Genomic DNA, 114,665 nt, shown 5'->3' on the forward strand with positions numbered 1-114,665 from the left:
AGCAAAAAGCGGCATAAGCACCGTAAACGGTGTCCGGGATTACTTGACCAGTTCAGCCTTTGTGGCGAGGGGATTTATCCCCGTTGGGTCGCGAAGCGGCCCTGAATCTGTGTCTAAGGTGTATCAGATAAACCGCATTCACCGGATTTGCGACTGCTTCGCAGCCGAACGGGGATAAATCCCCTCGCCACAAAGGCTCGCTCCCACAAAAGCCGGTGATGGGCCAATAAAAAAGGCGACAGGGATAGCCCTGTCGCCTTTTTCAGGTCAGTCGAGGTGCTTACTGCACTTCCACCGCCAGGCTTTCACTGATCTTTTGCTGCCAGATGGCAGGACCGGTGATGTGTACCGACTCGCCCTTGCTGTCGACTGCAACAGTCACAGGCATGTCCTTGACGTCGAACTCGTAGATCGCTTCCATCCCCAGTTCGGCGAACGCCACCACGCGGGATTTCTTGATCGCTTGCGCCACCAGGTAAGCCGCGCCGCCCACTGCCATCAGGTAAACGGCTTTGTGGTCCTTGATCGCGTCGATGGCGGTCGGGCCGCGCTCGGATTTGCCGATCATGCCCAGCAGGCCGGTTTGCTCGAGGATCTGACGGGTGAACTTGTCCATCCGCGTTGCAGTGGTCGGACCGGCAGGGCCCACCACTTCTTCGCGCACCGGATCAACCGGGCCGACGTAATAGATGAAGCGGCCTTTCAGGTCCACCGGCAAGGTTTCACCCTTGTTCAGCATCTCGACCATGCGCTTGTGCGCGGCGTCGCGACCGGTCAGCATCTTGCCGTTGAGCAGGACGGTTTCGCCCGGCTTCCAGCTCTGCACTTCTTCCGGAGTCAGGGTGTCGAGGTTGACGCGACGGGCCGACGGGCCGGCTTCCCAGACGATTTCCGGATAGGCGTCCAGCGGTGGCGCTTCCAGCGAGGCCGGGCCGGAACCGTCGAGCACGAAGTGCGCGTGACGGGTGGCGGCGCAGTTCGGGATCATGCACACCGGCAACGAAGCGGCGTGGGTCGGGTAGTCCATGATCTTCACGTCGAGCACGGTGGTCAGGCCACCGAGGCCCTGGGCGCCGATGCCCAGCTGGTTGACCTTCTCGAACAGCTCCAGACGCATTTCTTCGATGCGGTTCTGTGGGCCGCGGGCTTTCAGCTCGTGGATGTCGATGGATTCCATCAACACTTCCTTGGCCATCACCGCGGCTTTCTCGGCGGTACCGCCGATGCCGATGCCGAGCATGCCCGGTGGGCACCAGCCGGCGCCCATGGTCGGAACGGTCTTGAGCACCCAGTCGACGATCGAGTCGGACGGGTTGAGCATCGCCATTTTCGACTTGTTCTCGGAACCGCCGCCCTTGGCCGCCACGTCCACTTCCACGGTGTTGCCCGGAACGATGGAGTAGTGGATAACGGCCGGGGTGTTGTCCTTGGTGTTCTTGCGAGCGCCCGCCGGGTCGGCGAGGATCGAAGCGCGCAGGACGTTTTCCGGCAGGTTGTAGGCGCGACGCACGCCTTCGTTGATCATGTCGTCCAGGCTCATGGTCGCGCCATCCCAGCGCACGTCCATGCCCACACGGACAAACACGGTCACGATGCCGGTGTCCTGGCAGATCGGGCGGTGGCCGGTGGCGCACATGCGCGAGTTGATCAGGATCTGTGCCATGGAGTCACGGGCCGCTGGCGATTCTTCGCGCAGGTAGGCCTCGTGCATCGCCTGGATGAAATCCACGGGGTGGTAATAGGAAATGAACTGCAGGGCGTCGGCAACGCTCTGAATCAGGTCGTCTTGCTTGATCACGGTCATGAGTCGCGCTCCTCTAAAAGACGGGAACATTCAATAAGGTGCTTGCAGCTTGGGTGCATCGGTCGGTTGCAAGCACCTTTCAAGGCACGCCGGGCATGCTGGCGCGACGCTAAAAAGGCGCGGCAGTATACCGCGCCTCGCTCAAGGGCACACGCGCCGGTAGTCAATCGTTGGTCGCATATCGGACAGTGGACTTGACGGCGGATGTTCGTCCCTGAAAATTGATTAGTCATTTATCGGCCGCGCCACTAAAGTGACATCCAGTCTGTAGAGTAGGACGCTCTATCAGTCTCCTTTCATTCGGTGAGTCAACGATTGACCCATAACGCCATCCAGCGATTGCTAATCAAGCGTTTTTCCCTAGCGGCCGGCACCTACGCCCTGGCATTGCTATTGGTGTGGCTGGCGTTTTTTACCGGCCACTATCAGGACTCATTGGCGGGCATGGCCATGGGCAGCGCGCTGGTGGTGATCAGCCAGGCGGCCTTGTTCGCGGTGTTCTATTCCGGCTGCAATCTGCGTTTCGCCGACCCTAGCCTGACTGAAGCCCAAGTGTTGCTGGGGCTGGGTTGGCAAACCTGGCTGATTGCCCATCTGGATGATGCGCGCGGGGCGTTTCTGGTTTTTTATGTACTGATTTTGCTGTTCGGTCTGTTTCACCTGTCCCGACGCTCATTCCTGCGTTGTGCCTTACTGGTGTTCTTCAGTTTCAGCGCGATCACGCTGTGGGAGGGCTATCACTTCCAATTGCCCGATCCGGCACGGGCGGCGTTACAGGTTTGCGTGCTGTTGATCGTGCTGGTCTGGCTCGTGCTCTATGCCGGGTACGTCCAGGCCTCGCGTCACCGCATGCGTCAGCGGCGTTTTGCGCTGCAGGCGCACCAGGACACGCTGCGCGGGATGATGCGTCAGCTCGAAGACCTTGTCGCCACCGACGAATTGACCGGTCTCTTCAACCGCCGGCACTTTCTGCGCCTGGCTTCTCGCGAGCTCAAAGCCATGGATGCTGGCGTCATGCATGGCCTGGCGCTGATCGACCTCGACCATTTCAAACGCATCAATGACCTCCACGGCCATGCCGCTGGCGATCAGGTGCTGCAAGCCTTTGCCGGCGTGGCTACAGCTTGCTTGCGCGACGGTGACGTTCTGGCCCGTTACGGCGGCGAAGAGTTCGTGGTGCTGCTTCCTGATTGCGATGCCGACAGTCTGACCTTGTGCTGCGAACGGCTGCGTATCGCGTTCACCGATGTCGAGTTGATTGGTTTGAATGTGCGTAACCTCAGCCTGTCCGCCGGCATGACGCTGCTGGAGCAAGGTGACGATCTCGACGAGGCCTTGCAGCGGGCCGACCAGGCGCTGTATCGCGCCAAGCGCGACGGGCGCAACCGTTGCGCGGCGGCATGGGAAAACGTCGATGCCTGAGTTGCGCGTGGGCGACCGCCAGTGGTCGGTGGCGGCGGGCAGCAATCTGCTCGATGCCCTGAATCAGAACGGCGTGGCGGTGCCCTATAGTTGTCGCGCCGGCAGTTGCCATGCCTGCCTGGTGCAATGCGTGCAAGGACTGCCGAGCGACAGTCGCCCCGATGCCTTGAGCGCGGAGCAGCGTCAGCAAGGCTGGCGCCTGGCTTGCCAGTGCCAGGTGGTCGAGGACTTGCAGGTGCACACCTTCGACCCGCAACACGACGGCCGCCCGGCCGAGGTGGTTGCCGTCGATTGGTTGAGCGACAGCGTCCTGCGCCTGCGCCTGACTCCCCAGCGTCCGATGCGCTATAGCGCCGGGCAGCACCTGGTGTTGTGGGCAGGCAACATCGCGCGGCCGTATTCCCTCGCCAGCCTGCCGGAAGACGACCGTTTCCTTGAGTTCCACCTCGATTGTCGCCTGCCGGGGGAGTTCAGTGATGCGGCGCGCCAGCTGAAAATCGGCGATCCGATCCGCCTGGGCGAGTTGCGCGGGGGGGCCTTGCACTACGATCCGGACTGGCACGCCCGACCGCTGTGGCTGATGGCCTCCGGCACCGGGCTGGGGCCCTTGTTCGGCGTGCTGCGCGAAGCGATGCGCCAGGATCACCAGGGCGCTATCCGCGTCATTCACCTGGCCCATGATGCCAACGAGCATTATCTGGCCAAGCCGTTGCAGGCCATGGCGGCCAGCCGTCCGAACCTGAGTATCGAACTGTGGACTGCGGCCGAGTTGCCTGCGGCTTTGGCGCAACTGCGGCTTGTTTCACGGCAAACCCTGGCCCTACTCTGCGGAGCCCCCGACAGTGTCGATGCCTTTGCTCGGCGCTTGTACCTGGCGGGATTGCCGCGCAACCAACTGCTGGCCGATGTCTTCCTGCCCCGTGGTTGAGCGCTGACTTTCAGACGCGAGACCGACCATGACCGATGCCATCCAGATCGAACGCGAACGCGGCCTGCTCACGCTGCGCCTGAATCGCCCCGAGAAGAAAAACGCCCTTACCCGCGCCATGTACAGCCACCTGGCCGAAGCGCTGAAGCAGGCCGACAGCGACCCTGAAATCAATGCGGTGCTGATCACCGGTTCCAGCGAATGTTTCACCGCCGGCAACGACATCGCCGACTTCATCCAGCAACCTCCGGGCAACCTCGACAGCCCGGTATTCCAATTCATGCTCAACCTGTTCGAATGCCGCAAACCAGTGATCGCTGCCGTGGCCGGGGCTGCCGTGGGCATTGGCACGACGCTGTTGCTGCACTGCGACCTGGTGTACGTCAGTCGTGACGCGCGTTTGCGCATGCCGTTCGTCAACCTTGGCCTGTGTCCGGAATTCGGTTCCAGCCTGATCCTGCCGCGCCTGCTCGGGCAGGCCAAGGCCGCTGAGTTGTTGTTGCTCGGTGAAGGGTTCAATGGTGAGCAGGCGGCTGCGTGGGGCATTGCGTCCGAGGCCTTGGGCAGTGGCGAAGAGGCCTTGGCCAGGGCGCGGGAGATGGCCCTGCGTTTCGAGTCGTTGCCGCCTGAGGCGGTACGCATCAGCAAGCAATTGATGAAAGCGTCGGATCGGGAGTTGCTGAGAAAGGTAATAGAGGAAGAGGGCGCGTTGTTTACCCAGCGGTTGCGTTCGCCGGAGGCGATGGCGGCGTTGGTGGGGTTTATCAACAGGCATTGAGAGTTGTGGTGAGTGTGCTGTCCTCTTCGCGAGCAGGCTCGCTCCCACAGTAGAGCGGTGTATGCCGTGCCATTGTGGGAGCGAGCCTGCTCGCGAAGAGGGCAGCACTAACAACACAGCATCAGGACCAGAAACCAAAAAGCCCCGCCATTCACATGGCGGGGCTTTTGCCTTTCAGCAACCGGTCACTCAGACCTGAGGGTCGCCAACGTGCAGGATCTTCATGCCGTTGGTGCCGCCGGTGGTGTGGTAGCTGTCGCCCTTGGTCAGGATCACCCAGTCGCCTTTCTCCACCACGCCGCGCTTGACCAGTTCGTCGATGGCTTTCTGGCTGACTTCGTTCGGTGCCAGCGACGCCGGATCGAACGGAATGGTGTACACGCCACGGAACATCGCCGCGCGGGCCTGGGCTTCGCGGTGCGGGGTGAACGCGTAGATCGGCACCGAGGAGCGGATGCGCGACATGATCAGCGGGGTGTAGCCGCTTTCGGTCAATGCGATGATCGCTTTCACACCCGGGAAGTGGTTGGCCGTGTACATGGTGGCCAGGGCGATGCTCTCGTCGCAACGCTCGAACGTCTTGCCGATGCGGTGGCTGGAGGTCTTGCTGGTCGGGTGCTTTTCAGCGCCGATGCAGATGCGGGCCATGGCCTGCACCGCTTCCAGCGGATAGGCGCCGGCGGCGGACTCGGCCGAGAGCATTACCGCGTCGGTGTAGTCGAGCACGGCGTTGGCCACGTCGGACACTTCGGCGCGAGTCGGCATCGGGTTCTGGATCATCGACTCCATCATCTGGGTCGCGACAATCACCGCCTTGTTGTGGCGACGTGCATGCAGAATGATCTTCTTCTGAATGCCCACCAGCTCGGCGTCGCCGATTTCCACGCCCAGGTCACCACGGGCAACCATCACCGCGTCGGACGCCTGGATCAGGTCATCAAGGGTTTCGTCGTCGGCAACGGCTTCGGCACGTTCGATCTTCGCCACCAGCCAGGCAGTACCGCCGGCTTCGTCGCGCAATTGACGGGCGTATTGCATGTCGGCGGCATCACGCGGGAAGGAAACGGCCAGGTAATCCAGGTCCATTTCCGCAGCGAGCTTGATGTCGGCCTTGTCTTTCTCGGTCAGGGCCGGGGCGGTCAGGCCACCACCGCGACGGTTGATGCCTTTGTGGTCCGACAGCGGGCCGCCGATGGTCACGGTGCAGTGCAGTTCGGTGGCGGTGGCGGTATCGACGCGCATCACAACGCGACCGTCGTCGAGCAGCAGTTCGTCGCCCACGCCGCAGTCCTTGACCAGGTCCGGGTAGTCGATGCCGACCACTTGCTGGTTGCCTTCGGTCAGCGGATGGCTGGTGGAGAAGGTGAATTGATCACCGATCTTCAGCTCGATACGCTTGTTGGCGAATTTGGCGATACGGATTTTCGGGCCTTGCAGGTCACCCAGCAGGGCGACGAAGCGGCCGTGCTTGGCGGCCAGGTCACGCACCAGCTTCGCGCGAGCCTTGTGCTCGTCGGGGGTGCCGTGGGAGAAGTTCAGGCGGGCGACGTCCAGGCCAGCCAGAATCAGCTGTTCGAGAACTTCCGGCGAGTTACTGGCCGGGCCAAGGGTAGCGACGATTTTGGTACGACGGACGGACATGCAAAGACTCCTGAGTTCAAGCGCTGAGTGAGGCTACTATGCTCCGTGGGTGTAGTCATTGTTCGTTTGCACTACTTTTCAGTTTCTTTATTGAACGCGCCAACTTTGTGCCGGGCCGCCTGAAGAATTCCGTCCACAGGTCGATACAGCGTTCAAGACAGGAGATCCCCCATGCGATTCGTGCTCATTGCCGCCCTTGCCCTTAGTGTCGTAAGCGTCGCGGGCTGCACCCGTTTTTCCATGAACCATCATTTGAACCTTGCCTACAGCGCCTATGAGCGGGGCAACTGCGAGCAGGTCATGCTCGAATTGTCCAAGGTCGAACGCGCCAGCCGGGCGCGACCTTACGTCTGGCCGGAAGTGTCGATGATGCGCGGTCAGTGCCTGGAACGGCAGAAAATGTTCATCGATGCCGCCCAGACGTATCAATTCATCATCGCCTCGTACCCGCAAAGCGAGTACGCCTACCGCGCTCGTGCTCGCCTGGAAACTTTGCAGAGCCTGGGCCACTATCCGACCCGCAGTACCGTGGCGGTGCGTCCGACGCAGTTCTGATGGCAACTGTCATCTCATGGCTGGCCGACCGGCGGTGGTGAGCTATAGTCGAATAATCCGGTCTGGAGCCTTGCCTCCGGACCGAGGCAACACCTGTGATCGGCAGGCGTAAGCGACAGCGGTTGATGGACTGTCGCACCGGGATCGGGGAGAGCGGGCCGCTCATGTCTGGAAATCAGCAGGCAGGCCTGTTCCGAAGCATTAGTGCGGCCCTGCTTAAGGGCCTTGCGTAGCGAATTCAGCATGTTCACTGACCGCCGGATCGAGCGGCATCAACTGCCGTATTTTCTGAAAGTGTTCAACAGCATCACCGACAAACCCATCGGCTATCTGGGCAACGTCTCCGCAGACGGGCTGATGCTGATCAGTCAATTGCCGATGATGATCGGCGCAGACTTCGATTTGCGCCTCAAAATCCCCGCCAGCGATGGGTGCCAGCAGATCATCGACCTGCGGGCGTGTTGCCTGTGGTGCCACGAAGACGCCACCCCCCACCATTATGACGCCGGGTTCAGCCTGCAACGGGCACCGCCGGAATATGGGCAACTGGTGGAGGCGTTGAGGCAGTACTTCAGTTTTCAGACGTTGCCGGCGTCGGCCTGAGTGCAAGCATCAAAAGCTTCGCGAGCAGGCTCGCTCCCACAGTTTATCGGCGTGATTAACAACATCCCTGTGGGAGCGAGCCTGCTCGCGAAAGCGCCAGTGCAAACGATGCAAATCTGACAGGCAGATCAAGCACTCCCACTGCGCTTCCAGCTCAAGTATTGCGTCACCAATTGCGTGCCCAATTCCCCGGGCCGCGCATCCAGCACCGGTACACCATGGGCGCTTAACCGTTCATGCAGTTCGGCCCGTGCATTCAAGTAATCCACCGTCCCGCAATAAACCAGGGCCTCGGGCAATGTCTGTACCGGTGTTTCCCGCAGATGGTCGAGCACGTCTTCGCGCAGGCTGGCGACCAGCACCCGATGCTGTTTGCTCAAGCGTTTGACCGCCGTGAGCAGTTCTTCGTCGTCCTCATCCCGCAGGTTGGTCACCAGCACCACCAGCGCCCGGCGTTTCTGTCGAGCGAGCAGTTGAGTGATGGCGGCTTGATAGTCGGCGCTGCGTTGGCTGCTGCTCAGGTCGTAGACCGTGTTGAGCAGGACATTGAGTTGCCCGCTGCCTTTGACCGGGGCGAGGTAGCGCGGTTGGTCACTGGCGAATGTGCTCAGCCCCACTGCATCACCCTGGCGCAGCGCAACGTAGCTCAGCAGCAGGCAGGCATTGAGCGCGTGATCGAAATGCGCCAGCTCACCGTCCTGGCTGCGCAGGCGGCGACCACAGTCGAGCATGAAAATAATCTGCTGGTCGCGTTCGTCCTGATATTCCCGGGCAATCGGTGTGCGCTGGCGGGCGGTGGCTTTCCAGTCGATTTGCCGCAGGCTGTCGCCCTCGCGAAATTCTCGCAGCTGATGAAACTCCAGCCCTTGGCCCCGGCGTTGACGCTGACGCACGCCGAGCTGGCTGAGCCAGTTATCCACAGCCAGCAATTGGCCGCCATAGAGATGGGCGAAGTCGGGATAGACACGGGTGTGATCGGTCACGTTCAGCAAGCGCTTGTCGGACCACAGGCCCAACGGACCCGGCAGGTTGACTTCGCAGTGTTCGAAGCTGAAGTGACCGCGCTTGAGCGGACGCAGGCGATAACCCGTCCGACAACGCTGGTCGGGCAGCAATGGCATCGATAGCGGCAGGTTGTCGAAACTCAGGCCGTCGGGCACATGGTCGAAGAGTTGCAGGTCCAGAGGTTGGGTAAAGTCATGTTCAACCTCCAGCGCTATTTCACTCCAGCGACCCAGGGCCAGACTGCCGGGCAGGTGCCGTTGCACGCGGGGAGAGGGCAGGCGTTTGAGGCGGATGGCATCGAGAAGCGCCAGGACCAGCAGCGCTAACAGCAGACCCCAGTTGATTCGCGACAGATACGCGGGCACTGCAAATTCCAGAGCCTGCATGGCACCCAGCACGATGCCGATGGCCAGCAGTACGGCGAGCCAGAGCAGGAGCAGGCGGGTGGGTTTCACAGGCGAGGCGCCGGTACTTGATCGAGCAGCTGTCGCAACACCTGATCCACTTCCAAACCTTCGATATCCAGCTCCGGCGCGATACGCACGCGATGCCGCAGCACCGCCAGCGCGCAGCCTTTTATGTCATCCGGAATCACGAACTCGCCACCGCGCAACAGCGCCCGCGCCCTCGCGCAACGTACCAGCGCAATCGAGGCCCGGGGCCCGGCACCCAGGGTCAGGCCCGGCCAGCTGCGGGTAGTGCGGGCCAGGCGTACGGCGTAATCCAGCACCTGATCATCCAGCGGCAGGTCACTGGCGATGCGTTGCAAGGCCAGCACATCCTTGGCCTGCAGTACTGTGCGCAGTGGCTGCACGTCGAGCATGTCGGCCCGGGTCGAGCGACTGACCTGGCGCACCATGTTCAACTCCTGCTCGGCATCGGGGTAATCCATGCGCACTTTGAGCATGAAGCGATCCAGCTCCGCTTCCGGTAGTGGATAAGTGCCTTCCTGTTCGATGGGGTTTTGCGTGGCCAGCACCATGAACGGTTGCGCGATGGGCAGGGCGCGGCCTTCAAGGGTGACTTGCCGCTCCTGCATGGCTTCGAGCAGCGCGGCCTGGGTTTTCGCCGGAGCGCGGTTGATCTCGTCGGCCAGCAGCAGGTTAGTGAACAGGGGACCTTTGCGCAGTTTGAACTGCTCGGTCTGCAAGTCGTACACCGCATGCCCGGTGACGTCGCTGGGCATCAGGTCCGGGGTGAACTGGATGCGTGCGAATTCGCCACCGAAACAGCGTGCCAGTGCCCGCACCAACAAGGTCTTGCCCAGCCCTGGCACGCCCTCAAGCAACACGTGCCCACCGGCAATCAATGCCGTCAGCACATCGTCGATCACGCTGTTCTGGCCGATCACGGCCTTTTGCAGTTCGCCGCGTATCGCTTGAGCCAACTGGCTGGCGCGTTGTCGTTGCACGGCGGCATGGCTGGAGGCGTCGGGCTCGATCGGACTCATAAGGCATTCCTCAATGTTTGCAGATGGGCGACCTGACGGCTGAATTCCGCGCTGGACAGTCGCTGCTTCGGTCGCGGGCTCATGGCCTGGCTGATCGCGCGTGTGGGTTGACCGGTCAGGCGTGCAAGCACCAACCATTGTTCGGCGACGCCGAGCTGGTCATACCCGGGATGACGATGGCGGACACGGCGCAAAATGTCTTGCTGCAGCGTTTGCAGCAGGCTGTGCTGACCGTTGCGACGCAACATGAAGTCGGCACTGGCGCGCAGGTGCTCCTGCAATTGCCGGCGCGCTTTCGGTACCGGTTCCTGTAGGGGCCCCTGACGCACGCCGAAATGCCAGAAACCCAGGCCGATCAAGGCAATCAGGGCAACCAGGGCCTGGGGGAAATAGCGCAGCAGCAGAGTCCACAGGTTGTCGTGTTCGGTGTCATAAAGCAGGGTCACGCTCGTGTCCGCCGTCAAATACCAAAGCAGCCACGCGTTGTCATACTGGTCGATGGCCGGGGTTTTCCACAGGTCCGCGTCGGTCACCACGATGATCGAACCGTGCCCATGGTTGAGCTGCATCATGTGGGTGGCCCTGGCACTGTTGGCCCAGGTCTGGGCAAGGTTCTTCGGGTCTTCGAGATGGAACGCGGTGTCGAAGCTGGCGTAGGCCGGCGCTTCTTCGTTTTCCAGATACAGCTTGGTCAGTTTCGGGTAGGGGTCATCGGTGTCGGGCGGCGGGTCCTTGAGGTCTTTGCTCAAGAACTGGTGCAGCTGTACCCGATCAAGCAACGTGTCATTGCTCTGCCCGGTCTTTTCATCCCACAACGACTGAGCGACAAACAACAGTCGCCCGCCGGCCCGTACCCAGTTCATCACTTGATCGATTTGCCGTGGCGTCATGTTGTAGCGATCCCCCAGCAGCAACAGGCTGCGCTGATGCGGCTCCAGGCTGGGCAGGATGTCGAGGCCGTTGGCATGGCTGACGGAGAGGCCCTGTTTACGCAGGAAATGTTCGGCGGCCAGGTAGGGATTGGCGTGGGCTTCGGGCGAAGGGCCGTGATCGATTTCAACCGGGTAGGGCGTGGCCTTCAGGTACAACCAGGCACTCAGCGCAGCCAGCAGTACGGCGATCAACGCGCCGAGCATCAGCGGCCAGGCACGCCGGCTCAACGGCGTGCTCCCGGGCCGAACAGGGCGCGCCAGCCTTCACACAGTTCTTGTTGCAGATGCGCGGCGGGCAGGCGATGCCCATAGGCCATGTTCTGCCAGTGTCTGGTCAGGTTTTGGCTGAAGTTCAGCAGGGCCGGTTGTTGCAATTGCGCCACGCGCTCCAGCACCTGGCCTTCGGTGTCGGCCTCTTTCAACGCAATGTTGAAGTCGTGCAGCAAGTGGCTGAGCAGGGCACGATAGAGTAATCCCAGCGCTTCCCGGGGTTGGGTTTGCCAGAGACTTTCGGCCGTGGCGGCGATGTCGGCCGGTAAAGTCTCGCGGTTGATATTCAGGCCGAACGCCTGTTGTGTCATCGGCGGTACGGCTTTTTTAACGGGAGATTGGCGACGGCTGACAAAGGCCTGCAGCCAGTCGCGGTACCGCCAGATCAACAGGCCGACTGCTGCAATCACGGTGCCCCATAGCATGACCTCGATCAGGGTGGCGATGGCGCCGAGGCGCTGGCTGTCAAACAGCTCGAACAGCGCTTTCAGCCAGTCCGGTGTGTTGCTGTCTTCCGATGTTTCGGGGGTGGCGTTGTCTTCGCCAAATCGATAACGGGTGAGCGTCTCCTTATTTTTGAATGGAGGTTGATCGAGGATCGCCTTGATGCTGTCCCGGGCCGCCTGGCTGGTCAGGGGCTGGGTCAGCAAACGTGGACTGTCGGGTGAAGGGGCCGGCTCGGCGGCCCAGGCGCTTTGCCCCGTCGGCGCCAGCAGGATCACCGCCAGTAACAACGCGACGGCGGTACTGCTCAAGCGCTGGCGCAGGCGTCGGAACACCAGCTCAATGTCCCAGGCCTCCAGCACCGTGCGCCGGTTCAGATAAAGGCTGAAGCCGCAGGCGACATAGATGGGCTCCCAAACCACCAGCACCAGGGCGTAGAAGGCGTTGGTCAGGTGTTCCAGCCAGCGCCAATCCTGGGTGGCGGCGGTTATCAGCGACTGCCAGCTCCAGTCGAGGGCCACTTGTTGCGGCAGGAGCAGATAGAACATCGCCATCAGACCGATCCACAGTGCCGTCTCCAGGTGAACGCCAATCAACGTCAGCCATCGCGCCGCGCTGGCATCGCGCTGCAACAACACCTGCAAACGCTGTTGCCGTGCCTCACCCGCCAGGCCTTCGAGCTGCACCACCGGCAGCAGAAAGCTGCGGCTCAGGCTCAGCCGCCGCCAGGTCAGGCTGGCCAGCAGCTGTGGCTTGAGCAGTCGCGGCCATTGGTAAAGGGCCTGCTTCAATGTGGGGGTTTCACCAAACAGGGCCTTGGACAAGATGTACAGCGGCAGGCGCTCGAATGCTGGCTTCAACCACCAGAAGATAAACACCGCGAGGGAGGGCGACTCCCAGAATGCCCAGGTCAACAGTGCAAAAACCGGCAGGGTCACCATGGCCCAACTGGTCATCAGCAGGCGTCGATGGCGCTGGCTCAACAGCACCCCGAGGTCCATGGCCTCCCAGGTGGGGCGCGGGCGGATCACCACACTGGCATCACTCAGGCGCATGGCGGGTCCGTCCGGCAAACAGTAGATAAACCGCGACCAACAGCCAGAGCGCCGCTCCGACCAGGTATTTAATGAGGGGCGTCGGTGCCGTCATCGACGACCAGTAGGCTTCGATAAATGCCGCAATCAGCAGAAACAGCATGACCCCGCAAATCAGCAGCACGCTCTTGCGCGCTGCCAGACGCAAGGCCTCGGCACGGGGCAGTCGTCCCGGTGCAATCAACGCCCAGCCGAGTTGCAGGCCGGCGGCGCCGGCGAGGGCGATGGCGGTCAGTTCGAAAGCGCCATGGCCGATCACGAAAGACCAGAAGGTCTGCCCGTAGCCGATCTGCGTCAGATGCCCGGCCACAGCGCCGATGATCAAGCCGTTGTAAAACAGGAAAAACGCGCTGCCCAGGCCAAACAGCAAACCGCTGGCGAAGGTCTGAAAAGCAATGCCGATGTTGTGCATGATGTAGTAGCCGAACATCACCCAGTCTTCGCTGGCCGCCCGTTCCGCCGAGCGCCCGAGGTGACCGGCGGCCGGGTCGTACATGCTTTGCATTTCGCTGATCTGCGGGGCCGGGAGCAGGTTGTAGACCAGGTCCGGAAACCGGTAGACCAGCAACGCGATGCCGATCAGGCTGCCGAAAAACATCAGGCTGGCGGCAAGCACGAAGCGCCACTGTTCGCGCACCAGTCGGGGGAAGTCCGCGAGAATGAAAGACAGGGCATTGGCACCCAATCGGCTGCGATGGCGATACAGCTGTTGATGCCCGCGCAGGACTTGTTGCTGCAACGAGTCAATGAGGAAACTGCTGTAACCGCGCTCCCGGGCCAGTGCCAGGTGTTGGCAGATGCGCCGATAATCACCGGGAAAACTCGTGATACCGGTGGCGTTGGTGTCCTGCTCCAGCCTTTGCAGCAAGCCGTCGAATTGCTCCCATTCGGCCATGTGCCGATGTTCGAAAAGGCTTTGTTTCATGCCGGCCCCAACAAGCCGCGGGCGATGCCATTGAGTTCGGCCACGGCGTGTGGCGCTGGAACCTGCAACGGCTGCGCGAGGATCGAGGCCAGTTCATTGACCCTGGCGTTGGAGAGTTCAGCCTGGCGTTCGGCGAACCCGAGGATGGCGCGTTGCTCGGTCAGTGTCAGGGTAAATGCCGGGCGGCGCGGCTGGGCGGGAGGGAGTTGCGGCCGGGTGAGGGGTTGTTCGCGGTATATCACCAGGGTGCCGGCGGCAAGATCGCCGAGGCGTTTGAAGCTGGAATGGTTAAGGCAACTGATGGCCCCAAGGAAGTAACCGAACGGCAGCAGATCGACAAAGCGCAACAGGTTGCGCAGCAGCGACGCGGACCAGCCAATGGGAGTGCCATCGTCCTGCACCACACACAAACCCATCCACTGCTTGCCGGGGGAGCGGCCCTGATTGAACACTTCAAACAGCACCATGTACCACCAGCTCACGCCGAAGATCAGCAGCGAGCCGAGCCCTGCACCGAGTTTGCCCAGCATCGCCAAGACAAGGAACAGCGCGCCGAGAATCAGGCCGCGCAATGCCAGATCAATGGAAAACGCCAGCGCACGAACCATCAGCCCGGCCGGGCGCAGTGGTAAATCGATGCCTTCGGGTGTTTCGACCTGATACCGCGTATCCAGTGGCGGGGACAGCGATGCTTTCCTTGGCGGTGCTGCGGTCTCGAGCATGGGCAACCTGATGTTGTGGCCTGATCGGGATTGTCTTGTCCCCTCGATGCTAGCAGCCTCTGCGGGGAAAACGACATCACTACGTAGTTCACGGTAACCAGATGCGGGTGATTGAATGACAAGATTGCTGGCCGGAGCAGGACATGAGCGCCTAGACTTCGCCGATCTCCAGTTCAGGAATAGCCCGTGACCTCCATCTTCTGGTACGACTATGAAACGACGGGCATCAATCCCCGTTGCGATCGCCCACTGCAAATGGCGGGGCTGCGTACTGACTTCGATCTCAATGAAATAGACGAGCCGGTCAACCTCTATTGCCAGCCCAGTGATGACATCCTGCCGCATCCGGCGGCCTGTGCGATCACCGGTATTACGCCCGGCCGCTTGTCCGAGCAAGGCCTGAGCGAAGCCGATTTCATGACCCGTGTGCATGCGCAACTGGCTGCTCCTGGCACCTGCGGCGCGGGTTACAACACCTTGCGTTTCGACGACGAAATGACGCGCTACAGCCTGTACCGCAACTTTTTCGACCCCTACGCGCGGGAATGGCAGGGTGGTAACAGTCGCTGGGATCTGATCGATGTGGTGCGTGCTGCGTATGCCTTGCGCCCTGACGGGATCGTCTGGCCAACGGACGAGGAGGGGCGGGTGACGCTCAAGCTCGAACGTTTGACGGCCGCCAACGGCATCGATCATGGCAACGCCCACGAAGCACTGTCGGACGTTCGCGCGACCATCGCCCTGGCACGTTTGATCCGGGAAAAGCAGCCGAAGTTGTATGACTGGCTGTTTCAGTTACGCAGCAAGCAAAAGGTGCTGGATCAGATTCGCCTGCTACAACCGATGGTGCATGTGTCCGGACGTTTTTCCGCTGCGCGCAACTACATCGGCGTGGTACTGCCCTTGGCATGGCATCCGCGCAACAAGAACGCATTGATAGTCTGCGACCTTCACCTCGATCCGCAGGGGTTGCTTGACCTGGATGCCGAAACCTTGCGCCAGCGCCTGTACACCCGTCGCGATGATCTGGCCGAAGGCGAGTTGCCGGTGCCGCTCAAGCTCATTCACATCAACAAGTGTCCGGTGGTGGCACCGCTGGCGGTCCTTCGCCCGCAAGATCAGGAGCGCCTTGGGCTGGACATGGCGCTGTACCGAGAGCGCGTGCTGCGGCTAAGTGACACGTCCAAAGTTTGGCAAGATAAAGTTGTGGGGATTTATGCCAGGGAGGAGTTTTCCCCCAGCCAGGACCCGGAACAACAGTTATACGATGGTTTTATTGGTGACCGCGATCGACGGCTATGCGAACAAGTCCGGACGGTCGACCCGGCGCAATTAGCGCAAGGGCAGTGGCCTTTCGATGATGAACGCTTGCCTGAATTGTTATTTCGTTATCGCGCACGTAACTTTCCCGCTACGTTGAATTTCGAAGAGCAAGAGCGCTGGCGAATGTTCTGTCAGAAGCGTCTGACACTCCCCGAGTGGGGAGCCCCCAATACCCTGGAAAGTTTTATAGAGGCCGCAGCCCAATTGGCCCTTACTGCAACATCGTTTCAGCAAGAGGTGCTCGATGAATGGCATGAATATGTTCAGGGTTTGCGCCAGCGTTTGAATCTTTGAAATCGAAAACGAGCAGGACTGAACTCCGGACATAAAAAAACGCCAGCGTTATGCTGGCGTTATTTTTTGTCGCAGATGTCTCTGCGGCAAGCGCTGCGGCTTAGCCCAGCAGGGTAGCCCAGCCTTCAACCACGTCACCGCCCCACTTGGCTTTCCACTCTTTCAGAGTCTTGTGGTTGCCACCTTTGGTTTCGATGACTTCGCCATTGTGCGGGTTTTTGTATTGTTTAACTTTGCGAGCACGCTTGGTGCCGGTAGTTTTTACTGCGCCGCCGCGTGGTGCCTTGGTTTTGGATTCTGGATCCAGCAACGCGATGATGTCACGCAGGGACTTGGAGTATTCGCCCATCAGGGTGCGCAGTTTGCCTTCGAATTCCAGCTCGGTTTGCAGTTTGTCGTCTTGGGACAGGTTCTTCAAACGGGCTTGCAGCTCTTTGATAGCTTCTTCGGTGGCGCGATATTCGTTGATCAAGGACATGATTACTACCTTATGTAGAAAGCAGGATGGCAGGGGACAGTGCGGCAATAATAGTCAGGGTATTTCATCAAGTAAACATTAAACCGGCGTTTATTTAATTTAATTGCGGCGAATTTGGCCTACTTTGCGCGAGCCGTTAAATAGTTCGAAGCCGTCGCTACAGATGTTCACAATTCAATGCACGAAGATGGCAAACAACACGGCCATGACGCGGTTCTCTGACGCTGGCAGACCGCGTAGCCGCTGACCATCGGGCAAGGCATCAGGTGATCAATACTGCAGATTTGCTGCGCAGTCGCTAGAATGGCGGCCTTTGCGAAGTTCTGGAGTTTCCCCCTCATGCGCACTTTTCGGCTGGTGATTTCTTGCCCGGACCGCGTCGGCATCGTTGCTAAAGTCAGTAACTTTCTGGCGTCACATAACGGCTGGATCACTGAAGCGAGCCATCACTCTGACAATCTCAGTGGCTGGTTCTTCATGCGTCACGAAATTCGTGCCGACTCGTTGCCTTTCGGTATCGAAGCTTTTCGCGAAGCATTTGCGCCGATTGCCGAGGAGTTTTCGATGGATTGGCGCATCACCGATACCGCGCAGAAAAAGCGCGTGGTGCTGATGGCCAGTCGCGAGTCCCACTGCCTCGCCGACTTGTTGCATCGCTGGCACAGCGATGAACTGGACTGTGAAATTACTTGTGTGATTTCCAACCACGATGACCTGCGCAGCATGGTCGAATGGCACGGCATTCCGTATTACCACGTGCCCGTCAATCCGCAGGACAAGGAGCCTGCATTCGCCGAAGTGTCGCGCCTGGTCAAACAGCACGATGCCGAAGTGGTCGTACTTGCCCGTTACATGCAGATCCTGCCGCCAGAGTTGTGCAGCGAATATGCACATAAGGTCATCAACATTCACCATAGCTTCCTGCCGTCGTTCGTCGGCGCCAAGCCGTACCACCAGGCGTCCATGCGTGGTGTGAAGCTGATCGGTGCGACCTGCCACTATGTGACCGAAGAGCTGGACGCCGGTCCGATCATCGAGCAGGACGTGGTGCGCGTCAGCCACAGTGACAGCATCGAAGACATGGTGCGTTTCGGTCGAGACGTCGAGAAGATGGTGCTGGCCCGTGGTCTGCGTTATCACCTGGAAGACCGGGTGCTGGTGCACGGCAACAAAACCGTGGTGTTCTGATCCCGACACGACACGGTTGAAATTCGAAGGGCCTGGGCGTTCAATCGCTCCAGGCCCTTCGCCGTTTCTGCACTGAGGAAATCACATGGCCGATCCACTGGACAAAGCCACTTCAAAAGCACCCGCCACATTGGGCGAGGGTTGTTTGAGTCGGTACGACCCCGATGACATGAGTCCGGAAGATGGCACCGAGTTTCCGGGCGCCGCCGAGTTGTGGGAGCAGTTGCAGCAAGAACCTGACAGTCCCCCTAAGCCTGCTTGACCTTCATCAGCTTCTTGAGCAGCGGCCGTCCGAGCATCAGCAAAAACACCGGCCCGCCGACCAGCAGATAGAAGTAATAGGTCACCGCCCGCCAGATCAGGATCGCGGCTGCGGCCGTTGATTTTCCTACCATGGGTGCCAGTAACGCCGCCGACGTCAGTTCCGCCGCCCCAGCCCCACCCGGCAAGAGGCTGAATTGTCCTGCACTCAGCGAAAGCATCTGGATCAGAAAGCTCCAGGCCCACTGCAAGTCTGCCCCAAGTCCTCGCAACGCCAGATACAGCACGCTGTAACGCAAGATCCAATGCAGGCAGGTCAAAGCAAACACAGTAATCAATGTCTGAAAAGGCAACTTCAGCGTGTCGGTAAAAGCCGCCAGAAAATGCAGGAGTTTTCGTGCCCAACGCATGCGGGTGGTGGGCTGGACGTTGAGGCGCACGAGCAATCGGCCGCTCAGTCGAATCAGCAAGCGGTGGTAGCGGGCCACGACCACGCAACAGACCAGACCACCGAACATCGAAATGGCACTGACGATCAGCAGCCATTCCATACGCTGGCTGAGGTGCTGGAACAGCGCATAAATCAGGATCCCGCTCAACGCGCAAAGGAAAAACAACAGATCGCTCAACTGATCCATGGCGAACACGGCACTGCCTCTGGCCGGGCGCACGCCATTGCGCGCCAGTAACGCCATGATGGTCAGTGGTCCACCGCTGCCGCCAGGGGTGGCGCAATAGGCAAATTCGGCGGCCATCACCACCCCCAGGCTTTTGACCGGGCTCACCTTGTCGCGCTGATCCCCCAGCAACAAACGCAGGCGCAGGGTGTTGACGACCCAGCACAGCAGGATCATGCCGAACATGACCAGCAACCAACTCCGTGGAAAGGTATTCAATCGCGACCAGGTTTCGCTGCCGCCCAACAACCAGGGAATCAGCACTGCGGCGAGCAGGCCGATCAACAGCAGAATCCCGCGACTCATGCCGCGCGCCCCATGCGCTTGTCTTGCAGTGCCAGCCAGTGCGACTTGGTCATAGGCACCCGGCCCTCCCCGAGCAAGCGTTTGAGGGTTTGCAGCCAGTAGGTGCGTGAGAATTCATGCCGCATATCCACCGGGTGCACACCCAGTCGTATGACTGGCGCCTGCCGCCAGCGTAGTTCGAGCTGATCGCTGACGAGCTTCGACACGCCCCGGCGCCAGGCGCTGCGCGCACTCCAGACCAGACCTGGTGCATTGACCGGCGTGAAGTCCGGCAAGCGATAGAAGTGTTGCGCATCGCTGGTGTAAGTCAGGGGAAGTTGGCGCAAAGCCTGCCGCGTGCCTTCGCTCATCAGCCAGGCCGGAGCGACAAAGCCCTGCAGCGGCCATTGGTAGCGTTCGAACACTTCAATGCCGGCGCGCAGCCGAGCGAGGGCGGCCTCTCGGGGCAGGCTGTAAAACTCGCCTTCGTGGGTATAGATCCGGCGCATGAACCAGTCTCGGGGATTAGTCGCCATCGGTCCGTCATCGCAATGGTAATAGCCGTGAAGTGCCAGTTCATCGCCCCTATCGAGACGCGCGGCAAGTTGGCGACGAAACGCCGGATGAGCTTGCAGATCGTTGTGTTTATGGAAGTCCGGTACCACCAGCAAGGTCATCGGCACATGGCCGAGAGCGTCGATCGCCTCGACAAAGGGTTGGTAATCGACCCAGGTTTGTGGGGCGATATCGTGCAGCACCAGTAACAGGCTGGGCACACTCATGGAGTCAGCCATTGGCCGCCTGCGGCCATTGATTGCCGAGGACGGCGTGATAGTGGCCGAGCAAGCTATTGACCACGGTATCCCAGGCGTAATACCGCTCGACGTGGTGTCGGGCTTTTTGGCCGAGGGCCGCGCTGCCCTGACTGAAGAGCTCGCGAACGGCGTTGGCCATCGCCAACGAGTCATTCGGGGGACACAGCAGGCCACATTGATCGGTGATGATTTCCTCGAAGGCACCGGCTGCCACGGCTATAACGGGGATACCGCAGGCCATGGCTTCGAGGGTCACCAGGCCAAAGGTTTCCTGGTCACCGGCATGCACCAGTGCGTCGGCACTGGCCATCAGGCGGGCGACTTCTGCAGCCGGGCAGAACTCATCGATGACGGTGACGTTGCCCGGAACGGCGGCTGGCATCGACGAGCCCACCAGCAGCAAGTGATAGCGTCGGCCCAGGCGTCTCATGCAATCGAGCAGGACCGGCAGGTTTTTTTCCTTGGAACCGCGTCCGGCAAAAATCAGCAGGTGCGTGTTTTCGTCCAGGCCCAGTTCGGCCCGCAGGCCGATATCGCGCGCATCGGGATGAAACATTTGCAAGTCGACGCCCAGTGGCTGCACGAAAACGTTCCTGACGCCCAGGCCGGTCAGTTTGTCAGCCATGACCCGACTCGGTGCCAGCACCCGGTCGAAGTTGCCGTAGAGTTTGCTGACATATGCCTCGACATTGGGGGTGACCCAGTGGCCCATGCGGTTGCTGACAAGCAGCGGTAGATCCGAGTGATAAAAGCCAATCACTGGCACATCCAGTTGCCGGCGCGCATCCAGGGCGGCCCAGGCCGTGAGGTAAGGGTCGCCGACCTCGATCAGGTCGGGTTGCAGGTCGTGAAGGACATTGCGCCAGGGCGCGAGACGGAGAGGGAAGCGATAGCCCTTGCCGAAGGGCAGGGCGGGGGCAGGAACGGTGTAAATGCCATCCTGTTCACTGAAGATCGCTCCGGGGATCAGCAAACTGTGGCGAATGTTCGGCCTTGTGCACAGGCGATGATGCTTGGCATCCAGATAAGTGCGAACGCCACCGCTGGCAGGGGCGTAGAACATGGTGATGTCAGCGATATGCACGATAAACATCCCTCCGGTCCGTTAATCTCCTTGGTTGACCTTAATGAAGAATAGATGTTCGGTTGGAGTTTTGCGGGTGGGGTGTCAGGAAGGTTTTGCGGCGTTTTACAAGCCGCATTCGCGAGCCGGCTCGCTCCCACAGGGGATTTGTGAACGGCACAAATCATTGTGGGAGCGAACCGGCTCGCGAAGAGGGCAGTTCAGACGCTAGATACGGAAACTGCCTACCAATTGCTTAAGGCGCGCCGCCTGCTGCTCAAGGTCGGCACAGGCACGTAGTGTCGCCTGCAGGTTCTCTACCCCTTCCTGGTTCAACGTATTGATTTCGGTAATGTCGACGTTGATCGATTCCACCACGGCGGTCTGTTCCTCGGTCGCCGTAGCCACCGACTGGTTCATGCCGTCGATTTCACCAATGCGCTGGGTCACGCTGCTCAAACGCTCGCCCGCGAGATTGGCGATTTCCACGCTGTCCTGGCTGTGGCGTTGGCTGTCGGTCATGGTGGTGACGGATTCGCGGGCGCCGACCTGCAGTTCCTCGATCATGGTCTGCACCTGTTGCGCCGACTCCTGGGTACGGTGTGCCAGGTTACGCACTTCATCGGCCACCACCGCAAACCCACGTCCGGCTTCGCCCGCCCGCGCAGCTTCAATGGCGGCGTTGAGTGCCAGCAGGTTGGTTTGCTGGGAAATGCTGGTGATGACTTCGAGGATTTGCCCGATGTTCACGGTTTTGCTGTTGAGCGATTCGATGTTGCTGCTGGACGCGCTGAGCATGCTCGACAACTGATTCATCGCAACAATGCTGCGATCCACCACGTGCTGGCCATCTTCTGCCAGGCTGCGGGCATCGCTGGCCTGATTCGATGCTTGCGCGGCATTGCGTGCGATTTCCTGCGCGGCAGCGCCGAGCTGATTGATCGCCGCCGCCACGCTGTTGGTGCGCGAGGCCTGCTGGTCAGAGTTGAACATCGATGAGTTCGAAGCCGCCACCACCCGCAATGCCACTTCGTTGACCTGCCCGGTGGCCGAGCACACCTCGCGGATCGAGCCGTGAATACGTTCGACGAAACGGTTGAACGCAGTGCCAAGGAGCCCGAATTCATCGTTGTTCACGATGGTCAGGCGTTTGGTCAGGTCGCCTTCGCCGTCGGCGATGTCGGCCATGGCGCGGGTCATGACGTGCAGCGGCTGGATCAGGATGCGGATCAGCATCCCCAGCAGGGCGATGATGATGGCAACGGAAATGACCGTCGCAACCACCGCCGAAGTACGGAATTCGCTGAGCATCGAGAAGGCTTTTTCCTTGTCGATGGACAGGCCGATGTACCAGTTGACCGATGGCAGCCCCTTGATGGGCGTGAAGGTCATGAGGCGGGTTTTGCCGTCGACCTCGACTTCACTGAAGTCGCGGCTGATACGCGGGGTGTTTTGCGGGTAGGCCTCGGTCAGGGATTTCATCACCAGGGTTTTGTCCGGGTGAACCAGGATCTTGCCGTCGGCGCTGATCAGAAAGGCGTAGCCCATGCCGTCGAAGTCGCGCGCACTGAGGGTGTCGATCAGGGTTTGCAGGCTCAGGTCGCCGCCGACCACGCCGACACTTTGGCCGGCTTTCTTCGAGGCGGTGGCCATGGAAATGATCGTTTGACCGGTCGCTGCGTCAATGTAGGGTTCGGTCAGGGTCGGAGTGCTGCTGTTTTCCGCGCCCTTGTACCAGGGACGGACCCGTGGGTCGAAACCGTCCGGCATCTTCGCATCCGGGCGGATGGTGAAGTGCCCGGTGGCGTCACCCAGGTAGGACGCCATGAAGGTCGATGTCAGCGCTTTCTGTTCGAGCAGCGCGGCAACGTTGGATTGTTCAGGGTTGATGGCAATGTTTTGCGCGAGGTTTTCGATCAGCAGAATACGCCCGGCCAGCCAGGTCTGAATGTTGTTGGCGGTGACGTCGCCCATCTCGTTGAGGTAGTTGTCCAGGTCTTCGCGAATGGCGTTACGCTGCAGATAATCGTTGTACAGGGTAAACGAGGCAAAGGTGGCGATTACGATGAGAGCGGCGGCAAGCAGTATCTTATGACTGAAGCGCAGATTTTTGTTCATGGCTTGGGGTTCCGCTAAGGTCTTATATGCCAAAGGCGTCTTTTTATAGGGGCGCGCGGCAGGCATGGGTAAAAATTGAAATTTCCGACTGTCCTTAGGGAAATATCCGACCAGGTTGTCAGACTGGTCTGTCGTAATGTCTATCGGCCGATCCTGAAAAAGATTAACCATGGGTGACCAAATGCCTGACTCACTGCAACTCGTTATTGGCGCCGACCTTTCGGGGCAGCCGATCGCCCAGGCCATGCGTCTGGCCAACCGTCACGGTTTGATCGCGGGCGCTACCGGGACCGGCAAGACCGTCACCTTGCAGCGTATGGCAGAAGCTTTCAGCGATGCCGGCGTGGCGGTGTTCGCCGCCGATATAAAAGGTGACCTGTGTGGACTGGGGGCTGCGGGTAACCCTCAGGGCAAGATCGCCGAGCGGATCGCCGGGATGCCCTGGCTGAACCACAAGCCGGCGGCCTATCCGGTAACCTTGTGGGACATACAGGGTCAGTCCGGTCATCCATTGCGCACGACCTTGAGCGAAATGGGCCCCTTACTGTTGGGCAGCCTCCTCGAACTGAGCGACAGCCAACAGTCGGCACTGTATGCAGCGTTCAAGGTTGCGGACCGTGAAGGTCTGTTGCTGTTGGACCTCAAGGACCTCAAGGCGCTGCTCAATCACCTCAAGGACAACCCGGAGCTGTTGGGTGACGATGCGGCGTTGATGACCACCGGCTCCAGCCAGGCCCTGCTGCGGCGCCTGGCGACCCTTGAGCAGCAAGGCGCCGAGGCGCTGTTCGGTGAGCCGGCGCTGCAACTCGAAGACATTTTGCAACCGACCGTCGACGGCCGCGGGCGCATTCATTTGCTCGATGCCAGTCGCCTGGTACATGAAGCGCCGAAGGTCTACGCGACTTTCCTGCTGTGGCTGCTGGCTGAACTGTTCGAGCAATTGCCGGAGCGCGGCGACGCGGACAAACCGCTGCTGGCGCTGTTTTTCGATGAAGCGCATTTGTTGTTCGCCGGCACGCCCAAGGCCTTGCAGGACCGCCTGGAACAAGTGGTGCGACTGATCCGCTCGAAAGGCGTGGGTGTGTATTTTGTCACGCAATCTCCGGGTGACTTGCCGGACGACGTGCTGGCGCAGCTTGGGTTGCGTATCCAGCATGGCCTGCGCGCATTCACCGCCAAAGAACAGAAATCCTTGCGGGCAGTGGCCGACGGTTTTCGGCCGAACCCGGCATTCGACGCCTTGGCGGTGTTGACTGAGCTGGGTATCGGTGAAGCGTTGGTCGGCACCTTGCAGGACAAGGGCACGCCAGAGATGGTCCGGCGGGTGCTGGTGGCGCCGCCGCAATCGCGGATCGGGCCATTGACCGAGAATGAGCGAACGGTGCTGATCGCCGGTTCACCGTTCAAGGGGCGATATGACAAGCCGGTCGATCGAGAATCGGCCTACGAAGTCCTGATGGGACGCAAGGGCCTGGCGCCGGAACCCGAAGCGGCGCCCGGCAAGCCGGCGGCGGAAGAACCGAGTTTTACTGAACAGGCCGGGGAGTTCCTCGGCACGGCGGCGGGGCAGGCGTTGAAATCCGCAATGCGACAGGCGGCCAATCAGTTAGGACGGCAGTTGGTGCGCGGGTTGATGGGGTCTCTACTCGGTGGCAGCAAGCGCCGCTAACCTGAGCGGGCACAGTAAAAACAGTGGGAGCGAGCCTGCTCGCGAAAGCGGTCTGGCATTCACCGCATGGGTTGACTGATACACCGCTTTCGCGAGCAGGCTCGCTCCCACAGGTACTTCTTCACGCTTTGGGCCTGGCATGCGCCGCCAGCCGCTCCAGCGCCGCCCGCAGGTTCGGATCGGTAATGCCGTCGGCCGTTGCCTGAATGGTCGCCGCCGCATCGTTGGACAAATCCATGGTGTGTCCGGCCGCACCCTGTTGAATGGTGGGTGGCTGAACTTTGAACAGGATTCGCGTGAGATTGGCGAACTCGTCAAACATCTGCAGTTGCCGTTGCAGGCGCTTTTGCTGGTAGCGCAGGCGGGTGGCCCAATGACCGTCGGTGACAATCAGTAATAAACTGCCTTCGCGCCACGATGCCACATGGCAGTGTTCGCGAGCGGCGGGTTGCAGTTGGCTTTCCAGCAGGCGTTGCAGATGGCCCAGGCGTTGGGCGTGGCCAAGAATGGCTTTGAGCGGCTTGGCTTCGCGAAGCAGGACGGCGGGTGCTCTGGCCGTAAGAGGGCGAAATGCCATGATCAGACACCTGAAGTAACAGAGCCGCCATGTTAGCAGAAAGCGCCGCATGCACCCGACCCATTGCTTTGCGCGCGATTTACCCATTAAATCAACCCATGACTTCTGCCTCGTACGGCTTGAAGTTCAACCATTTGCCCCTATTTAAAGTGAGCCCCGTCACAGCGCTGTGCCAGCATCGTGGAATAACGCCACTTTCCTCACCATCGTTTCCGGGTAGAATGCTCGTTCGCATGCGGCCATGAGGGCTGCACGGGCGACTCACGGGGCCGCCCTCCATCCCTTTAGTGTGGAAGATCCTGCCGATATGTTTGCGCCTTTGTTAAAGAAACTTTTTGGAAGCAAGAACGAGCGTGAAGTCAAACGCATGCTCAAGACGGTGCAACTCGTCAATGCCTTCGAAGAGCAAATGGTGGCCCTTTCGGACGATCAATTGCGTGCCAAGACGGATGAGTTCAAGGCCCGCATCGCCAAAGGGGAAAGCCTGGACAAGCTGTTGCCGGAAGCCTTTGCGGTCGCCCGCGAAGCCGGCAAGCGTGTCATGGGCATGCGCCACTTCGATGTTCAGCTGATCGGTGGCATGACCTTGCATGAAGGCCGGATTGCCGAAATGCGCACCGGTGAAGGCAAGACCCTGGTGGGAACACTCGGCGTATACCTCAACGCGTTGTCCGGCAAGGGCGTGCACGTGGTCACGGTGAACGACTACCTGGCTCGTCGTGACGCCAACTGGATGCGCCCGCTCTACGAATTCCTCGGCCTGACGGTCGGCGTGGTCACGCCGTTCCAGCCGCCGGAAGAGAAGCGTGCTGCCTACGCCGCCGACATCACCTACGGCACCAACAACGAATTCGGTTTCGACTACCTGCGCGACAACATGGCGTTCAGCATGGAAGAGAAATTCCAGCGCGAACTCAATTTTGCCGTGATCGACGAAGTCGACTCCATCCTCATCGACGAAGCCCGTACACCGCTGATCATCTCCGGTCAGGCCGAGGACAGTTCCAAGCTGTACATGGAGATCAACAAACTGATCCCGCAGCTGGAGCTGCACGTCGAAGAAGTCGAAGGCGAAGTCACCAAGGCTGGCCATTACACCGTCGACGAGAAGAGCCGCCAGGTCGAACTCAACGAAGCCGGTCACCAGTTCGTCGAAGACGCGCTGACCCGTCTCGGTCTCCTGGCTGAAGGCGAGAGCCTGTACTCGGCGCACAACCTGAGCCTGCTGACTCACGTGTATGCCGGCCTGCGTGCGCACAAGCTGTTCCATCGCAACGTCGAATACATCGTGCAGGACGGTCAGGTCGTGCTGGTCGACGAACACACCGGTCGTACCATGCCGGGCCGTCGTTTGTCCGAAGGCCTGCACCAGGCCATCGAGGCCAAGGAACACCTGAACATCCAGGCCGAAAGCCAGACCCTGGCATCGACCACGTTCCAGAACTACTTCCGTCTGTACGAAAAACTGTCCGGCATGACCGGTACGGCTGACACCGAGGCGTTCGAATTCCATCAGATCTATGGCCTGCCGGTTATCGTCATCCCGACCAACAAACCGTTGGCGCGTAAAGACTATAACGACCTGGTGTTCCTGACTGCCGAAGAGAAATACGCGGCGATCGTCAATGACATCAAGGAAAGCATGGCCGCTGGCCGTCCAGTACTGGTCGGTACGGCAACCATCGAAACTTCCGAGCACATGTCCAATCTGCTCGTGAAAGAAGGCATCGAACACAAGGTTCTGAACGCCAAGTTCCACGAAAAGGAAGCCGAGATCATCGCTCAGGCCGGTCGTCCGGGTGCGCTGACCATCGCCACCAACATGGCCGGTCGTGGTACCGACATCCTGTTGGGCGGCAACTGGGAAGTGGAAGTGGCTTCGCTGGAGAACCCGACGCCTGAGCAGATCGCCCAGATCAAGGCCGACTGGCAGAAACGTCACCAGCAAGTGCTCGAGTCGGGCGGCTTGCAGGTGATCGCTTCCGAGCGTCACGAATCCCGTCGTATCGACAACCAGTTGCGTGGCCGTGCCGGTCGCCAGGGTGACGCCGGTTCCAGCCGTTTCTACCTGTCGCTGGAAGACAGCCTGATGCGCATCTTCGCCTCTGACCGGGTGAAGAACTTCATGAAGGCCCTGGGCATGCAGCCTGGCGAAGCAATCGAGCACCGTATGGTGACCAACGCCATCGAAAAGGCCCAGCGCAAGGTTGAAGGTCGCAACTTCGACATCCGTAAGCAACTGCTCGAGTTCGACGACGTCAACAACGAACAGCGTAAAGTGATCTATCACATGCGTAATACGTTGCTGGCCGCTGACAACATCGGTGAAACCATCGCCGACTTCCGTCAGGACGTGCTCAACGCGACCGTCAGCGCGCACATTCCGCCGCAATCGCTGCCTGAGCAGTGGGACGTGGCCGGTCTGGAAGCCGCGTTGCAGAGCGACTTCGGTGTGGCGCTGCCGATCCAGCAATGGCTCGACGAAGACGATCACCTGTACGAGGAAACCCTGCGCGAGAAACTGATGCAGGAACTCATGGCGGCCTACAACGAGAAGGAAGACCAGGCGGGCGCCGAAGCGCTGCGCACCTTCGAGAAACAGATCGTTCTGCGTGTTCTGGACGACCTGTGGAAAGACCATCTGTCGACCATGGACCACCTGCGTCACGGTATCCACCTGCGTGGCTACGCCCAGAAGAACCCGAAGCAGGAGTACAAGCGCGAGTCGTTCACGCTGTTCTCCGAACTGCTCGATTCGATCAAGCGCGACTCGATCCGTGTGCTGTCGCACGTTCAGGTTCGTCGCGAAGATCCGGCCGAAGAAGAAGCCCGTCTGCGTCAGGAAGCCGAAGCACTGGCAGCGCGCATGCAGTTCCTGCATGAAGAAGCGCCAGGCCTGGAGCAGCCGGAAGTGTTGGGTGAAGAGGTCGATGTTGCCCTTGCCACCGCACCGGTTCGCAACGAGCAGAAGCTGGGCCGTAACGAGCTGTGCTACTGCGGTTCGGGCAAGAAATTCAAGCATTGCCACGGGCAGATCCAGTAAAACCCGTTTCATACGCTGAAATACCCGCGCCGCGACCGGCTTATGCCGTCGCGGCGTTTTGCCATTTACACCACCGCACTTCCAGAAGCGGTGCAGACATCATTAAGTGAGGAGCTCATTCATGGCTGTTGGTCTTGGTCCTTTGCCAACGTTGCACCCGGTTGCCGGTTTTGAACTCGGTATTGCCTCGGCTGGTATCAAGCGCCCGGGGCGCAAGGATGTCGTGGTCATGCGTTGTGCCGAAGGCTCCACGGTCGCTGGCGTGTTCACCCTGAACGCCTTTTGCGCAGCGCCGGTGATCCTGGCCAAGCAACGTGTGCAGGGGACGGTGCGCTACCTGCTGACCAACACCGGCAATGCCAACGCCGGTACCGGTGAACCCGGTCTGGCCGCCGCCGAGCGCACCTGCGCCAAGCTTGCAGAGCTGACGGGTGTCGATGCGAACCAGGTGCTGCCGTACTCCACCGGTGTGATTGGCGAGCCGCTGCCAGTGGAAAAAATCGAAGGTGCGTTGCAAGCGGCCCTCGACGATCTGTCGGTCAACAACTGGGAAGCCGCCGCCACCGGCATCATGACCACCGATACCCTGCCCAAGGGTGCCAGTCGCCAGTTCCAGCATGATGGCGTGACCATCACCGTCACCGGCATCAGCAAAGGTGCAGGCATGATTCGCCCGAACATGGCCACCATGCTCGGCTACATCGCCACTGACGCCAAAGTCTCCCGCGAGGTGCTGCAAAATCTGATGCTGGACGGCGCGAACAAGTCGTTCAACCGCATCACTATCGATGGCGATACCTCGACCAACGACTGCTGCATGCTGATCGCTACCGGTCAGGCCGCGCTGCCGGAAATCACCCGCGCCGAAGGCGAGCTGTTCGCCAAACTCAAGCAAGCGGTGTTCGAAGTGTGCATGGACGTGGCCCAGGCCATCGTTCGCGACGGTGAAGGCGCAACCAAGTTCGTGACCGTGGAAGTCAACGGCGGCGGCAATCACCAGGAATGCCTGGACGTCGGCTACACCGTGGCTCACTCGCCGCTGATCAAGACCGCACTGTTCGCCTCCGATCCGAACTGGGGCCGCATCCTGGCCGCCGTCGGCCGTGCCGGCGTACCGAACCTGGACGTGAGCAAGATTGACGTGTTCCTCGGCGAAGTGTGCATCGCCAGCCGTGGCGCCCGCGCCTCGACCTACACCGAAGCCCAGGGCGCGGCGGTGATGCAGCAGGAAGAAATCACCATCCGTATTGAGTTGGGTCGTGGCGATTGCAGCGAAACCATCTGGACCACCGACCTGTCCCATGAATACGTGAAGATCAACGCCGAGTACCGTACCTAAGATCGCGTCGACCCCATCGCGGGCAAGCCCGCTCCCACAGGATTTTCAGTGGACACAAGTTTTGTGTACGGCAGGACCAATGTGGGAGCGGGCTTGCCCGCGATGGCGGACGACCAGACGCTAGCTATTCTGGCTTGTTCCTCTGACGAGAAGGCACCAAAAACATGAGCCTCCACCTGATCATCGGCGACAAACTGCTTTCCTCCTGGTCCCTGCGCGGTGCCCTGGCCCTCGATCTGGCCGGCGCTGCCTATACCGAAGAGCTTATCAAGCTGAACCAGCCGGACACCCGTGAGCGCCTGCTCAAGCATTCGCCGACCGGCAAAGTCCCACTGCTGAAGACCGAACACGGCACCATCGCCGACTCCCTGGCGATTGCCGAATACCTGGCGGAACAATTCCCCGATGCGGCCCTGTGGCCCAAAGACACCGCCGCCCGTGCCCAGGCGCGTTCGGCGTGCGCACAGATGCACAGTGGTTTTTTTGCCATGCGCGGCAATATGCCGTTCGACCTGAGCCATGACGCGCCGCTGGCGCCAGTGCCGGCTGATGTTCAGGCCGATATCGAGCGTATGTCAGCGTTGTGGGCCGAGTGCCGTGCCGCAGCCACCGAAACCGGTCCGTATCTGTTCGGGCGTTTAACGCTGGCCGACGTATTTTTCGCACCCATCGCCGTGCGCCTGCGCACCTATCAGGTGAAGTTGTCGGCAGTCGACGAAGCCTATGTTGAAGCCGTCTACCAATGGCCAGCGTTCAAGGCTTGGCAGAAGGCCGGACTGGAGGAAATCGAGCGGTGAAACGAGTACACGTAGCCGCTGCCGTTATCCGTGACGGTAGCGGCAAAATCCTGATTGCCCGCCGTGCCGATACTCAGCACCAGGGTGGCCTGTGGGAGTTTCCGGGTGGCAAGGTCGAGGCCGACGAATCGGTCGAAACCGCGCTGGCCCGTGAACTGAAGGAAGAGTTGGGCATTGTGGTCAGCGCAGCGCGCCCATTGATCAAGGTCCGTCATGATTATCCGGACAAGCAGGTGTTGCTGGATGTCTGGGAAGTCTCGGCGTTCACCGGCGAGCCGCACGGCGCCGAAGGTCAGCCACTGGCCTGGGTATCGGCGCGTGAGCTGTCGGGTTACGAGTTCCCCGAGGCTAACCGGCCAATCGTCGCCGCCGCCCGGTTGCCCGAGCAGTACCTGATCACCCCGGAAGACCTGGAAACCCCTGAGCTTCTGCGGGGCATCCAGAAAGCCATCGCTGGAGGTATCAAGCTGATCCAGCTGCGTGCGCCGAACGGTTACGACCCGAAGTATCGCGATCTGGCGGTGGATGCTGTGGGTCTGTGTGCCGGCAAGGCGCAGTTGATGATCAAGGGGCCTTTCGAGTGGCTCGGGGACTTCCCCTCCGCAGGTTGGCACATCACTTCGGCACAATTGCGCAAGTATGCGGCCGCGGGTCGACCGTTGCCCGCGTCGCGCTGGTTGGCGGCGTCCTGCCATAACGCTGAAGAGTTGGCGTTGGCCGAAGAGATGGGGGTGGACTTCGTGACCTTGTCGCCCGTGCAGCCGACCCTGACGCATCCGGATGTTCAGCCATTGGGTTGGGAGCAGGCCTCAAGCTTGATCGAAGGCTTCAGCAAGCCGGTGTTTCTGCTCGGAGGCGTAGGCCCGGCGGAGGTACAGAAGGCTTGGGCGGCGGGTGCCCAGGGGGTAGCGGGGATTCGGGCGTTCTGGCCTGAGGACTGACGTTTCAGTAAGGCTACCGGCCTCTTCGCGAGCAGGCTCGCTCCCACATTCGACCGCGTACTCGGTCAACTGTGGGAGCGAGCCTGCTCGCGAAGAGGGTCTGACAGGTGCCGACTAAACCTCCGGTTTCGCAGCAGGTTGCCACAAAATCTCGGCAATCCCCTGGCGCCTGGCAATCAACCTTGCCGCCACAAACAACAAATCCGACAACCGATTGATGTAGGCCAAACCCACCCCGGCCAACGGTTCCAGCGCATTCAGATGCTGACAGCGGCGTTCAGCGCTGCGGGCCAGGCTTCTGCACATGTGGGCTTGGGCAATCAAGGCCGAACCGCCCGGCAAAATGAAATTCTCCAGCGGTCCCAACTCCTCATTCCACAGATCGATCGCCGCTTCCAGCCGTTCGATTTCCGCGGCGTTCAACGCCTGATATTCCGGCATCGCCAGTTCACCGCCGAGGTCGAACAGCCGATGCTGACAAGGTGCCAATACCTCGAACACTTCCTTCAGCCCCGGATGTTCGGCGCTTTCCACGGTCAGCCCGGCCAGCAGTACACCCACCTGACTGTTCAGCGTATCCACTTCGCCGATGGCCTCGATCCGCGGGTGGTCCTTGGGCACGCGGCGGCCGTCGCCCAGGCCGGTTTCGCCTTTGTCGCCGGTGCGGGTGTAAATCTTCGACAAGCGAAAGCCCATGGATTACCTCGATAGCTGATTGAGTTCTTGAGAAACGAGCGGGGTGCCCGCCAAGGGCAGACGCAAGGTGAAACAGGTGCCTTGGCCCAGCGTCGATTGCACTTCCATCTGACCCTTATGGTTGTTGGTGATGATGAAGTACGACACCGACAGACCCAGGCCTGTGCCCTGGCCAATTTCCTTGGTGGTGAAAAACGGTTCGAAAGTGCGCTTGCGCACGTTTTCGCTCATGCCGATGCCATTGTCTTCCACCTGGATTTCCGCCCAGGGCGGATTGAGCCGGGTTCGCAGGATGATTCGCCCCGGCTCGCTGTCGTCTTCGCGCAGGTGAATGGCCTGGGCGGCGTTTTTCAGCAGGTTGAGCAGCACCTGTTCCAGTTCGTTGGCCGTGCCGGGCACCGGGCCCAGCGCCGGATCGAACTGGCGAATGATGGCCTGGCCCTTGAAGTCGAAGCCGATCGCCAGGTCGAAGTCGTTACCGGCGATCTCCACCGCTTGGTCGATCAGCGCCGGCAGATCGCAGGGGGCCATTTGCCGGGTGCTGCGGCGGCTGAAGCTCAGCATATGAGTAACGATCTTCGCCGCCCGGGCGCCGGCCTGTTGAATGCCATCGAGCAGCTGCGGCACTTCCCGTGCTTGCAGGTAGTTGTTGACGGTCGACAGCTCGACGCCGACCTGTTCGGCCTGTTCGAGGTTTCTTGGCAGGTCGGGAGACAGCCGCCGGCGGATGTTCTGCACGTTGTGCAGGATGGCCCCCAGCGGGTTGTTGATCTCATGGGCCATGCCAGCGGCGAGGCCGCCGACGGAGAGCATTTTTTCCGACTGCACCATCATTTCTTCCAGCGATAGACGCTGGGTGATGTCATCGATCCGGATCACCACGCCACGCCCGGCACCGCCCATCAGTGGATAGAAGGTAAGGGCATAGTGCCGGGCGTCATCGTCCTTGACCCAGGTGACACGCTCGATCTTGGCGACGGTGTGCTGTTCGACGGTTTGTTTGAGCTGCGGTAGAAAGGGCTTGAGCGGCTCGAAAGCGAGGAAGATTGGCTGGTTCAGGGCTTCGTCCAGGCGGGTGCCCGAAAGAGCACTGGCTTCCTGGTTCCATTGGGTTACGTAGAGCTGTTCGTCGAGGGCGATCAGCGCCGAGGGCATGGAGTCGATGATGCTGTTGAGGTAGTTCTGGAATCCGGTGAGTTTTTTCTCGATTTTACTGCGCACCTGGACTTCGAGTTCCAGCTTGCGATTGGTGTGCCGGGTTTCCTCGGCCAGGCCCTGGGCCTGGTCGTACGCGGCCTGGGAGTCATCCCGCGCCCGTTTGAGTTGCTGCTCCCGCGCCTCGATCCGCGAGAGCATGGTATTGAACGCTTCGGCAAGGCTGCCGATTTCGTCGTGGTTGCCGCGAGAAGCGCGCAAGGCGTAGTTCTCTTCCCGGGTCACTTGCCGGGACAGCTCTTCGAGTTGATGGATGGGGCGAGTGATCAGGCGCTTGATCTGCCGTGCGATGACCAGCCATAGCAGCACACTGAAGATCAGGATGCCGAGGCTGGCGGTCAGGGTGCCGGTGTAGAACGCCATTGGCAGTTCGCTGCTGGCGACCAGTAATAGATGACCGGGGGCCGTGCCAGGGCGGGGCAGGGTGATGACCTGGTTACTGCGAAACTCGGTGGCTTGCCAGGATTCGATGTGTCGGTAACGTTCTGGCAGGCTCAGATGATCGCCATGCTGCAGCTGGGCCAGACGCTCGCCCTTGCCGTCATACAGGGCCGCGGCACGCAGCGGCGAATAGCTGTTGAGCTCGTCGAGCAGGCGTTGCGCGCTTTGGGGCGATGCCAGCGCTTCAGAGATCAGGCTCGGATTGGAGACCAGGCGGCCAATGGTTTGCAGGGCCTGGGGCGCCATGCTTTCCTGGGAAATGTAATACGCGGCGCTGATAAAGGTCAGGTTGGCGACCAGCAGGACAGTGGTCAACAGCACCAACAGGGCGGCCAGCAGTTTCTGGCCGACAGGAAGGTTTTCAAGGCGCTGGCGCAATGGCATCAGGTTTATCGCTGCAGAGGAACAAGTGGCCAGCGTAGCCGCTGCTCAGTCGATGGGCAATCCAAGGCTGTCCAGGCGGGCGATCAGGCGTTGTTGCAACTGATTGAGGTGTGGCAGGTTCAATTGGTGTCGGGCTGCGACTTTGCAGGCATGACCCAGCAGATAGCTGATTTCGGTCCGGCGACGGTTGCTGACATCCTGGTACATCGACGAGTAATTCGCGGCGGTGGCGTGGATTACCCGTTCAACTTCCTGTTGCAGGTTTTCGGCGGCTGCAGGCTGGCCGCATTGCTCCAGCAGTTCGGTCAGTTCGCCGCAGAGGGTGGCGACTTCACAGTGATGCTCCTGCAGGCCGCCGTTGCGGCACTCATGCAGTACCGTCAGCGGGTTGATCGCACAGTTGAGCGCCAGTTTGCGCCACAGTCGCGTCAGGATTTCGGTGCTCCACTCATGGGGAATTCCGGCGGCGTCCAGGTCATCCAGCCAGATCGGCGCGACGGGATGACCGGCATCCCCCAACCAGGTGAACCCATGGCCGGCGAACACCACGCGCCAGTCGCCATCGCGGAAGGCACCTTCGGTGCTGGAGGCATAAATGCAGCGCGCCTGCGGCACCTGTGCCGCCACGGCATCCTGACTGCCCAGGCCGTTCTGCAACAGAATCAGCTCGGAACCGGGAGCCAGGCGTGGCGCCAGCTGCGCCACCGCCTGTTCGGCGTCGTAGGCTTTGCAGGCAACCAGCAGGCGCTGGATCGGTTCCTGGTTGTCGGATGTTTCGGCGGGTACCAGGTAGCGCTGCGCCTCTCCGCGCTCGACCAGTGTCAGCCCTCCAGCCGCCTCGTACGCCTGTAGGCGCGCGGTATCGCGCACGATCAGCCGCACCGGCACTCCGGCCCGAGCCAGGCGCGCGGCCCACAACGTGCCGAGACTGCCGGCGCCCAGGACATGCCAGGTGGTGGACATCAGCTTTTTGCTCTGTTTGACGCGCGCATGGACGGCTCGCAGTGAATGATGGGAAAGACCCGTTATAATCAGCGCGGATTTTTACCGCAAGCCAGGCGTGCTCATTGGTGCGCCTTTATTTGGAGAGATTACATGCCGTCGTTCGACGTGGTATCCGAACTGGACAAACACGAAGTCACCAACGCGGTCGAGAACGCCGTCAAGGAACTCGATCGTCGCTATGACCTGAAAGGCAAGGGCAGCTTCGAGTTCAAGGAAAAGGACCTGACCGTCAACCTGACCGCCGAAGCGGATTTCCAGCTTGAAGCGATGATCGAGATCCTCAAGCTGTGCCTGGTCAAGCGCAAGATCGATGTGCAGTGCCTTGAGGTCAAGGACGCTTTTGCCTCGGGCAAGCTGATGAAGCAGGAAGCCGTCCTCAAGGAAGGCATCGACAAAGAGCTGGCGAAGAAGATCGTCGCTCACATCAAAGACGCCAAACTCAAGGTCCAGGCCGCCATTCAGGGTGAGCAAGTGCGGGTCACCGGCAAGAAGCGTGACGATCTGCAGGAAGCCATTGCGGCGCTGCGCGCCAAGGAATTTGGCATGCCGCTGCAGTTCAACAACTTCCGCGACTGACGCACACAGCGGGAACCTCTCGGCGTTTTCGGCGTCCGAGGCCCAAGCAACGGTAGAAACGGTCGACCCGGCAAGGGCTCGATCTTTTCTGCCGTTTATTTTTCGCGTGCCGCTTGGCCGGAAAATCAGGAGAACGTAGATGGACTTGAATGCTGAAGTAGATAACCTGGTCAAGGTGTCCCAGGCCTGGATCCCGATGATCATGGAATATGGCAGCCGTGTGCTGCTGGCGGTGATCACCCTCGCCATCGGCTGGTGGCTGATCAATAAGGTCACGCAAAAGCTTGGCGGCCTGATCGCCCTGCGTAACGCCGACCTGGCGCTGCAAGGTTTCATCAGCAGCCTGGCGAACATCATTCTGAAGATTCTGCTGATTGTCAGCGTGGCGTCGATGATCGGCGTGGAAACCACGTCGTTCGTGGCGGCCATCGGTGCGGCAGGTCTGGCCATCGGCCTGGCCTTGCAGGGTAGTCTGGCGAACTTCGCCGGCGGCGTATTGATTTTGCTGTTCCGTCCTTTCCGTATCGGCGATTGGATCGAAGCCCAGGGTGTTGCGGGTACGGTCGACAGTATCCAGATCTTTCACACCGTACTGCGTACGGGCGATAACAAAACCATCATCGTGCCAAACGGTAACCTGTCGAATGGCATCATCACCAACACCAACCGTCAGCCAACCCGCAAGGTGGTGTTTGATGTGGGTGTGGATTACGAAGCTGATTTGCAAAAGGCCCGTCATGTATTGCTGGATTTGGCCAAGGATCCACGTGTTTTGGCAGATCCTGCGCCTCAAGCAGTCATTTCGACGCTGGGTGACAGTTCAATCACTGTTTCCCTGCGTGTCTGGGTGAAAACAGCGGACTACTGGGATGTGATGTTCATGTTTAACGAACAGTCCCGTGATCGATTGAAGACTGCCGGTATTGACATTCCATTTCCACAGCGGGTTGTTCGCGTGGTCCAGGAAGCATCGGTACAGTAAGTCTGCTGTCACTAGTTACTTCAAGAGCCCAAGGGATTAATAGTCTCTTGGGCTTTTTTGTGACTATTGATCGATTCATTGCAAAAAGTACTAATGTTATTCAAGGAAGTTGTTTGCTGCTGCGTTCGGTATGTGGCAGGCATAAAAAAACGCCCACCTGAAGAGGTGGGCGTTTTTTGATCAATAGTACTTCCGGTTTTACACCCTGATTACAGGATGTTCAGCGGGTACTCGATGATCAGACGGGTGTCGTAGTTGTCACGCGAGTAACCGCTGTACGCACCGTTTGCACGGTAGTTGGCGAAACGAGCACGGAAAGACAAGTCTTTGGCCGGGCCTTCCTGCACAACGTACTTGGACTCCAAGTTCCACTCGTTTTCCTTGCCTTCACCCAGACCGTTGGTCTCGATGTTGTTACCCATTACGTAACGGGTCATGAAGCTCAGGCCCGGCACGCCGTAGGTAGCCATGTTCAGGTCATAGCGAGCTTGATAGGATTTCTCCTCGCGGCCCACGAAGTCGGAGATCTGGATGGAGTTGGAAACGAAGATGGTGCTGTTGCCGTCAACGCCGTAGTAGTAAGCGTTGTCGCCGCTGGACTGTTGGTAAGCCAGGGTGAACTTGTGGGCGCCGATGCTGTAAGCGGCAGCCAGGGACCACAGGTTGTTGTCCACGCCCAGGGTGCCGTCGCCGATAGCGTCAACCAGGTCACCGCGGTCGTCGCCCTTGGTTTTGTAACCGTTAAGGTCGAAGTTCAGGGACTGATCGTCATTGATCGGCAGGGTGTAGTTCAGGTTGAGGTAGTACTTCTTGAAGTACTCTTCAGCATCCGACGCAGCAATGGCACCGGTGAAGTTGTCGGTGAAGGCGTAGCTGGCACCGAAGATGTTGATGCCGCCGCTCAGGCCTTTGCCGTGGTTGCCGTCTTCATCAGGCAGGCCAGCGACGCTGTCATGACCCATGCCGGTTTGGGCGCTCAGTGCGGTGAAGCGACCGGCACTCAGTTCCAGGCCTTTGATTTCCTTACTGGTAATCAAGGTACCTTCAGCGACTTCTGGCAGCATACGGCTGTCATCGGTAGCAAACACAGGGCTGGCAACGAATTGACGGCCGTATTTCAGAGTGGTGTCGGAGAGACGCAGTTTGACTGCACCGCCAACCTTGCCCTGGGATTTTTCTGGGTTGTTTTCGCTGTCGACAGCAAACAGGCCGTTACCACGGTGGCCAGTACCGCCATCGAGTTTGACCGAGCCCATGGCCATGGCGTCGAGACCGAAACCTACGATGCCCTGAGTGAAGCCCGACTCGTAAGTCAGCAGTTGGCTAAGACCGGAGTCCTGACGATAGCCGGAGGTGGCGTTGTTGCTTGCACCGTTTTTGAAGTCACGGTTCATGTATTCAAAACGGGTTTTCAGTTTCAGGCTCGAATCTTCGAGGAAACCCTTGGATTCATCCTGGGAAGACGCCACTGCGAACTGCGAGGTGCCTGCTGCAACAGCCAGTGCGATCATGCTCCACTTCATCACGCGCATCGTGATTTGCTCCTTTGGTTTTTAGAAGAGTACTGCCGCTCCACCTGTTTTATTATCTGGGCGGCTCTTTCTTTTTGTGTCGGCGCAAACTTATATCACGCCGACAATGTTGGCGATACTTGCGCATCTAACCTTTCAGCATCTTTACGACCCTGTCGCAATCAGCTTGCTAGATGTCGCAAATTTACAGCCCCGATGCAACCGGACTGACAACTTTAGTGCTGTTTTTCTAGGCTGGTGCGTCGGTAAAAAGAGTCCCTGGTGAAACGTTTGAATCTCCATCGGGCTACCCTGCCACTGTTTTATTTAGTCTCAAGGCTTCCACTTCCAGCGGTGCCTTATAGACGATGTGGGTGTGAATGCAAAAAACGTGCACAAATCAGAAACCTGCCGATGTTTTTTTCTGAATGGCCGCCTGGCGCTGTAAAAACCTCATAAATCCGGGGGGTTCATCGTACTGGTATTTGGGCTTGACGCCGTTCTTTGCATCGTGTTGACCATGCTGTTACCGCCCCGTGACAACCAAAAATGTTACCGGTTCACCCCGTCAGTGAGTAATTGGCGGATGTTCGAAGGATTCAGCGTAGACGCACTGTGCGGTTTTGGTGCAAAAAAATTCAATCGCTGTACTGAATTCATACAGTTCGGCGTTTTCCGACGTTTGAACGAACCGTTATCTGTCAGTCATTTCAGCGTTTTTGTGGTCGGCGCTGGTTCCGTATTGGTGCATTTTGGCGCCAGGTGTTACATCCCGGGGCGGATTGGGGGCTTGTCATCCCTTCAAGGGCTGTGCCGTGGTTCGGCGTGAAGGTAGCTGCGTTCGCAGGTATGCTGCCGTCCAGTCGCTTGGCGCGCGGTCTCTCGAGAGGGGCGCTAAGCTGAAAAATGATGGCTTCACGGGAGTGCGCGCAGTGTTCGCTTTAGATCCACGACTTCAACAAGACACCTTACTGATCGGTGATTTCCCGCTCTGCCGGTTGCTGTTGTCCAACGACTCGAACTATCCCTGGTTCATCCTGGTACCTCGTCGCGACGATATCAGCGAGATATTTCAGTTGGATGGCGCCGATCAGCAACAGCTATGGCGGGAAACGAGCGCATTGGCAGAAACGCTCAAGGATTCGTTCGATGCTGACAAGTTGAATGTCGCCGCCTTGGGTAATGTGGTCAGTCAGTTGCACATGCATGTGATCGTGCGCAAACGAGAGGATGCCGCCTGGCCGGCTCCGGTCTGGGGCAGGCACCCGGCCAAACCTTACAATGCCGAGCAGGTCGCCGCGATTCGCGAGCGGTTGCGTCTGGTGTTGACCGAAGATTTCACGTTTCTGGAGGGTTGAATCATGAGCCTGGAAGAACGCGTTACCGATCTGGAGAGCCAGTTGGCGTTTCAGGATGACACCATCCAGGCATTGAATGATGTGCTGGCTGCGCAGCAGAGGGTCGTTGAGCGCCTGCAGTTGCAAATGGCAGCGCTGCTTAAGCGTCAGGAAGAAATGGTCGGCCAATTCGAGTCTTTCGAGGAAGAGGCGCCCCCACCGCATTACTGAAATGCAGGCATTAAAAAACCGCGAACAGCCGGGCTGCTCGCGGTTTTTTATTGCCTTGAATCAGCGTCGCGGCAGGGCAGCGATCACATCTTCGGCTTGCAGGCCCTTGTCACGATTCATGACAGAGAACTCCACACGTTGGCCTTCGACCAGGACGCGGTGGCCTTCGCCGCGAATGGCCCGGAAGTGCACGAAAATATCGTCGCCGGAGTCGCGGGAAATAAAGCCGAAGCCCTTGGAGGTGTTGAACCACTTGACGGTGCCGGTATCGCGGTTGCTCATGTCATAGCTTGGTGCGGCAGTGGCTGGTGATGATTTGTAGAAGCCGATGGCCAGGTGCAGGGCAACGGCGATCAGCGCTGCGATCAGGCTGAATAGAACGGCAGGTTGGCCGGCAATCACAGGCATTGGCGCAAGCAGCGTCAGGATTTGCAGAACCACAGCCAGAATCAACAGTGCGCTGACCAGGTTTTGCAGTTGATGGCGCGTGCCTTTGTTCCAGTTGGGGATGACTGGAGCGAGGGTGAGGTTCAGCAGGCCAAACAAGGCCAGGTACAGCGCATCGGGTTGTTGCAGGTAAGGTACGGCTTCGGTTCGCAGGCTAGGGATGAAGGACAACAGCAAGGCTGCTGCGCCCGTTAGCAGGTGGACGATTTTCAACATTTTGATTGACTCACGTTAAGACGGATCACAAGGAAGAGCTGACGGGGTACGGTTCGCTTCAGAACAATAAGAAGAGGCGTTGAGCACGTATCCGGTATCAGCCTATGCGCAGTGCCCGGAAAATAAGGGCGTCAGCGACACAGCGCCTATTTAACAGCAAAGCTTGTGGCTACTCAAATCAAGGAGTCCAGCGGTGCATCGGAGGCGATTTGTCGCAGGTCGGCGGGGTGTCCATGGCTGCAGCGTAACCACAGGCTTGCTAGAGTGGTCCTGCACCTGTTGGATGAATTTCATCACCTTTAGGGGATAAATATGGCAATCGATATCGGTATCAGTGAAGAGGACCGCAAATCCATCGTCGACGGACTTTCGCGCCTGCTGTCGGACACCTACGTACTTTATCTGAAAACCCATAACTTCCATTGGAACGTCACCGGCCCGATGTTCCGGACCCTGCACCTGATGTTCGAGGAGCAATACAACGAATTGGCCCTGGCGGTCGATTCGATTGCCGAACGGATTCGCGCCCTCGGCTTCCCGGCGCCTGGCGCGTACTCCGTTTACGCAAGGCTGTCCTCCATTAAAGAAGAGGAGGGCGTGCCGGCCGCCGAAGACATGATCAGGCAACTGGTCGAGGGGCAGGAAGCGGTAACGCGTACGGCTCGCGGCATTTTTCCCTTGCTCGACAAAGTCAGTGACGAGCCCACGGCCGACCTGCTGACCCAGCGTATGCAGGTTCACGAAAAAACCGCATGGATGCTCCGCGCCCTGCTGGATCAGTAACAGGTTGGCGCGCGGATGATGCCGTGATGGTGTTGTTCGCGCGTTGCCATTGCCTGTCGAAAAAACACCTGCCTACGGAGTGAGTTTTCACTGGGTGAGGTAGGAAAAATCCGAGAGTGAAGCGCTCTCCGTGATCTTCCATCAGTTGTTGGCTTCTCCTACGCGGATGGTCCAAAAGTCATCTGGATATAACTTTGCCCTCGCGGTTTTATAAGTGCACAGACCCTTATGGAAACCAGGGATGGCAAAGGAGTGTCAGTGGTATGGTTTATGACGTCAGGCAGAAGGAAGGGCGGCTCGGTCCGCTGAAGGACATCAGGATCGATCCATTTGTCAGTGAGTTCGATATGGGGCTGGCTCAGCCCTTGTCACGGTCGGTGCGGTTGAATGGTTTCGCCACCTGTTTGCGGCTGGAGCAGGTTTACTGGGATATTTTGAGCGAAATGGCCAAGGTTAACTGCTGTTCGGTCAGTGCGTTGTTGTCTCACGTGGATCGCGAAGTGCATTTGCGCCATGGCGGGGTGAAAAACTTCAGCGCGCTGGTGCGGGTGGTCTGCGTTGTGCACAGCCTCAAGGAAGGCAGTTGCGCGGTCATCGCTCAGTCCCGGCAATGAAGGGTGGCGTGTCGATCTGTGCAGTCTTACGGCTGCACAGGCTGCATTTAATGGATATAATCCCGCTCTTTGCCGCAAAACCCAGCGTGCGCGGTAGCAATCTGATCGCCGAGACAACCCCCATGCCGATGTACGATTACCAATGTGCTTCCTGTGGTCATCAGTTGGAAGCCATTCAAAAGATCAGCGCCGCGCCGCTGGTCGACTGCCCTGCGTGCCAGGCACCAGAGCTCAAGAAGATGCTGTCCATGCCGGGCTTCCGCCTCAGCGGTACTGGCTGGTACGAGACCGATTTCAAGACCGGCTCCAAGAAGAACCTGGCCGGCGGCGACAAAGCTGACTAGGGTTCATGCTCTGCATTGAGCGCCTGAACTGAACCAAACATGTGAGCGCTTGCATCGTCGGACACCCGATATGTGCAAGGTCTCCACCGAATGACGAATTATAGAAGTGAATCCACGACCATGATGCGCAGCCATTATTGCGGCCAACTGAACGAAAGCCTGGAAGGCCAGGAAATTACCCTTTGCGGATGGGTCCACCGTCGCCGTGACCACGGTGGGGTGATTTTCCTCGATATCCGTGATCGTGATGGTCTGGCCCAGGTGGTGTTCGATCCGGACCGCGCTGAAACCTTCGCCGTCGCCGACCGCGTGCGCAGCGAGTACGTGGTCAAGGTCACCGGCAAGGTTCGCCTGCGTCCGGCCGGTGCGACCAACGCCAACATGGCGTCGGGCATGATCGAAGTGCTGGGCTATGAGCTGGAAGTGCTGAACGAAGCGGAAACCCCGCCGTTCCCGCTCAATGACTACTCTGACGTTGGCGAAGAAACCCGTCTGCGCTACCGTTTCCTTGACCTGCGTCGCCCGGAAATGGCCGAGAAACTGCGTCTGCGCTCGCGCATGACCACCAGCATCCGTCGCTACCTGGACGAGAACGGCTTCCTCGACGTCGAGACGCCGATCCTGACCCGCGCTACCCCGGAAGGTGCTCGCGACTACCTGGTGCCAAGCCGTACCCACGCCGGTTCGTTCTTCGCCTTGCCGCAATCGCCGCAGCTGTTCAAGCAACTGCTGATGGTCGCTGGCTTCGATCGTTACTACCAGATCGCCAAGTGCTTCCGCGACGAAGACCTGCGTGCCGACCGCCAGCCGGAATTCACCCAGATCGACATCGAGACCAGCTTCCTCAATGAAGAAGACATCATTGGTCTGACCGAAGGCATGATCCGCAACCTGTTCAAGGAAGTGCTGGGTCTGGAGTTCGGCGAATTCCCGCACATGACCTACGAAGAGGCCATGCGTCGTTATGGTTCGGACAAGCCGGACCTGCGTAACCCGCTGGAACTGGTTGACGTTGCCGACCAGCTCAAGGACGTCGAATTCAAGGTCTTCAGTGGTCCGGCCAACGATCCGAAATGTCGTGTGACCGCACTGCGCGTTCCGGGCGGTGCAAGCATGCCGCGCAGCAAGATCGACGACTACACCAAGTTCGTCGGCATCTACGGTGCCAAGGGCCTGGCGTACATCAAGGTCAACGAGCGCGCCAAAGGCGTCGAAGGCTTGCAGTCGCCAATCGTCAAGAACATCCCTGAAGCGGCCTTGAATGTGATCCTGGATCGCGTAGGCGCAGTCGATGGCGACATCGTGTTCTTCGGTGCCGACAAGGCCAAGATCGTCAGCGAAGCCTTGGGCGCGCTGCGGATCAAGGTCGGCCACGATCTGAACCTGCTGACCTGCGAGTGGGCACCGATGTGGGTTGTCGACTTCCCGATGTTCGAAGAGAACGACGACGGCAGCTTCACCGCCTTGCATCACCCGTTCACCGCGCCGAAGTGCACCCCGGAAGAGCTGGAGGCCAACCCGGCCGCCGCGCTGTCCCGTGCCTACGACATGGTTCTCAACGGCACCGAGTTGGGTGGCGGTTCGATCCGTATCCACCGTAAAGAGATGCAGCAATCGGTATTCCGTCTGCTGGGTATCAATGAAGCGGAACAGGAAGAGAAGTTCGGCTTCCTGCTCGACGCCCTGAAATACGGCGCGCCGCCGCACGGTGGCCTGGCCTTTGGCCTGGACCGCCTGGTGATGCTGATGACCGGCGCCCAGTCGATCCGTGAAGTGATCGCCTTCCCGAAAACCCAGAGCGCGGCGGATGTCATGACTCAGGCGCCGGGTCAGGTAGATGCCAAGGCATTGCGCGAACTGCACATTCGTCTGCGCGAAACGCCTAAGGCCGAGTAAGGCTGACCTGAAGGGCGCATCTGCGGATGCGCCCTTTCTTTATAATGGGAACAGGTCGAGATTTTTGTTTGCCGGCCGGCGCGGTACCGCGCGGCGGGCAATGATTCAAAGAGAATTCGGAGCGAGTTATGGCAGGTCATTCCAAGTGGGCGAACATCAAGCACCGCAAAGAACGTCAGGATGCCAAGAGAGGCAAGATCTTCACCAAGTGGATTCGTGAGCTGACCGTTGCTGCCCGCCAGGGTGGTGGCGATCCGGGCTCCAACCCGCGTCTGCGCCTGGCCTTGGACAAGGCTCTGGGTGCGAACATGAGCCGCGATATCATCGATCGCGCCATTGCCCGTGGCACCGGTGCCGCCGACACTGACGACGTGGTCGAGTTGACCTACGAAGGTTACGGCCCTGGCGGCGTGGCGGTGATGGTCGAGTGCATGACCGACAATCGCAACCGCACCGCGGCGGCAGTGCGTCATGCGTTCAGCAAATGCGGCGGCAACCTCGGTACCGACGGTTCGGTGGCATATCTGTTCGAACGTAAGGGGCAGATTTCCTTCGCGCCTGGCGTCGATGAAGATGCGCTGATGGAAGCGGCCATGGAAGCCGACGCCGATGACGTGGTGACCAACGAAGATGGCTCCATCGACGTGTTCACGTCGTTTGCCGGCTTCTACTCCGTGCGTAACGCGCTGGAGGCGGCGGGTTTCAAAGGTAACGATGCGGAAATCGTCATGCTGCCGACCACCAGCGCCGAGCTGGATCTGGAGGGCGCGGAAAAAGTCCTCAAGCTGATCGACATGCTCGAAGATCTGGATGATGTGCAAAACGTCTACTCCAACGCGGATATCCCGGAGTCGGTGGCTGCACAGCTCGGTTAAGAGCGACTACGATCCCGTGTGGGAGCGAGCCTGCTCGCGAATGCGGATTTTCACCCAGCATCGTTGCTGAATTTGAAGTCGCTTTCGCGAGCAGGTTCTCTCCCACATTTGTTCTTCGCTGTCTTTAATAGCGTGCATTTACTTAACCCGCAGGCTTTATGACTTTAATCCTTGGTATCGACCCCGGTTCGCGCATCACCGGTTACGGCGTGGTACGCGATACCGGGCGTGGCTGTGAGTACGTGGCCTCCGGTTGCATTCGCACCGGCGCTGGCGAGCTGCATGAGCGCCTGCAGATTGTCTATCGCGGGGTGCGGGAGATCATCCAGACCTACAAACCTGTGACCATGGGGATCGAAAAAGTCTTCATGGCGCGCAACGCCGATTCCGCGCTGAAGCTGGGGCAGGCGCGGGGTGCCGCCATCGTGGCGGGCGCGGAGGAAAGTCTGGAAATCGCCGAATACACGGCGACGCAGGTCAAGCAGGCGGTGGTCGGCACCGGTGCCGCCAACAAGGAGCAAGTGCAAATGATGGTCATGCACATGCTGAAGCTGACCAGCAAGCCGCAAATCGATGCCTCGGACGCCCTGGCGATCGCCATTTGTCATGCTCACACCCGTTCCAGCCTGTTGCCCCATGGCTTGGGGGCGGCACGCAGTCGTGGCGGGCGTCTGCGTCTCTGATAGCATCAGCAGTCAATTTTAGGGAATGAGGTGTTTGCGCCTGGGTTGTCGGCGCGAAATCTTCATTCTGTCAGTCGCTGGCCTCGTGCTGGCCAACGCTCAAGGATCTGTAACGTGATTGGACGCTTGCGCGGCACTCTGGCTGAGAAACAGCCGCCGCATCTGATTCTGGATGTAAACGGCCTGGGCTATGAGCTTGAAGTGCCCATGACCACGCTTTACCGCTTGCCGTCGGTCGGTGAACCGCTGACGTTGCACACCCATTTGGTCGTACGCGAAGACGCGCAGTTACTCTATGGCTTCGTCGGCAAGCGCGAGCGAGACTTTTTCCGCGAGTTGATCCGTCTCAATGGTGTGGGGCCGAAACTGGCCCTGGCCCTGATGTCGAGCCTGGAAGTGGACGAACTGATCCGTTGTGTCCAGTCCCAGGACACCTCGGCGCTGACCAAGGTGCCAGGCGTGGGCAAGAAAACCGCCGAGCGTCTGTTGGTTGAACTCAAGGATCGATTCAAGGCCTGGGAAACCGTGCCAGCCATGTTTGCCCTGGTGCCGAACCAGCCGGACGGGCCAGCACCGGTCAATACCGCCGAGAACGATGCGGTCAGCGCGCTGATTTCCCTGGGTTACAAGCCACAGGAAGCCAGCAAGGCGATTTCCGCGATCAAGGAGAAAGGCTTGAGCAGTGAAGACATGATTCGTCGTGCCCTGAAGGGAATGATCTAAGTGATTGAAGCAGATCGTCTGATCGCCGCCACGGGTGGTCCCCGTGACCGCGAGGAAGTCCAGGACCGGGCGATTCGTCCCGTCAGTCTGGCCGAATACATTGGCCAACCGACTGTTCGCGAGCAAATGGAGTTGTTCATCCAGGCTGCCCGTGGGCGCAGCGAGTCCCTGGACCATACGCTGATTTTTGGTCCTCCGGGTCTGGGTAAAACTACCCTGGCCAACATCATCGCCCAGGAAATGGGTGTCTCGATCAAAAGCACCTCGGGGCCGGTCCTTGAGCGCCCGGGTGATCTGGCGGCCTTGCTGACCAATCTCGAACCGCATGATGTGTTGTTTATCGATGAAATCCATCGCCTGTCGCCGATTGTCGAAGAAGTGTTATACCCGGCCATGGAGGACTTCCAGCTCGACATCATGATCGGTGAAGGCCCGGCTGCGCGTTCGATCAAGCTCGACTTGCCGCCATTCACCCTGGTCGGCGCGACGACGCGGGCGGGGATGTTGACCAATCCGTTGCGTGACCGTTTCGGGATCGTCCAGCGCCTGGAGTTCTACAGCAACGCCGATCTGTCGACGATTGTCAGTCGTTCGGCGAGCATCCTTGGCTTGCCGCTGGACCCGGAGGGCGCCTTCGAAATCGCCCGACGGGCCCGCGGCACCCCGCGAATCGCCAACCGTTTGCTGCGCCGGGTGCGGGACTTCGCCGAAGTCCGCGCCAAGGGCCATATCACCAAGCCGATTGCCGACCTGGCCCTGAACCTGCTTGATGTCGATGAGCGTGGCTTCGATCACCAGGACCGACGTCTGTTGCTGACCATGATCGAGAAGTTCGATGGCGGGCCGGTTGGCGTGGACAGCCTCGCCGCGGCCATCAGCGAAGAGCGTCACACCATTGAAGATGTGCTGGAGCCTTATCTGATCCAGCAGGGCTACATCATGCGTACCCCGCGTGGTCGGGTGGTGACGCGGCATGCGTACCTGCACTTCGGCTTAAACATTCCGTCACGATTGGGTGAGATGCCCGTGGTAGACGAGTTCCTCGACGCCGTGGACGATTAATTAACTTTTGCGGGCTGAATTTTCGGGCATTGTGCTGTCCTAGGACCGTACTTTCGCGAGAAAGCCGCAGAACAATGAAAAACAGTTGCCTGGCCGGATTGGCAACCCGAGGAGTAAGCACTAGAGTATGCGCGCGCAAAACGGGCTTGAGCCTTTCGCACATCGTTGTCGCGTTTATTACGAGGACACCGATGCGGGCGGCATCGTGTATTACGTCAATTACCTCAAGTTTATGGAACGGGCTCGAACCGAGCGGCTACGAGAGCTGGGCTTTGCCCAATCGCAGCTGGCAGGGGAGGACCTGTTGTTCGTCGTGCATTCCAGCGAAGCGCGCTACCACGCGCCGGCGCGACTGGATGACGAGCTGCTGGTAAGCGCTGAAGTAATCGAATTGAACCGTGTCAGCCTGCGCTTTAAACAGCAGGTCAGGCGGGCTACGGATAATGCGTTGCTCTGCGAAGGGCAGTTTCTGGTGGCCTGTGTGCGCACCAACAGTTTGAAACCCCGGGCCATTCCCGAAGCTCTACGAGCGGCCTTTGCCGACGTGAGCGGCGCGGGTACACACTCAAAGCAGGAGATAAAGCGTGGAAGCTAACGTCGTCGACCATTCCTCCATGTGGAGCCTGGTCAGCAATGCCAGTATCGTTGTGCAACTGGTGATGCTGACCCTGGTAGCCGCATCGGTGACCTCATGGATCATGATCTTTCAGCGCAGCAACCTGCTGCGCGCCGGTCGACGCGCCCTGGAGAGCTTCGAGGAGCGCTTCTGGTCGGGTATCGACCTGTCCAAACTCTACCGTCAGGCAGGCAGCAACCCGGACCCGGATTCGGGTGTCGAGCAGATCTTCCGCGCCGGCTTCAAGGAATTCTCCCGTCTGCGCCAGCAGCCAGGCGTTGACCCGGAAGCGGTCATGGAAGGTGTGGCTCGTGCCATGCGCGTAGCCATTTCCCGCGAAGAAGAAAAGCTCGAGCAGAGCTTGCCGTTCCTGGCCACCGTCGGCTCTGTCAGTCCGTACATCGGTCTGTTCGGTACCGTCTGGGGCATCATGAACTCCTTCCGTGGCCTGGCGACTGCCCAGCAAGCGACCCTGGCCACTGTGGCGCCAGGTATCGCCGAAGCCCTGATCGCTACGGCGATCGGTCTGTTCGCCGCTATTCCGGCCGTAATCGCCTACAACCGCTTCTCCGCTCGCAGCGAAACCCTGCTGAGCCGCTACTACACCTTCGCCGATGAATTCCAGGCGATCCTGCACCGCAAAGTGCACACCAGCGAAGAATAAGCAGGTAATTTCCGATGGCTTTAATCGCTCGAGCCCGACACAAGCGCAAGCCGGTCGCCGAGATGAACGTGGTGCCTTACATCGACGTGATGTTGGTGCTGCTGGTCATTTTCATGGTGACCGCGCCGATGCTCAACCAGGGCGTGAAAGTGGATCTGCCGAAGGTTTCCAGCGAAGCCTTGCCGCAGGACAACAACACCCAGGTCCTGACCATTTCGATCAAGGCTGACAAGACCTACTACTGGAACCTTGGCAGCGAAGTCGATACAGAGAAGCAACAAGACCGCGCCATGACCCTGCCGCAGATGACTGATGCGGTCACCAAGATCATTCGCGTCGGCAACGAAGGCGGCAAGCGTACCCAGGTCTTCATCCGCGGTGACAAGAGCGTCGACTACGGTGCCGTCATGGGCGCCATGGGCGGGTTGCAGAAAGCCGGGGTCGGTAATGTTGGCTTGATTACCGAGGCGCCCTGATGCAGCAACAGCGAGAGCCGTCCGCCTCGGAAAGCTACTTCTGGCCTAGTGTCTGGGCGATTGGCTTGCACGTGCTGGTGTTCGGCATGCTGTTCGTCAGTTTTGCCTTCACGCCGGAGCTGCCGCCGGCCAAGCCGATTGTCCAGGCGACCCTGTACCAGCTGAAATCGAAAAGTCAGGCAACCACCCAGACCAATCAGAAGATTGCGGGTGAGGCGAAGAAATCCGCCGCGCGCCAGACCGAAGAAGAGCAGATGGAGCAGAAGAAGGTCGAGCAGGAAGCGGTGAAGGCTGCGGAACAAAAGAAAGAAGAAGCGGCTCAAAAGGCCGAGGAAGCCAAGAAGGCCGACGAGTCCAAGAAAGCGGAAGAGGCGAAGAAGGCTGATGAAGCCAAGAAAGCCGACGACGCGAAAAAGGCCGCCGAAGCCAAGAAGGCAGAAGAGAAACAATTGGCTGATATAGCCAAGAAGAAAGCGGAAGAAGAAGCCAAGAAGGCTGCTGAAGAAGAGGCCAAGAAAGCGGCCGCTGAAGAAGCGAAGAAAAAGATCGTCGAAGACGCGAAGAAGAAAGCCGCGGAAGACGCCAAGAAGAAAGCTGAAGCTGAAGAGGCGAAGAAGAAAGTCGCCGAAGAAGCGAAGAAGAAAGCTGCTGCCGATGCTGCAAAGAAGAAAGCGCAGGATGCGGCACGTAAATCCGCCGAAGACAAGAAGGCTCAGGCCCTGGCAGATTTGCTTTCCGACACGCCGCAGCGTCAGCAGGCCTTGGCCGATGAGCAGGGTGACGAAGTCGCCGGCAGTTTCGATGACCTGATCCGAGCACGTGCAGCGGAAGGCTGGGCCCGTCCACCTTCGGCCCGTAAAGGCATGACGGTCGTGTTGCAAATCGGCATGTTGCCGGACGGTACGGTGACTTCGGTCAGCGTGGCCAAGTCCAGTGGTGACGGTCCGTTTGACGCGTCGGCTGTAGCGGCCGTGAAGAATATTGGACGTTTGACAGAAATGCAGGGAATGAAGCCGAGTGATTTCGCTCCGTATCGTTCATTCAAGATGACATTCACACCTGAGGATCTAGCCTTGTGAGAAACCTTCTTCGAGGAATGCTGGTCGTTATCTGCTGCATGGCAGGGATAGCGATGGCAGATGAAAAAAACATTCTGGTCACCAGTGGCAGTGATCGGGCCACCCCGATCGCGGTTGTACCGTTCGGCTTCCAGGGCGGTAGCGTGCTGCCGGACGACATGGCTGAAATCATCGGTAACGACCTGCGCAACTCGGGTTACTACTCGCCGATCCCGAAGCAGAACATGATCAGCCAGCCTAGCCAGGCCAGCGAAATCATCTTCCGTGACTTCAAGGCACTGGGTGCCCAGTACATCATGGTTGGCAGTATTGTTCCGGCGGGCGGTCGCCTGCAGGTTCAATACGCACTATTCAACGTCGCGACCGAACAGCAAGTGCTGACCGGCAGCGTTTCGGGTGGTGTCGATCAGCTGCGTGACATGGCGCACTACATCTCCGACCAGTCGTTCGAAAAACTGACCGGCATCAAAGGTGCGTTTTCGACTCGCCTGCTGTACGTGACAGCCGAGCGCTTCTCCGAGAAGAACACTCGCTACACACTGCAACGTTCGGACTATGACGGTGCCCGTGCCGTGACCTTGCTGCAGTCGCGCGAGCCAATCCTGTCGCCGCGTTTCGCGCCGGACGGCAAGCGTATTGCCTACGTGTCGTTCGAGCAGAAGCGCCCTCGTGTATTCATGCAGAACATCGACACTGGTCGCCGTGAGCAGATCACCAACTTCGAAGGCCTGAACGGCGCGCCAGCCTGGTCGCCTGATGGCAATCGCCTGGCATTCGTACTTTCGAAAGACGGTAACCCGGACATCTACGTGATGAACCTGGGCTCGCGTCAGATCACCCGCGTTACCAATGGTCCTGGCATCAACACCGAGCCGTTCTGGGGCAAGGATGGTTCGACCATCTACTTCACCTCCGACCGTGGCGGCAAGCCGCAGATCTATAAGACCAGCGTGGGCGGCGGCGGTGCAGAACGTGTGACTTTCGTCGGTAACTACAACGCCAACCCTAAATTGTCGGCAGACGAAAAGACCCTGGTAATGATTCACCGCCAGGACGGTTTCACCAATTTCAAAGTGGCGGCTCAGGATTTGCAGCGCGGTAGTGTAAAAATCCTCACTGATAGCACTCTGGACGAGTCGCCTACTGTTGCGCCCAACGGCACCATGGTAATCTACGCCACCCGCCAGCAGGGCCGGGGAGTCTTGATGCTCGTGTCCATCAATGGACGCGTAAGGCTCCCGCTTCCTACCGCACAAGGCGAAGTCAGAGAACCTTCCTGGTCCCCTTACCTGAACTGACGCGGCGCTATACGTTTTACTTAACACACTGGGGTTCATTAGGAGTTTCACGATGGAAATGCTGAAGTTTGGTAAATTTGCTGCGCTGGCTCTCGCCATGGCTGTAGCTGTAGGTTGCTCGTCCAAAGGCGGCGACAATGCCGGTGAAGGCGCGGTAGATCCAAACGCTGGTTACGGCGCAAACACTGGTGCAGTTGACGGCTCCCTGAGCGAAGAAGCTGCTCTGCGCGCTATCACCACTTTCTACTTCGAATACGACAGCTCGGACCTGAAGCCAGAAGCCATGCGCGCTCTGGACGTTCACGCCAAAGACCTGAAAGCAAACGGCGCTCGCGTTGTTCTGGAAGGCAACACCGACGAACGTGGTACTCGTGAGTACAACATGGCACTGGGCGAGCGTCGCGCGAAAGCCGTTCAACGCTACCTGGTACTGCAAGGTGTTTCCCCAGCTCAGCTGGAACTGGTTTCCTACGGCGAAGAGCGTCCAGTTGCTACCGGCAACGACGAGCAGTCCTGGGCTCAAAACCGTCGCGTCGAACTGCGTAAGTAATTCGTCATGCGAACGTGCCGTCGTGCTGTAACTGTTCTGGCTCTCAGTCTCGCGCCGCTTGCGGCGTGGTCTGCGGTTCCTGTGGTCGATAATGACTCCGGCTATAACAATAGCGGGAGCAGCTATCCGCCTGCGGGTTACGGTACGAACGGCGCCTATGCCGGGGGAGGGGTTTCGGCCCCTGTCTCGGCACAGGGCGAGCTGTTCAACCAACTGCAATCAATGCAGCAACAAATCGAGCGCCAGCAAGGTGCGATCGAAGTTCTGCAAAATGATGTAGCGCGCATGAAGCAGGAAAACCTGGAGCGATACCAGGATCTTGATCGGCGCATTGGAACCGGCGTTGCACCAGCCGCGACTCCAGAGAATTCTTCTACCGGTGGCGATTTGAACGCCCCCGGTGCTGCAGCAGGTGCAGGCGCAGCCGCGGGGGCGGCAGCCGCTCAGGCACCAGCAGCGGGCAGTGAACCGGCAGACCCGGCGAAGGAAAAGCTCTACTACGATGCAGCCTTCGACCTGATCAAAGCCAAGGATTTCGACAAGGCCAGTCAGGCTTTCGCCGCATTCCTGCGCAAATACCCGAACAGCCAATACGCGGGCAATGCCCAGTACTGGTTGGGCGAAGTGAACCTGGCCAAAGGTGATCTGCAGGGTGCAGGTCAGGCGTTTGCCAAGGTTTCGCAGCTGTACCCCAAGCATGCCAAAGTGCCTGATTCGCTGTACAAGCTTGCTGATGTAGAGCGCCGCCTCGGTCATACCGATCGAGTGAAAGGCATTCTGCAGCAGGTGGTTTCCCAGTATCCGGGAACGTCCGCCGCTCAGTTGGCCCAGCGCGATCTGCAGAAAATGTAAGCCTGCTTGACCCGTTTTGAAGAAACCCGCGCTTGGCGCGGGTTTTTTCGTTAGAATTCATCCCCTTTTTCTGAAACACGCTTTTTGGGATCTGCGCATTGTCGGGGTTCCTTGAAGTGCCTGACGGAGGCGGACAGCCTGTTTAGCTGTTACGCCCGTGGCGACTATGCAAGACACATTGAGAATCACCGAAGTTTTCTACTCGTTGCAGGGTGAAACTCGGACTGCCGGCCTGCCCACTGTATTTGTGCGCCTGACCGGTTGCCCGTTGCGTTGCCAATACTGCGACAGCGCCTACGCGTTCACTGGCGGGACCATTCGCACGCTCGACGACATCCTTGAGCAAGTGGCTGGGTTCCGTCCTCGTTATGTCTGTGTCACGGGCGGTGAGCCCCTGGCGCAACCCAACGCCATTCCATTACTCAAGCGGTTGTGTGACGCCGGTTACGAAGTGTCGCTGGAAACCAGTGGCTCTATCGATATCTCGGCCGTGGATCCTCGGGTCAGTCGTGTCGTCGACCTGAAGACTCCGGGTTCGAAGGAAGCGCATCGCAACCGTTATGAAAACATTGAAGTGCTCACGCCCAACGATCAGGTGAAATTTGTCATCTGCTCGCGGGAGGACTATGACTGGTCCGTGTCCAAGCTGATCCAGTACGGTCTGGACCAGCGTGCCGGTGAGGTCCTGTTTTCGCCAAGCCATCACGACCTCAATGCTCGGGACCTGGCTGACTGGGTGGTGGCGGACAATCTGCCAGTGCGTCTGCAATTGCAGCTGCATAAATATCTTTGGAACGACGAGCCGGGGCGCTGAGATGACTGAACAACTGAACACTGCGGAAAAACGTGCGGTCATCCTGCTGTCCGGCGGGCTGGATTCGGCGACTGTCGTCGCCATGGCTCGCGCCGAAGGCTACAGCTGCTACACCATGAGTTTCGACTACGGTCAGCGTTCTCACGCCGAACTGTACGCCGCCGAGCGTGTCGCCCATGACTTGGGTGTGGTCGAGCACAAGGTGATCGGCCTGAACCTGAACGGTATCGGTGGTTCGGCACTGACCGACAGCAGCATCGACGTGCCGGAAGAGGCGGGGGAAGGGATTCCGGTGACTTACGTGCCGGCGCGCAACACGGTGTTTCTGTCGCTGGCCCTGGGTTGGGCTGAAGTACTGGGCGCTCGTGACATCTTTATCGGTGTGAATGCGGTCGACTACTCGGGTTACCCGGACTGTCGCCCAGAGTTCGTCGAGGCCTTCGAGCGTATGGCTAACCTTGCGACGAAGGCCGGAGTAGAGGGGCAGGGCTTCCGCATTCAGGCACCGCTGCAAAACCTCAGCAAGGCGCAGATCGTACAGGCTGGCGTGAAGCTCGGCGTGAACTATGGCCTGACCGTTTCCTGCTATCAGGCCGATGACGATGGCCGTGCCTGCGGCAAATGCGACAGCTGCCGTCTGCGTGCGGAAGGCTTCGCGGCGGCCGGAATCAGCGACCCAACCCCTTATTTTTGAATTATTTTAAAATAGGTGTTGAATAGTCCTTAAAAATCAGTATTATACGCGCCACCACACAGCGGGTCGTTAGCTCAGTTGGTAGAGCAGTTGGCTTTTAACCAATTGGTCGTAGGTTCGAATCCCACACGACCCACCATTTTCAAGTTGTTTTAAAAGTCTGGAAGGCCCACGAAAGTGAGGATTTCCGGATTTTTTTTTGCCCGCGATTTAACGTTGTCCGGTTCCGGGGCTGCTCTGCGCGACGCAGGTCAGAATCATCTTTTGCATCCTCGGGATATTCTGTAGCCTTGCGCAGCTTCAACGCTGTCCGTGCCTGATGAATACCCACTTTCCCGGCGGTACCCTGATGGGTCCGGAGCCGGGTGTATACTCGACTTTCGCGCGAATGCGCCTGCAGGTCTTGCGAACATGACGCAGATTTCCGAACGCCTTCTGGTTCAAGCCCACCTCGACGCCAAGCAGCCCAAGCCGCTGACCGCCGATGAGGAAGCCTATTACCGTGCCGCCATCGCTGCCGAGCTCAAGGCTCAGGACGCGGTGCTGGTGGCCCACTTCTATTGCGATCCCGTTATTCAGGCCCTGGCCGAAGAAACCGGTGGCTGTGTCTCCGATTCGCTGGAGATGGCCCGCTTCGGCAATGCTCACCCGGCCAAGACCGTGGTGGTTGCCGGGGTCAAGTTCATGGGCGAAACGGCCAAGATCCTCAATCCTGAAAAACGCATTCTGATGCCGACGCTGGAAGCGACGTGCTCGCTGGACCTGGGTTGCCCGGTCGACGAGTTTTCCGCGTTCTGCGACCAGCATCCCGAGCGTACAGTGGTGGTTTATGCCAACACCTCCGCTGCGGTCAAAGCACGGGCGGACTGGGTGGTGACGTCCAGCTGCGCGTTGGAGATCGTCGAAAGCCTGATGGACAACGGCGAGACCATCATCTGGGGGCCGGACAAGCACCTTGGCACTTACATTCAGCGCCAGACCGGTGCCGACATGCTGCTGTGGGACGGTGCCTGCATCGTTCACGAAGAGTTCAAGTCCAAGCAGCTGGAGGACATGAAGGCGTTGTATCCCGATGCAGCGATCCTGGTCCACCCTGAGTCGCCTACATCGGTGATCGAACTGGCGGATGCAGTCGGTTCCACCAGTCAGCTGATCGCGGCAGCGCAGACGTTGCCGAACAAGACCCTGATTGTTGCGACCGATCGCGGCATCTTCTACAAGATGCAGCAGTTGTGTCCGGACAAGGTCTTCATCGAAGCGCCTACAGCGGGTAACGGTGCGGCATGCCGCAGTTGCGCCCACTGCCCGTGGATGGCGATGAACACCCTTGAGCGCACGCTCAAGAGCTTGAAAGAAGGGGCTAACGAGATCTTTGTCGATCCGGCGCTGATTCCTCAAGCCATTCGGCCGCTCAAGCGCATGCTGGACTTTACCCAGGCGGCGCGGATGAAGTTGGCCGGGAACGCTTAATACCGTTCAATCGCAACGCAAAAAACTGTGGGAGCGAGCCTGCTCGCGAAGAGGGAGTGTCAGCTGACATTAATGTTGCTGATACACCGCTTTCGCGAGCAGGCTCGCTCCCACATTGGTTTGTGCTTGTACCTACTACTTGGTCTTCTTCGGGATCCGCACCAACTGAGTGTTGGAATACATGTCATGCCAGCTGCGTTTCTGCTTGTCGAACAGCGACCAGACGAATCCAAGGCCAACGCACAGCAACGAAGCGATCGATACGACAAAGCGCAGCAGTGCCTGCCACAGGCTGATCGAGGAGCCATCGGCGTTCTGTACGCGGATGCACCAGACCTGCATGCCCAAGGTCTGGCCGGAGTGGGTCCAGAACTTGGCGAAGAAGCCAAACAGTACGAACAGCAGCACGGTTGAAAGCAGCGGGTCGCCGTCGAGTGCCCCGGCTTCTGTGAGCGCGCGCATCCTGTCTTCACCGATGATTGCCATCTGAATCATCTTGTAGGCGCCGCTGGTAACGATCAGCAGGGCGGTGCACAGCAGGAAGTCATAGAACATCGCCGCCAGACGACGACCCAGGCCAGCGGCAGGAAATTCGCCCTGGGGTTTCAGCAGATGTTTCGACATGACGGCACTCAAAGGGAAAAGAGAAGCCATTTTACGGATTTGCGCGCACAAAAAAGCCCCTGATGTCAGCATCAGGGGCTTTTTCGTTACAGAAGATTAGCCTTCTGCTTGTACTTCGTCAGCCTGCATGCCTTTCTGGCCTTGCACAGCGATGAAGGTCACTTTCTGGCCTTCTTTCAGGCTCTTGAAACCGTTGCCCTGAATAGCGCGGAAATGCACGAACAGATCCGGACCGCTTTCTGGAGTGATAAAACCAAAACCTTTCTCGTCGTTAAACCACTTGACGGTACCGCTCTGACGTTGGGACATTTCTTATTTCCTTTGACGCTAAAATTAATGACAGTCTCTATCTCATGAGAGAGTACTGGGGCTGGTTGCAGGAGAGTAAGAAGACGTCGAACGGGATGTAGCTAACTTGTAGGCTACTGCCCAGGTCACGATTCCAAGCGACCCATGCAAACACAGTGAACAAACTCTACGCCAACTACGGGAGAAAAAACAAGCCCTGTGAAGGCCCCGGTTTTCCTGTGTTAGCTGGCTGTAGGTGGTCCACTAGAGCAGGCTTATACGATTACCTTGTTCAATTGTTTTCGAACGTTATAAGCCAAGTTCATATTCGAATGGAATGAAAGAACGATGCACTGTTTTATGGCGATTGCGTTACACATTAGTGCACGCATAACGCAATCGCGTTACTTATAGAAACAGTCAATCACCCGCGATAGTAGCGTTGTGGAACAAATGGCATTTTGCTTACAAGCAAAGGAACCTTTTTCCCACGAACAATCGCCCATACCGGAGTATCGAGAGCGATATAAGCGCTGTCGAGATAACCCATCGCCAAAGGACCGCCCAGGGTCGGCCCGAAACCACCGCTGCAGACGCTGCCAATGATATCGCCGGCTTCGTTGACGATCTCTGCGCCTTCACGTACCGGAGTGCGTTCCTGAGGCAGCAGGCCGACACGCTTGCGGCTGACACCGGCTTGTTGCTGGGCGAACACGTTTTCTGCACCCGGGAATCCGCCAGCACGCGCGCCATCTGCACGACGCGGCTTGGAGATCGCCCACAGCAGACTGGCTTCGATTGGGGTGGTGTCGGTGTTCATATCGTGGCCGTACAGGCACAGGCCGGCTTCCAGGCGTAGCGAGTCGCGGGCGCCAAGGCCGATGGCTTCGACTTCCGGTTCCGCCAGCAGGGCGCGGGCGAGGGCTTCGGCGTTGGCGGCCGGCACGGAGATTTCGAAACCGTCCTCACCGGTGTAGCCCGAGCGGCTGACAAAGCAGTCCACGCCCTGCAGTTTGACGCGGGCGAACTGCATGAAGGTCATCTTCGCCACTTCCGGTGCCAAACGCGCCAGTACAGTGACTGCTGCCGGGCCTTGCAAGGCCAACAGGGCGCGTTCTTCGAACAGCGGCTCGATAAGGCACTGATCGCCGATGTGCTTTTTCAGATGCGCCAGGTCCTGGTCCTTGCAGGCTGCGTTGACTACCAGGAACAGTTCGTCGTTACCCAGGTTGGCAACCATCAGGTCGTCGAGGATGCCACCGGTCTCGTTGGTGAACATCGCATAGCGCTGCATGCCCACCGGCAGGTCGATGATGTCCACCGGCACCAGGGTTTCCAGAGCCTTGGCGGCATTGGCGCCGGTCAGGCGGATCTGGCCCATGTGCGAAACGTCGAACAGCCCGGCCTGATCACGGGTGTGCTGGTGTTCTTTCATCACGCCCAGCGGGTACTGCACGGGCATGTCATAGCCGGCGAATGGCACCATGCGCGCGCCCAACTCGATGTGCAGCGCGTGCAACGGGGTTTTCAACAGTTGTTCGGTGGACATATTCAGCTCCTGAAAAAGGGTGCAGATGCAGGTGAGCGCACATCAGCACTCGATAATGTTGACCGCCAAACCGCCACGGGCGGTTTCCTTGTATTTGCTTTTCATGTCGGCGCCGGTCTGGCGCATGGTGCGAATGACTTTGTCGAGGGAGACGAAATGTTGCCCGTCGCCACGCATGGCCATGCGCACCGCATTGATGGCCTTGACCGAACCCATGGCATTGCGCTCGATGCAAGGCACTTGCACCAGTCCGCCAATCGGGTCGCAGGTCAGGCCCAGGTTGTGTTCCATGCCGATTTCCGCGGCGTTTTCCACTTGTTGCACCGTGCCGCCGAGGACTTCACACAAGGCCCCGGCCGCCATGGAGCACGCCACGCCAACCTCGCCCTGGCAGCCGACTTCTGCGCCGGAAATCGAGGCGTTTTCCTTGTACAGAATGCCGATGGCCGCGGCGGTCAGCAGAAAGCGCACCACCCCGTCATCGTTCGCCGTGGGAATGAACCGCATGTAGTAATGCAGCACTGCGGGAATGATCCCGGCCGCGCCGTTGGTGGGCGCCGTGACGACGCGTCCGCCGTTGGCGTTTTCTTCGTTGACCGCCAAGGCGTACAGGTTGACCCAGTCCAGCACCGACAACGGATCGCGCAGGGAGGATTCCGGGTTCTTGCACAATTGCCGGTACAGCGCGGCGGCCCGGCGTTTTACCTTCAAACCACCGGGCAGGATGCCTTCGTTGCGGCAGCCGGCGGCCACGCAGTCCTGCATGACCTGCCAGATCTTCAACAGACCGGCACGGGTTTCCGCTTCCGGGCGCCAGGCACTTTCGTTGGTCAGCATCACCTGGCTGATGGACAGGCCGTAGGTGGCGCAGTGACCGAGCAGGTCCTTGGCGCTTTTGAAGGGAAAGGTCAGCGGGGTGGCGTCTTCGACGATGCGGTCGGCGCCGGCGGCATCCTCATCGACGACAAAGCCGCCGCCGACCGAGTAGTACTCGCGACTGCGGATTTGCAGGCCCGCTGCGTCGAATGCGCGAAAAATCATACCGTTGGGGTGATAGGCCAACGGTTTGCGAATCATCGCCAGGTGTTCTTTCTCGTTGAACGCAATGCTGTGTTCGCCGAGCAGGTTCAAGCGTCCGCTGCCGCGTATGTCATGCAGGCGGGCGGCGATGGTTTCGGTGTCCACGGTGTCCGGGTGTTCGCCTTCCAGGCCAAGCAACACGGCCTTGTCGCTGCCGTGGCCCTTGCCGGTGGCGCCGAGTGAGCCGTAGAGCTCGACCTTGACGCTGGTGGTCGCCGGCAGCAGCCCTTCACGGCGCAAGCCTTCGACGAAACGCGCGGCCGCGCGCATCGGGCCGACGGTGTGGGAGCTGGAGGGGCCGATGCCAATCTTGAACAGGTCGAACACGCTAAGCGACATGGTTGTTCTCCGGTTTCTTGTTATAGGAGTGGCGGAAATCTGAGGCCTGGAACACGTCCCTGTGGGAGCGAGCCTGCTCGCGAAGGCGGTCTATCAGTGACATCCATAGTGAATGTCAGTCCGTCTTCGCGAGCAGGCTCGCTCCCACAGGGTTCGTTTTGAGCATGAAAGGGGCGAGCGGACCCGCCCCCTCATTGGTTTAAGCGTAGCTTTCGATCGACGGGCAGGCGCAGACCAGGTTGCGATCGCCGAACACGTTGTCGACGCGACCGACCGGCGGCCAGTACTTGCCTTCGATCAGCGAGGCAACCGGATACACCGCCTGCTCGCGGCTGTACGGGTGCGACCACTCGCCGACCAGCTCCGCCGCGGTGTGCGGGGCGTTTTTCAGCGGGTTGTCGTCCTTGTCCAGGGTGCCGTTTTCCACTGCGCGGATTTCTTCGCGGATGCGGATCATGGCATCGCAGAAACGGTCCAGTTCTTCCTTGGATTCGCTTTCGGTCGGCTCGATCATCAGCGTGCCGGCGACCGGGAACGACATGGTCGGGGCGTGGAAGCCGAAGTCGATCAGGCGCTTGGCCACGTCATCGACGCTGATGCCGCTGCTGTCTTTCAGCGGACGCAGGTCGAGGATGCACTCGTGCGCCACCAGGCCGTTGCTGCCGGTGTACAGGACTGGGTAGTGCTCTTCGAGACGTCGCGAAATGTAGTTGGCGTTGAGGATCGCCAGCTGCGAAGCGCGCTTCAGACCCGCGCCACCCATCATGCGGATGTACATCCAGGTGATCGGCAGGATGCTTGCGCTGCCGAACGGTGCCGCGCAGACCGCGCCTTCCTTGCGCTCCATCTGGGCGTGGCCAGGCAGGAACGGAGCCAGGTGCGATTTGACGCCGATCGGGCCGACGCCCGGGCCGCCACCGCCGTGAGGGATGCAGAAGGTCTTGTGCAGGTTCAGGTGCGACACGTCGCCGCCGAACTTGCCCGGGGCGCAGAGGCCGACCATCGCGTTCATGTTGGCGCCGTCGATGTACACCTGGCCGCCGTTGTCGTGAATGATGCCGCAGATTTCGCGGATGCCTTCCTCGAACACACCGTGGGTCGACGGGTAGGTGATCATCAGCGCAGCGAGGTGTTCGCGGTGCTCGATGGCCTTGGCGCGCAGGTCTTCGATGTCGACGTTGCCACGGGCATCGCAGGCGGTAACGACGACGCGCATGCCGGCCATCTGGGCGGTGGCCGGGTTGGTGCCGTGTGCCGACGACGGGATCAGGCAGATGTCGCGACGGTCTTCGCCACGGCTCTGGTGGTAGGCGCGGATGGCCAGCAGGCCAGCGTACTCACCCTGGGAACCGGCGTTCGGTTGCAGCGAGATCGAATCGTAGCCGGTGGCGGCGCAGAGCATCGCTTCCAGTTCATCGGTCAGTTGCTGGTAACCGGCGCTTTGCTCGGCCGGGGCGAACGGGTGCAGGGCGCCGAATTCGGCCCAGGTCACCGGGATCATTTCGCTGGCGGCGTTGAGCTTCATGGTGCACGAACCCAGCGGGATCATGGTGCGGTCCAGCGCCAGGTCCTTGTCGGCCAGCTTGCGCAGGTAGCGCATCAGCTCGGTTTCCGAGTGATAACGGTTGAACACCGGGTGGCTGAGGATCGGCGACTGGCGAACCAGTGCGGCCGGGATAGTGCTGTTGACGGAGGCGGCGAGTGCGGCGAAGTCAGGCAGGGTTTTGCCATCGGCCAGCAGGGCCCACAGGGTTTCAACGTCGGCCTGGGTGCTGGTTTCGTCGAGAGACAGGCCCAGACGCTCGGCATCTACCACGCGCAGGTTGATCTGTTGGGCATGCGCCTTGTCGTGCAGGGCGGCGGTGTTCGCGCCGGTTTTCACGGTCAGGGTGTCGAAGAAGCTTTCCTGTTCGACGCTCAGACCCAGTGCAGTCAGGCCCTTGGCCAGAATTGCAGCCAGGTGATGCACGCGGTTGGCGATTTGCGTCAGGCCCTTCGGACCGTGATACACGGCGTACATGCTGGCAATGTTGGCCAGCAGCACTTGTGCGGTGCAGATGTTGCTGGTGGCCTTCTCGCGGCGGATGTGTTGCTCGCGGGTCTGCATCGCCAGGCGCAGCGCCGGCTTGCCGAAACGGTCCACGGACACACCGACCAGGCGGCCCGGCATGTCGCGCTTGAACGCATCCTTGGTGGAGAAGTAGGCGGCGTGTGGACCACCGAAGCCCAGCGGCACACCGAAGCGTTGCGCGCTGCCGATGGCCACGTCGGCGCCGAACTCGCCCGGCGGGGTCAGCACGGTCAGGGCCAGCAGGTCGGCGGCGACAGCCACAAGCGCGTTGGCGGCGTGGAAGCGCTCGGTCAGCTCGCGGTAGTCGAAGACGTCACCATTGCTTGCCGGGTATTGCAGCAGGGCGCCGAAGAATGGCGTCACGTCGATCAGTTCGCGCTCGTCGCCAACGACCACGTCGATGCCCAGCGGCTCGGCACGGGTGCGCAGTACGTCGAGGGTTTGCGGGTGGCAATGCACGGAAGCGAAGAACTTGTGGCTGCCCTTGTTCTTGCTCAGGCGCTTGCAGAAGGTCATGGCCTCGGCGGCGGCGGTGGCTTCGTCGAGCAAGGAAGCGTTGGCAATCGGCAGGCCGGTGAGGTCGCTGATCAGGGTCTGGAAGTTCAGCAGCGCTTCGAGACGGCCCTGGGAAATTTCTGGCTGGTACGGGGTGTAGGCGGTGTACCAGGCCGGGTTTTCCAGCAGGTTGCGCAGGATCGGCGACGGCGTGTGGGTACCGTAGTAGCCCTGGCCGATGTAGGTCTTGAACAGTTGGTTCTTGCCGGCGATGGCCTTGATCGAGGCCAGAGCCTCGGCTTCGCTCAAACCGTCTTCGAGGCCGAGCACGCTGGTGCCCTTGATGCTGTCCGGGATGACGCTGGCGCTCAGGGCTTCCAGGGAGTCGAAACCGAGGCTGTTGAGCATGGCTTGCTCGTCGCCAGCACGCGGGCCGATGTGGCGAGCAATGAATTCATTGGCGGTGGTCAAATTCACTTGAGTCATTTCGGCGTTCCTCAGGCTTCGGCTTGGGCTTTGATCAGACGGTCATAAGCGTCCTGATCCAGCAGTTTGGCGACAGCCGAGTCGTCAGCCGGCTTGAAGCGGAAGAACCAACCTTCACCCAGCGGGTCTTCGTTGACCAGTTCCGGGCTGCTGTCCAGCGCCGGGTTCACTTCCAGCACTTCACCGTCCAGTGGCATGTACACGCCACTGGCCGCTTTTACCGATTCCACGGTGGCCGCTTCAGCGCCTTTATCGTAGGACTGCAGCTCAGGCAGTTGTACGAAAACCACGTCGCCCAGTGCGTTCTGTGCGAAAGCGGTGATGCCGACTGTGACGGTGCCGTCAGCTTCGGTGCGCAGCCATTCGTGATCTTCAGTAAAACGCAATTCGCTCATGGAAAACTCCTAAGGGGCCAGACTCGTCTGGTGGACGCGATTGATTGCTTGGGCTATTGCCCTGATTTATGAGGGGTTACTAAGCAAAATCGCGGCCAATGTTTTTTTATTGTTTAAAATCAATAAGTTATATGATTTTTTAGGTGCTGATGTTTTTCTTTTTGTAGCGAAATCGCTACAGGCGCGAGGGAAGAAAAAAGCTGAAGTGGATCAAAGCCTTGCGGGACGCTGTTTGGGGAGGGGTGTAGCGATATCGTTCCACTGTAGCGCTTTCAGTACAGGTGGAGGTCGTATTTGGAGTGATTTTCAAGACAACCGCACAACCACTGTGGGAGCGAGCCTGCTCGCGAAGAGGGCGTGTCAGTCGACATCAAGGGTGACTGGTACACCGCATTCGCGAGCAGGCTCGCTCCCACAGGGTTTTGTGTTGGTGATGGGGCCGCATTCCATTGAAAGCCTACGGCTTGTTGGGAATCCCATACTTGCGCAGTCGATGCGCAATCGCGGTGTGTGAGGTTTGCAGGCGGCTGGCCAGTTGGCGGGTCGAGGGGTAGCTGACGTAGAGTTTTTCCAGCAGGGTTTTCTCGAACTCGTCCATTGCCTGTTCCAGGCTGTCGACATCGTGGTCACTCTGGCGCGCCACGGACGTGCCGGCAATGTCGAGGTCGCCGATGTCCACCAGGCTGCTTTCGCAAATGGCCGCAGCGCGGAAAATCACGTTTTGCAGCTGACGTACGTTGCCGGGCCAGCGGTTGCCCAGCAGGGCCGGGTAGGTGCCGGGCGCGAGGCGACAGACCGGGCGCTGGATCTGCGCGCAGGCCTGCTGCATGAAGTAGCGGGCCAGCAGCAGAATGTCCTGGCCGCGCTCGCGCAGCGGCGGGACTTCAACGTTCAGTACGTTGAGTCGGTAAAACAGGTCTTCGCGGAACAGGCCTTCGCTGACCATTTTTTCCAGGTTGCGGTGGGTCGCACTGAGAATGCGAACGTTGACCTTCACTTCGCGATCACCGCCGACTCGACGAAAGCTGCCGTCGTTGAGGAAACGCAGCAATTTGGCTTGCAAATACGGCGACATCTCGCCGATCTCGTCGAGAAACACCGTGCCCTGGTTGGCCAGTTCCATCAGCCCGGGCTTGCCACCCCGCTGGGCGCCGGTGAAGGCGCCGGGGGCGTAGCCGAACAGTTCGCTTTCGGCGAGGTTCTCCGGCAATGCCGCACAGTTCAATGCCAGAAACGGTGAGTTGTGCCGGGCACTGATGGCGTGACAGGCGCGGGCTACCAATTCCTTGCCAGTACCGGTTTCGCCCTGGATCAACAGCGGCGCATCGAGGGCCGCCACCCGTTGCGCGCGAACCTTGAGCGTGCGGATCACTGGCGATTCGCCCAGCAGCGCGTCGAAACCCTCGGCGTGATCGTGGTGCAGGGCCGACAGGCGTTCGCCGATGCGGTTCGGTTGGTACAGGGTCAGCAGGGCGCCGGCATCGGTAATCGGTGTGGCGTCCAGCAACAAGGTCTGGCCGTTGACGGTGATTTCCCGCAGCGGGAGGCGAAAGCCGTGTTCGAGCAGAGTGTCGAGCAGGGCGGGGTCGGCGAACAGGTCGGCAACGCTTTCGCCGGCCGGTTCGCGGCCATACAGCGCAATCAGCGCCGGATTGGCCAACAGCACCTTGCCGGCGCTGTCCAGCGCCAGAACCGGGTCGGTCATGGCCGCGAGCAGGGCATCGAGCTGCAAGTGTCGACGCTGGCCAGGCAGGATGTCGACCACCGTCATCGCCTGCACGCCGCGTACGCTGAGCAACGCATCGCGCAGCTCTTCGAGGACGTCCGGGCTCAGGGTCGGGGCGTCGATGTAGACGTTGGGCGGAACCATTTCCACTGCATCCAGATTGAGATTGCGCCCACCGAGCAGGGCCAGGACTTCCTGGGTGATACCGACGCGGTCGATGAAACTGACGTGGATACGCATGGGGCGGACTTGGATTCTGGAGTGCGGAGGGTGGCAAGTATGCCTTGGGGCGGGCGATTGGTGAAATCCTGCGCACTGCAGGCAGGGATGTTTCCACTGTGGGAGCGAGCCTGCTCGCGAAGGGGGAGTGTCAGTCGACATCAATATTGGCTGACACTCCGTATTCGCGAGCAGGCTCGCTCCCACAGGGGCTGGTGTTATCCAACAATAGTTGGTTTGTCTTTATAGTCTGGCCACACGGATCACCCAGAGGGACCGCCATGAAGTTGTTGCTTGCGTTTCAACCGCCCTACGACTGGCCAGCCATGCTCGGCTTCCTGTCGGCGCGGGCAATTGCCGGCATGGAAGAGGTGGTTGACGGCGTTTACTCGCGCAGCATTGGCCTGAGGGGAATTCACGGCACCCTGTCGATCAAACCGGCGACGGCGGACTCACTGGAACTGACGCTCGATTTCCCCGACCCGACGGTCGTGCCCGAGATTGTCGCGCGCGTGCGGCGGATGTTTGATCTGGATGCCGACCTGGCCCCGATTCATCAGCACCTGACGATCGACCCACTGCTGGCGCGGTTGATCGCCGAACGCCCGGGGCTGCGTGTGCCGGGGACCTGGGACGGGCTGGAATTGGCGATCCGTGCGGTGTTGGGTCAGCAAATCACGGTGGGGGCGGCGATCAAACTGGCGGGGAAACTGGTGGCGCAATATGGTGTGGCGTTGCCTACGCCGCGAGGTGGCTTGAGCCATGCGTTTCCTGAGGCGGCTGTGTTGGCGGACGCGGACCTTGCGACACTGGGGATGCCGAAAAGCCGTGGCCGCACATTGTCAGGCGTGGCTCGGGCGATGCTGGATGATCCGCTGTTGTTCGAACCCGGTCGGCAGGGCGGTGTGACCCGCCTGCTGGCGTTGTATGGCATTGGCGACTGGACCGCGCAGTACATTGCCCTGCGACAGTTGCGCGAAATGGATGGGTTTCCCACGGGGGATGTGGGGTTGATCAATGCCTTGGCGGCGCTTGAAGGGGAGTCGGTGACGGCGCGGCAGCTGTTGGTGCGGGCTGAGGGTTGGAGACCCTATCGGGGGTATGCGGCGCAGTTGCTTTGGACATCGTTGAGTCGTTCCGACTGATCCTGATTTTATGTTGGCTGTTCTGGCGCCTTCGCGAGCAGGTACAGTGTCGAATCTGTGGGAGCGAGCCTGCTCGCGAAAGCGATTGAACAGTCACCACCACTGCGCGCGATGTGAACCCAATTCGCTGGCCGCAACCGCCCACTGCAACGGCGTGCCGGTGATCTTCAACGGCACATGCAACCGGTGCGCCGGTCCCCAGGGTGTCTGCTCGACCAACATCCCCTGATCGCTTTCATCCTCTGCCCGCAACGGCGCTTCGGTCCCGCGTCCATGCTCGATCAACAACTTCGCCGTGCGTGCCAATGACAATCGCGCCGACCCACCTCGTCCGCTGCTCAAACGGTCTGCCAGCAACCTGATCGCACTGGCTGCCATGAGATACCCGGTGGCGTGATCGAGGGCTTGCAGGGGCAAGGGTGTCGGCTTGTACGTCTGCTTCCAGCGCATGCCAGCGTCGGCAACGCCGCTGCTCATCTGCACCAGGCTGTCGAAGCCGCGGCGGTTCTGCCACGGGCCGCTCCAGCCATAGGCATTGAGGCTCACGTCGATCAGGCCGGGGGCCCGTTTTTGCCGCTCCGTGGCTCCGTAACCGAGGCGCTCCAATGCATCGGCGCGGTAGCCGTGGAGCACGATGTCGGCCTCGTTGAGCAGGCTTTCGAACGTGCGGCGATCGGCCTGGTCATGCAAGTCCAGGCGGGCGCAACGCTTGCCCAAGGTCATTTCCGGTATCACGCCCGGTTCATTCCAGGTCGGCGGGTCGATACGCAAGACGTCGGCGCCAAGGCCCGCGAGAAATCGGCTGGCGACCGGACCGGCGAGCACGCGGGTCAAGTCCAGCACCCTGATCCCGGCCAGTGGTTGCGCCACCGAACCCTGCCACGGCTTGGCGTTGAGGCTGCTGTGATGATCGAACTGAACCAGCGGTTCTGCATTGACAGCCTGACCCTGCGGATGCGCCTGCCACTGTTCCCAGCTGCGCATCTCGGCCGCGCACCCACCGGCATTGACCACCGCCTGTTCCAGATCGCGCTTGGCCCATTGCGCCACTTTGCTTGCCATCGCCACTCGGTCGGCACAGGCGCCTAGCACAGATTCGGCGGCAGCGCGGTGATGGGGCGCATTGGTGTGCAGGCGGATCCAGCCATCCTTGGCGGCGTAGTCACCGGCGATCGGGTCCCACAAGGGTGGAACGCTCCAGCCTGAGGGGCGGATTGAACTGGAGAACCAGAACGAGGCCAGGCGCCGGTCGACTTCGAGGCCGGGCAAGCGTCCGGTTTGCTGGTGCAACAATTCGCTGATGGCCTGGCCGGCGGCGGCGATGCTGGCGCACGCCAGGTCCGTAACGGCAAACGCCGAGGGCAGGGCGCCAGTGGAGGTAAACGGGATTGGCGTGTGCGGCAAGCCGAGTGCGGCTTGAATGGACGTGAGTAAATCAGTCATCGAAGGCCCTCCGGAGCGAGAGCCCGAGCATAGATCAAAAACCGGGTTGGCTTGATGAAAACCTGTGGGAGCGGGCCTGCTCGCGAAGCGGTGCGTCAGCCAACATAGATGTTGAATGTACTGGCCCCTTCGCGAGCAGGCTCGCTCCCACAGGAGGGCGGTTTACACCCGGAACTGATCCATCAGTTTCATCTGGTGAGTGGTGAGGTTGTTGAGTTGGCTGCTGATCTGCGCCGATTCGGTGGCTTGTCCGGTCAGGGTTTCGGTGACGCTGCGGATCGCCGAGACGTTGCGGTTGACCTCTTCGGCCACGGCGCTTTGCTGTTCGGCGGCGCTGGCGATTTGCAGGTTCATGTCGCTGATCACGGTGACTGCGTCACTGATTTTGCTCAATGCCTGTACCGCTTGCTGGATCTGCCCGGCGTTGCTGTGGGCCTGGGTCTGGCTCGAGTGCATGGTGGCAACCACGCCGCGCGTGCCGCTCTGGATGCGTTCGATCACCAGGCGAATTTCCTCCACCGAATCCTGGGTACGTTTGGCCAGGTTGCGCACTTCATCGGCCACCACCGCGAACCCGCGTCCGCTTTCGCCGGCACGGGCCGCTTCAATGGCCGCGTTCAGCGCCAGCAGGTTGGTTTGTTCGGCGATGCTGCGGATCACTTCCAGTACCGAGCCGATCTGCTCGCTGTTCACCGCCAAGGCTTCAACTTCAGTCACAGCCTTGCTGACTTCGTCGGCCAGTTGATTGATGTCGCGGGTGCTGCGCTCGATGATCTGCATGCCGTCGCGGGCCGACTGATCGGCGCCCTTGGCGGCATTGGCCGCATTGGACGCACTGTTGGCGACATCGTGGGCGGTGGCGCTCATTTCGTTGGAGGCGGTGGCGACCTGGTCGATTTCGCGGAACTGCAGCTGCATGCCTTCGCTGGTCTGGCGGGCGATTTCCGAAGACTGGTCGGCGGTGCCGCGGGCGTCGGTGATGCTTTGCTTGATCTGTGCGATGGTCGGCTGCAACTTGTCGAGGAAGCGGTTGAACCAGCTGACCAGTTCCCCCAGTTCATCTTTCTTGCTGTAGTGCAGGCGCTGGGTCAGGTCGCCGTCGCCGCTGGCAATGGCCTTGAGCATTTCCGCCACGCTGTTGATCGGACGGGTCACGCCGGAGGCGGTCAGCCAGATCAGCAACAGACCGACCAGGCCGGCAACGATCGCCACACCCACTGCCTGGATTGTGCCGCTTTGCTGGGCGTCGTCGAGCACCGCTTGCAGTTTCACCGAATCGGCCAGCAGCACTTGCTTGGGCAGGTCGATCACCACGGCCCACGCCTTGGCGTCGGCAATCGGACTGACCGGGTACACCGCCCGGATCAGATCGCCCTGTTCAAGAATTTTCGGTGCACCGTTGGCGAGCAATTGCAGGATGTCCTTGCCGTCCGCCCCCAGGGTGTCGCCGATGCTCTTGCCCACTTTCGTTTGATCGACGCTGTAGGCCGCCATCACACCGGTACCGGAGACGATCAGCATGTGGCCGGCACTGTTGAACAACTCGCGCTGGGAATCGACCGCCGCGGCTTGCAGGGCGTCGAGGGCGATGTCGATACCGACTACGCCGATGGACTTGCCATCCGCCAGCAACGGCACGGAAATGGTGGTCATCAACACTTCCTTGCCGCCAACGGTATCGGCATAAGGGTCGAGCAGGCAGGTGCGCTTGCTGTCCCTGGGGCAGGTGTACCAGACGTTGTAGGGCGTGCCGCTGAGGTTCAGGGTGGTTTTGGTCATGTCCTCTTCGACCATGATGGTGTTGAGCGCTTCACCCCCGGCACGGCTCCAGTAAGTGGCGAAGCGGCCAATCTCGTTGGACTGGCGGGCGGCGTCGCCGACGAACTCGCTGTCCTTGCCATCCAGACCGTTGGGTTCGAACGCCAGCCAGATGCCCAGCACTTTGCCGTTGCGCTCGAAGGCGGTTTTGAGGCTCTGGTTCAACTCTTCACGCAGGGCGCCAGGTTCGAGCGAACGCTTGGCGGCCAGGTTGCGCATGTCCTTGATCTGATCCGCCAGGGCGGTCGCCACCGTCAGGGTTTCACCGAACGTCTTCTGCACCCGCACCGCTTGTTCGGCCGCTTTGGCCTGGAGCAGGTTCTGCACACTGGAGGTGAGCATTCTGCTGCTGGAGTCGTTGACCAGTTCATCGTTCTGATTGGTCTGGTAGATGTTCATGCCGACGATCAGCGCAACGACGCCAAGCAGGCACAGGCCGGAGAGCAGGACGGTTTTCAGGCGGATGGACAGTGAGTCGAACATAGGGCGAACTCGCGAATGGATGAGGTGTTGGCTGTGAGCCGTCGCGGCTCGACGCGCCAAATCCATTCAGCGCCATTCAATCCCCATCGGCGTGGACGCGAGGCGCATGAATGGCAACCCGACGAACGGTAGTGGTTGATCGTTTGCGCGGAAAAATGTGCCGAAAATCATATAAAAAACAGGAAAAATCGCCAACTGATTCAGGAGTATTTGGGGAGGGGGCGAGCAAGAACAAGACCTGAAACCTGTGCCGAAAATCAAATAGAAAACAGGAAAATTCGCCGAGCAAGAACAAAACCTGAAACCTGTGCCGAAAACAGGCGGAAAAACAGGGAAAGTTGCGGGGAGTTTCAGGAGGGCTCTGGCAGTGATTCCGGTCGCGACCAGATCCATAGATTGCCCAGGGTCATGCCGGAAATCGCCAGGTAGATCGGCCAGCCGTGATCGAGCATCACCAGCATCAAGGTCGCGCACAGCAGCATGCTGACGGTGGCGCTGACCTTGGCCCGGCGCGCGATGATTTTGCCGTTGCGCCAGTTGCTCAGAATCGGCCCGAACAAGCGGTGGTTTTCCAGCCAGGCACTCAAGCGCGGCGAACTCCGGGTGGCGGCCCAGGCGGCTAGCAGGATGAACTCGGTGGTCGGCAGGCCGGGAATGACGATGGCGATCAGGCCGATGCCGAGGCTGACATAAGCCAGCAGGCCGAAGAGGAGGCGGGAGAGTCTGGAGGTGGCGGGCATGGGCTCGGAGGGCTTGAGGGGGGGCAGGATCTTGCAGATGTGCTCGGCCCACTGTGGGAGCGGGCTTGCTCGCGAAAGCGGTGTGCCAGGCAACATACCTATTGAATGTGCCGGCCTCTTCGCGAGCAGGCTCGCTCCCACAGGGGATCGTGTTTCTTCAGGCGAGTTCTGGGGCGTAAGCCTGCTCCAGCAACACCGTGAAGCGGTTGAACGCGTTGATGGCGCCTTTATCCAGCTGCGCTTCTTCCTCTGCACTGAACGCCAGTTCATCGAGGGTTTTGACGAAGTGCTTCCAGCCTTGCGCACGGCCGCCGGCCGGTTCGCCAAGGTGGCGGGCGCCGAAGGTTTCGCTCAGGCCCAGGCCCACGGCACGCTTGATCAGGAAGGCCGCCCCCAATTTCGAGCCTTCGGAGACGAACAACCAACCCAGCGCTTCGGCTTTGCTTGGGTTATTCACAGCACCCGCAACCGGCGCCGGCACTTCGGTGTCCAGATCCGCGAGGTCAGCCTTGGCCGCTTCGGCGCGGCAGCGAGCAGGCAAGTCAGTAACGATGGCCGTCAGTTCGGCATCGTTGTACAGCGCCACCAGTTCCGACTGGAACAGGTACTGTGCCACCACGAAACGGGCAAAGTTGGCCTGGGTTTCGAACGGTGCGTGGGCTTTGACCAGGGCATCGAGTTTGCTGTGGGGTTCGTGGGTGATCTGGTTCAGGCGTTGCGAGCGCAAGGCCGGGCGTTGAGTCGTGTCCTGAGTGGTCATGGAAAATCCTTGAGATATAGAAGTGCCTGGTAACGAGACGAATGAGCTGACGCATGACAGTAAAAAATCCTCACCGCGCGGCTCTCATTGAGTCGCGCAGCGAGGTGGCCGCCATCAGATATCCCAAACCAGATTGATTGCGAAGTTGCGGCCCGGCTGGGTCAGGCGGTCGAGGTTGGCCGGTTGCGTCACCGAGGCTTCGCCGACGCTGTCGTAGCCGCGTACGTCATCCCACTGCCAGTATTTTTTGTTGGTCAGGTTGTACAGGCCGGCGTTGACGGTCACCTCGTCGGTGACCTTGTAGAAGCCCGCCAGATCGAGCACGCCGTAACCCGGTGTCTTGAATTGGGTGCTGGTGCCGTCCGGAGTGTTGAAGCTGGTGCTGTCTACGCGGGTCTTGCGTTTGACCAGGGTCCAGCTCAGCAGTGCACCGTATTTGTCCTGGTCGTAACCCAGGCCGAACACGCCAGTCAGCGGGTTGATGCTGTTAAGCGGTTCGCCGCTGTCATCGTTACGACCGTACAGGTAGGCCACCGAGCCCTGGGTGTAGAGGCCGCTCGGCGCACCGAACGTATCCAGGTTCAAGCGACCCTTGAGCTCCAGGCCCTTGATGGTGGCGTGCTTGATGTTGTTGCTCTGGAAGGTTGTCTCGGTGTAGCCGGGCGTGATGGCGTTCTCGTCGATGAAGTCGCGATATTTGTTGTAGAACACCGCGACATCGAAGGTGCCTGCCTCGAACTGTCCGCGCAGGCCTGTTTCATAGCTCTTGCTCTTTTCCGGTTCGAGATCGGGGTTCGGCGCGACCTGATAGCCGCCCGCCACGTTCTCGAAGCGGCCATAGAGCGCCTTGGCGGTCGGCGTGCGAAAGCCTTCGGCGTATTGGCCGTACCAGGTGTAGTTGTCATTGAAACGGTAAGTCGTGCCGAATTTCGGCGACAGCCGATGCCAGGTTTTTTCGTCGTCATTCACTTCGCCATTGCCGCTCTGGTCGGCAGTGGCCAGGAACTCGTCCGTCAGGTGCGGCTTGAGCTGGGTGTAGTCGTAGCGCAGTCCCGGCACAAAGGTCCAGTTGTTCCAGGCAATCTGATCCTGGGCAAACAGGCTGTAGGTGTTGATGGTCGGATCCGGGAAGTCGCTGGCCGGGGTCAGGCTGTCGGCAGGGCTGACGGCGCCGATGACGCGACAAGTGCCGGCCACGGTCAGGCAGGTGCCAGTGCCCGTGCGAAGGCCGGTGACTTTGTCTTGCTTGATAGTGGTGCCATAGGTGACGACATGGTCAGTGTCGGCGATGGCAAACGCCTTGTCGGCCTGGGCATCGAACACCCATTGGCGATCCTTGTAGGTGGTATCGCGATTACGCAGCACCGTGCGCGACGGCGCGTAGATTTCTTCGGTACTCTGGTCGGTCTTGGCGATCTGGTAGTTCAGTGTCCACTTGATGTTGTCGGCCAGGAGGCTGTCCAGCGCAAAGCTGTGATCAAGGCCGAAGCGTTCACGGGTGATGGTGTCGTTGCCGGTGCGCGATTTGTAGAAACCGAAGCCACGCCCTGCGTTGAAGGGGCCGCCCACGGCGCTCAGTTGATTGGTGTCGCGATCGTCCTTGTAGTGCTCGTAGGTCAATCCGAAGCGGGCGTCGTCGGCGTAGTTCCAGCCCAGCTTGGCCAGGACGTTGGTGGTGCGCACGTCCTCCGGATTGGCTTCGGTGCGGTTCAGGCCGGTGCCCCCGGTCTCGCCATAGGACTCGGTTTCATGGCCATTGCGCTGGCTCAGGTGCAGTAAACCGTCGAAATCGCCGGTGCGCCCAGCCACGGTACCGGAGGTCAGCCAGCTGTCATCGGCCGAACTGTAGCCGGTCTTCAGGCGTGCGCCGACGTCCTGGCCAGGCTTGATGATGTCGTCCGGGTCCAGTGTGTAGTAACTGACGGCGCCGCCGATGGCGTTGCTGCCGTACAGCACCGACGCCGGGCCGCGCAGGATTTCCACGCGCTTGACGATTTCCGGGTCGACATAGTTGCGGTTGGTCTGGGCATACGGACCATTGAAGAAGCCGTCGGGCACTTGAACGCCATCGACTTGGGTCAACACGCGGTCACCGTCGATGCCGCGGATGTTGTACCCGGAAAGTCCCGCGCGGGTGCCGGTACCGCCTACCGAAACGCCCGGTTCGTAGCGCACCAGATCCTTGATGTTATTAACGTTGTTGCGGTCGAGGTCTTCACGCGTCTGGACCGTGACGGTGCTTGGCACGCTGCTCACGTCCTGTTCCTGGCGAGTGGCGCTGATGGTCACCTGATCCAGGTTGAGGGCCCCGGCGATGCTGCGGCGTTCCAGCACGATGTTGTTGTTGCCCAGTTTGCGGTAGCTCAGGTTGGTCCCCACCAACAGGCGATCCAGGGCTTTTTCCGGCGGCAGCGATCCGCGTACGCCCGGGGAGTCCATACCTTGCGCCAGTTCGGCCGAGAAGCCGACCTGCCAGCCTGTCACGGCGGTAAAGGCATTGAGTGCCGAGACCAGCGATTGCGGCGCGATGGCGAACGCGTAATCGCCCATGTTGCGGCTCGGTTGCTCGGCGGGCGTCGCAGCCATGAGCGGCGCCGCGCCGGCCATCAGGATGGCGGCGGTCAGCAGCGACAGCATGCGCGAAGGTGAAGAGGACTGGCGGGTAAGGCGAGAGGACATCGATAGCGCTCCGTGTCGCACGAATCTTTATAGGTGCTGATTGGCATTTAGAGATGCGAATCAATTGCATTGGCTATAACGAGACGTACAAGCTTTGGCTATCGAGTAAAAATAATTCTCATTTAGTTCAAGATCACCAGCGCCGGGTATTCCTTGAGCCGTGCCGAGGTGATGTGGGCCAGCGAGCGGACCACGTCCAGTGGCTGGTCGAGACGGTAATTTCCAGTCACGGCCACATCGGCCAACTGCTCGTTGGTGTTGATGATCCAGCCCGGATAGTAGCGACCCAGTTCCGCCAGTACCTGGCTCAGCGGACAGTTTTCAAACACCAGGCGACCCTGGACCCACGCCAGGTCGGTGGCAGCGTCAACCTTGGACGGCCGGTCGAAACCGTTGGGGCCAATGCGGATGCTTTCTCCGGCCGATAGGCGAACCCGCGCATCGTCACGGGTGGCGCGCAAGTCGACATCGCCGCGCTGAACCCGAACCTGGGTCACGCCATCCAGATATCGCACGGCGAATGCCGTATCGCGAACGCTGGCGGTGACGGGGCCTGCGTCGATCTCCAGCGGTTGGCCGCGATGGGGCTGCACCTCGAAAAACGCCTCGCCCTGATACAGGCGTGCCACGCGCTGCTGGTCATTGATGGTGCTGGAAAAGGCCGAGTTGGTGTTGAGCAGGACTTTCGAACCGTCCTCCAGTTGCAGGCGCTGGCGTTCACCCACCACGGTCAGGTGATCGGCCTGCAAGCGCAGCGGCAGATTGCTGAAACTGAACAGGCCGAGGATCAGCACGGCGGCGGTGGCCAAGGGTTTCCAGTGCGGACGCACCCGCGACAGCACGGTGACCTTGGCTGGCTGCGACGCCAGCGCTTGTGCGCATTGCGTGACTTGCGGGCCGTTCCAGATCGCCTGGGCCCTGGCGAACGCCTCTGCATGTGCGGGGTCGGCCGCGAGCCAATGGTGGAACTGGCGGGTCTGTTCTTCGCTCGGGCTGTCCAGCACGATCAGCCAGTCCAGGGCCTGGTCCATCGCATCGGCAGTGGCCTGCGCCGGGGAGGGCGAAGGAGAGCGGCGGGTGTCCGTCACGGTGTTTCCTCGGCGTGTCTGTGCACGGCTGTTTTTTTAGTGAAGCGCAAAAGAGGGGCAAGGGTAGCCCCGATGAACAAAGGCGTCGAGACACGGGCGACTCAGCGGCCGTTCAAGCGGTCGGCGACGCCGATGCAGATGCTCATGATCAGTTTCAGCTCCTTCTGCACGGTGCTGAGCGACACGCCGAGTGTTTCGGCGATCTCCAGGTAGCTGTGGCCGTGCAAGCGGCTGAGGATGAAAATCTGTTGCTGGCGGGGACTGAGTTGACCCAGGCGCACGTTCAGGCGCTCGAGCAATTGTTCGGCATGGGCAGCATCCTCGGCACTGCTGGCGGGGGCGGCGACGCTTTCCACCACGTCCGGCGGCACGTCATCGACCATGGTGCGCGAATGGATGCGTCGCGCGCGCAAATGGTCCAGCGCCAGGTTGCGGGCGGTCTGGAAAACAAAAGGTTCCAGATGATCGATAGCCCGCTCGCCGAGTGCGCGGGTCACCCGCAGGTAGGTTTCCTGCAGGAGGTCTTCGGCGGTGCTGTGATTGTTGACCATCCGTTCCAGCGTGCGCAGCAGAGAGACTCGCTGGGTGATGAAGACGTCGTTGAAGCGCGATTGACTCACGGGAGGACCTGATCCGTTTCGAGCGAATGATAATGCTTATCATCTGTGTGGGTGGTCAAGTAATAGTTTGTGTGGGTTTTCGTTACTTCCAGAAAAGAAGGGCGCTGAATAAGGTCCGCTCGCCAGGCAGAAAGCTGTGCTCTTTTCGCTAACGGGAGGCTGTTGCTGTCGGATATTTCAGGGTTGGTCGTAGGTTCGATCCCAAACATCTTTGGGCTTCTTAAGCAGGTCTGGATGGCTGTTACACCCCTTGTTGATACTTCGTTTAACGAGGTTAATCGGCAGGAGCATCACGTGACGGCATTCACGGAGCGGGGAAAGCCACTTCTCTACAACAATCCATTTACGTGGCGGTCTCTTGGCCACGCACTGGCTGTCAGCCTGTTGGCACTCGCCACTGGCGGTTGCGTGTTTGCACCGGCAGAAAACTTCACCTTGCAGGCTGAAGTGCCGGCGGATTTCCGGGTCAAGGCCGACGCCTTTTATGTGCCGGCCACCGGCGAAACCTGCGAGGCCCCACCGCGCCAGCGCGGAAAAGTGGCGCCCAATCGCAAGTTCTTCACCAGTGAATACCAGAGCGTTGCGCGCACGTCGGAGTTTCAGATTCCGCTGACGACGCGTGCGGGTGGCTGTCCGCTGGTGTTGAGAAGTTTGAAGTTGAATCTGGATGCGAAGTGGGGGACGCATTGGTCCCACATAGGTGGCGACTTTGCCAGTCTGGCTTTTCGCGATGTGCTTGGGCCGGATTTTCCAGCGTTTCCTGGCGCGGGTGTTCAGGAGTTTCAGGGGCAGTGCCAGTGGTTGTTCCGCACCGTAGGACCCAATAGAGCCATTGTAAAAATTCTGCATTGTCGGGCCATCGATGCGGACGGGCAGATGCTGAATCGCATGGCGGGCGGGGTGTTGCAGCGCGATCAGTTACCGGGCCGGACGGTGCGGATGGTGTTCAAGATGGCGCGTCAGGAGCAGCCGTATTACCGCGGATGGTGGTTCGAAACACCTGGTGGCTGGAAACCATGCACCGGTCGTTGGGGTACCAGCAACGAAGAATGGTGCACCCATCCCCCCACATTCACAGATTTCAAACTGCCTGATGGCAGGACCTGCACCGTTTACCCCAACTGCACTGAATAAGGGAGCAACACCATGGACAAGGAACAAGAGGACAGCTTTTTCAGCAGCAAAATGCTGGCCTGCCCGCTGCGGGGGCATTGGACGAGTTTTCAATTGGTTGACGAGTTTGGCGACGGCAAACCTTACGGTGGTCTGTCCTATACCGCTGTCGACAGTGTCGGCCAGGCATTTTCCGGCAGGTTGAATGGTGAGGGTTTTGCAAAGGTGGAAAACCACTACCGTGGGCCAGTGGTGTTAACGATGGACGCACCGCACTCCCGTATTCACAAACTCTACGCTCGTCTGATGGATCGTATTCACTACCCCCTCCCCATCACCGAACTCCAGGTCCGCGCCGAACAAACCCGCTTCTTCCACGAAGACGGCTTCCGCCGCGAACACAACCCGGCCATCAAGGATGCCGACGTCTTTCTTCAGGTCGAAGTCCGCGACCTGGTCCGCCAAGGCGCGCATCTGCCGCCGGTGGTCAAGCGCTTCTACGAACCGCAAAGTTCGCTGCTGCGGGCCATGAACGAACTGGGGATCGGTCCCGAGCATCCCTTCGGTATCGCCCTGAGCCCCAACCAGCACAATGTGCTGGAAGTGCGGCCGCTGCGTGCGTTGCGGCCACTGCTGTCCACCGATGACCAGTTTTGTGCCCTGAACCTCTATCAACTGGCCCTGATGGCGACCTTGAGTTACACCGACTTCGGCCAGGATCCGGCGAAAAGGCCGGTGGACAAGGTGCGTTTCGCGGAGGATCCGAGCGTCGGCCATCTGTTCGGCGAGGCGCTGGCCGGTTTTCGCGAAAACTGGCGCATCGACAAAGGTCAGCGCCAACGGTTCTACCCGCTGTACGAAGACGTGCCCTATTCGAAACGGCTGGAGATCCTGCCGTTCGACCCGACGCTGTATGCATCCAATCACCCGGACAAAGGTGAGGATCAGGAGCATCCGGCCAACCAGCATTTTTTCGATGACCAGGAGGATGGCGGCGATACCCAGGCGTTCATCTGTCATCACGACGAAGTCATCCTGATTGCGGTGCGCGGCACGGCCAGTCTCAAGGACGCGATCCGTGATGTGGACGCGCTGCAAGTGCCGTTCGAGGAAGGCGTCGGCAAGGTTCACAAGGGGTTTTACGACGCGTTTCGGGCAATCAAGGAGTTCGTCCTGCGCTATCTGGATAGATTTCATGCCGGGCAAAAAATCATCATCTGTGGCCACAGCCTCGGCGGTGCCATTGCCTTGTTGCTCGCGGAAGCACTCCGCCGACGTCCCGCCACGAACTACAACATCCTCCTCTACACCTACGGCGCCCCCCGCACCGGCGACGCGGACTTCGTCCAGGGCGCCGCCGAGCTCGTCCACCACCGCATGGTCAACAACAACGACCCGGTACCCGGCGTGCCCGCGCGCTGGATGGACGCCAACTGGAAAGTCTGGGTGCCGGGCCTGACGATGACCGCCCTGAGCGGCTATGGTCTGCTGCTGTTCGGTACCGGTCTGGTGCGTGTCGGCGGTGCGCCCTACGAACATCATGGCCAGCAACAGCACTTCATGCCCGTGCGTTTCGGTGAAAAGGATTCGTCGGCGGTGTTGTGGGACCCCGCCTGCGAGTCCATCGAAGGCACCGCTTGCAGCAGGATTCTGCAAAAGTGGCGTGGTGATATGCCAATGCGCGGCAACCTGCTGGCGCAACTGATCGACTATCAGGACCACATGATGGTGGCCAGCTACATTCCTTTCGCCTGGGCGACCTTGCGTCGCTGGCAGCAGGCCCAGGAAAGCGGCAGAACCGTGGTGACCGGCCATGAGTATCATCTGATCGATAACGCCCTGACGACGCTCAAGGCGAAACTGCAGGAGTATGCCCGCGAGATGCGTTACGACGTAGGGCCGCGTGGCGCGACAGAAGCGCAAAGTGCCGTCAGGAGCGCTCTATCCAGGGAGCAGGGCCGACTGGAGCAAACTCGCGATCGCTTGCTGACGTTGTACGCTCGCCGGCTCACGTTGGCAGATGTGTACGGCAATGCGGCCCAGTCAGCGGAGTTCGCCAGCAGCGTGGCGCGCTGGGCAAAGCACACGGAAAATCAGCAGTCGGAACAGTACGCCAGCCTTCCCCCGTTATTGGATTCCGAGCGTCGGCTGGCGGCTCAACCGTTGGATATCGACTCCTACGTCTGAATGTTGCCCACTTGTTTTTAAAGGACTAAACGATGTTTGAATCCGCCGCTCAACCTCGCTTCTATCTCGATATCACTGGACTGCGGCACGACTTCCAGGTGCTGGCCTTCAAAGCCAACGAGTCCATCAGCCAACCTTATAAAGTCACCGTCGAGCTGGTCAGCGAGCAATCACACCTCGATCTCGAGGCGCTGTTGCACAAACCGGCATTCCTCGGCTTCGGCCCTCCTGGTGAGGGCTTGCATGGGCTGATCCAGACCTTTGCGCAGCACGAGACGGGTCATCGACTGACGCGTTACGAGCTGACATTGGTCCCGCAGCTGGCGTATCTGGACCTGTGCAGCAACCAGCGAATATTTCAGCAGCGCAGCGTCGAGCAGATCATCACCGAAGTCCTGAACAACCACGGCATCCTGGGCGATACGTTCAGTTTTCAGTTTGGCCCGACCCCATATGCGCCGCGGGACTACTGCGTGCAGTTCAATGAAACCGACCTGGCCTTTGTCGAGCGGCTCTGTGAAGAGTCCGGTATTCACTATCACTTTCAGCACAACCCCCAGGGGCATTACCTGGTGTTCGGCGATGATCAGACCTGTTTTCGACGGTTGGCGCCTTCGACGTTTCAACAAGACAGCGGGCAGGTTGCCGAGCACCCGGTGATCAACCGCTTCAGCGTGCGACTGGCCGCCCGTACCAACGTGGTGACGCTTCGGGATTACCATTTCGAAAAACCCGATTTACGTCTCGAAGGACGCGCCAAAAGCCCGGCCGGTCCACTTCTGGAGGACTATCGTGCACCCGGACGCTTTAGTGATGGTGGGGAAGGTAAGCGTCTGGCTGGGCGGAGTCTGGAGCGGCACCGCAGCGATTATCGGTCAGGCGAGGGCGCCAGCGATCTGGGTCAGTTGCACAGTGGTCATTTCCTCGACTTGCGCGACCATCACTGTGCCCGGTGGAATGATCTCTGGCTCCTGACCAGCGTGGAGCATGAAGGTCGACAACCCCAAGTGCTCGAGGAAGCGATGCCCGGTCAGAACCCGGCCTCGGACTTTCAGGGTTATCGCAATACCTTCACTGCGACGCCCTGGGATGCACCGTATCGGCCTCCGCTCAACCGCCCCAAACCCCGAATTTCCGGGAGTCAGACCGCCAAAGTCACCGGGCCGGTGGAAGAGGAGATTCACTGCGATCAATACGGTCGGGTCAAAGTCTGTTTTTACTGGGACCGCACTGACCTGAACACCGATAAAAGCAGTTGCTGGCTAAGAGTCTCAAGCGTCTGGGCGGGCGACGGTTACGGGGCGGTCACCATTCCCCGGGTCGGCATGGAAGTGCTGGTGACCTTTATCGATGGCGATCCTGATCGCCCATTGATTACCGGTTGTCTGCACCACCTGGTCAACCGGGTGCCGTACGAGCTGCCCGCGAACAAGACCCGAAGCGTCTTTCGCAGTCGCAGTTCACCCAAGGGTGGCGGAGCCAATGAATTGCACATCGAAGATCGTCTCGGGCAGGAGCTGATCTACCTGCGGGCGCAGCGCGACATGGAACAGAAAATTGAAAATGACAGTCGGCTGGAAGTCGGCCGCGAACGTCGGGAAACCATCAAGGGCACCAGTACCAGTGTGTTCGAGACTGAAGAACATCGCACGACGACGGGCGACCGCAAAACCCGACTGATGGCCAACGATTACCTGCATGTCGCGCAAAGCAGCCATACCTCTGTGGGTCAGGTGCTGGTGGCGGAGGCGGGTCAGGAAATTCATTTCAAGGCGGGGATGAAAGCGGTGTTCGACGCCAACGAGAACCTGACCTTGAGCGCGGGCGGTCACCATTTGGTGATCGGTGCGAGTGGCATCTTCAGCAGTTGTCCAATCGAAGTGGGTGGCAGTCCCACGCGGGGAACATTGGCTACAGCGCTGATGCCGGGCGCAGCCCAGGCATTGGCGTCGCCCATTGAAAGAGCGCCGGTCACAGGCGTTGTCCAACAGGCATTGATGGCGCTGGCACGGGAGCAAGGTGCAGATTTCTGCCCCATCTGCGAGGCCTGCCGCGAAGGATTCTGTTCAACCGAAGGAGCTGTCGCATGACTCACCAGCCTGTTCAGTGGATGGCGACGCAATTGCAGCTTGGCCGTAGCCTGTGCCTGATCCTTGACTCGGCAGTGGCGTCCGGGATTCACCAGACTTTGGTAAGTCAGCTTTCGCCTGAGCACTATCAAAGTGTCTACAGCAGGACCGCCGTGGCAAGTCTGGCTGCTGACGGTCCTTATGTTTTTTTAGTGGACAGTCTGAATCCGTCAACGCTCGATGAGTCGTTCGAAGGGCTGCCCCGGGACTGGGGGTGGCTGGCAAGTATCGAGAACGGTGCACTTGAGAGGCTGCTCGAGCATTGGCGTGAACGCCTGTTCATCGGGCAACGACCGCAACAGGGGTTGTATCGCTTCCAGGATAATCGGGTGCTGGCACGCGCACTCGCACACCTGCCGGAGTCGGCGTACCCCGAATACCTCGGTCCGGTGATCAGTGCCTGTTACTGGCAGGGCGAACAATGGAGGACAGTTGAGAATCCGGCCCCTGGCCAATACCCGGTCCCCGAAACGCCGCCATGGCTGGACACACCGGCGACGGCCAGCCAGGAGCGGGAGATCCTGCTGGCCAATGTGGGTCAGTATTTGTTGGCCGAGCACAGTGAGGACCTTGCCCGGCTGCCTGCAAAGCTGTCGCCCAGAGCCTGGCTGGCGGAGCAACTCGACCTGGCAGAGCAGTGGGGATGGCAGACGCCGGAGCAACTGCGTTTTCTGGTCGTCGAGCGCTTGCGGGAGATGCATACGCCCGGGATCAAAAACTGGATTCCGCATCCTGAAGAGCCGGCGCAGGCTCATTTTGAGCGCCTGCGCGGTGAGTTGCAGTCCGAGATCAACACCAGGCCTCAGGCAGTCGGCGTGAACTAACTCCGGCCCTGCAAATACGTCGCGTAGTCCGGAATCCGGTGCGCATGCGCCTGATCCATCAACGGGCTGCTGAGCAGGTAATCGGCGCTGCATTCATTGCACGCCACCGGGATGTTCCAGACCGCCGCGACCCGCAGCAATGCCTTGATGTCCGGGTCGTGGGGCTGCGGTTCGAACGGGTCCCAGAAGAACACCAGCAGGTCGACCCGTTGCTCGGCGATTTGTGCACCGAGCTGTTGGTCGCCGCCCAGCGGGCCGCTGATCATGCTCTCCACGGGCAGGTCGAGACGTTGTTGCAACAACAATCCCGTGGTGCCGGTGGCGACCAGTTCATGACGGGCTAGCCGGTCTTTCTGACGTGCGGCCCAGTCGAGCAAAAACACTTTGCAGTGGTCATGGGCGACCAGGGCGATGCGCTTGCGCGCTGCCATGGTCTTTTGCGTGAAGGTGATTCCGATCATCGATGGTGCTCCGCAAATGGCACGCACCTGCAGGAGCGAGCTCTGCTCGCGATGAACTGTCGAACACCGCGGGGCATCAGGTTTCCCGCGTTATCGTTAGCGATCATCGCGAGCAGAGCTCGCTCCTACAGGTAGGGGGGGTTACTCGGCGTTACACAGCGCCAGGCAGTTATCGAGCATGCGGTTGGAGAAGCCCCATTCGTTGTCGTACCAGGCCAGCACCTTGAGCAGCTTGCCGTTGGCCTTGGTGTGGTTGGCGTCGAAGATCGACGACAGCGGGTTGTGGTTGAAGTCGCTGGAAACCAGCGGCAGGGTGTTGTAGCCGAGAATCTTCGAGTGCTGGGCGGCTTGCTTGAGCAGTTCGTTGACTTCTTCGGCCGATGCTTCGCGCTTAAGCTGCACGGTCAGGTCCACCAGGGACACGTTGATCACCGGCACGCGCACCGCCATCCCGGTCAGCTTGCCCGCCAGTTCCGGCAACACCAGGCCGACCGCTTCGGCCGCGCCGGTTTTGCTCGGGATCATGTTCTGGGTGGCCGAACGGGCGCGGTACGGGTCGGTGTGGTAAACGTCAGTCAGGTTCTGGTCGTTGGTGTAGGCATGGATGGTGGTCATCAGGCCGCTTTCGATGCCCAGTTCGCGGTGCAGCACCTGGGCCACTGGCGCCAGGCAGTTGGTGGTGCACGACGCGTTGGAAATGATCTGGTGCGACTGGCGCAGGATGTCGTGGTTGACCCCGTACACCACGGTGGCGTCGGCGCCCTTGGCCGGGGCCGAGATGATCACTTTGCGCGCGCCGGCCGTAATATGCGCGGCGGCTTTGGCCCGGTCGGTGAACAGACCGGTGCATTCGAATACCACATCAATTTTTTCCGCGGCCCAAGGCAGGTCGGCCGGATTGCGAATGGCGCTGACCGCGATACGGTCGCCGTTGACGGTCAGGCTTTCCTGGTCATGCTGGACATCGGCGTCGAACGTGCCGTGAACAGTGTCGTACTTAAGCAAGTGCGCGTTGATCGCGCTGTCGCCCAAATCGTTGATGGCGACGATCTGCAAATCCTGACGATAGCCTTGGGTATAGAGTGCGCGCAGAACGTTACGGCCAATGCGGCCAAAACCATTGATTGCGATTCGAAGAGTCATTTATCAGCGCCGCCGTCGTTTTGTTGTTGGAATTACAAGATTATTCGCAAAAAAATAGAAAACAAGCCTTTTTAGTGGCAATATTTTGTTCAATCTACAACGAGCGACCTGATTCAACTGGTCCAATTGGTCAACAAAACCGTCCGTCATCCCATCGACAACGGCTCTTGATCAGCATAGACAATCAGGTCGCCACATCCGTTAGCCTGGAGTTCTACACATGCATCCCCGCGTCCTTGAGGTCACCGAACGGCTTATCGCTCGCAGTCGCGCCACGCGTGAGGCTTACCTTGCACTGATTCGCGGTGCGGCCAGCGACGGTCCGATGCGCGGCAAGCTGCAATGCGCCAACTTCGCCCACGGCGTGGCCGGTTGCGGCAGCCACGACAAGAACAGCCTGCGGATGATGAATTCCGCCAACATCGCAATTGTTTCGTCATATAACGACATGCTCTCGGCGCACCAGCCGTATGAAGTCTTCCCTGAGCTGATCAAGAAAGCCCTGCGCGAGATCGGCTCCGTCGGCCAGTTCGCCGGCGGTACCCCAGCCATGTGCGATGGCGTGACCCAGGGCGAGCCGGGCATGGAGCTGAGCCTGCCCAGCCGTGAAGTGATCGCGTTGTCCACCGCCGTGGCGTTGTCCCACAACATGTTCGATGGCGCGCTGATGCTGGGCATCTGCGACAAGATCGTCCCGGGCCTGATGATGGGCGCGTTGCGCTTCGGTCATCTGCCGATGATTTTCGTGCCGGGCGGACCGATGGTGTCGGGCATTTCCAACAAGCAGAAAGCCGATGTGCGCCAGCGCTATGCCGAAGGCAAGGCCAGCCGCGAAGAGTTGCTGGAGTCGGAAATGAACTCCTACCACAGCCCCGGCACTTGCACCTTCTATGGCACCGCCAACACCAACCAGTTGCTGATGGAAGTCATGGGCCTGCACTTGCCGGGCGCGTCTTTCGTCAACCCGAATACGCCGTTGCGTGACGCCCTGACCCGCGAAGCGGCGCATCAGGTGACGCGCCTGACCAAGCAGAACGGCAACTACCTGCCGATCGGCGAAATCGTCGACGAGCGTTCGATCGTCAACTCGATCGTTGCCCTGCACGCCACCGGCGGTTCGACCAACCACACCTTGCACATGCCGGCCATCGCCATGGCGGCGGGCATCCAGTTGACCTGGCAGGACATGGCCGATCTCTCCGAGGTGGTGCCGACCCTGAGCCACGTCTACCCGAACGGCAAAGCCGACATCAACCACTTCCAGGCAGCAGGTGGAATGTCGTTCCTGATCCGCGAACTGCTGGAAGCCGGGTTGCTCCACGAAAACGTCAACACTGTGTTGGGTCACGGCCTGAGCCGCTACACGATGGAGCCGTTCCTCGACAATGAGGAATTGGTCTGGCGCGAAGGCGTCACCGAAAGCCTCGACGAAAGCATCCTGCGCCCGGTCGCTCGCGCGTTCTCGCCAGAGGGCGGCTTGCGGGTGATGGAGGGCAATATCGGTCGCGGGGTGATGAAAGTGTCGGCCGTGGCCCTGGAAAACCAGATCGTCGAAGCACCGGCCATGGTGTTCCAGGATCAGCAGGATCTGGCCGATGCGTTCAAGGCCGGTTTGCTGGAGAAAGATTTTGTCGCCGTGATGCGCTTCCAGGGGCCGCGTTCCAACGGCATGCCGGAGTTGCACAAGATGACGCCGTTCCTCGGCGTGCTGCAGGATCGCGGCTTCAAGGTCGCCCTGGTGACCGACGGACGCATGTCCGGCGCGTCGGGGAAAATCCCGGCGGCCATTCACGTCAGTCCCGAAGCTTATGTGGGCGGCCCTTTGGCGCGGGTACAGGAGGGCGATATCATCCGCGTCGATGGCGTCAAAGGCACCCTGGAGCTTAAGGTGGACGCCGAAGAATTCGCAGCGCGCACGCCGGCCAAGGGCCTGTTGGGCAACAACATCGGCACCGGTCGCGAGCTGTTTGGTTTCATGCGCATGGCCTTCAGCTCGGCGGAGCAGGGCGCCAGCGCCTTTACTTCTGCCCTGGAGACGCTTAATTGAAACTGGCTTTGGTCGGTGACATCGGTGGGACCAACGCACGGTTCGCGTTGTGGAAAAACCAGCAGCTGGAATCGGTCCAGGTGCTGGCGACGGCCGACCATGCCAGCCCGGAAGAGGCGATCGCCCTCTATCTGAGCGGGCTGGGCCTGGCACCGGGTTCAATCGGATCGGTGTGCCTGTCGGTGGCCGGCCCGGTGAGCGGTGACGAATTCAAGTTCACCAACAACCACTGGCGCCTGAGTCGCAAGGGTTTCTGCCAGACCTTGCAGGTGGAGCAATTGTTGCTGGTCAACGACTTCTCGGCCATGGCCCTGGGCATGACCCGTTTGCAGCCGGGCGAATTCCGCGTGGTCTGCGAAGGCACGCCGGAGCCATTGCGTCCGGCGGTGGTGATCGGTCCCGGCACCGGGCTGGGCGTCGGTACCTTGCTCGATCTCGGCGAAGGGCGTTTTGCCGCGCTGCCGGGTGAAGGGGGGCACGTCGATTTGCCGCTGAGCAGTCCGCGTGAGACTCAGTTGTGGCAACACATCTTCAATGAGATCGGTCATGTCAGCGCTGAAACCGCGTTGAGCGGCGGCGGCTTGCCACGGGTCTATCGGGCGATCTGTGCGGTGGATGGTCACGAGCCGGTACTCGATACCCCGGAAGCGATCACCGCCGCCGGCCTGGCGGGCGACCCGATTGCCCTGGAAGTGCTCGAACAATTCTGCTGCTGGCTCGGTCGAGTGGCTGGCAACAATGTACTGACCACCGGTGCTCGCGGTGGCGTGTACATCGTTGGCGGCGTGATTCCGCGCTTCGCCGATTTCTTCCTCGAAAGCGGTTTCGCCCGGTGCTTTGCCGACAAGGGCTGCATGAGCGATTACTTCAAGGGGATACCGGTGTGGCTGGTGACGGCGCCGTATTCCGGGTTGGTGGGCGCGGGGGTGGCGCTGGAGCAATCAATCCCCGCTTGAAATGCGATCAAAATGTAGGAGTGAGCCTGCTCGCGATGACGGTGTGTCAGTCAACAGAACTGTTGGATGCAAGACCGCTATCGCGAGCAGGCTCGCTCCTACAGTGGTTTGTGGTGTTTGTAAAAATGGTGCATCAGGCATAATCCGCCCAATTCAAACAACAAGGACGCCGCCCCGTGAGCTCAGTCAACAAGTCGATTTTGTTGGTCGATGACGATCAAGAGATACGCGAGTTGCTGGACACCTACCTGACCCGCGCCGGTTTCCAGGTCCGCACCACGCCCGATGGCGCCGGCTTTCGCCAGGCCCTGAGCGACGAGCCGAGCGATCTGGTGATCCTCGACGTGATGCTTCCGGACGAAGACGGTTTCAGTCTGTGTCGCTGGATTCGCCAGCATCCGAAGCGGGCCCAGGTGCCGATCATCATGCTCACCGCCAGCTCCGACGAGGCCGACCGGGTCATCGGCCTGGAACTGGGCGCCGACGATTACCTCGGCAAACCTTTCAGTCCCCGTGAGTTGCAGGCACGCATCAAGGCCCTGTTGCGCCGCGCCCAGTTTGGTCAGGAGCGTAATGGCGGTGAAGTGCTGGCCTTCGATGACTGGCGGCTGGACATGGTCAGCCATCGCCTGTTCCACATCGATGGAGAGGAAGTGATCCTGTCCGGCGCCGACTTCGCCTTGTTGAAACTGTTCCTCGATCATCCCCAGGAAATTCTGGATCGCGACACCATCGGCAACGCCACCCGTGGCCGCGAATTGATGCCGCTGGATCGCATCGTCGACATGGCGGTCAGTCGCCTGCGCCAGCGCCTGCGTGACACGGAAAAACCGCCACGCCTGATTCGCACCGTGCGTGGCAGCGGCTATCAATTGGCGGCCAATGTGATTGCCAGCAATGGTCACTGAGTCGCTGCGCAAGCTGGCCCGACGGGTGCCGGTGCCGCGCTCGCTGCTCGGGCGCATGTTGCTGCTGACCCTGCTGGCGGTGTTGTTCGCCCAGGCGCTGTCGAGTGTGATCTGGGTCTCGCAATTGCGTGCCACACAGCTTGAAGGCCTGGTCACCAGCGCCCGCAGCCTTGCGCATTCGATGACCGCCAGCGTCAGTTACTTCCGCTCGTTGCCGGTGGCGTTCCGGCCGTTGGTGCTCGACCAGTTGCGCAGCATGGGCGGCACGCGGTTCGTGGTCACGCTCAACGACAAGCCCCTGGGGATGGAAGTGCTGCCGATCACGGCGCGCAAAGCGGCGGTGATCAAGGCGGTGGACGAAGTGCTGCGTCAGTCGCTGGGGCAGGACACGGATATCTCGGTCACCTTTGTCAGCCCCGAAGACCTGCGGATCTTCAATGGCGGCCTGAAACTCGATGAGTTGCCGCGCTCCTGGGCGCACTACGCGCTGACCCTGGAGCCGGTGAACCCGCCGGTGCTGGTGACGCAGATCCAGATGGCGCCCGGCGAATGGCTGTACATCGCCTCGCTGTTGCCCGAGCCCTACACCAGTCTGGAAGAACAAGGGCTGCCGGCGCAGCAGGTGTGGTTCATCGTCCTCACCAGCGGCTTCTTGCTGCTGTTCATCGGCCTGCTGGTGCACTGGCAGAGCCGGCCGCTCAAGCGTCTGGCGCGGGCGGCGCGGGACCTGTCGCTGGGTGCCGACGTGGAGCCGGTGGCCGAGGGTGGCGGCAGTGAAGTGGTGGAAGTCGGTCGCGCCTTCAACACCATGCGCGAGCGCATCAGCCGTTACCTGACCGAACGCAGCCAATTGTTCAGCGCGATTTCCCACGACCTGCGAACGCCGATTACCCGGCTGCGGCTGCGGGTCGAATTGCTCGAAGACGAAAAACTGCAAGCCAAGTTCGGCCGTGATCTGGACGAGCTGGAGCTGCTGGTCAAGGGCGCGCTGCAATGTGTGAAAGACACCGACATCCACGAGAACATCGAGCAGGTGGATCTCAACTATGTGCTCGACTGCCTGGTGGAGCCTTATCTGGCGCCGAACGGCAACGGTCGCGTGACTCAACAGGGGCGGGCGCTGGCCACTTATCCGGGCAAACCGCTGGCGCTCAAGCGCTGCATCGGCAACCTGATCGACAACGCCTTGAAGTACGGGCAAAACGCCCACCTGCACATCGATGACGACGACAGTGCTTTTGTCCTGCACGTCGACGACGAGGGGCCGGGGGTTCCGGAGCAGCGGCTGGAGCAAGTGTTCGAACCGCACTTTCGCCTGGCCGGGCAGCAGCAGGGGTATGGGTTGGGGTTGGGAATTGCGCGCAATATTGCCCACAGCCATGGCGGTGAAGTGAGTTTGCAGAATTTGCGTGAGGGTGGGTTGAGGGTGACGTTGCAGTTGCCGCGCAGTGTTGACTAGCCTTGTGGCGAGGGGATTTATCCCCGTTGGGTGGCGAAGCCGCCCCAAAGTCTGCAATTGAGGTGTATCAGATAAACCGAGTGCAATTGTTTTGCGACTGCTGCGCAGCCGAACGGGGATAAATCCCCTCGCCACAGGTGATCACTCGCCATAAATTTGGGGTGAATGTCACAGGTTGGTGACATAACTCGCCCCCTTCGTTACAAGCCCGCGTCGGCCCGTTGTTTAGACTGCCCCTCAGTCATAACAACAAAAAAGGCCCCCCATGGATCACTTCCAACCTGCCTTCAGCAGCTGGCTGAACGCACCTGCCCATCAGCAATGGCTCGCCGCCGAAGGCCTGCGCCTGTTGGCGTTTGCCAAGGCGTCGAAGCTGCCTGAAGGCTTCGGTAATCTTGATGAGCGAGGTCACCTGCCGGCCGACGCCCAAGCCGAAACCATGAACACCGCGCGCATGACCCACAGCTTCGCCATGGCCCACATCCAGGGCTTGCCGGGGTTTGTCGAGTTGGTGGATCACGGCATCCAGGCCCTGCGCGGGCCCTTGCGCGATGCACTGCACGGCGGTTGGTTTTCCGTTGCCGAACACCGCGACGGCAACACCGGCAAGAACGCCTATCTGCATGCCTTCGTGGCGCTGGCCGCGAGTTCCGCGGTGGTCGCGCAACGGCCCGGCGCACAAGCCTTGCTCGATGACGCCATCGACATCATCGACACCTATTTCTGGAGCGAGGAGGAGGGCGCCATGCGCGAATCCTTCAGCCGCGACTGGAGCGATGAAGAGTCCTATCGCGGCGCCAACAGCAACATGCACGCCACCGAAGCCTTCCTCGCCCTGGCCGATGTCACCGACGACAACCGTTGGCTGTGTCGCGCCCAGCGCATTGTCGAACGGGTGATTCACGGTCACGCCGCCGCCAACGGCTATCTGGTGATCGAACATTTCGACTGCGATTGGCAGCCCCTGCGCGAGTACAACCGCGACAACCCGGCCGACGGATTCCGCCCTTACGGCACCACGCCGGGTCACGGTTTCGAATGGGCGCGGTTGTTATTGCACCTCGAAGCGGCGCGGGTGCGGGCCGGCATGCTCACGCCGGGCTGGCTGGCCACCGACGCGCAGAAACTCTTCGAGGAAAACTGCCGACATGGCTGGGACGTCGATGGCGCGCCCGGCATCGTCTACACCCTTGACTGGGACAATCGCGCGGTGGTCCGCCATCGCCTGCACTGGACCCATTGCGAAGCCAGCGCCGCCGCCAGTGCCTTGCTCAAGCGCACCGGCGAGGAGCAATACGAGCGCTGGTACCGGCTGTTTTGGGAATTTTGTGACAGTCATTTCATCGACCGCTGCGATGGCAGCTGGCACCACGAACTCGATCCCTTGAATCGCCCCAGCGCCGATATCTGGGCCGGCAAACCCGACCTTTATCACGCCTGGCAAGCGCTGCTGATTCCGCGCCTGCCGCTGGCGCCGAGCATGGCCACTGCGCTGGGGCAGTTGTCCCAGAGCTTTCCTGTGTAACCATGTGGTGACATTCCCGCGTCCCTTCGTTACCTGCGAAGGGGTATCCCCTGTTTAAAATCCTATGCAGCGCAAGCACCAGACTTGCAACGCATAACAACAAGAAAGGTACTACTAGATGAATGCGATTTCTCGCCTCGCTACTGTCATTTCTCTCGCCTCCCTGGTTCCATTTTCCGCGTTCCCGCTCAGTGCACTGGCCGACGATGCCAAAGGTTCGGTCGAGGTCGTTCACTGGTGGACGTCCGGTGGTGAAAAGGCAGCGGTCGATGTCCTCAAGGCCCAAGTCGAAAAAGACGGCTTCACCTGGAAGGATGGCGCAGTCGCCGGTGGTGGCGGTTCCACGGCCATGACCGTTCTCAAGAGTCGCGCCGTTGCCGGCAACCCGCCGGGCGTTGCCCAGATCAAGGGCCCGGACATCCAGGAGTGGGGCAGCACCGGCCTGCTGAGCACCGACACCCTGGCACCCGTCGCCAAGGCGGAAAACTGGGATGGCCTGCTGTCGAAGAAGGTCTCCGACACCGTCAAGTACGAAGGTGACTATGTCGCCGTGCCGGTGAACATCCACCGCGTCAACTGGCTGTGGATCAACCCGGAAGTGTTCAAGAAAGCCGGGATCGACAAGGCGCCGACCACCCTCGAAGAATTCTATGCCGCCGGCGACAAGCTCAAGGCTGCCGGCTTCATCGCGCTCGCCCACGGTGGCCAGCCTTGGCAAGACAGCACCGTGTTTGAAGACGTGGTGCTCTCGGTCATGGGCGCCGATGGATACAAGAAAGCCCTGGTAGATCTGGATCAGAAATCCCTGTCCGGGCCGGAGATGACCAAGGCCTTCACCGAGCTGAAAAAGATCACCACCTACATGGATCCGAACCGCGCCGGTCGTGACTGGAACATCGCGGCCGCCGAGGTCATCAATGGCAAGGCCGGCATGCAGATGATGGGTGACTGGGCCAAGAGCGAGTGGACCGCCGCGAAGAAAGTCGCGGGCAAGGACTACCAGTGCGTGCCGTTCCCGGGCACCGATAAAGCCTTCACCTACAACATCGACTCGATGGCCGTGTTCAAGCTCAAGGCTGATCGCAAGGGCGACATCGCCGCGCAACAAGACCTGGCCAAGGTCGCGTTGGGTACCGACTTCCAGAAAGTCTTCAGCATCAACAAGGGCTCGATCCCGGTGCGGACCGACATGCTGAACGAAATGGACAAGCTGGGCTTTGACTCCTGCGCCCAGACCGCCGCCAAGGACTTCCTGGCGGACGACAAGACCGGCGGCCTGCAACCGAGCATGGCGCACAACATGGCCACCTCCCTGGCCGTGCAAGGCGCGATCTTCGACGTGGTCACCAACTTCATGAACGACAAGGACGCCGATCCGGCCAAGGCCAGCGCCCAACTGGCATCGGCGGTCAAAGCGGCCCAGTAACTTCCTGTACTGAGTAACCCTGTGGGAGCGAGCCTGCTCGCGAAAGCGGTCTGACATTCAACATGGATGTCGACTGATACACCGCCTTCGCGAGCAGGCTCGCTCCCACAAGGGATCACTCCGATCCTTCTATCTAAACCTGGATTATCCCGATGAGCTCTGTGGCGGTTTTCAGCAAAGCCTCACCGTTCGATGCGCTGCAACGCTGGTTACCCAAGTTGGTACTGGCGCCGAGCATGCTGATCGTGTTGGTTGGCTTCTACGGTTACATCATCTGGACGTTCATTCTGTCCTTTACCAACTCCAGCTTCATGCCGAGCTACAAGTGGGTCGGCCTGCAGCAATACATGCGACTGATGGACAACGACCGCTGGTGGGTCGCGAGCAAGAACCTCGCGGTGTTCGGCGGGCTGTTCATCGGCATCAGCCTGGTGCTGGGCGTCTTCCTCGCGGTGCTGCTGGACCAGCGAATCCGCAAGGAAGGCTTCATTCGCACCATCTACCTGTACCCGATGGCGCTGTCGATGATCGTCACCGGTACGGCGTGGAAGTGGCTGCTCAACCCGGGCCTGGGCCTGGACAAGATGCTGCGCGACTGGGGCTGGGAAGGCTTCCGTCTCGACTGGCTGGTGGATCAGGATCGCGTCGTGTACTGCCTGGTGATTGCTGCCGTGTGGCAAGCCTCCGGGTTTGTGATGGCGATGTTCCTCGCCGGCCTGCGGGGTGTCGATCAATCGATCATCCGCGCCGCGCAAGTCGACGGTGCAAGCCTGCCGACCATCTACCTGAAGATCGTGCTGCCGAGCCTGCGCCCGGTGTTCTTCAGCGCCTTCATGATCCTCGCGCACATTGCGATCAAGAGCTTCGACCTGGTGGCGGCGATGACCGCTGGCGGGCCTGGCTACTCGTCCGACCTGCCGGCGATGTTCATGTATTCCTTCACCTTCAGCCGTGGCCAGATGGGCATCGGTTCGGCCAGCGCCATGCTGATGCTCGGTGCCTTGCTGACGATCCTCGTGCCGTACCTGTACTCCGAGCTGCGAGGCAAGCGCCATGACTAATCAACCCGCAAAGTCATCCCTGAGCTTCAGCCGCATCGCGATCTACGCCACGCTCCTGCTGGCCGCCGCGGTGTACCTGGTACCCCTGGTGGTGATGTTGCTGACCAGCTTCAAATCCCCGGAAGACATTCGCACCGGCAACCTGTTGAGCTGGCCGGCCGTGATCGACGGCATCGGCTGGATCAAGGCCTGGGACGTGGTCGGCGGCTACTTCTGGAACTCGGTGAAAATTACCGTGCCAGCGGTGCTGATCTCGACCTTCATCGGTGCCATGAACGGTTACGTATTGTCGATGTGGCGCTTTCGCGGTTCGCAACTGTTCTTCGGTCTGTTGCTGTTCGGCTGCTTCCTGCCGTTCCAGACCGTGCTGTTGCCGGCCTCGTTCACCCTCGGCAAGTTCGGCCTGGCCAACACCACCACCGGTCTGGTGCTGGTGCACGTGGTCTACGGCCTGGCGTTCACCACGCTGTTCTTCCGCAACTACTACGTGAGCGTGCCGGATGCGCTGGTCAAGGCGGCGCGGCTCGACGGTGCAGGCTTCTTCACGATCTTCTGGAAGATCCTGCTGCCGATGTCGATCCCGATCGTGATGGTCTGCCTTATCTGGCAGTTCACCCAGATCTGGAACGACTTCCTGTTCGGCGTGGTGTTCGCCAGCGGCGATGCCCAGCCAATCACAGTGGCGCTGAACAACCTGGTCAACACCAGCACCGGGGTCAAGGAATACAACGTTGATATGGCCGCCGCGATGATCGCCGGGCTGCCGACACTGCTGGTCTACATATTCGCTGGCAAGTATTTCCTGCGTGGGCTGACGTCCGGCGCGGTCAAGGGGTAGAAACATGGCAACTCTCGAATTACGCAACGTCAACAAGACCTACGGCGCCGGCTTGCCGGACACCCTGAAGAACATCGAACTGAAGATCGATGACGGGGAGTTTCTGATCCTGGTCGGTCCGTCCGGCTGCGGAAAATCGACCTTGATGAACTGCATCGCCGGCCTGGAAACCATCAGCGGCGGCGCGATCCTGGTGGACGACGCCGACATCAGTGGCATGAGCCCGAAAGATCGCGACATCGCCATGGTGTTCCAGTCCTATGCGCTGTACCCGACCATGAGCGTGCGCGACAACATCGCCTTCGGCCTGAAGATTCGCAAAATGCCGACCGCTGACATCGACGAAGAAGTCGCCCGGGTTTCCAAGTTGTTGCAGATCGAACACTTGCTCAACCGCAAGCCCGGCCAACTCTCCGGTGGCCAGCAACAGCGCGTGGCGATGGGGCGCGCCCTGGCGCGGCGGCCGAAGATCTACCTGTTCGACGAACCGCTGTCCAACCTCGACGCCAAGCTGCGGGTCGAGATGCGCACCGAAATGAAACTGATGCACCAGCGCCTGAAAACCACCACGGTCTACGTGACCCACGACCAGATCGAAGCCATGACCCTGGGCGACAAGGTGGCGGTGATGAAGGACGGGATCATTCAGCAGTTCGGCACGCCCAAAGACATCTACAACAACCCGGCCAACCTGTTCGTCGCGAGCTTCATCGGCTCGCCGCCCATGAACTTCATTCCCCTGCGTTTGCAGCGCAAGGACGGTCGCCTGCTGGCGCTGCTCGACAGTGGCCAGGCCCGTTGCGAATTGCCGCTGGGCATGCAGGACGCCGGTCTCGAGGATCGCGAAGTGATCCTCGGCATGCGCCCGGAGCAGATCGTGCTGGCCAACGGCGAGGCCAATGGTTTGCCGACCATTCGCGCCGAAGTCCAGGTCACCGAGCCGACCGGGCCCGACACCCTGGTCTTCGTCAATCTCAACGGCACCAAGGTCTGCTGCCGCCTGGCACCCGACGTTGCGCCAGCGGTGGGCGAGACCCTGACCCTGCAATTCGATCCGGCGAAAGTGCTGCTGTTCGATGCCAAGAGCGGTGAACGGCTGGGGGTGGCCGGTGTGCCGAAAGCCGAGAGTCACGCTGCCAACGTCGCCCAATTCAAGGGCCGCTGAAGATCAAGTGTGGGAGCGGGCTTGCTCGCGAAAGCGGTGTGTCATTCAAGGATATGTCGACTGACGCACCGCATTCGCGAGCAAGCCCGCTCCCACAGGGGGATATGCGGTGAGCGGCCTGTCGCTCCTCGCAACCGATGTAACCGCGTTAGACAGAAAAGTTAATAACAATAAGACGAGGATGTAGGGATGAAGAAGAACAACAACGCTCAGCTTATCTGCCAGTTAACGGCCGTTGCGGCCATGATGCTGGCCGGTAGTGTTCACGCGGCTGAAGCGTTCAGCGCCGATTCCGAATGGATGACCGGCGATTGGGGTGGGGAACGGACCCGGCTGATCGAGCAGGGTATCGATATCAAGATGGACTACGTCGGTGAAGTGGGCGGCAACCTCCACGGCGGTTTCAACGATGACAAGACGGCGCGTTACTCCGACCAGTTTGGCCTGGGCGCGGCGCTTGACCTGCAAAAACTGCTGGGCTGGGACAACACCCAGGCCAAGATCCAGCTGACCAATCGTAACGGTGAAAACATCTCCAACGACCGCATCGGTGATCCGCGTGCAGGCACCCTGAGTTCGTCCCAGGAAGTCTACGGCCGTGGCCACATGGTCCGTCTGACCCAGTTGTGGATCAAGCATCAGTTCCTCGACAACAAACTGGACATCAAGGCCGGTTACTTCGGCGAAGGCGAAGACTTCAACAGCTTCCCGTGCGAATTCCAGAACCTGGCATTCTGCGGCTCCCAGGTGGGTAACTGGGCGACCAACATCTGGTACAACTGGCCGGTCAGCCAGGCGGCGATCCGCGTGAAGTGGAACATTTCGCCCGAGTGGTATGCGCAGATCGGCGCGTACAACCAGAACACCTCGCAACTGGAGCACGGTAACGGCTTCAAGCTCAGCGGCAGTGGTACCAACGGCACCGTCCTGCCGGTGGAACTGGTGTGGCTGCCTAACCCTGGCAACCTGCCGGGCGAATACCGTGTCGGTTACTACAAAAGCACGGCCAAGGCCGACGACGTTCGTGAAGACGATAACGGCGATGACGCTGCCACCACTGGCAACGCCTATCGCAGCCACAGCAGCAAGCACGGCTACTGGTTCGTTGCGCAACAACAGCTGACCACCCACAACGGTGACGCTTCCCGCGGTCTGAACATTGCCGCCAACGCCACGTTCCACGACAAGGACACCAACATCGTCGACAACTACCAGTCGCTGATGTTTGTGTACAAGGGCCCGTTCGATGCCCGTCCGAAAGATGACCTCGGTATCGGTTTCTCGCGTATCCATGTCAACGATGACGTGAAGAAAAACGCCGAGTTGGTCAACGCCGCCAATGGTGTGACCCAGTACGAAGACCCGCTGTTCTCGCCGCTGCGTGACACCGAGTACAACTACGAACTCAACTATGGCTTCCACGTCACCAACTGGCTGACCGTGCGTCCCAACCTGCAATACATCACTCACCCGGGCGGTGTGGATGAAGTCGACAACGCGCTGGTCGCCGGTCTGAAAATTCAGTCGGTGTTCTGACGCGACTGCGATAAGCTCCTCTCTATGTGCGCATTTTGCGGACGGCCATGGCTGTCCGCTTTTTTTTGGGGTGGCGAGGGGCGTGCTGTGATGAGGACTTTTGTGGCGAGGGGATTTATCCCCGTCGGGCTGCGAAGCGGCCCTAAAAAATGGGACTGCTGCGCAGTCCAACGGGGATAAATCCCCTCGCCACAGTAGACCGTCACTACATTGACTCGCTGAGTACACCCATGATTTTCAGGACCGTGGTACATGCTTGAGCATCCGCTACAACGCTTCTTCAAATCCTTGCGCGAGCGGCCCGTGTTTGCGTGGGAGCGCTATCAGAAGCGCGACGTGCTCGTGATCGATCATCCGCTGTGTCAGGCGGTGTTCAGTCGTCAGGGCGCGCAATTGCTGCACTTCCAGCCCAAAGATCAAAAGCCTTGGCTGTGGTGTGCTGCGAAGTGGCCGCAGGTCGGGGCCATTCGCGGTGGCGTGCCGGTGTGCTGGCCGTGGTATGGCCGTCATCCGAGCGAAAATGCCTGGCCGTCCCATGGTTGGGCACGTTTGCTCGACTGGAAGCTGATCGACAGCAGCAGTGATGAGGATGGCGTGCGCTTGCACTGGCAGCTGCGGTTGTGCGACTGGCAAGTGGATCTGCACGCCCACCTGGGGGAGCGAATGGATCTGCGCCTGAGCACCGAGCATCAAGACAGCCTGCCTTGCCAATTGAGCCAGGCGTTGCACGCCTATTGGCGTATTGGTGACGTCGGCGAGGTAGCGCTGTCTGGGCTCGATGGCGCGCAAGGTTACGACCAGTTGAGCCGGCAGGTTTGCCAGCAGGAAGGTGAGTTGCGCGTCGATGGCGGCTGTCAGCGGGTGTTCCAGCATGACGGCGAGTTACAGCTCAACGATCACGCCTGGCAGCGGGCGTTGTGCATCGATACCGGCGACACCGCGGACACGGTGGTCTGGCACCCGGGCTCGCGGCCGTTGCTGGGGGTGAGCTGGAGTGAGATATCCGAGTTTGTTTGCGTGGAAGCGGCGAGCGGCGGCACTGACAGCCTGTGCCTGAAACCGGGGGAGCGGGCGCATTTGAGTTTGCAGGCGCGGGTGGGGGCTTAGGTTCGGAGTTTGCGGTGTTGGGGCGGCCGTCTTCGCGAGCAGGCTCGCTCCCACACTAGATCTTCAGTGGACGCAATATGTGTGATCAACACAAATCCACTGTGGGAGCGAGCCTGCTCGCGAAGAGGCCCGATCAGGCAATGAAGATGCCGGACTAGTTGAACTCGTCGCCCACCGGATACCGGCTGGCATTCAAGCTCTCCTTGATCTTGCGCAAATGCGGCTGGAAATCCACGCCACGGCGCAAGGTCATGCCGGTGGCGAGCACGTCCAGTACGGTCAGCTGAATGATCCGCGAGGTCATCGGCATGTAGATGTCGGTGTCCTCCGGCAGCGGAATGTTTAGGCTCAAGGTACTGGCCTTGGCCAGGGGCGAGTTCTCCGCGGTCAAGCCGAGCACCGACGCGCCGTTTTCCCGGGCGATGCGCGCCACTTCCACCAGTTCGCGGGTGCGGCCGGTGTAGGAAATGATCACGAACAGCTCGCCGGTGTGCGCCACCGAAGCAATCATGCGCTGCATCAGCACGTCGGCATGGGCGGTCACGGCCAGGTTGAAACGGAAGAACTTGTGCTGCGCATCCAGCGCCACAGGCGCTGAAGCGCCAAGGCCGAAGAAGTGGATCTGCCGGGCCTGGATCAAAAGGTCGACGGCGCGGCTGATCAGGTTCGGGTCCAGCGCCTGGCAAGCGCTGTCCAGGGACGCGATGGCGCTGCCGAAAATTTTCTGGGTATAGGCTTCGGGATTGTCGTCGGCCTCCACCGCACGGCTGACATACGCCGCGCCGCTGGCCAGGCTCTGGGCCAGTTGCAGCTTGAGTTCGGGGTAGCCGCTGACGCCGAACGAACGGCAGAAACGGTTGACCGTCGGTTCGCTGACCGACGCGGCCTGGGCGAGGGCGGCGATGCTGAACCGGGTGGCCTGCTGTGGGTTGAGCAGGATCACCTCGGCGACTTTGCGTTCGGCCTTGTTCAGCTCTTCAAGGCGATTCTGGATCTGCTCCAGTAAATTTCGCACGCGGTCCATATGGATTTCCTTGATTCACCTGCGCCGATAAGCGCACGGCTAATGCAAAAAGGGCCTTTGATGCGGCCCGTAACGGTGGCCTATCCTACTGATGGCTCCGACCGACCACCACTCGGAATCTGTATTTTGCGAAAATGTTGTGGTTATTACTACATTTTCCCTTGAGTGATGCCTTGAAAAAAGGTATTTGTAGCTTAACTTGATAAAAGAACAAACATCATGCTCTCGATTACGGTTGAACCGTGCACCTTTGCCTTGTTCGGCGCCCTTGGCGATCTGGCTCTGCGCAAGCTGTTTCCTGCCCTTTATCAACTCGATGGCGCGGGCCTCCTGCATGAGGACACCCGCATCATCGCGCTGGCCCGTGAGCCTGGCAGCGAGCAGGAGCACCTGACGTTCATCGCTTCCGAGCTGCGCCGCTACGTCGGTGCCAAGGAGCTGGACGAAGCCGTGGTCGATCGCTTCCTCGCTCGCTTGACCTATCTGCACGTCGACTTCCTCAAGTCCGAAGACTATGTGGCCCTGGCTGAGCAGGCCGGAAGCGCACAACGGGTGATTGCCTATTTCGCCACGCCGGCCGCGGTTTACGGCGCGATCTGCGAGAACCTGGCGAAGGTTGGCCTGGCGGAAAACACCCGCGTGGTGCTGGAAAAGCCCATCGGTTCCGACCTGGAATCCTCGCGCAAGGTCAACGATGCCGTGGCGCAGTTCTTCCCGGAGAACCGCACCTATCGCATCGACCACTACCTGGGCAAGGAAACGGTGCAGAACCTGATTGCCCTGCGTTTCGCCAACAGCCTGTTCGAAACCCAGTGGAACCAGAACTACATCTCCCACGTGGAAATCACCGTGGCCGAGAAGGTCGGTATCGAAGGTCGCTGGGGCTACTTCGACAAGGCCGGCCAACTGCGGGACATGATCCAGAATCACCTGCTGCAACTGCTCTGCCTGATCGCCATGGACCCGCCGGCCGACTTGTCCGCCGACAGTATTCGCGACGAGAAGGTCAAGGTCCTCAAGGCGCTGGCGCCGATCAGTCCGGAAGGCCTGACCACCCAGGTGGTGCGCGGCCAGTACATCGCTGGCTACAGCGAAGGCAAGGCAGTGCCGGGTTATCTGGAAGAACCCAATTCCAACACCCAGAGCGACACCGAAACCTTCGTCGCTTTGCGTGCCGATATCCGCAACTGGCGCTGGGCCGGCGTACCGTTTTACCTGCGTACCGGCAAGCGCATGCCGCAGAAGCTGTCGCAGATCGTCATCCACTTCAAGGAACCGTCGCACTACATTTTCGCTCCCGAGCAGCGCCTGCAAATCAGCAACAAGCTGATTATCCGCCTGCAACCGGACGAAGGCATTTCCTTGCGCGTGATGACCAAGGACCAAGGCCTGGACAAGGGCATGCAGCTGCGCAGCGGTCCGTTGCAGCTGAATTTTTCCGACACCTGGAGCAGCGCACGGATTCCCGATGCCTACGAGCGGTTGTTGCTGGAAGTGATGCGCGGCAATCAGAACCTGTTTGTCCGTAAAGATGAAATCGAAGCCGCGTGGAAGTGGTGTGACCAGTTGATCGCCGGGTGGAAAAAATCCGGTGATGCGCCCAAGCCGTACGCGGCCGGGTCCTGGGGGCCGATGAGCTCCATTGCACTGATCACGCGGGACGGGAGGTCATGGTATGGCGATATCTGATTTGAAACTGCCCAAGGGCGTCAGCGCCCATGGGTTCAAGAGTCCGGTGCTCTTGGCCGAAGGCCTGGCACTGAACGTGGCCAAACAACTGAGCGACGCGATCGACGCCCAGGGCACCGCGACCCTGGTGGTGTCCGGCGGCCGCAGCCCGGTGGCGTTTTTCCAGCACCTGGCCAAGCAGGCGCTGGACTGGTCGAACGTGGTGATCAGCCTCGCCGACGAGCGCTGGGTGCCGGTGGAACATGCCGACAGCAACGCCGGCCTGCTCAAGAAGTATCTGTTGCAAGGCCCGGCGGCCAAGGCGCAGTTCCTGAGCCTGTACAGCGCCAGCGCCAACCTTGAACAGGCAGCCGATCAGGCTGATCGACTGCTCTCCGAGTTGCCGGTGATCGACGTGCTGGTGCTGGGCATGGGGGATGACGGCCACACCGCGTCGCTGTTCCCCAACAGCCCGAACCTCGCCGAAGCCCTGAAGGCTGACGGCAGTCGTCGCTGCTACCCGATGCTGGCGCCCACCGTGCCGCATCAGCGCCTGACCATGAGCCGGGCGCTGCTGGCTTCGGCCAAACATAAAGTTCTATCGATTTCCGGTCAGTCCAAGTTGACCACCCTGAGTATCGCGTTGGCCGGTGACGATGTCGCCGAAATGCCGGTGCGCGCATTTTTGCAACCCACGTTAGAGATTTACTGGTGCCCATGAGCCAAGGAACAGCCGCTATGACAAACCCATCCCCGACCGTTTCCATGGCGGATAAAGTTGCCCTGATCGACAGCCTCTGCGCCAAGGCGCGGATCCTGCCGGTGATCACCATCGCTCGCGAGCAGGACGTCCTGCCGCTGGCCGATGCCCTTGCTGCCGGTGGCCTGACTGCTCTGGAAGTGACCCTGCGTTCGCAGTTCGGCCTCAAGGCCATCCAGATCCTGCGTGAGCAACGCCCGGAACTGGTGACCGGTGCCGGTACCGTGCTTGATCGCCACATGCTGGCCGCGGCCGAAGCGGCAGGTTCGCAATTCATCGTCACGCCGGGCATCACCCGCGACCTGCTGGAAGCCAGCGTAGAAAGCCCGATTCCGCTGCTGCCAGGCATCAGCAACGCCTCGGGCATCATGGAAGGCTATGGCCTGGGTTATCGCCGCTTCAAGCTGTTCCCGGCGGAAGTCAGCGGCGGCGTCGCGGCCATCAAGGCCCTGGGCGGACCATTCGGCGAAGTGAAATTCTGCCCGACTGGCGGCGTAGGTCCGGCCAACATCAAGAGCTACATGGCGCTGAAAAACGTCATGTGCGTGGGCGGTAGCTGGATGCTTGATCCTGAGTGGATCAAGAACGGCGACTGGGCCCGCATTCAGGAATGCACCGCCGAGGCCCTGGCGCTGCTGGACTGATCGCTTCACCCGACACGTAGTTGTGTGTTTTACGGCTTTACGGTGCGCTTGGTCGGTGCACCGTTTTTTTTTGCCCAAAGGAAATGCACGAACGCCGCTCCCACAGGGGGTATCTGCCACGACTTCGATCAACTGTGGGAGCGAGCCTGCTCGCGAAGGCGGCGTAACATTCAACAATTGTGGTGGCTGACACACCGCTTTCGCGAGCAGGCTCGCTCCCACAGGTCAGCGCAACTCCGTCAACGCCGTGACCAGTTGCTTCATGTGCTCGGCAGTGGTGGTCAGCCCCGGCGTAATCCGAATGCACGGACCACACGCCGCGCCGCTGCGCACCACGGTAAACAGGTTGTAGTCGCTGAGCAGTCGCTGGACCATCACTTGCTGATCGGCCTGTGCGGTAAAGCGCATCGACGTGATGCCGCAATACAGTCGCGGGTCATCCGGGGTCAGGACTTCGATGCCCGGGAGTTCGCGTACCGCCCGCACCCACCGGTTACGCAGGTAGTTGAGCCGCGCACCCTTGGCGGCGGAACCGCCCATCGCGTGATGTTCCTCGATGACCAGCGGCAGGGTCAGCAATGCGGGGATGTTCGGTGTGCTGTAGGGGGTACGGGCGCGAATGTCGGTGACCGGAAAATGCATTTCGCCCATGTCCGGGTCGATGTCCGCCAGGCGCTCAGGGGCGATATAGAGAAAGCCCAGGGTCAACGGCGCGCCAATCCACTTGTGCAGGTTGTAGGCGGCGAAAGCGATGCCCAGATCCTTGAGATCGAATTCGAACTGGCCCAGCGCATGGGCGCCGTCGAGGATCACATCAATACCATGTTCCCTGGCGGCAGCGGCAATCGCCTGAACCGGCATCACCAGACCGGTGCGGTGGGTGACGTGGGTCAGGGCCATCAACTTGAGTCGCGGATGACGCGCAAAGGTTTCACGGTAGGTGGCCAGCAAGCTGTCGAAACTGGCCGGATGCGCGTGCTCGATCTCTATCACCTCGACACCGCGATGCTTTGCCAGCCAGCGCATGGCGCCTTTGACGGTGTCGTATTCCAGATCGCAGATCAGCACCTGGTCACCCGGTTGCAGGCGATTGTAGTTGCGGATCAATGACTGCAAACCGTCCGAGGCGTTGCGGGTGAGGGCGACGGCTTCGGCGGGCGCACCGATCAAACTGGCCACCAGCGCCTGGATTTTCAGGCTGTCGCCCTGTTCAAAACGCTGGCGGACATGAACCGAATTGCCGCGGTTGATCAGTTCGATGTTGCGTTGATACTCCTCGACCGCCGTGCGCGACATACGCCCGAAGTAACCGTTTTCCAGGTTGATCGGGCCGGGTTGCTGATCGTAGCGGTCGGCAAAGGTTTGCCAGAAGGCTTCATCACGGGCGCGGCGGGTATTGTCGGGCATGGGTTACTCAATCGGAGGCGGGATGAGTGAATCAGTGGCGAGGGGCGGGCTTGCCATGTTTGGCGCGCAACGGTTCGAGCAATTCCGACAAGCCGTTGTGATCGATTTCCTGCATCAGGGCCAGCAGGCCGCCCAACTCACCATGGGGGAAGCCTTCCCGGGCGAACCAGTTCAGGTAGGGGCCCGGCAAGTCCGCAATGATCCGCCCTTTGTATTTGCCGAAGGGCATTTCGCGGGTGATCAGCAGTTCAAGTTTTTCAGGGTTCATGACTCGGTCGTCTTGATTCATTCGGTTCGGAAAATACAGGCATTCTGCATGCAGGCCAATTGACAGATCATGCAAAAAAAACGGATACAGATTTTCTGAGTGGATTTAACTTATTGAAATTAAACAGATAATTAATCATCTACAGGCTGGCATGCGCTCTGCAACGAGTCAGTCATCTTTCATCAACCGCAAGGAATTGAAAAATGACCGACATGAATAAAGAAGCGATCTCTGTGCTCAACGACCTGATTGAAACCAGCAAGGACGGTCAGGAAGGGTTCAAGACGTGCGCTGAAGACATCAAACACCCTGAACTCAAAACCCTGTTCGTGCAACGCTCCGCCGAGTGCGCAAAGGCTGCCGCGGAATTGCAAAGCGCTGTGCGTTCGATGGGGGGCGATCCGGAGACGTCCACCAGTGTCAGCGGCGACATGCACCGTCGCTGGGTCGACGTGAAGTCGATGTTCACCGGCAAGGACGAAGAGGCCGTGTTGAACGAAGCCGAGCGCGGTGAAGACCATGCACTGAAGGCTTATCGCCAGGCCATGGAAAAAATCAACAAGCACAACCTGGTGGGCATTCGTGACATCGTTGAACGTCAGTATCACGGCGTGCAACGTAACCACGATCAGGTCAAGGCGCTGCGTAATCAGGCGCGTGCACGTTCATAAATCCCAACCGGTGACCCCCTGTAGGAGCGAGCCTGCTCGCGATGGCGGCCGTACATTCAACATTGATGTTGACTGAACTGGCGCTATCGCGAGCAGGCTCGCTCCTACAGTTTAAAGTGTCGCGAATCAGCCGATGCTGATCTCCGGCAGCTCGGTCAAGGTCACGGACTGCTGTTTGCGCGGCGCGAGGATTTCCGCCTCGCCATCGACCACCAACTCATCGCGCTGGTTGAATACGCGAGTGGCAATGCGCACGCGGAATTTCGGCAGTTTTTCCAGGATTTCCAGGCGCACCGTCAGGGTGTCGCCGATCTTCACCGGCTTCTGAAAGCTCATTTGCTGACCGATGTAGATCGTGCCCGGGCCAGGCAACTCGCAGGCGACCGCGGCGCTGATCAGGGCTCCGCTGAACATGCCGTGGGCGATGCGCTCCTTGAACATGGTGCTGGCGGCGTATTCGGCGTCCAGGTGCACCGGGTTATGGTCACCCGACATCGCGGCGAACAACTGGATGTCGCGCTCTTCGACCGTCTTGCTGAAGCTGGCGGTCTGGCCGATTTCGAGGGCTTCGTAAGGTGTGTTGGTAACCTGGGTCATGGGTCTGAATTCCTGTGACGAGTAAAAAGATTCACAAAAAGCTATTCGCTTCGGTGTGGCCGGGGCGTGCTCAGGGTCTGGTGGATCCAGGTCAACACATCGGCGGTCACTTCATCGCGGTTGGTTTCGTTGAACAGTTCGTGCCGCGCCTGCGGGTAAATGGTCAGTTGCAGGTGCTGGCTGCCGGCTTCGCGCAAGGCGCCGGCCAGATCCTTCAGACGCTTGCCTTCGCTCACCGGATCACATTCGCCGCCGATCACCAGCAACGGCAGGCCCGGATCGATCTGGGCGAGATTGGACGCTTTGCTGATTTGCTGCAACCCGCCCAGCAAATCGATCCACAGCTGATTGGTGCAGCGGAAGCCGCACAGCGGGTCGTTGGCGTACAGGTCGACTTCCGTCGGATCGCGGCTGAGCCAGTCAAACTGCGTGCGTACCGGTTTGAATCGCTTGTTGAAGGAGCCGAACGACAGCCATTCGATGAACGCACTGCGCCCCTTCGGCCCCTGGCGCAGACGTTCGAAACGGGCAATCTGCCGGGCGGCGCGATAAAGCACTACGGGCTGGAAGTTCGAGCCGCTGAGAATGGCGCCGTGCAGGCTGGCGCTGTGATGCAGCAGATACGCCTGGGCAAGGTAGCTGCCCATGCTGTGCCCCAACAGCACGATGGGCGCGCCGGGATGTTGCTGGCCGATGTGTTGGTTGAGGCACGCCAGGTCGCCGACCACTTTGGCCCAACCGTCGTTGTCGGCGAAATGGCCGAGTGTCCCGTTTTCGGCAGTTTTGCCATGTCCACGCAGATCCGGAGCGTACACGCCATAGCCCTGCTCACAGAGCTTTTGCGCCAGACGAGCGTAGCGGCCGCTGTGTTCCGCCATGCCGTGGGCCAGCAGGATCACGGCCCTGGGGCTTTCGTCGGGCAACCACTGGTTGACGAAGAGGCGGCTGCGGTCGCTGGTGGTCAGCCAGAACGTGTCGTGGATCATGGCGATTCCTTTTGCTGAAGGCCTTTGCCTGACTATTGTAGGAGCGAGCTTGCTCGCGATGGGCGTGAACGATAACGCGTACAGCCTGAAGCTCAGTGGTGCCTTTGGTTTTTTCGCGAGCAAGCTCGCTCCTACAGGTCAGCACGAGCCTGGCCGCAATGTATAGCGCATCCTTGGCCGGACGTCTGATCAGGCCACGCCGCGGCAGCAAGATTCACACGATCAATGACGGCCATGCGCATATTTGCCTGTTTCGCCATAGCTGCTAGTGTCCGTGAAGCTCCGCTTTTCTGCACGTTGAGTAAACAGACAGAAATGACAGAAAAGCGGCCCCGGATAGGCTCAGGTAAAGAGGACAAGAACAATGCAACCTGATTTCTGGAATGACAAACGCCCGGCTGGCGTGCCATTGGACATTGATGTCGCCGAATACAAGTCAGTCATCGAGGTGTTCGAGCGTTCCTGCAAGAAGTTTGCTGATCGCCCGGCGTTCAGCAACATGGGCGTCACCCTGACCTACGCCGAGCTGGAACGCTACAGCGCGGCCTTCGCCGGTTACCTGCAAGCGGAGACCGACCTGGTGCCGGGGGATCGCATCGCGGTGCAGATGCCCAACGTCCTGCAATACCCGATTGCCGTGTTTGGCGCCTTGCGTGCCGGGCTGATCGTGGTCAATACCAACCCGCTGTACACCGCGCGGGAGATGCGTCATCAGTTCAAGGATTCCGGGGCCCGGGCGCTGGTCTACCTGAACATGTTCGGGCAGAAGGTCCAGGAAGTGCTGGCCGATACCGATATCCAGTACCTGATCGAAGCGAGGATGGGCGACCTGATGCCCGGCGCCAAGGGCTGGCTGGTCAATACAATGGTCAGCAAGGTCAAGAAAATGGTCCCGGCCTATTCCTTGCCCCAGGCCATTTCCTTCAAGAGTGCGCTGCGCCTGGGCAAAGGAAAGAGCATCAAGCCGCTGAAGGCCGGCCTCAAGGACATCGCGGTGTTGCAATACACCGGCGGTACCACCGGCCTGGCCAAGGGCGCGATGCTGACCCACGGCAACCTGGTCGCCAACATGCAGCAGGCGCGGGCGTGTCTCAGTCAGTTTGCCAAAGACGGCCAACCCCTGCTGCGTGAAGGGCAGGAGGTGATGATCGCGCCGTTGCCGCTGTACCACATCTATGCCTTCACCGCGAATTGCATGTGCATGATGGTGACCGGCAACCACAACGTGCTGATTACCAACCCGCGGGACATCGGCGGCTTTATCAAGGAGCTGAAAAAGTGGCGCTTCTCGGCGCTGCTGGGGCTCAACACCTTGTTCGTTGCGCTGATGGACCATCCTGACTTCAAGACCCTGGATTTCTCCAGCCTCAAGCTCACCAACTCCGGCGGCACGGCGCTGGTCAAGGCCACGGCCGAGCGCTGGGAGCAGTTGACCGGTTGCCGCATCACCGAAGGCTATGGCCTGACCGAAACCTCCCCGGTGGCCTGCACCAATCCCTACGGCGACAAATCGCGGATCGGCACGGTCGGCCTGCCGGTGCCGGGCACCACGCTCAAGGTCATCAACGATGAAGGCGTCGAGCAACCCTTGGGCGAACGCGGCGAGTTGTGCATCAAGGGCCCGCAGATCATGAAAGGCTACTGGCAGAAACCCGAAGCGACCGACGAAGTGCTGGATGCCGAGGGCTGGTTCAAGTCCGGCGACATCGCGGTAATCGACCCGGACGGCTTTGTGCGCATTGTCGACCGCAAGAAAGACATGATTATCGTCTCGGGTTTCAACGTGTACCCGAACGAGATCGAGGACGTGGTCATGGCCCACCCGAAAGTCGCCAACTGCGCGGTGATCGGTGTGCCGGACGAGCGTTCGGGCGAGGCGGTGAAGTTGTTCGTGGTCGCCCGTGAAGCGGGGGTCAGCCTTGAAGAGCTGAAGGCGTACTGCAAGGAAAACTTCACCGCGTACAAGGTGCCCAAGCACATTGTCTTGCGTGAGACGTTGCCGATGACGCCGGTGGGCAAGATTCTGCGGCGGGAGTTGCGTGATATCGCTTAAGCGGTGAAGGGCCGCGCTTCGCGCGGATCCCCTGTAGGAGCGAGCTCTGCTCGCGAACTGGACGTCAACGATAACGCGCCCTGTCTGAATGACAGCGTTGTCTGGACGTTTTTCGCGAGCAGGCTCGCTCCTACAGTTTTAGAGGCCCCGAATTTCGGGGCTTTCAGCGGCATATAGGTTTTTTGCTCTAAAATGACCGGTTGATGTTCTTGAGTCACAAAAGTGACCGTAGAGGCCGCTTTTGGCTCTAGTCGACCCAATTCAAAGCTGCTACTCTCGGCGCGCTTTGTGACTTCTCGGCCTAGTAAAACAGCCAGATTCACCTTGGAACAAACACCAATAATAATCGCATCAAATGCGGTGCTGAATTCGCGTTGCTGAGGAGTGGGCTTCCATGATCGAAGACTTTTGGAAGGATAAGTACCCAGCTGGAATTGCTGCCGACATCAATCCAGACGAGTACCCGAATATTCAGGCAGTGTTGAAGCAATCCTGCCAACGCTTCGCCAACAAACCGGCTTTCAGCAACCTGGGCAAGACAATCACCTACGGTGAACTGTACGAACTGTCCGGTGCCTTTGCCGCGTACCTGCAACAGCATACCGATTTGCAGCCGGGCGATCGAATCGCCGTGCAATTGCCCAACGTGCTGCAGTACCCGGTCGCCGTCTTCGGTGCCATCCGCGCCGGGCTGATCGTGGTCAACACCAACCCGCTGTACACCGCGCGGGAAATGGAACACCAGTTCAATGACTCCGGTGCCAAGGCTTTGGTCTGCCTGGCCAACATGGCACACCTGGCCGAGGCCGTCGTGCCGAAAACCGGGGTCAAGCATGTGATCGTCACGGAAGTGGCGGATTTGCTGCCACCGCTCAAGCGTCTGCTGATCAACAGCGTGATCAAGTACGTGAAGAAGATGGTGCCGGCGTATCACTTGCCAAAAGCCATCAAGTTCAACGACGTGTTGAGCAAGGGCCACGGCCAGCCTGTGACTGAAGCCAACCCGGCGAGCAGTGATGTGGCGGTGCTGCAATACACCGGCGGCACCACCGGCGTGGCCAAGGGCGCGATGCTGACGCACCGCAACCTGGTGGCGAACATGCTGCAGTGCAAGGCGCTGATGGGCTCCAACCTCAATGAAGGCTGCGAGATCCTGATCACGCCGCTGCCGCTGTACCACATCTATGCCTTCACCTTTCATTGCATGGCGATGATGCTGATCGGCAACCACAACGTCCTGATCAGCAACCCGCGTGATTTGCCGGCGATGGTCAAGGAACTGTCGAAGTGGAAGTTCAGCGGTTTCGTCGGCCTCAACACGTTGTTCGTGGCCCTGTGCAACAACGAAGGCTTCCGCAAGCTGGACTTCTCCGCGCTGAAAGTCACCCTGTCGGGCGGCATGGCCCTGCAACTGGCGGCAGCCGAGCGCTGGAAAGCGGTCACCGGTTGCGCCATCTGCGAAGGGTACGGCATGACCGAAACCAGCCCGGTGGCCACGGTCAATCCGATCCAGAACATCCAGATCGGCACCATCGGCATTCCGGTGCCATCGACCCTGTGCAAAGTCATCAATGATGCCGGTGTCGAGCAGCCAATGGGTGAAATCGGCGAACTGTGCGTGAAAGGTCCGCAGGTAATGAAGGGGTACTGGCAGCGCCAGGAAGCCACCGATGAAATCCTCGACAGCGAAGGTTGGTTGAAGACCGGTGACATCGCGCTGATCCAGCCGGACGGCTACATGCGCATCGTCGATCGCAAGAAAGACATGATCCTGGTGTCCGGTTTCAACGTGTACCCGAACGAGCTGGAAGATGTGCTGGCGACCCTGCCGGGCGTGCTGCAATGCGCGGCCATCGGCGTGCCGGACGAGAAGTCGGGCGAGGCGATCAAGATCTTCATCGTCGCCAAACCGGGCGTGACCCTGACCAAGGAGCAGGTGATGGAGCACATGCGCGCCAACGTCACCGGTTACAAGGTCCCACGCTCCGTGGAGTTCCGCGATGCGCTGCCGACCACCAACGTCGGCAAGATCCTGCGTCGTGAATTGCGCGATGAAGAGTTGAAGAAGATCAACGCGAAGAAAACCACCGCGTGATCAACAAAAAGCCCCGCCGATGCGGGGCTTTTTTTAGATCTGTCAAAACACCGATCTACTGTAGGAGCGAGCCTGCTCGCGAAAAAGGCCCAGACATCGCTGGCAACCAGTCCGCCCGCGTTATCGTTAACGCCCATCGCGAGCAGGCTCGCTCCTACAGGAATGTTGTTTATTGGCGGAACGGCGCGAAATTGACGTTGGTGCCCGCCGGGCGCATGTCCTGCAGCCAGGAGTCCTTGTCGGCGCTCAGTTCCAGGCTCAGGGCTGCCTTGCGCTTGCCCTGGTTACGCACCACCAGGCCTTCGAGTTTCTCGCGCAGGAATACCGTTGGCACTTTCAGGTGCACCAGTTCATCGGTCGCTGGCGTGTGCATCAGCAGGTGAATCCACTCGTACTGACCAACGGCCAGGCGCGACACCGGGATGTCGAACCACCAGATGTTGCGGTTGCGGTTCAGTTCGGTGAAGTGGCAGTTGTTAACGCCAAGCACAGCACCGCCGAGTTCCTGATTTCTGCGGGCAATGGCCTGCTTTTTATCGAGTTTCATAACATTCCTACGGGATTGGATCTTCAGCGCCAGGGCCTGAATACGTTGCGCATTCTCGGGGGTTGCCGGGCAAACATAAAGCCCAACCTGCATTGAACGATGAAATGTCGTCGGGAAAATAAATGAAACTCCCCGCAAACGCCCCCGGTCAACCATGTGTAATGACTTTTCTCATTGAGATGTTCAGAGGAGAAACACCATGGGCAGCACAAGCGATAAAGTAAAAGGCATGGCCAACGAAGCTGCGGGTAACGTCAAACAAGGCGTCGGCAAGGTCACCAACAACCCGAATCTGCAAGCTGAGGGCAAGGCTCAGGAAAGGAAAGGCGAGGCCCAACAAGCCATCGGCAAAGCCAAGGACGCAATCAAGAAAGGCGTCGACAGAGCGTGATAAGGCCTTTGATGAAGTCAGAAACGGCCATCCACGGATGGCCGTTTTTGTGTCAGCCTGAACTTGAGCGATGAAATTGTTTCAAAGTCGCCAGGTAGGCTACTTTGACTAAAGAAAACGGCCCCGGAGTCGCCCTGACTTCAAACCAATCCTGTATGCGGCGGATGGAGACGCGAATGATTTTCCCGGACATGAGAGGCCTGCCCCTGCACCGTGTAATGCTGCGCACGGTGACCGAGTTCGTCGACGACGAGATGTCGACCTATGCCTCGGCGCTGGCCTATCAAATGCTGTTTTCGCTGTTTCCCTTCATCCTGTTCCTGATCGCCCTGATCGGTTTCCTGCACCTGCCGGATTTCTTTTCCTGGCTGCGCCTGCAATCGGAACTGGTGTTGCCGCCCCAGGCACTGGAGCAGGTAAACCCGGTGATCGACCAGCTCCAGCAATCCAAGGGCGGGCTGCTGTCGGTGGGTATCGTGATTGCCCTGTGGACGGCCTCCGCCGGTGTGCGCCTAATGATGAGCGCGATGAACGCCGCCTACGATGTGGTCGAAGGGCGACCGGCGTGGAAGCGCTTTCCGCTGTCGATCATCTACACCGTTGGCATTGCCGGCATGCTGCTGATCGCCGCGGCGTTGATGGTGTTGGGGCCGCAGGTGATGAGCTGGATCGCGGCGCAAATCGGCCTTGAATATTTCATTGTCACGCTGTGGAACATTGCGCGCTGGCCCGTGATCGTGATTTTGATGATGGTCGCGGTGGCGCTGATCTATTACGTCATGCCAGACGTCAAACAGGAGTTTCGCTTCATCACGCCGGGTTCGGTGCTGTCGGTGGTGGTGTGGATCATCGCGTCCCTGGGATTCGGTCTGTACGTCAAGGAATTCGCCAACTACAACGCCATGTATGGCAGTATCGGCGCGATCATCGTGCTGCTGTTGTACTTCTACATTTCCGCCGCGGTGCTGCTGCTCGGCGCCGAGATGAATGCGGTGATCGAGCACATGTCGCGCGAGGGCAAGGACCCTGGCGAGAAGGTTGCCGGCGAGCATGGTCCCGTTCATGAGGAAAAACACCACGTATCGGGACTGGGCCGCGATCACTCCATCAAGCCACCCACTGACGAAGTCATCAAATGATCCGTGAAATCCTGAAAATGGGCGATGAGCGCCTGTTGCGCATTGCCCCGCCAGTGCCCGTCGAAATGTTCGACAGCCCCGAGTTGTGGCAGTTGATCGACGACATGTTCCAAACCATGGAAAGCGTTGGCGGCGTCGGCCTGGCCGCACCGCAGATCGGTGTCGACCTGCAGCTGGTGATCTTCGGTTTCGAGCACAGCGAGCGTTACCCGGACGCCGACGCGGTGCCGCAGACGATCCTGATCAACCCGTTGATCACACCGTTGAGCCCGATCATGGAAGAGGGTTTCGAAGGTTGCCTGTCGGTGCCCGGCTTGCGGGGCGCGGTGGATCGTTATCAACAGATCCGCTACGAAGGTGTCGACCCCAAGGGCGAGCCGATTGTGCGCGTCGCTTCCGGTTTCCATGCGCGGGTGGTGCAGCACGAATGCGACCACCTGATCGGCCGCTTGTACCCGTCACGCATTACCGACTTCAGCAAGTTCGGGTTTACCGAGGTGATGTTCCCGGATCTTGATCCGAATGCGGATGATTAAAATCCACACAAAACCAATGTAGGAGCGAGCCTGCTCGCGATGAGGCCGTGTCAGTCAATGATGATGTTGAATGAAACTCCGCCATCGCGAGCAGGCTCGCTCCTACATTTGATCTACGTCGTTATTTAGATGGTTTGACGAACCGCAACGTCATCCGGTCCGACTCCCCGATCGCCACATACTTCGCCCGGTCCTTTTCCCCCAACGTCAACGCCGGCGGCAGTGTCCACACGCCTTCGGGGTAATCCTTGGTGTCCTTCGGATTGGCATTGATTTCACTCTGCGCCTCAAGCTTGAAACCCGCATCGGTTGCCAGTTTCACCACAAAATCGGTAGGCAGATAGCCGCTGTGCTTGATGTCCTCCAGGGACGCCCCGTCCCTGGCTCGATGGTCGACGACGCCGAGCACGCCACCGGGTTTGAGCACCTTGAAAAAGGCCTGGAACATCAGCGGCGCGGTATTGGCGAGCACCCAGTTGTGCACGTTGCGAAAGGTCAGCACGGTGTCCGCCGAACCGGGTTGGCCGAAGGCCGGGGCTTTCGGGTCGAACTCGAGCACCTGGGCCTTGGCGTACTGTTCAGGCGTCGCGGCGAATTTGCTCTTCAGCTTTTCTTCGTTCTTGCGCGCGTAGTCACTGACCGTCGGCGCCTGGATCGCCGCGATGTACTGCCCATGCTCCTTGAGCAGCGGCGCCAGCAATTCGCTGTACCAGCCGTTGCCGGGGGTGATTTCAATGACCGTCTGATTCGGCGCCAGACCAAAGAACTGCAGGCCCTGTTGCGGATGACGATAGCCATCGCGCGCGACGTTTTCCGGGGCACGCCAACTGCCGGCCAAGACCTTGGCGTATTGCTCGGCGGACACCGTCGGCGTGGCGGCATGGGCGAAAACAGGGGCGAGCAGGGCGGTCAGCGTCAAAGCCAGAAGAGCGGGTTTCATGGGGCGTCCTGAGCGAAGTCGAAGTCGACAGCGAGGCTAGCACGCAGCGCTCCGGGGCCGATCACACATTATCGACGGTGGACCTAACCAACGGTTCTAAGCCCATGGCGATCATGGGTTTGCTGCGGGCATAACGGCTCAATCGCTCGACCATGGCGTAGGGCATTGGCGGGTCAAAGCTGAAGCCGCGGCGTTCGTAAAATCCGCGCAAGTCGGGGTGGCAGAACAACCAGACCGGTAGCTCGAGATCCTTGACGGCTTCAGCGATCAACGACGCGGCGACCCCCTGTTCGCGACAGGCCGGGTCGACAAACAACCCCGTCAGCCAATGCCCGCCGGCCACCGGTCGCAAACACAAGGCAGCGACGATCTCGTCGCGCCTGGCGACCCACAGTTGCGCGTCGCGCACCGCTTTCATCGACGATTGGTGGGCGCGATAGAACTTGTTCATCAATGGCCACAGCGGCTCATCGAGTCTGGAGTAACGGGTGCTGTGCATGGGGCTAAACTGTTGGAGGGCAAGCGCGATTATAAAAGAACGCGCACGTCGGGATAGGTGTATACCTGTTTTCATCCCCCCGCGAGTGGAGTACGCATCATGTCTAAAGGTATGGAATCAAAAAAAGAGCTGAAGAAAAAACCGGCAAAAACCGCCATTGAAAAACGTGCCGAGAAGAAAGCTAAAAAACTCAACCTGTTCGGGCATTGAGTCCGCTCCGTTGGATCGCTCCCACGCCTCGCATGGGAGCGACCCTTTGAAAACAAACTGCAAGAAATCCCGCCGCCGTTGCACAGAAGGGGACTGGTCCCCGATCCGAGCAACGCCATGCCCCATTACTTCGATAACGCCCACCGAAAAGAAATCGAAACCCTGCGCCAACGCTTCACCGCCCGTACCGAGTGGCCGACCTGGTTGCTGTTGATCGGCGTGTACGGCGCCTGGTTCGCCATCGTTCTGAGCAGTCATTCATTGGGCTTGTGGGCGAGCACGCTGTTGCTGATTCCCGTGGTGGTGCTCTGGCTGTCGGTAC

104 protein-coding genes, 1 tRNA gene and 1 pseudogene (1 of these 106 running past the window's edge) are annotated in these 114,665 nt (G+C 60.0%); 62 read left to right on the forward strand and 44 right to left on the reverse strand.

Annotated features, from left to right (window positions below; all coding sequences use genetic code 11):
• Positions 1-280: 280 nt before the first annotated feature.
• Entirely contained in the window at positions 281-1,804 is a 1,524-nt protein-coding gene (locus HNQ83_RS07550; protein WP_095193134.1) for a fumarate hydratase, read from the reverse strand.
• Positions 1,805-2,119: 315 nt separating this feature from the next.
• Here HNQ83_RS07550 and HNQ83_RS07555 point away from each other — a divergent pair, with 315 nt between their 5' ends.
• Genes HNQ83_RS07555 through HNQ83_RS07565 form a run of 3 tightly spaced genes read left to right on the forward strand, consistent with a single transcriptional unit; the run spans position 2,120 to position 4,932 of the window.
• Complete coding sequence (locus tag HNQ83_RS07555; protein ID WP_175388374.1) at positions 2,120-3,226, forward strand: diguanylate cyclase; 1,107 nt, start codon at positions 2,120-2,122, stop codon at positions 3,224-3,226.
• Complete coding sequence (locus tag HNQ83_RS07560; RefSeq protein WP_175388375.1) at positions 3,219-4,154, forward strand: iron-sulfur-binding ferredoxin reductase; 936 nt, start codon at positions 3,219-3,221, stop codon at positions 4,152-4,154. The genes HNQ83_RS07555 and HNQ83_RS07560 overlap by 8 nt, the downstream gene beginning before the upstream one ends.
• Positions 4,155-4,182: 28 nt before the next feature.
• Complete coding sequence (locus HNQ83_RS07565) at positions 4,183-4,932, forward strand: enoyl-CoA hydratase-related protein (protein ID WP_175388376.1); 750 nt, start codon at positions 4,183-4,185, stop codon at positions 4,930-4,932.
• Positions 4,933-5,121: 189 nt separating this feature from the next.
• On the opposite strand, the gene pyk is transcribed toward HNQ83_RS07565, so the two are convergent.
• Complete coding sequence (gene pyk, locus HNQ83_RS07570) at positions 5,122-6,573, reverse strand: pyruvate kinase (protein ID WP_175388377.1); 1,452 nt, start codon at positions 6,571-6,573, stop codon at positions 5,122-5,124.
• Between the two features lie 171 nt (positions 6,574-6,744).
• Between pyk and HNQ83_RS07575 the strand changes: the two genes are divergently transcribed.
• Both HNQ83_RS07575 and HNQ83_RS07580 read left to right on the forward strand, forming a co-directional pair.
• Positions 6,745-7,128, forward strand: a complete 384-nt coding sequence (locus HNQ83_RS07575; RefSeq protein ID WP_175388378.1) for a tol-pal system YbgF family protein — start codon at positions 6,745-6,747, stop codon at positions 7,126-7,128.
• 243 nt (positions 7,129-7,371) lie between these two features.
• Positions 7,372-7,731 (forward strand): PilZ domain-containing protein, encoded by a 360-nt coding sequence (locus tag HNQ83_RS07580; RefSeq protein WP_175388379.1) that lies wholly within the window; start codon positions 7,372-7,374, stop codon positions 7,729-7,731.
• 128 nt (positions 7,732-7,859) lie between these two features.
• On the opposite strand, the gene HNQ83_RS07585 is transcribed toward HNQ83_RS07580, so the two are convergent.
• From HNQ83_RS07585 to HNQ83_RS07610, 6 genes are read right to left on the reverse strand one after another with little or no spacing between them, the layout of a single operon-like run.
• Positions 7,860-9,191, reverse strand: coding sequence for a DUF58 domain-containing protein (locus HNQ83_RS07585; protein ID WP_175388380.1), 1,332 nt, complete (start codon positions 9,189-9,191; stop codon positions 7,860-7,862).
• Complete coding sequence (locus tag HNQ83_RS07590) at positions 9,188-10,186, reverse strand: MoxR family ATPase (protein ID WP_175388381.1); 999 nt, start codon at positions 10,184-10,186, stop codon at positions 9,188-9,190. Before HNQ83_RS07590 ends, HNQ83_RS07585 begins: the two co-directional genes overlap by 4 nt.
• Positions 10,183-11,346, reverse strand: coding sequence for a DUF4350 domain-containing protein (locus HNQ83_RS07595; protein WP_175388382.1), 1,164 nt, complete (start codon positions 11,344-11,346; stop codon positions 10,183-10,185). The genes HNQ83_RS07590 and HNQ83_RS07595 overlap by 4 nt, the downstream gene beginning before the upstream one ends.
• Positions 11,343-12,887 carry a DUF4129 domain-containing protein gene (locus HNQ83_RS07600; protein ID WP_175388383.1) on the reverse strand — a complete coding sequence of 515 codons (1,545 nt, stop codon included), beginning with the start codon at positions 12,885-12,887 and terminating at the stop codon, positions 11,343-11,345. The genes HNQ83_RS07595 and HNQ83_RS07600 overlap by 4 nt, the downstream gene beginning before the upstream one ends.
• Positions 12,874-13,851, reverse strand: coding sequence for a stage II sporulation protein M (locus HNQ83_RS07605; protein WP_175388384.1), 978 nt, complete (start codon positions 13,849-13,851; stop codon positions 12,874-12,876). The genes HNQ83_RS07600 and HNQ83_RS07605 overlap by 14 nt, the downstream gene beginning before the upstream one ends.
• Positions 13,848-14,573, reverse strand: coding sequence for an RDD family protein (locus HNQ83_RS07610; protein WP_175388385.1), 726 nt, complete (start codon positions 14,571-14,573; stop codon positions 13,848-13,850). The genes HNQ83_RS07605 and HNQ83_RS07610 overlap by 4 nt, the downstream gene beginning before the upstream one ends.
• A 186-nt stretch (positions 14,574-14,759) precedes the next feature.
• On the opposite strand from HNQ83_RS07610, the gene sbcB reads away from it, so the two are divergent.
• Positions 14,760-16,190, forward strand: coding sequence for an exodeoxyribonuclease I (gene sbcB, locus HNQ83_RS07615; protein WP_175388386.1), 1,431 nt, complete (start codon positions 14,760-14,762; stop codon positions 16,188-16,190).
• Positions 16,191-16,290: 100 nt separating this feature from the next.
• Here sbcB and mvaT read toward each other — a convergent pair whose 3' ends face one another.
• Positions 16,291-16,668 carry a histone-like nucleoid-structuring protein MvaT gene (gene mvaT / locus HNQ83_RS07620; protein WP_007933316.1) on the reverse strand — a complete coding sequence of 126 codons (378 nt, stop codon included), beginning with the start codon at positions 16,666-16,668 and terminating at the stop codon, positions 16,291-16,293.
• A 339-nt stretch (positions 16,669-17,007) separates the two neighbouring features.
• On the opposite strand from mvaT, the gene purU reads away from it, so the two are divergent.
• Together purU and HNQ83_RS07630 are read left to right on the forward strand one after the other, a co-directional pair.
• A complete protein-coding gene (purU, locus tag HNQ83_RS07625; RefSeq protein WP_175388387.1) occupies positions 17,008-17,856 on the forward strand; it encodes a formyltetrahydrofolate deformylase in 849 nt (282 codons plus the stop codon).
• Between the two features lie 85 nt (positions 17,857-17,941).
• The gene (locus HNQ83_RS07630; RefSeq protein WP_175388388.1) at positions 17,942-18,118 is read left to right on the forward strand and encodes a hypothetical protein; all 177 of its coding nucleotides are present in this window, start codon (positions 17,942-17,944) and stop codon (positions 18,116-18,118) included.
• Here the strand turns inward: HNQ83_RS07630 and HNQ83_RS07635 are convergent.
• The 4 genes from HNQ83_RS07635 to HNQ83_RS07650 all read right to left on the reverse strand — a co-directional run bounded on the left by HNQ83_RS07635 (position 18,105) and on the right by HNQ83_RS07650 (position 23,075).
• Entirely contained in the window at positions 18,105-19,100 is a 996-nt protein-coding gene (locus tag HNQ83_RS07635; RefSeq protein WP_175388389.1) for a lysylphosphatidylglycerol synthase transmembrane domain-containing protein, read from the reverse strand. The genes HNQ83_RS07630 and HNQ83_RS07635 overlap by 14 nt on opposite strands.
• On the reverse strand, positions 19,097-19,861 hold the full coding sequence (locus HNQ83_RS07640; protein WP_372241881.1) for a DUF2334 domain-containing protein: 765 nt from the start codon (positions 19,859-19,861) through the stop codon (positions 19,097-19,099). The genes HNQ83_RS07635 and HNQ83_RS07640 overlap by 4 nt, the downstream gene beginning before the upstream one ends.
• 4 nt (positions 19,862-19,865) lie before the next feature.
• Positions 19,866-20,987 carry a glycosyltransferase family 1 protein gene (locus tag HNQ83_RS07645; protein ID WP_175388391.1) on the reverse strand — a complete coding sequence of 374 codons (1,122 nt, stop codon included), beginning with the start codon at positions 20,985-20,987 and terminating at the stop codon, positions 19,866-19,868.
• Positions 20,988-21,185: 198 nt separating this feature from the next.
• A complete protein-coding gene (locus HNQ83_RS07650; protein WP_175388392.1) occupies positions 21,186-23,075 on the reverse strand; it encodes a methyl-accepting chemotaxis protein in 1,890 nt (629 codons plus the stop codon).
• A gap of 181 nt (positions 23,076-23,256) precedes the next feature.
• Between HNQ83_RS07650 and HNQ83_RS07655 the strand changes: the two genes are divergently transcribed.
• Positions 23,257-24,744, forward strand: coding sequence for a helicase HerA-like domain-containing protein (locus HNQ83_RS07655; protein ID WP_175388393.1), 1,488 nt, complete (start codon positions 23,257-23,259; stop codon positions 24,742-24,744).
• Positions 24,745-24,865: 121 nt separating this feature from the next.
• Here the strand turns inward: HNQ83_RS07655 and HNQ83_RS07660 are convergent, their stop codons facing one another.
• Positions 24,866-25,321, reverse strand: a complete 456-nt coding sequence (locus tag HNQ83_RS07660; RefSeq protein ID WP_175388394.1) for a DUF721 domain-containing protein — start codon at positions 25,319-25,321, stop codon at positions 24,866-24,868.
• Positions 25,322-25,628: 307 nt separating this feature from the next.
• Here HNQ83_RS07660 and secA point away from each other — a divergent pair, with 307 nt between their 5' ends.
• The 4 genes from secA to HNQ83_RS07680 all read left to right on the forward strand — a co-directional run bounded on the left by secA (position 25,629) and on the right by HNQ83_RS07680 (position 31,441).
• Positions 25,629-28,364, forward strand: coding sequence for a preprotein translocase subunit SecA (secA, locus tag HNQ83_RS07665; protein ID WP_175388395.1), 2,736 nt, complete (start codon positions 25,629-25,631; stop codon positions 28,362-28,364).
• 121 nt (positions 28,365-28,485) lie between these two features.
• On the forward strand, positions 28,486-29,703 hold the full coding sequence (gene argJ, locus HNQ83_RS07670; protein WP_175388396.1) for a bifunctional glutamate N-acetyltransferase/amino-acid acetyltransferase ArgJ: 1,218 nt from the start codon (positions 28,486-28,488) through the stop codon (positions 29,701-29,703).
• A 164-nt stretch (positions 29,704-29,867) separates the two neighbouring features.
• Positions 29,868-30,500 carry a glutathione S-transferase gene (locus HNQ83_RS07675; RefSeq protein ID WP_175388397.1) on the forward strand — a complete coding sequence of 211 codons (633 nt, stop codon included), beginning with the start codon at positions 29,868-29,870 and terminating at the stop codon, positions 30,498-30,500.
• Positions 30,497-31,441, forward strand: a complete 945-nt coding sequence (locus tag HNQ83_RS07680) for a Nudix family hydrolase (RefSeq protein WP_175388398.1) — start codon at positions 30,497-30,499, stop codon at positions 31,439-31,441. The genes HNQ83_RS07675 and HNQ83_RS07680 overlap by 4 nt, the downstream gene beginning before the upstream one ends.
• Positions 31,442-31,555: 114 nt before the next feature.
• On the opposite strand, the gene HNQ83_RS07685 is transcribed toward HNQ83_RS07680, so the two are convergent.
• Genes HNQ83_RS07685 through HNQ83_RS07695 form a run of 3 tightly spaced genes read right to left on the reverse strand, consistent with a single transcriptional unit; the run spans position 31,556 to position 35,140 of the window.
• Positions 31,556-32,137 (reverse strand): cob(I)yrinic acid a,c-diamide adenosyltransferase, encoded by a 582-nt coding sequence (locus HNQ83_RS07685; RefSeq protein WP_175388399.1) that lies wholly within the window; start codon positions 32,135-32,137, stop codon positions 31,556-31,558.
• A gap of 3 nt (positions 32,138-32,140) precedes the next feature.
• Positions 32,141-34,177 (reverse strand): PAS domain-containing sensor histidine kinase, encoded by a 2,037-nt coding sequence (locus HNQ83_RS07690; protein WP_175388400.1) that lies wholly within the window; start codon positions 34,175-34,177, stop codon positions 32,141-32,143.
• 45 nt (positions 34,178-34,222) lie between these two features.
• A complete protein-coding gene (locus HNQ83_RS07695) occupies positions 34,223-35,140 on the reverse strand; it encodes a putative 2-dehydropantoate 2-reductase (RefSeq protein WP_175388401.1) in 918 nt (305 codons plus the stop codon).
• 132 nt (positions 35,141-35,272) lie between these two features.
• On the opposite strand from HNQ83_RS07695, the gene HNQ83_RS07700 reads away from it, so the two are divergent.
• Positions 35,273-35,758, forward strand: coding sequence for a YajQ family cyclic di-GMP-binding protein (locus HNQ83_RS07700; protein ID WP_096509333.1), 486 nt, complete (start codon positions 35,273-35,275; stop codon positions 35,756-35,758).
• A 139-nt stretch (positions 35,759-35,897) separates the two neighbouring features.
• Positions 35,898-36,740 carry a mechanosensitive ion channel family protein gene (locus tag HNQ83_RS07705; protein WP_175388402.1) on the forward strand — a complete coding sequence of 281 codons (843 nt, stop codon included), beginning with the start codon at positions 35,898-35,900 and terminating at the stop codon, positions 36,738-36,740.
• 209 nt (positions 36,741-36,949) lie between these two features.
• Here the strand turns inward: HNQ83_RS07705 and HNQ83_RS07710 are convergent, their stop codons facing one another.
• The gene (locus HNQ83_RS07710; RefSeq protein ID WP_175388403.1) at positions 36,950-38,272 is read right to left on the reverse strand and encodes an OprD family porin; all 1,323 of its coding nucleotides are present in this window, start codon (positions 38,270-38,272) and stop codon (positions 36,950-36,952) included.
• 911 nt (positions 38,273-39,183) lie between these two features.
• Between HNQ83_RS07710 and HNQ83_RS07715 the strand changes: the two genes are divergently transcribed.
• A complete protein-coding gene (locus tag HNQ83_RS07715) occupies positions 39,184-39,609 on the forward strand; it encodes an HIT domain-containing protein (RefSeq protein WP_175388404.1) in 426 nt (141 codons plus the stop codon).
• 3 nt (positions 39,610-39,612) lie between these two features.
• Positions 39,613-39,819: a SlyX family protein gene (locus tag HNQ83_RS07720; protein ID WP_175388405.1), complete on the forward strand. Its 207-nt coding sequence runs from the start codon at positions 39,613-39,615 to the stop codon at positions 39,817-39,819.
• Positions 39,820-39,879: 60 nt separating this feature from the next.
• On the opposite strand, the gene HNQ83_RS31440 is transcribed toward HNQ83_RS07720, so the two are convergent.
• Positions 39,880-40,482 (reverse strand): cold-shock protein, encoded by a 603-nt coding sequence (locus tag HNQ83_RS31440; protein ID WP_175388406.1) that lies wholly within the window; start codon positions 40,480-40,482, stop codon positions 39,880-39,882.
• A 312-nt stretch (positions 40,483-40,794) separates the two neighbouring features.
• Between HNQ83_RS31440 and HNQ83_RS07730 the strand changes: the two genes are divergently transcribed.
• The 19 genes from HNQ83_RS07730 (at position 40,795) to nadA (ending at position 55,975) form a co-directional block, all read left to right on the forward strand.
• Complete coding sequence (locus tag HNQ83_RS07730; RefSeq protein ID WP_175388407.1) at positions 40,795-41,265, forward strand: Dps family protein; 471 nt, start codon at positions 40,795-40,797, stop codon at positions 41,263-41,265.
• Between the two features lie 263 nt (positions 41,266-41,528).
• Positions 41,529-41,879 (forward strand): ribbon-helix-helix domain-containing protein, encoded by a 351-nt coding sequence (locus HNQ83_RS07735; protein ID WP_175388408.1) that lies wholly within the window; start codon positions 41,529-41,531, stop codon positions 41,877-41,879.
• Between the two features lie 122 nt (positions 41,880-42,001).
• A complete protein-coding gene (locus HNQ83_RS07740; protein WP_010457489.1) occupies positions 42,002-42,223 on the forward strand; it encodes an FmdB family zinc ribbon protein in 222 nt (73 codons plus the stop codon).
• A gap of 120 nt (positions 42,224-42,343) precedes the next feature.
• Positions 42,344-44,119 (forward strand): aspartate--tRNA ligase, encoded by a 1,776-nt coding sequence (gene aspS, locus HNQ83_RS07745; RefSeq protein ID WP_175388514.1) that lies wholly within the window; start codon positions 42,344-42,346, stop codon positions 44,117-44,119.
• Positions 44,120-44,247: 128 nt separating this feature from the next.
• Positions 44,248-44,994, forward strand: a complete 747-nt coding sequence (locus HNQ83_RS07750; protein ID WP_095193170.1) for a YebC/PmpR family DNA-binding transcriptional regulator — start codon at positions 44,248-44,250, stop codon at positions 44,992-44,994.
• Between the two features lie 158 nt (positions 44,995-45,152).
• Positions 45,153-45,677, forward strand: a complete 525-nt coding sequence (gene ruvC / locus HNQ83_RS07755; RefSeq protein ID WP_110964618.1) for a crossover junction endodeoxyribonuclease RuvC — start codon at positions 45,153-45,155, stop codon at positions 45,675-45,677.
• Positions 45,678-45,791: 114 nt separating this feature from the next.
• The gene (gene ruvA / locus HNQ83_RS07760; protein WP_175388409.1) at positions 45,792-46,400 is read left to right on the forward strand and encodes a Holliday junction branch migration protein RuvA; all 609 of its coding nucleotides are present in this window, start codon (positions 45,792-45,794) and stop codon (positions 46,398-46,400) included.
• On the forward strand, positions 46,401-47,462 hold the full coding sequence (gene ruvB / locus HNQ83_RS07765; RefSeq protein WP_175388410.1) for a Holliday junction branch migration DNA helicase RuvB: 1,062 nt from the start codon (positions 46,401-46,403) through the stop codon (positions 47,460-47,462).
• Positions 47,463-47,589: 127 nt separating this feature from the next.
• The gene (gene ybgC, locus HNQ83_RS07770; RefSeq protein WP_054044992.1) at positions 47,590-48,057 is read left to right on the forward strand and encodes a tol-pal system-associated acyl-CoA thioesterase; all 468 of its coding nucleotides are present in this window, start codon (positions 47,590-47,592) and stop codon (positions 48,055-48,057) included.
• Positions 48,047-48,742 carry a protein TolQ gene (gene tolQ, locus HNQ83_RS07775; protein WP_095193175.1) on the forward strand — a complete coding sequence of 232 codons (696 nt, stop codon included), beginning with the start codon at positions 48,047-48,049 and terminating at the stop codon, positions 48,740-48,742. The genes ybgC and tolQ overlap by 11 nt, the downstream gene beginning before the upstream one ends.
• Positions 48,743-48,765: 23 nt before the next feature.
• On the forward strand, positions 48,766-49,218 hold the full coding sequence (gene tolR / locus HNQ83_RS07780; RefSeq protein ID WP_170948638.1) for a protein TolR: 453 nt from the start codon (positions 48,766-48,768) through the stop codon (positions 49,216-49,218).
• Positions 49,218-50,297, forward strand: coding sequence for a cell envelope integrity protein TolA (gene tolA / locus HNQ83_RS07785; protein ID WP_175388411.1), 1,080 nt, complete (start codon positions 49,218-49,220; stop codon positions 50,295-50,297). Before tolR ends, tolA begins: the two co-directional genes overlap by 1 nt.
• Positions 50,298-50,314: 17 nt before the next feature.
• On the forward strand, positions 50,315-51,595 hold the full coding sequence (gene tolB, locus HNQ83_RS07790; RefSeq protein WP_175388515.1) for a Tol-Pal system beta propeller repeat protein TolB: 1,281 nt from the start codon (positions 50,315-50,317) through the stop codon (positions 51,593-51,595).
• Between the two features lie 52 nt (positions 51,596-51,647).
• The gene (gene pal, locus HNQ83_RS07795) at positions 51,648-52,145 is read left to right on the forward strand and encodes a peptidoglycan-associated lipoprotein Pal (protein WP_003178634.1); all 498 of its coding nucleotides are present in this window, start codon (positions 51,648-51,650) and stop codon (positions 52,143-52,145) included.
• Between the two features lie 6 nt (positions 52,146-52,151).
• Positions 52,152-52,997: a tol-pal system protein YbgF gene (gene ybgF / locus HNQ83_RS07800; protein ID WP_175388412.1), complete on the forward strand. Its 846-nt coding sequence runs from the start codon at positions 52,152-52,154 to the stop codon at positions 52,995-52,997.
• 166 nt (positions 52,998-53,163) lie between these two features.
• Positions 53,164-53,811 (forward strand): 7-carboxy-7-deazaguanine synthase QueE, encoded by a 648-nt coding sequence (gene queE, locus HNQ83_RS07805; RefSeq protein ID WP_175388413.1) that lies wholly within the window; start codon positions 53,164-53,166, stop codon positions 53,809-53,811.
• Position 53,812: 1 nt separating this feature from the next.
• Positions 53,813-54,505: a 7-cyano-7-deazaguanine synthase QueC gene (gene queC, locus HNQ83_RS07810; protein ID WP_175388414.1), complete on the forward strand. Its 693-nt coding sequence runs from the start codon at positions 53,813-53,815 to the stop codon at positions 54,503-54,505.
• Positions 54,506-54,568: 63 nt separating this feature from the next.
• A tRNA-Lys gene (locus HNQ83_RS07815) sits at positions 54,569-54,644 on the forward strand.
• A gap of 272 nt (positions 54,645-54,916) precedes the next feature.
• Entirely contained in the window at positions 54,917-55,975 is a 1,059-nt protein-coding gene (gene nadA / locus HNQ83_RS07820; protein ID WP_175388415.1) for a quinolinate synthase NadA, read from the forward strand.
• 135 nt (positions 55,976-56,110) lie between these two features.
• On the opposite strand, the gene HNQ83_RS07825 is transcribed toward nadA, so the two are convergent.
• From HNQ83_RS07825 to HNQ83_RS07855, 7 genes are all read right to left on the reverse strand, one after another.
• Positions 56,111-56,599 carry an RDD family protein gene (locus HNQ83_RS07825; protein ID WP_175388416.1) on the reverse strand — a complete coding sequence of 163 codons (489 nt, stop codon included), beginning with the start codon at positions 56,597-56,599 and terminating at the stop codon, positions 56,111-56,113.
• A 96-nt stretch (positions 56,600-56,695) separates the two neighbouring features.
• Positions 56,696-56,908, reverse strand: coding sequence for a cold-shock protein (locus tag HNQ83_RS07830; RefSeq protein WP_007931076.1), 213 nt, complete (start codon positions 56,906-56,908; stop codon positions 56,696-56,698).
• A gap of 403 nt (positions 56,909-57,311) precedes the next feature.
• Entirely contained in the window at positions 57,312-58,436 is a 1,125-nt protein-coding gene (gcvT, locus tag HNQ83_RS07835; protein ID WP_175388417.1) for a glycine cleavage system aminomethyltransferase GcvT, read from the reverse strand.
• A 42-nt stretch (positions 58,437-58,478) separates the two neighbouring features.
• Positions 58,479-59,855, reverse strand: a complete 1,377-nt coding sequence (locus tag HNQ83_RS07840) for an L-serine ammonia-lyase (protein ID WP_175388418.1) — start codon at positions 59,853-59,855, stop codon at positions 58,479-58,481.
• Between the two features lie 199 nt (positions 59,856-60,054).
• Positions 60,055-62,907: an aminomethyl-transferring glycine dehydrogenase gene (gcvP, locus tag HNQ83_RS07845; RefSeq protein WP_175388419.1), complete on the reverse strand. Its 2,853-nt coding sequence runs from the start codon at positions 62,905-62,907 to the stop codon at positions 60,055-60,057.
• A gap of 11 nt (positions 62,908-62,918) precedes the next feature.
• Positions 62,919-63,302, reverse strand: coding sequence for a glycine cleavage system protein GcvH (gene gcvH, locus HNQ83_RS07850; protein WP_175388420.1), 384 nt, complete (start codon positions 63,300-63,302; stop codon positions 62,919-62,921).
• A gap of 457 nt (positions 63,303-63,759) precedes the next feature.
• Positions 63,760-65,268 carry a sigma-54-dependent transcriptional regulator gene (locus tag HNQ83_RS07855; RefSeq protein WP_175388421.1) on the reverse strand — a complete coding sequence of 503 codons (1,509 nt, stop codon included), beginning with the start codon at positions 65,266-65,268 and terminating at the stop codon, positions 63,760-63,762.
• A gap of 260 nt (positions 65,269-65,528) precedes the next feature.
• On the opposite strand from HNQ83_RS07855, the gene HNQ83_RS07860 reads away from it, so the two are divergent.
• On the forward strand, positions 65,529-66,392 hold the full coding sequence (locus HNQ83_RS07860) for a DNA-3-methyladenine glycosylase (protein ID WP_175388422.1): 864 nt from the start codon (positions 65,529-65,531) through the stop codon (positions 66,390-66,392).
• Between the two features lie 93 nt (positions 66,393-66,485).
• Here the strand turns inward: HNQ83_RS07860 and HNQ83_RS07865 are convergent, their stop codons facing one another.
• The 8 genes and pseudogenes from HNQ83_RS07865 to HNQ83_RS07895 form a co-directional block, all read right to left on the reverse strand.
• Complete coding sequence (locus HNQ83_RS07865; RefSeq protein ID WP_175388423.1) at positions 66,486-67,835, reverse strand: CoA transferase; 1,350 nt, start codon at positions 67,833-67,835, stop codon at positions 66,486-66,488.
• 162 nt (positions 67,836-67,997) lie between these two features.
• The gene (locus HNQ83_RS31575; protein WP_372241882.1) at positions 67,998-68,753 is read right to left on the reverse strand and encodes a methyl-accepting chemotaxis protein; all 756 of its coding nucleotides are present in this window, start codon (positions 68,751-68,753) and stop codon (positions 67,998-68,000) included.
• Positions 68,754-68,903: 150 nt separating this feature from the next.
• Positions 68,904-70,202 (reverse strand): annotated as a pseudogene (locus HNQ83_RS31580) (chemotaxis protein); the annotation flags it as partial.
• Between the two features lie 284 nt (positions 70,203-70,486).
• Positions 70,487-70,876 carry a YbaN family protein gene (locus HNQ83_RS07875; protein WP_175388425.1) on the reverse strand — a complete coding sequence of 130 codons (390 nt, stop codon included), beginning with the start codon at positions 70,874-70,876 and terminating at the stop codon, positions 70,487-70,489.
• 157 nt (positions 70,877-71,033) lie between these two features.
• Positions 71,034-71,636 carry a biliverdin-producing heme oxygenase gene (locus HNQ83_RS07880; protein ID WP_175388426.1) on the reverse strand — a complete coding sequence of 201 codons (603 nt, stop codon included), beginning with the start codon at positions 71,634-71,636 and terminating at the stop codon, positions 71,034-71,036.
• A gap of 114 nt (positions 71,637-71,750) precedes the next feature.
• Positions 71,751-74,315 (reverse strand): TonB-dependent receptor, encoded by a 2,565-nt coding sequence (locus HNQ83_RS07885; protein WP_175388427.1) that lies wholly within the window; start codon positions 74,313-74,315, stop codon positions 71,751-71,753.
• Positions 74,316-74,437: 122 nt separating this feature from the next.
• Positions 74,438-75,403: a FecR domain-containing protein gene (locus HNQ83_RS07890; protein ID WP_175388428.1), complete on the reverse strand. Its 966-nt coding sequence runs from the start codon at positions 75,401-75,403 to the stop codon at positions 74,438-74,440.
• 101 nt (positions 75,404-75,504) lie between these two features.
• Entirely contained in the window at positions 75,505-76,023 is a 519-nt protein-coding gene (locus tag HNQ83_RS07895) for a sigma-70 family RNA polymerase sigma factor (RefSeq protein WP_175388429.1), read from the reverse strand.
• Positions 76,024-76,185: 162 nt separating this feature from the next.
• Between HNQ83_RS07895 and HNQ83_RS07900 the strand changes: the two genes are divergently transcribed.
• The 4 genes from HNQ83_RS07900 to HNQ83_RS07915 are packed head-to-tail and all read left to right on the forward strand — an operon-like array spanning position 76,186 to position 82,276.
• Positions 76,186-77,157, forward strand: coding sequence for a hypothetical protein (locus HNQ83_RS07900; RefSeq protein ID WP_256668895.1), 972 nt, complete (start codon positions 76,186-76,188; stop codon positions 77,155-77,157).
• A gap of 12 nt (positions 77,158-77,169) precedes the next feature.
• Complete coding sequence (locus HNQ83_RS07905; RefSeq protein ID WP_175388430.1) at positions 77,170-79,323, forward strand: lipase family protein; 2,154 nt, start codon at positions 77,170-77,172, stop codon at positions 79,321-79,323.
• Positions 79,324-79,355: 32 nt separating this feature from the next.
• Complete coding sequence (locus HNQ83_RS07910; protein ID WP_175388431.1) at positions 79,356-81,413, forward strand: type VI secretion system tip protein VgrG; 2,058 nt, start codon at positions 79,356-79,358, stop codon at positions 81,411-81,413.
• Positions 81,410-82,276, forward strand: a complete 867-nt coding sequence (locus HNQ83_RS07915) for a DUF4123 domain-containing protein (protein WP_175388432.1) — start codon at positions 81,410-81,412, stop codon at positions 82,274-82,276. The genes HNQ83_RS07910 and HNQ83_RS07915 overlap by 4 nt, the downstream gene beginning before the upstream one ends.
• On the opposite strand, the gene HNQ83_RS07920 is transcribed toward HNQ83_RS07915, so the two are convergent.
• Together HNQ83_RS07920 and gap are read right to left on the reverse strand one after the other, a co-directional pair.
• A complete protein-coding gene (locus tag HNQ83_RS07920) occupies positions 82,273-82,737 on the reverse strand; it encodes a methylglyoxal synthase (RefSeq protein ID WP_175388433.1) in 465 nt (154 codons plus the stop codon). The genes HNQ83_RS07915 and HNQ83_RS07920 overlap by 4 nt on opposite strands.
• Before the next feature lie 141 nt (positions 82,738-82,878).
• On the reverse strand, positions 82,879-83,880 hold the full coding sequence (gap, locus tag HNQ83_RS07925; protein WP_175388434.1) for a type I glyceraldehyde-3-phosphate dehydrogenase: 1,002 nt from the start codon (positions 83,878-83,880) through the stop codon (positions 82,879-82,881).
• A 220-nt stretch (positions 83,881-84,100) separates the two neighbouring features.
• On the opposite strand from gap, the gene edd reads away from it, so the two are divergent.
• From edd to HNQ83_RS07980, 11 genes are all read left to right on the forward strand, one after another.
• Positions 84,101-85,927, forward strand: coding sequence for a phosphogluconate dehydratase (gene edd, locus HNQ83_RS07930; protein WP_175388435.1), 1,827 nt, complete (start codon positions 84,101-84,103; stop codon positions 85,925-85,927).
• Entirely contained in the window at positions 85,924-86,883 is a 960-nt protein-coding gene (locus tag HNQ83_RS07935; protein WP_175388436.1) for a glucokinase, read from the forward strand. Before edd ends, HNQ83_RS07935 begins: the two co-directional genes overlap by 4 nt.
• 176 nt (positions 86,884-87,059) lie before the next feature.
• Positions 87,060-87,791 (forward strand): response regulator, encoded by a 732-nt coding sequence (locus tag HNQ83_RS07940; RefSeq protein ID WP_175388437.1) that lies wholly within the window; start codon positions 87,060-87,062, stop codon positions 87,789-87,791.
• Positions 87,781-89,250, forward strand: coding sequence for an ATP-binding protein (locus HNQ83_RS07945; protein ID WP_175388438.1), 1,470 nt, complete (start codon positions 87,781-87,783; stop codon positions 89,248-89,250). The genes HNQ83_RS07940 and HNQ83_RS07945 overlap by 11 nt, the downstream gene beginning before the upstream one ends.
• Before the next feature lie 265 nt (positions 89,251-89,515).
• On the forward strand, positions 89,516-90,775 hold the full coding sequence (locus tag HNQ83_RS07950; RefSeq protein ID WP_175388439.1) for an AGE family epimerase/isomerase: 1,260 nt from the start codon (positions 89,516-89,518) through the stop codon (positions 90,773-90,775).
• Positions 90,776-90,893: 118 nt separating this feature from the next.
• Positions 90,894-92,201 (forward strand): ABC transporter substrate-binding protein, encoded by a 1,308-nt coding sequence (locus HNQ83_RS07955; protein ID WP_175388440.1) that lies wholly within the window; start codon positions 90,894-90,896, stop codon positions 92,199-92,201.
• A 152-nt stretch (positions 92,202-92,353) separates the two neighbouring features.
• Positions 92,354-93,262 (forward strand): carbohydrate ABC transporter permease, encoded by a 909-nt coding sequence (locus HNQ83_RS07960; protein WP_175388441.1) that lies wholly within the window; start codon positions 92,354-92,356, stop codon positions 93,260-93,262.
• Entirely contained in the window at positions 93,255-94,100 is an 846-nt protein-coding gene (locus HNQ83_RS07965) for a carbohydrate ABC transporter permease (RefSeq protein WP_175388442.1), read from the forward strand. The genes HNQ83_RS07960 and HNQ83_RS07965 overlap by 8 nt, the downstream gene beginning before the upstream one ends.
• Positions 94,101-94,104: 4 nt before the next feature.
• Complete coding sequence (locus HNQ83_RS07970) at positions 94,105-95,265, forward strand: ABC transporter ATP-binding protein (protein ID WP_175388443.1); 1,161 nt, start codon at positions 94,105-94,107, stop codon at positions 95,263-95,265.
• Positions 95,266-95,454: 189 nt separating this feature from the next.
• Positions 95,455-96,801 (forward strand): carbohydrate porin, encoded by a 1,347-nt coding sequence (locus tag HNQ83_RS07975; RefSeq protein WP_175388444.1) that lies wholly within the window; start codon positions 95,455-95,457, stop codon positions 96,799-96,801.
• A 252-nt stretch (positions 96,802-97,053) separates the two neighbouring features.
• Positions 97,054-97,908 (forward strand): D-hexose-6-phosphate mutarotase, encoded by an 855-nt coding sequence (locus HNQ83_RS07980; RefSeq protein ID WP_175388445.1) that lies wholly within the window; start codon positions 97,054-97,056, stop codon positions 97,906-97,908.
• 154 nt (positions 97,909-98,062) lie between these two features.
• Here HNQ83_RS07980 and HNQ83_RS07985 read toward each other — a convergent pair whose 3' ends face one another.
• On the reverse strand, positions 98,063-98,923 hold the full coding sequence (locus tag HNQ83_RS07985; protein ID WP_170948639.1) for a MurR/RpiR family transcriptional regulator: 861 nt from the start codon (positions 98,921-98,923) through the stop codon (positions 98,063-98,065).
• Positions 98,924-99,151: 228 nt separating this feature from the next.
• Between HNQ83_RS07985 and zwf the strand changes: the two genes are divergently transcribed.
• Genes zwf through HNQ83_RS08000 form a run of 3 tightly spaced genes read left to right on the forward strand, consistent with a single transcriptional unit; the run spans position 99,152 to position 102,004 of the window.
• Complete coding sequence (gene zwf, locus HNQ83_RS07990; protein WP_175388446.1) at positions 99,152-100,621, forward strand: glucose-6-phosphate dehydrogenase; 1,470 nt, start codon at positions 99,152-99,154, stop codon at positions 100,619-100,621.
• Entirely contained in the window at positions 100,608-101,321 is a 714-nt protein-coding gene (pgl, locus tag HNQ83_RS07995; protein WP_175388447.1) for a 6-phosphogluconolactonase, read from the forward strand. Before zwf ends, pgl begins: the two co-directional genes overlap by 14 nt.
• A gap of 17 nt (positions 101,322-101,338) precedes the next feature.
• Positions 101,339-102,004 carry a bifunctional 4-hydroxy-2-oxoglutarate aldolase/2-dehydro-3-deoxy-phosphogluconate aldolase gene (locus tag HNQ83_RS08000; protein WP_175388448.1) on the forward strand — a complete coding sequence of 222 codons (666 nt, stop codon included), beginning with the start codon at positions 101,339-101,341 and terminating at the stop codon, positions 102,002-102,004.
• A gap of 225 nt (positions 102,005-102,229) precedes the next feature.
• Here HNQ83_RS08000 and HNQ83_RS08005 read toward each other — a convergent pair whose 3' ends face one another.
• Positions 102,230-103,411, reverse strand: a complete 1,182-nt coding sequence (locus HNQ83_RS08005; protein ID WP_175388449.1) for an aminotransferase class V-fold PLP-dependent enzyme — start codon at positions 103,409-103,411, stop codon at positions 102,230-102,232.
• Positions 103,412-103,442: 31 nt separating this feature from the next.
• Entirely contained in the window at positions 103,443-103,679 is a 237-nt protein-coding gene (locus HNQ83_RS08010; protein WP_003213031.1) for a DUF3820 family protein, read from the reverse strand.
• Positions 103,680-103,882: 203 nt separating this feature from the next.
• Here HNQ83_RS08010 and HNQ83_RS08015 point away from each other — a divergent pair, with 203 nt between their 5' ends.
• Positions 103,883-104,350, forward strand: a complete 468-nt coding sequence (locus tag HNQ83_RS08015) for a PA2169 family four-helix-bundle protein (protein WP_175388450.1) — start codon at positions 103,883-103,885, stop codon at positions 104,348-104,350.
• Positions 104,351-104,476: 126 nt separating this feature from the next.
• On the opposite strand, the gene HNQ83_RS08020 is transcribed toward HNQ83_RS08015, so the two are convergent.
• Both HNQ83_RS08020 and HNQ83_RS08025 read right to left on the reverse strand, forming a co-directional pair.
• Entirely contained in the window at positions 104,477-104,947 is a 471-nt protein-coding gene (locus tag HNQ83_RS08020) for a MaoC family dehydratase (protein ID WP_095193212.1), read from the reverse strand.
• Positions 104,948-104,988: 41 nt separating this feature from the next.
• Positions 104,989-105,933, reverse strand: a complete 945-nt coding sequence (locus tag HNQ83_RS08025) for an alpha/beta hydrolase (RefSeq protein WP_175388451.1) — start codon at positions 105,931-105,933, stop codon at positions 104,989-104,991.
• Positions 105,934-106,297: 364 nt separating this feature from the next.
• Here HNQ83_RS08025 and fadD2 point away from each other — a divergent pair, with 364 nt between their 5' ends.
• Both fadD2 and fadD1 read left to right on the forward strand, forming a co-directional pair.
• Positions 106,298-107,986, forward strand: a complete 1,689-nt coding sequence (gene fadD2 / locus HNQ83_RS08030; RefSeq protein ID WP_175388452.1) for a long-chain-fatty-acid--CoA ligase FadD2 — start codon at positions 106,298-106,300, stop codon at positions 107,984-107,986.
• A 394-nt stretch (positions 107,987-108,380) separates the two neighbouring features.
• Positions 108,381-110,081, forward strand: a complete 1,701-nt coding sequence (gene fadD1 / locus HNQ83_RS08035) for a long-chain-fatty-acid--CoA ligase FadD1 (protein ID WP_175388453.1) — start codon at positions 108,381-108,383, stop codon at positions 110,079-110,081.
• Between the two features lie 169 nt (positions 110,082-110,250).
• Here the strand turns inward: fadD1 and HNQ83_RS08040 are convergent, their stop codons facing one another.
• A complete protein-coding gene (locus HNQ83_RS08040; protein WP_175388454.1) occupies positions 110,251-110,628 on the reverse strand; it encodes a hypothetical protein in 378 nt (125 codons plus the stop codon).
• A 199-nt stretch (positions 110,629-110,827) separates the two neighbouring features.
• Between HNQ83_RS08040 and HNQ83_RS08045 the strand changes: the two genes are divergently transcribed.
• The 3 genes from HNQ83_RS08045 to def all read left to right on the forward strand — a co-directional run bounded on the left by HNQ83_RS08045 (position 110,828) and on the right by def (position 112,694).
• On the forward strand, positions 110,828-111,019 hold the full coding sequence (locus HNQ83_RS08045; RefSeq protein ID WP_175388455.1) for a CsbD family protein: 192 nt from the start codon (positions 110,828-110,830) through the stop codon (positions 111,017-111,019).
• A gap of 176 nt (positions 111,020-111,195) precedes the next feature.
• Positions 111,196-112,158 (forward strand): YihY/virulence factor BrkB family protein, encoded by a 963-nt coding sequence (locus HNQ83_RS08050; RefSeq protein ID WP_175388456.1) that lies wholly within the window; start codon positions 111,196-111,198, stop codon positions 112,156-112,158.
• Positions 112,155-112,694, forward strand: a complete 540-nt coding sequence (def, locus tag HNQ83_RS08055) for a peptide deformylase (protein WP_175388457.1) — start codon at positions 112,155-112,157, stop codon at positions 112,692-112,694. Before HNQ83_RS08050 ends, def begins: the two co-directional genes overlap by 4 nt.
• Before the next feature lie 121 nt (positions 112,695-112,815).
• Here the strand turns inward: def and HNQ83_RS08060 are convergent, their stop codons facing one another.
• Both HNQ83_RS08060 and HNQ83_RS08065 read right to left on the reverse strand, forming a co-directional pair.
• On the reverse strand, positions 112,816-113,634 hold the full coding sequence (locus tag HNQ83_RS08060) for a class I SAM-dependent methyltransferase (RefSeq protein ID WP_175388458.1): 819 nt from the start codon (positions 113,632-113,634) through the stop codon (positions 112,816-112,818).
• Between the two features lie 61 nt (positions 113,635-113,695).
• Positions 113,696-114,133, reverse strand: coding sequence for a GNAT family N-acetyltransferase (locus HNQ83_RS08065; RefSeq protein ID WP_175388459.1), 438 nt, complete (start codon positions 114,131-114,133; stop codon positions 113,696-113,698).
• A gap of 327 nt (positions 114,134-114,460) precedes the next feature.
• On the opposite strand from HNQ83_RS08065, the gene HNQ83_RS08070 reads away from it, so the two are divergent.
• Positions 114,461-114,665: the beginning of a fatty acid desaturase gene (locus HNQ83_RS08070; RefSeq protein ID WP_175388460.1), read on the forward strand. It continues 737 nt past the right edge of the window; only the first 205 of its 942 coding nucleotides appear in the window; the start codon lies at positions 114,461-114,463; its stop codon lies off the right edge, out of view.

The sequence above is a fragment of the Pseudomonas sp. C2B4 genome (genome assembly GCF_013359695.1).
Taxonomy (GTDB): domain Bacteria; phylum Pseudomonadota; class Gammaproteobacteria; order Pseudomonadales; family Pseudomonadaceae; genus Aquipseudomonas.

Bases quoted from the DNA above. Each gene is read 5' to 3' on its own strand.
- HNQ83_RS07550 (WP_095193134.1), bottom strand. From the start codon at position 1,804: ATGACCGTGATCAAGCAAGACGACCTGATTCAGAGCGTTGCCGACGCC.
- HNQ83_RS07560 (WP_175388375.1), top strand. From the start codon at position 3,219: ATGCCTGAGTTGCGCGTGGGCGACCGCCAGTGGTCGGTGGCGGCGGGC.
- HNQ83_RS07565 (WP_175388376.1), top strand. From the start codon at position 4,183: ATGACCGATGCCATCCAGATCGAACGCGAACGCGGCCTGCTCACGCTG.
- pyk (WP_175388377.1), bottom strand. From the start codon at position 6,573: ATGTCCGTCCGTCGTACCAAAATCGTCGCTACCCTTGGCCCGGCCAGT.
- HNQ83_RS07575 (WP_175388378.1), top strand. From the start codon at position 6,745: ATGCGATTCGTGCTCATTGCCGCCCTTGCCCTTAGTGTCGTAAGCGTC.
- HNQ83_RS07580 (WP_175388379.1), top strand. From the start codon at position 7,372: ATGTTCACTGACCGCCGGATCGAGCGGCATCAACTGCCGTATTTTCTG.
- HNQ83_RS07590 (WP_175388381.1), bottom strand. From the start codon at position 10,186: ATGAGTCCGATCGAGCCCGACGCCTCCAGCCATGCCGCCGTGCAACGA.
- HNQ83_RS07600 (WP_175388383.1), bottom strand. From the start codon at position 12,887: ATGCGCCTGAGTGATGCCAGTGTGGTGATCCGCCCGCGCCCCACCTGG.
- HNQ83_RS07605 (WP_175388384.1), bottom strand. From the start codon at position 13,851: ATGAAACAAAGCCTTTTCGAACATCGGCACATGGCCGAATGGGAGCAA.
- HNQ83_RS07610 (WP_175388385.1), bottom strand. From the start codon at position 14,573: ATGCTCGAGACCGCAGCACCGCCAAGGAAAGCATCGCTGTCCCCGCCA.
- mvaT (WP_007933316.1), bottom strand. From the start codon at position 16,668: ATGTCCTTGATCAACGAATATCGCGCCACCGAAGAAGCTATCAAAGAG.
- purU (WP_175388387.1), top strand. From the start codon at position 17,008: ATGCGCACTTTTCGGCTGGTGATTTCTTGCCCGGACCGCGTCGGCATC.
- HNQ83_RS07630 (WP_175388388.1), top strand. From the start codon at position 17,942: ATGGCCGATCCACTGGACAAAGCCACTTCAAAAGCACCCGCCACATTG.
- HNQ83_RS07635 (WP_175388389.1), bottom strand. From the start codon at position 19,100: ATGAGTCGCGGGATTCTGCTGTTGATCGGCCTGCTCGCCGCAGTGCTG.
- HNQ83_RS07640 (WP_372241881.1), bottom strand. From the start codon at position 19,861: ATGAGTGTGCCCAGCCTGTTACTGGTGCTGCACGATATCGCCCCACAA.
- HNQ83_RS07645 (WP_175388391.1), bottom strand. From the start codon at position 20,987: ATGTTTATCGTGCATATCGCTGACATCACCATGTTCTACGCCCCTGCC.
- HNQ83_RS07650 (WP_175388392.1), bottom strand. From the start codon at position 23,075: ATGAACAAAAATCTGCGCTTCAGTCATAAGATACTGCTTGCCGCCGCT.
- HNQ83_RS07655 (WP_175388393.1), top strand. From the start codon at position 23,257: ATGCCTGACTCACTGCAACTCGTTATTGGCGCCGACCTTTCGGGGCAG.
- HNQ83_RS07660 (WP_175388394.1), bottom strand. From the start codon at position 25,321: ATGGCATTTCGCCCTCTTACGGCCAGAGCACCCGCCGTCCTGCTTCGC.
- secA (WP_175388395.1), top strand. From the start codon at position 25,629: ATGTTTGCGCCTTTGTTAAAGAAACTTTTTGGAAGCAAGAACGAGCGT.
- argJ (WP_175388396.1), top strand. From the start codon at position 28,486: ATGGCTGTTGGTCTTGGTCCTTTGCCAACGTTGCACCCGGTTGCCGGT.
- HNQ83_RS07675 (WP_175388397.1), top strand. From the start codon at position 29,868: ATGAGCCTCCACCTGATCATCGGCGACAAACTGCTTTCCTCCTGGTCC.
- HNQ83_RS07685 (WP_175388399.1), bottom strand. From the start codon at position 32,137: ATGGGCTTTCGCTTGTCGAAGATTTACACCCGCACCGGCGACAAAGGC.
- HNQ83_RS07690 (WP_175388400.1), bottom strand. From the start codon at position 34,177: ATGCCATTGCGCCAGCGCCTTGAAAACCTTCCTGTCGGCCAGAAACTG.
- HNQ83_RS07695 (WP_175388401.1), bottom strand. From the start codon at position 35,140: ATGTCCACCACCTGGCATGTCCTGGGCGCCGGCAGTCTCGGCACGTTG.
- HNQ83_RS07700 (WP_096509333.1), top strand. From the start codon at position 35,273: ATGCCGTCGTTCGACGTGGTATCCGAACTGGACAAACACGAAGTCACC.
- HNQ83_RS07705 (WP_175388402.1), top strand. From the start codon at position 35,898: ATGGACTTGAATGCTGAAGTAGATAACCTGGTCAAGGTGTCCCAGGCC.
- HNQ83_RS07710 (WP_175388403.1), bottom strand. From the start codon at position 38,272: ATGCGCGTGATGAAGTGGAGCATGATCGCACTGGCTGTTGCAGCAGGC.
- HNQ83_RS07720 (WP_175388405.1), top strand. From the start codon at position 39,613: ATGAGCCTGGAAGAACGCGTTACCGATCTGGAGAGCCAGTTGGCGTTT.
- HNQ83_RS31440 (WP_175388406.1), bottom strand. From the start codon at position 40,482: ATGTTGAAAATCGTCCACCTGCTAACGGGCGCAGCAGCCTTGCTGTTG.
- HNQ83_RS07730 (WP_175388407.1), top strand. From the start codon at position 40,795: ATGGCAATCGATATCGGTATCAGTGAAGAGGACCGCAAATCCATCGTC.
- HNQ83_RS07735 (WP_175388408.1), top strand. From the start codon at position 41,529: ATGGTTTATGACGTCAGGCAGAAGGAAGGGCGGCTCGGTCCGCTGAAG.
- HNQ83_RS07740 (WP_010457489.1), top strand. From the start codon at position 42,002: ATGCCGATGTACGATTACCAATGTGCTTCCTGTGGTCATCAGTTGGAA.
- aspS (WP_175388514.1), top strand. From the start codon at position 42,344: ATGATGCGCAGCCATTATTGCGGCCAACTGAACGAAAGCCTGGAAGGC.
- HNQ83_RS07750 (WP_095193170.1), top strand. From the start codon at position 44,248: ATGGCAGGTCATTCCAAGTGGGCGAACATCAAGCACCGCAAAGAACGT.
- ruvC (WP_110964618.1), top strand. From the start codon at position 45,153: ATGACTTTAATCCTTGGTATCGACCCCGGTTCGCGCATCACCGGTTAC.
- ybgC (WP_054044992.1), top strand. From the start codon at position 47,590: ATGCGCGCGCAAAACGGGCTTGAGCCTTTCGCACATCGTTGTCGCGTT.
- tolA (WP_175388411.1), top strand. From the start codon at position 49,218: ATGCAGCAACAGCGAGAGCCGTCCGCCTCGGAAAGCTACTTCTGGCCT.
- tolB (WP_175388515.1), top strand. From the start codon at position 50,315: ATGCTGGTCGTTATCTGCTGCATGGCAGGGATAGCGATGGCAGATGAA.
- pal (WP_003178634.1), top strand. From the start codon at position 51,648: ATGGAAATGCTGAAGTTTGGTAAATTTGCTGCGCTGGCTCTCGCCATG.
- ybgF (WP_175388412.1), top strand. From the start codon at position 52,152: ATGCGAACGTGCCGTCGTGCTGTAACTGTTCTGGCTCTCAGTCTCGCG.
- queE (WP_175388413.1), top strand. From the start codon at position 53,164: ATGCAAGACACATTGAGAATCACCGAAGTTTTCTACTCGTTGCAGGGT.
- queC (WP_175388414.1), top strand. From the start codon at position 53,813: ATGACTGAACAACTGAACACTGCGGAAAAACGTGCGGTCATCCTGCTG.
- nadA (WP_175388415.1), top strand. From the start codon at position 54,917: ATGACGCAGATTTCCGAACGCCTTCTGGTTCAAGCCCACCTCGACGCC.
- HNQ83_RS07825 (WP_175388416.1), bottom strand. From the start codon at position 56,599: ATGTCGAAACATCTGCTGAAACCCCAGGGCGAATTTCCTGCCGCTGGC.
- HNQ83_RS07830 (WP_007931076.1), bottom strand. From the start codon at position 56,908: ATGTCCCAACGTCAGAGCGGTACCGTCAAGTGGTTTAACGACGAGAAA.
- gcvT (WP_175388417.1), bottom strand. From the start codon at position 58,436: ATGTCCACCGAACAACTGTTGAAAACCCCGTTGCACGCGCTGCACATC.
- HNQ83_RS07840 (WP_175388418.1), bottom strand. From the start codon at position 59,855: ATGTCGCTTAGCGTGTTCGACCTGTTCAAGATTGGCATCGGCCCCTCC.
- gcvP (WP_175388419.1), bottom strand. From the start codon at position 62,907: ATGACTCAAGTGAATTTGACCACCGCCAATGAATTCATTGCTCGCCAC.
- gcvH (WP_175388420.1), bottom strand. From the start codon at position 63,302: ATGAGCGAATTGCGTTTTACTGAAGATCACGAATGGCTGCGCACCGAA.
- HNQ83_RS07855 (WP_175388421.1), bottom strand. From the start codon at position 65,268: ATGCGTATCCACGTCAGTTTCATCGACCGCGTCGGTATCACCCAGGAA.
- HNQ83_RS07860 (WP_175388422.1), top strand. From the start codon at position 65,529: ATGAAGTTGTTGCTTGCGTTTCAACCGCCCTACGACTGGCCAGCCATG.
- HNQ83_RS07865 (WP_175388423.1), bottom strand. From the start codon at position 67,835: ATGACTGATTTACTCACGTCCATTCAAGCCGCACTCGGCTTGCCGCAC.
- HNQ83_RS31575 (WP_372241882.1), bottom strand. From the start codon at position 68,753: ATGCAGCTGCAGTTCCGCGAAATCGACCAGGTCGCCACCGCCTCCAAC.
- HNQ83_RS07875 (WP_175388425.1), bottom strand. From the start codon at position 70,876: ATGCCCGCCACCTCCAGACTCTCCCGCCTCCTCTTCGGCCTGCTGGCT.
- HNQ83_RS07880 (WP_175388426.1), bottom strand. From the start codon at position 71,636: ATGACCACTCAGGACACGACTCAACGCCCGGCCTTGCGCTCGCAACGC.
- HNQ83_RS07885 (WP_175388427.1), bottom strand. From the start codon at position 74,315: ATGTCCTCTCGCCTTACCCGCCAGTCCTCTTCACCTTCGCGCATGCTG.
- HNQ83_RS07905 (WP_175388430.1), top strand. From the start codon at position 77,170: ATGGACAAGGAACAAGAGGACAGCTTTTTCAGCAGCAAAATGCTGGCC.
- HNQ83_RS07910 (WP_175388431.1), top strand. From the start codon at position 79,356: ATGTTTGAATCCGCCGCTCAACCTCGCTTCTATCTCGATATCACTGGA.
- HNQ83_RS07915 (WP_175388432.1), top strand. From the start codon at position 81,410: ATGACTCACCAGCCTGTTCAGTGGATGGCGACGCAATTGCAGCTTGGC.
- HNQ83_RS07920 (WP_175388433.1), bottom strand. From the start codon at position 82,737: ATGATCGGAATCACCTTCACGCAAAAGACCATGGCAGCGCGCAAGCGC.
- gap (WP_175388434.1), bottom strand. From the start codon at position 83,880: ATGACTCTTCGAATCGCAATCAATGGTTTTGGCCGCATTGGCCGTAAC.
- edd (WP_175388435.1), top strand. From the start codon at position 84,101: ATGCATCCCCGCGTCCTTGAGGTCACCGAACGGCTTATCGCTCGCAGT.
- HNQ83_RS07945 (WP_175388438.1), top strand. From the start codon at position 87,781: ATGGTCACTGAGTCGCTGCGCAAGCTGGCCCGACGGGTGCCGGTGCCG.
- HNQ83_RS07950 (WP_175388439.1), top strand. From the start codon at position 89,516: ATGGATCACTTCCAACCTGCCTTCAGCAGCTGGCTGAACGCACCTGCC.
- HNQ83_RS07955 (WP_175388440.1), top strand. From the start codon at position 90,894: ATGAATGCGATTTCTCGCCTCGCTACTGTCATTTCTCTCGCCTCCCTG.
- HNQ83_RS07960 (WP_175388441.1), top strand. From the start codon at position 92,354: ATGAGCTCTGTGGCGGTTTTCAGCAAAGCCTCACCGTTCGATGCGCTG.
- HNQ83_RS07965 (WP_175388442.1), top strand. From the start codon at position 93,255: ATGACTAATCAACCCGCAAAGTCATCCCTGAGCTTCAGCCGCATCGCG.
- HNQ83_RS07970 (WP_175388443.1), top strand. From the start codon at position 94,105: ATGGCAACTCTCGAATTACGCAACGTCAACAAGACCTACGGCGCCGGC.
- HNQ83_RS07975 (WP_175388444.1), top strand. From the start codon at position 95,455: ATGAAGAAGAACAACAACGCTCAGCTTATCTGCCAGTTAACGGCCGTT.
- HNQ83_RS07980 (WP_175388445.1), top strand. From the start codon at position 97,054: ATGCTTGAGCATCCGCTACAACGCTTCTTCAAATCCTTGCGCGAGCGG.
- zwf (WP_175388446.1), top strand. From the start codon at position 99,152: ATGCTCTCGATTACGGTTGAACCGTGCACCTTTGCCTTGTTCGGCGCC.
- pgl (WP_175388447.1), top strand. From the start codon at position 100,608: ATGGCGATATCTGATTTGAAACTGCCCAAGGGCGTCAGCGCCCATGGG.
- HNQ83_RS08000 (WP_175388448.1), top strand. From the start codon at position 101,339: ATGACAAACCCATCCCCGACCGTTTCCATGGCGGATAAAGTTGCCCTG.
- HNQ83_RS08005 (WP_175388449.1), bottom strand. From the start codon at position 103,411: ATGCCCGACAATACCCGCCGCGCCCGTGATGAAGCCTTCTGGCAAACC.
- HNQ83_RS08010 (WP_003213031.1), bottom strand. From the start codon at position 103,679: ATGAACCCTGAAAAACTTGAACTGCTGATCACCCGCGAAATGCCCTTC.
- HNQ83_RS08015 (WP_175388450.1), top strand. From the start codon at position 103,883: ATGACCGACATGAATAAAGAAGCGATCTCTGTGCTCAACGACCTGATT.
- HNQ83_RS08020 (WP_095193212.1), bottom strand. From the start codon at position 104,947: ATGACCCAGGTTACCAACACACCTTACGAAGCCCTCGAAATCGGCCAG.
- HNQ83_RS08025 (WP_175388451.1), bottom strand. From the start codon at position 105,933: ATGATCCACGACACGTTCTGGCTGACCACCAGCGACCGCAGCCGCCTC.
- fadD2 (WP_175388452.1), top strand. From the start codon at position 106,298: ATGCAACCTGATTTCTGGAATGACAAACGCCCGGCTGGCGTGCCATTG.
- fadD1 (WP_175388453.1), top strand. From the start codon at position 108,381: ATGATCGAAGACTTTTGGAAGGATAAGTACCCAGCTGGAATTGCTGCC.
- HNQ83_RS08040 (WP_175388454.1), bottom strand. From the start codon at position 110,628: ATGAAACTCGATAAAAAGCAGGCCATTGCCCGCAGAAATCAGGAACTC.
- HNQ83_RS08045 (WP_175388455.1), top strand. From the start codon at position 110,828: ATGGGCAGCACAAGCGATAAAGTAAAAGGCATGGCCAACGAAGCTGCG.
- HNQ83_RS08050 (WP_175388456.1), top strand. From the start codon at position 111,196: ATGATTTTCCCGGACATGAGAGGCCTGCCCCTGCACCGTGTAATGCTG.
- def (WP_175388457.1), top strand. From the start codon at position 112,155: ATGATCCGTGAAATCCTGAAAATGGGCGATGAGCGCCTGTTGCGCATT.
- HNQ83_RS08060 (WP_175388458.1), bottom strand. From the start codon at position 113,634: ATGAAACCCGCTCTTCTGGCTTTGACGCTGACCGCCCTGCTCGCCCCT.
- HNQ83_RS08065 (WP_175388459.1), bottom strand. From the start codon at position 114,133: ATGCACAGCACCCGTTACTCCAGACTCGATGAGCCGCTGTGGCCATTG.